Raw genomic sequence first — 115,343 nt, forward strand, 5'->3', positions numbered from 1 at the left:
CCAGCAACAGCCCGACCACGATCGGGACCACCACCGGCAACAGCGAGGGCACGATCATTTCGCGGATCGCTGAGCGGGTCAGCATGTCCACCGCGCGGTCGTATTGCGGCTTGGCGGTGCCGGCCATGATGCCGGGGATCTCGCGGAACTGACGGCGCACTTCTTCAACCACTGCGCCCGCCGCGCGGCCCACGGCTTCCATCGCCATTGCGCCGAACAGATAGGGGATCAATCCGCCGATCAATAGACCGATGATCACGGTGTGGTCCGACAGGTCGAAGGCGAAGACTTCAGTGGGATTGGCCGCCTGCAGGTTGTGGGTGTAGTCGGCAAACAGCACCAGCGCCGCTAGAGCGGCCGAGCCGATCGCATAGCCTTTGGTGACCGCCTTGGTGGTGTTGCCGACGGCATCCAAGGGGTCGGTGATCGCGCGCACTTCCGGTGGCAGTTCGGCCATTTCGGCGATGCCACCGGCGTTGTCGGTGATGGGGCCATACGCATCCAGCGCCACGATCATGCCAGCCATCGACAGCATCGCCGTGGCAGCGATCGCAATGCCATACAGGCCGCCAAAGTGAAACGCACCCCAGATCGCTGCGCATACCGCGATCACCGGCAGCGCGGTGGACTTCATCGAGATGCCAAGCCCGGCAATGATGTTGGTGCCGTGCCCGGTGGTGCTGGCAGAGGCGACATGCTGCACCGGTGCGTATTGGGTGCCGGTGTAGTACTCGGTAATCCACACGATCAGGCCGGTGAGCACCAGGCCGATCAATGCGCAGGCATAGAGCGATGTCGCGCCATGGCTGTTGTCGCGCATCAGGCTCTGGGTGATCGGCCAATAGGCCAGCGCAGCCAGCACGCCGGAGACGATCACGCCTTTGTAGAGCGCCCCCATGATCGAGCCGCCTGCTTTGACCTTGACGAAGGCTGCGCCCACGATCGAGGCGATGATCGAGACACCGCCCAACACCAGCGGATACAGCACGGCATGCGGCCCGGTCTCGGCTAGGGTCAGGCTGCCGAGGAGCATGGTGGCGATCACGGTGACGGCGTAGGTCTCGAACAGATCCGCTGCCATGCCCGCGCAGTCGCCCACGTTATCGCCGACGTTGTCGGCAATCACCGCAGGATTACGCGGGTCGTCTTCGGGTATGCCGGCCTCGACCTTGCCAACCAGATCCGCCCCCACGTCCGCCCCCTTGGTGAAAATACCGCCACCCAGACGCGCGAAGATCGAAATCAACGATGAGCCAAACGCCAGGCCGACCAAGGCATGCAGGTTCTGCTCCAGCGGCAACCCCATGGCCTGCAGCACGGCGTAATAACCGGCCACGCCCAGCAAGCCCAGTCCCACCACCAACATGCCGGTGATGGCGCCGCCCCGGAATGCCACATCCATCGCACGGCCGATGCCATGCCGTGCGGCTTCGGCAGTGCGCACGTTGGCGCGTACCGAGACGTTCATGCCGATATAGCCGGCCAACCCCGACAGCACCGCGCCGAGCGCAAACCCGATCGCCGTGTACCAGCTCAGAAACAGCCCGACCAATACGAACAGCACGCCGCCGGCGATCGAAATCGTGAGGTACTGCCGATTGAGATAGGCGCGTGCACCTTCCTGGATCGCCGCCGCGATCTCCTGCATGCGCGCGTTACCGCTTGGCTGCGCGACCACCCAGCGCGCCGACACAATCCCGTACAAAATTGCCAATACCGCACAGCCCAGCGCAAGCCCTAACCCGTAGTGTTCCAGCATGACCCCTCCCAAGAGAATGGATGTCATCCGGTCGGGACGAACCAAGGGCGACGCACGCAACGAGTGACAACGAATACGGACTCGACGGCCACAAGGGCCGTAATGCGCGTCGCGATGTTCAGGTGGCCGGATCGCGATCGAGTATGCGCCGCAGCTTGCAGGGGTGCCACCACCGCGGCTTTGGCGCGTCGTTCAGTCGCGACATGACAGCCTGCGGCCAACGTGACCGAGCCGATCCAGGAGTAACTATGTCGAACGATGCCGCGTCCAGGTACGCCGCTGTGCTGGCCGCCATGCTGTTTACCGGTAGCGCAATCGCTGCAGATCCAACGCCGGAGTTGAAGCCACGCCCGCCTGGCACTGCGCAAGCCGTCGGTGCAGTACACACCTTGCGACAGATTCCAGAAGCCTGTGCGCGCTTGGAAGGCGTGTTCACCGGCAATGCTGCACAGCCCTACACGTTCTCGGTCGTGCGCAGCAGCCCCACCTGTCAGCCACGTGCGCGCTTTGTGGACTACGCCAAAGCAACACCGAGCGTTGCGTCGGGCTGGATCTTCAACGACGTGATCCGCATCCCAAGTGCTGCCTGCCCGAGTCAACAGGCGGTTGTGCGCGTGTGGCGCAAACCAGTCGATGCCAAACCGCAGCTCGACGGCCAAGGCCAGTCACGCATCTACCTGGAAGATGCCAAGCAACAAGCGGCCGCCGGCAAGATCCCGCAGGTGCCGATGTTTGCTGCGCAACAGACAATGGAAGGTAAAGCTTGCCAGTAACCTCTACGGCATCAATGCTGGGGCACTACGGCTGCTTGAGTGATGCGGGCATCCGCATGACATGAGACTTCGTAGCGGCATGCCATGCAGTTGACGCATCGATGAGGAGTGACGCCGGTGTTGCTCTCGATGCTGCGGCCTTGTCTGTGCATCCACAACGACGCAGTGATCCAAGCATCGCTCAAGCTTTAAGAAGCGCCGTCGCACCGGCTTGCATTTACGCATGGTCACCGCCCTGCGCATTTGGAGCGACCACTGGTACTGCGAACCAACCGCGTGTTGCCGCCGGTTAGCGGTTTAGTGGTCGGCATCGGCTTGTGCCGCGCGTCCACTCCGGACCCGGAGGGCCAGTCGCCCGCATCTGATGGGCGCTGGCAACGATATGTCGCTGCGCTTGGCGCTGTAACGAGTCGCGCAGCAGCTACGCTGATTTTTGAGAACGTCTATGAAGGTATTGCGTTGTTCCTCGGGCCTGCTTGCCTTCTTCGCACTGTGGCACCCGGTAACGGCGCGCGCAGCGGCGAGCATGGTGGTCGACGACGCCGGCGTCACGCCGCGTGGCCAATGCCAGCTGGAAGCCTGGTGGCGTGCAACGCCAGGTGGTGCATCGGCCACGGCGGTACCGGCGTGTAATGTTTTGGGTACGGAACTGGCGCTTGGGCTCAGCGACTTGCGACACGGGCCGGTCTTGCTCGACCTGGGCGCCAAGCGGGTGCTGCGCGATCCAGAACGCCACGCCTGGGGCCTGGCGTTGTCGGTGGGGACGCAGCGGACATGGCGGGACCCGCAGCAGCGCAATTATTACGCCACGCTGCCCATGACTTGGTCGTTGGGCGCCGATGCCTCCACGCGTATCCACTTCAACATCGGTGCCGTGGCGACGCATGCCGAACCGGATACGACAAACGTCGGTATCGGTTTGGAGCACGACATCACCAATTCATGGACCCTGTTGGCCGAAGCATTCGGAGATGACCACAACGGCGAGGGTAGCCAACTTGGACTGCGCAGAATGGTCGGCAAGGCATCCAGCATAGACCTGGTAGCCGGCCGCGACCGCCTCAACGCCCCACGTGGCTGGATCACGCTTGGCATCAACCTTGCGATGTTGCCCTGACACTCCCTTTCAGTGGCCGCGCTCCGGTGCGGCTGCCCAATTCCGGCCGTAGGCATCTTCCAATTTGCATGCAATCGGACTGCAATCGAATCGCAGCACACCTAAGTGATGTGCAGTGACCTGTGCCAGGTCGCCGCCGAGCGAGTGGCCGGTAACGGTGACTTCTGGGGCTGCTCCAGCCTTGCCGATTTTTTGCGCATAAGCCAACGCATGTCGCGTCAACTCAATTGCTTCTGCAGCTTGGTTGTTGTGGCGCGAGGTCACCATGCCGCCATCGGCGTAGACGACATCCTCTTTTAGCTGCCGTTCTGGCTCTGTGCCGCGATGGGCAACGATGATCTCTTGGGTATCGACGCGTTGATAGACGATGCCTTGATAACCCGATGGGCTGTCGACGTACTTGAGACGTTGATAAGAAACTCCGCCGATATCAATAATGGGGCCTCTTGGTCCTGTCCGCTCTGGTTCGTCGTAGACATCGCGCGAAAGCGCTGCATATTGCTGGCTAGTCAGGGTCATGGGACTATCCTTTTCGCAGTCAGCGTTACCTTGAATAGGTTACTCCGAGCATCCTCATTGAAATCTTTGATGTTCTTCTTGCCCATATCGGGAAAGTTTTCCATCCCGGACTTTGGATAGCGAGATTTCCAGAAGTATTTAACTTCCGGAGTCAGCATCGATAGCTGCTTTTTATCCAAACTCGGCAGGAATTCTGTTTCATCATCTTTGCCAGTCGCTTTCAGCAAAATTCCCACGCCGCCAAAATCCCAGTGACAGACGCCTTTGCCGTAGTAATCAGCATCAGCCATGCCATCTGTATGGATTGTCGCCGTATAAGTCGTGTCATCAATCCTCTGAAAAACGATAGGGATTACTTCCTCTTTTGGCTTTGTTGACATTCCCAACGCAGGATCAAACGGCGTGCAGTCGTCGCGGTTGGTCATGTCATAGAAGGCGGTGCCTGACACAATGCCAAACGGCCCCGGCGCATCCTCAATAATCATTGTGATCCGATACGCCTGCGTGGGATGCGGATTCTTCTTATAGACCGGATCGGTGTCGACATCGTAGGGAGACGAGGGTTCGCTGGTGGCATTCATGGGCTTGCATCCTGCAAGGAAGAAGGGCATCAGAAGGAGAACGGAGTAGCCGACAATCTTGTGGGTCATTGGAGATGCTTCTGCTGCCTGCGCGCATTGCGCGACGAAGATGTGCAGTTTAGGCGCCCATGGGGCGATCTGCGTTACTCTCGACATCGCGCCAGCGCGATGAAGCAATTGGCAGGATCAGCTGTGATTCAATAGCCAATCCATTGATCAACGCGCTACAGGTTAACCAACGCACAGCTATCCAGTTCGACGGGGAGCCAGCAATCAGTGGGAACGCCCTGCGTGCAAAAAGGTGACGGAGTCGTCGTTGAAGTAGGAGATCACTTCGTAGTGATGGCTAGCGCGTGTCTGTGCAGAAGAGTTGAAGGAAATGGCCGAAAGCAGTAGTGCGTTAGTAATCTGGACGTTCCCATGAGTATCCTTCTTCATGGAAGAGGGATATTCAATATGACTTGAATATCGGCTCTGAGCAGGCTGTGTAAATTACTTTGCATTGGTTCGCTGGATTTCTTCTTTCACAGGCGGCTTGTGCCGAAGCTGCGGCTTGCTCAATTGTCTGGTCGGTAAAAAATTGTACGTTGCCAAGCAAATTTGGTTTGCTGTCAATCTGCGGCTCTCCAACAGCGATACATTGGTTTCGATAAGTCAATCCAATTTTGCAATCTTTTTCCCCATGCTTTGCGCAGCGAGCTAGAGCATCGCTTTCAGCTTCTTTTTTGGATAATTTCCCAGTGGTTACGCCAAGATTCCGTTCCAAGCCGAGTGATCCTACTGCAACGGCCCCCCAAGTTTTTATCCACTTGCCAAGGGGGCGGGGCTCGGTTGCATTTTGAGCATTCCCTCCAGGGATGGGTGCGCATGCAGCAACTCCTTGTCCACCGATAGGGTATTGGCCAGGGGGGCATCCCTGATCTGCTTGAGCATTCCCTGAAAAAAGAAGCGATAAAAAGAATAGATAGATCAAGATTCTCATAACGGACTAAGCCTATGCTAGTTAGCTAACGTTAGTATCCTTGGTGCCTGCTAATCCGCGGTATCCAGGCTGTGGCGAAGGTGCATTCTGATCTGGAATTCGCGCAGCATTTGCATTAGTTCCGTTTGCACCATTGAATTCGCTGGACTACCTATTACTGTCTCTGCCAACCTGCTGCGGCATATACGACCCAGCCGGCTGGCCCTGTGGTCCGGGACTCGACGCAGTGCCAAATGCCGAATATGCCATAAACGTGCCCATATTGCCCTGCCATAGCGCGGCGGCGATGGTGGGTACGGTGACGATGAGCATAGTCATGATCAGACCGATGCCACCTTGCTGCAGGGCCTGGCTGGACAAGCTTTCGGCATTGCCGAATGGAATGAACTTGACCGCCCAGTAGGCGGCGGCCACCTTGGCGGTGAACTTGAGCACCATGGCCGTGACCACGGACAGCATGGCCATCGAGAACAGTGTCCCGATGATGTAGCACATGTAGAACAACCACCTTTTGAACAGATCCTTTGTCCAGTCGAAGATCAGCGCCAGGATGAAGATCGGCCCGATGCCGATCAAAAATGTGAAAACTTGGCTCCAATCAAGGTAATTGAACACGTTCGCAGAATAACCTCTTAATTCTGAGGTGCTGCACTTTTAGGTGTGTTAACTGACGTTATGCTAATGATGCTGAAATCTAGGCTCTGAGCAGGCAGAATAGAGTACGCCACAGTGTGACTGATTTGCTGATGCACAACTTTCCAATGCATTACGTCGGATATCATCAAGTGATGGGCCTCGCGCGAACTGCAGTTTCCCTGCAGTATTGACTCCATCTTTTTGAGGCCCAGCTATTGCTACGCACTGGTTTTGGTATTCCACCCAGTCCTTACATCGAACTCCTCCAACCTCCATGCATTTGGCGCGTGCCTCTTGCCGAGCCTCTTGTTTGGAGTTTTTTCCAATGGAAACTCCCAGAGTCCCATTGCTTGTGTCCTGCGCAACCGCACCCCAAGTTTTTATCCATTTACCCAGAGGGCGGGGCTCTTGCGATCCAGGATTTCCCTGAGGAATCTGGGCGCATGCGGCAGCACCTTGTCCGCCGATAGGGAATTGCCCAGGCGGACAACCCTGCTCGGCCATCGCTGAAAATCCAAAAAATAAAAGAGAGAATAAGTAAAATTTATTGAATTGCATATGTATTGCCTTTCGCACAAGGTAGTAGGTACTTTAAGCGCTTCCGCTTTCATATCTTCCAGCGTTACAGCGCGAGCCGGGGTCCTGGATGGGGCAGAACTTGGGGTGCTGCCAATTGCTTTGACTGCAGCAGTTGGGTCTGCATTTCCACCTTGTGCTTGGTTAGTGTTTTTATCAATCCTTTGCGGCATGTACGACCCAGCCGGCTGTCCTTGCGGCCTAGGGCTCGACGCAGTGCCAAATGCCGAATACGCCATAAACGTGCCCGTATTGCCCTGCCATAGTGCGTCGGCGATGGTGGGTACAGTGACGATGAGCATGGTCATGATCAGACCGATGCCGCCTTGCTGCTGGGCCTGGCTGGACAAGCCTTCGGCATTGCCGAATGGAATGAACTTGACCGCCCAGTAGGCGGCGGCCGCCTTGGCGGTGAACTTGAGCACCATGGCCGTGACCACGGACAGCATGGCCATCGAGAACAGCGTACCGATGATGTAGTCGTTGACGAGCTTGAACAAAACGAAGTCGCCGAGGCCGATATCGGCCAAGGTCTGCGACCAGCTTGTCCCACGCGACACAAACCGAGCTGCCGTGACAGTCGGTATCGGCGCAGTCATCGGTGCGATCTGCTTGGTCATGGCCTTAAATTACACGGGCAGGCGATTGCTGGGTCATTTCCGGCTGCGACCGCTGCGCGTCCAGTGCGCGCGAGTGCTGCTGGCTCTCTTGCAGCGGCGGCACGTCAGCCGACAGGTCCACCTTGGCGCGGAAGCCCGGCGTGTTGCCGACGATCCAGGCATTGCCGTCTTGCACGGTCACGCTGCGCAGCTGGTTGACGTCGACGATGCCAGCGCGTTTGGCCTCGACGGTGGCATGCATGGCCACCGCATCAGATGTGCCCTGCGGCAGTTTGCTGTGGATGGAGCGGTACAGTAGATCATTGGACATGGCGGCCGCGCCCGGATCTACGCAGCGCTCAGGGGTATTGCCCAGGGGCAGCTTCCAGCCAGGTGTCACATAGACCGGCGTGTCCTCACGCTGCATGCGCTGCTGCGTCTCCTTCCAGCGCTCGGCCGCCATCTCCGCCGCACCTGCACCGGGTGCAAGCGTACCGCGCAACTGATTGATGCCATCTGCCACGTTCATGGACTGGATGGTGCGCGATGTGATGGTCAAGTGACCACGCATCAGCGCTACATCGTCGCGGTACTTGTCGATCATCGGCGCGTACTGCTGCGCCAGCTGTTGTGATTTGGGGTCTTCCAGTGCCGAGCGATCCGGCTTGCCGTCGCCATCGACGGGTAGGAAGTTATGCATCTTATGCGAGTCGCTGAGTTGGACAGCGGCGAGGGGATTGCGTGCATCCAGCAGGCTGCGGGTGTTGTCGTAGCCGGCTTCCTTGAGGGTGGCGATTTCCTGCGGCGAGGCGTAGATCTTGACCTGTCCATAATGCTTGCTGGCAGCACTGACCGCATCGCCGGCCATTACATGATTGATGACATCGGTGCCGCCTTCGGGAATGCGCCGATCCAGGCTGAGCGCGCCATAGGCGTTGAAGGTCTCGCCTTTGAGGCCAAAGTGATGTGCCGTAACCTGTGCCAGGTCGCCGCCGAGCGAGTGGCCGGTGACGGTGACGTCGGGCTCATGCCCATCACGCTTGCCTTGGCGCTCAGCTATCTGCATTGCATGTCGGGTGAATTCAATTGCATCGGCGGCTTGGTCGTTGTGACGAGCTGTCACCATGCCGCCATCGGCGAAGACGACATCCTCTTTTAGCTGCCGTTCGGGCTCTGTGCCGCGATGGGCTACGACAATTTCGCCTGTATCTACCCGCTGATAGATAATGCCTTGATAGCCAGAAGGAGTATCAATGTATTCGAGGCGCTTATATGGCACGCCGCCGATATTTGCAGTTCGACTATTCTCGCCAATTTCATCTGGCTTTTTATAAACATCGTTTGCCAGCTCAGCATATTGTTGTGCGGTGAGAGTCATGGTGAGTCCTTTCTAGCAATCAGAGTCACTTTGAACAACTGTTTGCGCAACTCTTCCTTGAATTGACTTGGATCTGAATGGCCTGAGTCGGGATAGTTGCTCATTTCATCGTTTGGATATCCGCCCGACCAAAAATAGGTCGCAGACGGAGTGCCGCTCAACAATTTATCTTTATATAGGCCTGGCTGAAATCTTGTTTCTTCGTGTTTGCCGGTAGCCTTTAACGAAACATCTACGCTAGTGAGTTCCCATCGGCAGACGCCCTTGGCATAGTAGTCGGCATCAACCATGCCATCTGCATAAAACGTCCCAGTATATGTGGATGCATCTAACCTCTCAAAGTGGATGGGGATGCCATCTTCATCAGACTTGCTCCATACACCGGCAATGGGCTCAATTGGCGTGCATTGCTTGTGGTTAGTCATTTGGTAGAAAGCCGTACCCGAGATCCACGCAAATGGCCCTGGAGCATCCTCGATGGTCATCGTGATCCGGTATGCCTGCGTCGGCTTCGGGTTTTTCCGGTAGACCGGATCGCCGGCGGCGGTATTCGCATCGGTGTCGTGCATTTCAGAAGCAGTGTTCATGGGGTTGCACCCTGCCATGAGCGTGAGGAAAAGACAGCCAGCAATCTTTAGCTTCAGATGAGCGTTCATGTCGCCATTGTGCACTGTGCAGACCACTCGGCGGCGGTGATCGCATCACGCAGCTGGCTAGCGCTGCGGTTGATGTTGGCGCTGTGCAATACCAGCGTAACGAGCAGGACGCAGAACACCAACCCCAGTTCGGGCAGTTGCATCACCAGTGGAGTACACGCCGCACCAACGGTCAATAGCAGCATCAATGCGGTCATGCCGGCCGTGTTGAAAATCGTCTGGCGCAGCTGTCGCATATCGGCAGTCTGTTTATCCTGGCTGCGCAGGTTCTTCCAGATGTTCGCGGCATGTGCAATCCGCATTGTCAGAAGCAGGACAACAGCAACGTGCAGCACAGCACCGACAATGGCCACAAAGTGTGTAAGCCCAAGCAAGGCGGTAAATGTTGTGCGGTAAGCCAGCACAAGCAGGCTGGTAGTGAGCGCTAGCGTCAAGATAACGACGATCAGGAGATTGCGCAGGCTCTCGGCTGACCGATACCAATGAGCATTGTGGGGGAATGGCCTTCTATCCACTGCATCGCTCCTAATGAAGTGCGACTTACCTAACTGTGCAGAACCCTAGTCATCTTTAGCGGTGCCGTAGCCGTACGCGATGGGGTAGGCCCGTGCACAAATCCGTGCCGACGCTGCGTTGAAGCAGTACGTGTTGGTGGAAGTGAAGGTGCCGGTGGCGGGATCTACCGGCAGCCAACAGCACGTAGGGACGCCCAGCGTGCTGAAGGTAAGGGTTTTAGTAGGGGGTCACTTCTTAATGACCTCCTGCAGTGTCTGTGCGAAAGAGTTGAAGTTTTTAGTAATAACACCGATGCCAGTCTAGGCATTTTTATGAGATATCCTTCTTCGTGAAAGATGGAGACTCAATAGGATTTGAATATTGGCTCGGAGCATGCTGTGTATATCACCTTGCAGTCGCTGCCCGAGTTATGCTCCTTGCAATAAGCGATAGCACTTTCGCCTGCAAATTTTATAGAAGGCCCGGCAGAATAGCTTCTCGTTACGCGCTTCGCTTGGTCAGAAGAGCCAAGTCCCGTAGGTTCAGAGACTGCTGCGCATCGATTTTCATAAACATAAAGTGTGTGGCACTTCGCCTCACTTATGCCTTCGCACTTATCGATAGCGTCTCGTTCTGCCTCAGATTTTTTGCGTTTTCCAATAGAGACGCCTAAATTATTGCCAGCGTCGCCTGCGATGGCGCCCCAAGTTTTAATCCATTCTCCGCTAGGTCGCGGTTGCCGTTGAATGGGGTCTCCTGCTGGAATTGGAGCGCATGCAACGGCTCCTTGCCCACCAATTTGGTATTGCCCGACGGGGCAGCCTTGCGCTAACGCGCTTTCACAGATTGGAAATAAAATAAGTATGAGGAAGAAAAGTGAATTCATATTACACCTTTGAATGGATAAAATATCTAGTTTGCAAGGGGTAATTTAAATTTGGTGATTAGAGCCTTGCCCAGCTTGCCCGCGTGAGCCGATTAACGGTGCCGCTTGTGATTGAGTCTGACCTGCAATTCTAGCTGTTTGATTTGTAGTCATCTCAGATCCGCCAGCTTGCTGTCCTTCTCCCTTCGCCACGTGTTGCGGCATATACGACCCAGCCGGCTGCCCCTGTGGTCCGGGACTCGACGCAGCGCCAAATGCCGGATACGCCATAAACGTACCCATATTGCCCTGCCATAGTGCGGCGGCGACGATGAGCATGGCCATGATAATGCTTAGGCCGATGCTACCTTGCTGACAACAAAAAATTCAACACCGCACCGACAATAGCCACAGAGTGTGCAAGCCCAAGCAGGGCGGTAAATGCGGTGCGGTAAGCCAAAACCAGCAGGCAGGCGGTAGGCGCGAGCATCAGGACAACGATAATCAGGAGATTGCGTAGGCTCTAGGCTGACAGGTACCTGTCAGCATGGGGGAGAGTGCTCTATCCACTGCATCGCTCCTATGAAGTGCGACTTACCTACTGTACAGCACCCGCTGGATCGTGCAGGGTGCTGCGGCGGTAGGCGATGGGGCAGGCGCGTGCAAATATCTGTGCCGACGCTGCGTTGAAGCAATACGGCTTAGTGACAGTGAGAATGTGCCGATGGTGGGATCGACGAGGAGCTAGCAATCAGTGGGGGCGCCCAGCGTGCAGAGGGTGAAAGGGGGGGCGTTGTTGTAGTGGAGGATTACTTCGTTGTGACCGACACCGGTTTGAGCCGGAGAGTGAAGAAGAACAAGAAGAATGCTGAGAAAATTAAGTGCTTTCTCGTAGTCATCCTATCAATGATCTTAGTGCAAGATTTTTTGAGTAGTCAATGATGGATGTATTGTCAGAATTTTTTAAAAATTTGATCTGAGCATGCTTTATAAATAACTTTACACTTCACCTGAAACGATCTATTTGCAACATTGCATTCCTTTTCCGCTTGATTGGCGGCTCCTTCTAAAGATGCATTGCCGACAAAAATCGTCTTGCTTCCATCGGGTATTAAGTCTTCAGATGTGTGCGGCTCAGCAATAGCGGCGCATTGATTAAAGTACGTTAGTTTTATCGCACAATTTTTCGGTCCTTTTTTAGTGCATCTCTCCAGCGCATCCACTTCAGCCTCAGATTTAGAGAGTTTTCCAGCGGGCACGCCATAGTAAGGAATTGAGCCTACCCAACCCATAGCGACAGCTCCCCAGGTTTTGATCCATTTGCCTGCAGGGCGAGCTGGCTGCTGGATTGAACCCTCTTGTGGAATTGGAGCGCATGCAACAGCCCCCTGCCCACCAATTTGAAACTGTCCTGGAGGGCAGTTTCCCTCAGCCATAGCGCTGTACGGAAAGAAAATTAACATTGAAATAAACAGGTAGATATTATTCATGTATTTGTAATCCGGCTAATTAATTAATTTTTGCAAAAGTAAATGCGAAATTATCAATCAAGAAAGCCGTTCCTTGCTGTTTCTAACTGCATTACCAACGTAGGCCGGCGCTACTGGCTGCTGTTCAGGTTGATTGCCGGTCGCCGCCCGGGTATTGTTTGTACTAGAGTTAACGGTATTTTCTGTGTTCGGTGAGTCTTGTCGCGGCATATACGACCCAGCCGGCTGCCCCTGTGGTCCGGGACTCGACGCAGCGCCAAATGCCGAATACGCCATAAACGTGCCCATGTTGCCCTGCCATAGTGCGGCGGCGATGGTGGGTACGGTGACGATGAGCATAGTCATGATCAGACCGATGCCACCTTGCTGCAGGGCTTGGCTGGAGAGGCCTTCGGTATTCAGAGAGATGAACTTCATTACCCAGTAGGCGCCAGCGACCTTGGCGGTGAACTTGAGCACCATGGCGGTGACCACGGACAGCATGGCCATCGAGAACAGCGTGCCGATGATGTAGAACAACCACTTTTTGAACAGATCCTTGGTCTGGTCGAAGATCAGCGCCAGGATGAAAATCGGCCCGATGCCGATCAAGAAGGCCATGGTGAACTTGAACAGCAGCAGCATTGCACCGGCCGCCATCGGCGGGCTGGCGGTGCCGAAGCCGGCCAGCAGCACGGCGCGCCCCTTTTTCTCCAGCATTTCCGGCTGACTAGACTCCACCCGCACCGCATCCAGCGCGGCCAGCGCAATCTGGGTATAGGCCAGGTTCTCGTCGATCGCATCGGCGGAGCTGCCCTCCTCGCCGGTGAACAGCTCATGGATTTCCTTGTCCAGGTTTTGGGTCATGGTCTGGTGCAGCATGGCGCCATTGGCACCCAGGGCTGACGCCAAGCTGATGATGACGGCGACCTTGGCTGCCTTGATCATGGTAGCCATCGCACTCTCACGCGACTGCCCGGTGGCGATGCGGTAGCCCAGGATCAAGATCCATAGCGTGGTCACCGTCAGCGCGATGGTGCTGACCCACTTCATGGCCCGCCCCATCAACTCCATGCCGAATTCCTGGATTTCCTGGTTGAAGTAGTCGTTGACCAGCTTGAAGAAAACGAAGTCGCCGAGGGTGGCGTCCGCCAAAGGCTGCAACCAGTTCATCCCACCATGAAAGAAAACATCCATTGTTGCCTGCCTATGTACCGTAATGGGGGCTTTGGTTGCCCGCTGATTATTTATTTAGACAGCGCAATCTTCAGTGCGGCTGCTTGGACGATCTGCCCCAAAATATTGCCCTTGTCGCCTTCAAGCGCGCGCTTGGCGAGCAGGCTCTGGTCGTCCTTGAGGCCGGCGATGTAGATGTCGTAGGCCTTCATCTTGGCTTCCCAATGACTCAGCTCCAATGCATTGCGCGCCACATAGCGCTGCACTTCATTGTTGTTTGCGGCCAGCGCGCCCTCCTTCGTTCCTACATTATCGCGCTGACGCTCCAGCCTCTCGAAGTCGGCACTGCGCACCACCATGCGCTGGATGATCTTCACTGCCTCGTTGTATTGGGCGTTTTGTGCTTGCACGATACTGGCGCAGACACGTTGCTGCTGTTCCTGAATATTGGCCCCGCCAGTCAGGCTCAACGGAATGGATTTGATCTGGTCCATGAGGCCCGCAATACCCGACGCGCCGGGGCAGTACGCGTCCAACCCGTAACTTGCATCGCGCAGAACGAACTGGTTTTCCAGCTGGGGCATGTTGAACTGCAGGCGCTGCAACTTGATGAGCTGCTGCTGATAATGCTGCAGCTGCTGTTGATACTGCTTGATCGTCTCGGTCCATCGCTTGGCTTGTTCCGCATATTCCTTGAGGTCCTTTGCCATTCCCGTCGGGTTCGTGATGATCACTTGCGCGTTGGCAGGTCCTGCACACAGCCCGATGCTTAGCAGCAGGCCGGCGGCAAGGCGGGAAATCGGATGGCGGAGGCGGCAGGAACGTGCGGTCATGGCGAGTCTCGTCGATCTTTTCGGTATAGATGAGTGGCGGGAACAGCGGCAGCAAAAACAGCGGTGAATGCCAGATGCGCGTTCAGCGGGACGGTCCGGCTTTATAAATCATGCGCTCGTCGCGGGTGAGTGAGGCCGTTTCGTCCAGACACAGACTCCCCGGCGGCACTGGCTGACCACCGGGGAAGACTGGAGATGATTGCCTGCTGGGCCATGATCCTTATGCGCGATGAGGCAGGTTTGGTGCGAACTGTGGCACACACTTAACCAAATTTCTACTAATGAGGTATTGCCTTACCCGCGGGGTCGCCGCCCAGGCGCCGCCTGGCTTGATCTGCCAGCTTTTTGTAAGGAAATCCCTACAGCCGATCGCGGCATTTGCCTGTGGAGCGTCCTCTTTGTCAGTTTAGGCTCCAGCCGACACACGGCAGGTGCGAAACGGCACCTGCCGGCCGCCATGAAGACAGTCCGTCACAGCAATCCCGGTTTCGGCGGCCGCAACGGGCTCCTTTCCTCCGCAGTCAGCCACTGATGCCGTCGCAGACGTTCAGGTTGGCAGCTCGTCTCACCCCTCCCACACCGGCAATTTCTTCGCCACCGCCACGTTCTTCAACGTCACATACTTGGGCAGGCCGTCGTTACCGTAGGCCAGCGGGGCTTCGCCCTTGATCAGTGGGGCGAAATAGCGGCGGGCGCGGTCGGTGATGCCGAAGCCGTCCTTGCGCAGGAAGCTGGGCGGCATCTTCTTTTCGTGATTGGCCACCTTGTGCAGCGGGGCGGGCACGATCTTCCAGCGATAGGGGGCGTCGCTGACGCGTTCGATCACCGGAATCACCGCGTTCATGCCTTTGAGTGCGTATTGCACGGCGGCCTTGCCGACGGCCTGGGCCTGTTCCCAGTCGGTCTTGGAGGCGAGGTGGCGCGCGGAACGCTGCAGGTAATCCGGCAGGGTCCAGTGCACCTTGTAGCCCAGTTCCTGTTTGACCTGTGCGGCCAGGAATGCGGCCACACCGCCCAGTTGCGCGTGGCCGAATGAGTCGGCTGCGCCACCGGCATCGGCGACGAAGTTGCCGTGTGCGTCCTGGATGCCTTCGCTGGCGACCACCACGCACCAGCCGACCTTTTCGACGACCTGTTTCACCTTGGCCAGGAACGCGGCTTGGTCGTAGGCGCGCTCGGGCAGCAGGATGATCTGCGGTGCATCGTCCGGGCCCTGACCTGCGAGCCCCGCTGCGGCCGCAAGCCAGCCGGCGTGGCGGCCCATCGCTTCGTAGATGAAGACCTTGGTGGAGGTGTCGGCCATCGCGGCGACATCCAGTGCGGCTTCGCGCACCGATACCGCGGTGTATTTGGCCGCCGAGCCGAACCCGGGGCAGGTATCGGTCACCGCAAGATCGTTGTCGATGGTCTTGGGCACGCCGATGCAGTGCAGCGGGTAGCCGTAAGCCTTGGCCAGCTGCGAGACCTTCCATGCGGTGTCGGCCGAATCGTTGCCGCCGTTGTAGAGGAACCAGCGCACGTCATGTGCGCGCAGCACGTCGAGCAGACGTTCGTACTTGGCGCTGTCCTGTTCGAGCGACTTGAGCTTGTAGCGGCACGAGCCGAACGCGCCGCCGGGTGTCTGCGCCAGTGCGGCGATCGCGGAGGCCGATTCCTTGGAGGTATCGATCAACTCCTCGCGCAGCGCGCCCAGGATGCCGTTGCGGGCGGCCAATACCTTGATCTTGCGCGCACGCGCTTCGGTGATAACGCCGGCAGCGGTGGCGTTGATGACGGCGGTGACGCCGCCGGATTGGGCATACAACAAGTTGCCAGTGGACATAGGGGGACGGACTCCTCACATGGAAACATGGCGCAGGGGACAGTGCCGGGACATTCCCCGGATGGGGTAAGCTGCACGACCATACGGTCAGCGCCGGCGAAGGCTTGAGTCTAACGCCGCCAACCGCAACGCGTTTTTATTCGAAAGTGGAGTCCACTGATGCGATTGGTTCTGTTGGGACCGCCCGGTTCGGGCAAGGGCACCCAGGCGACACGTCTCAAAGATTCGTTTGAGATCCCGCACATTTCCACCGGCGACCTGCTGCGTGCCGAAGTGGCCGCCGGCTCGCCGCTCGGCCTGAAGGCCAAGGAAGTCATGGCACGCGGCGATCTGGTGTCCGACGACATCCTGCTCGGCATGCTGGAGTCGCGGCTTGGTCAGGCCGATGTCGCCAAGGGGTTCATCCTCGATGGTTATCCGCGCAATGTGGCGCAGGCCAATGCGCTGGACAACCTGCTCAGCAAGATCGGTCAGCCACTGGATGCGGTGGTGCAGCTGGACGTCGCCAGCGAGTTGCTGGTCGAGCGCATCGCCGGACGTGCCAAGGCCGAAGGCCGTGAGGACGACAACCCGGAATCGGTGCGCAAGCGTCTGCAGGTCTATACCGACTCAACGGCGCCGGTGATCGGCTTCTACGAGCAGCGCGGCAAGTTGGCGCGTGTGGATGGCGTTGGGTCGCTGGACGAAGTGCTGGAACGCATCAGCAAGGCGCTCGGCCGCTGAGTCACCCGGACCGGGCGCAACGCCCGGTCTGTGTTTACCGCGTGCCTGTTGGCCGCGCCGTGTGCAGATCAAGACCCCGGAAAAGAAAAACCCCGGCCATACAAGATGACCGGGGCAGAATAACGCCAGTAATGAGCTTGCTCAGAGCCCCAACAGCATGAGCTCCCTGGGGATTTGGTCTCTTGGGGAGTAGAACCAAAGGGTGCTGCGACTGGCGTTCAGCATAGTGAGGGATGTGACGCAGTTCGCATATCGGGAAATTCCCGACAGTACGGTAGGACTTTCCTGACAGCGGCGCCGGGTGCGGATCGGAATGTCCTGCAACTCCGGTGATCGGCGACAATGTGCTCCATGAGCAAACTCCACATCCTCGGCATCGCCGGGACTTTCATGGGCGGTGTGGCCGCCCTGGCACGCGAGCTGGGCTGGCAGGTAGAAGGCAGCGACCAGGCCATCTATCCACCGATGTCTACCCAGCTGGAAACGCTCGGGATTTCGCTGGCCCAGGGCTACGCGCCGTCCAATATTTCCGCCGACGCCACCGAGGTGGTCATCGGCAATGCCTTGTCGCGCGGCAATCCGGCTGTGGAAGCGGTGCTCGATGCAGGCCGCCGCTATAGCTCAGGCGCCCAATGGCTGGCCGAGCAGGTGCTGCCGGGCCGCGACACGCTGGCGGTCGCCGGTACCCATGGCAAGACCACCACCACCACCATCCTGAGCTATCTGCTGGAGGCGGCCGGGCGCGCGCCGGGCTTTTTGATCGGCGGCGTGGCCGAGGATTTCGGCGTGTCGGCGCGGCTGGGGCAGGGGCGCGCGTTCGTGGTGGAAGCCGACGAATACGACACCGCCTTCTTCGACAAGCGCAGCAAGTTCGTGCACTACCGACCGCTGGTGGCGATCCTCAATAACCTCGAATACGACCACGCCGATATTTTTCCTGACGTGGCCGCCATCCAACGGCAGTTCCATCATCTGGTCCGCACCGTACCGGCGCGCGGGCGGCTGATCGTCAATGGCGAAGACGCGCGACTTGCCGAGGTGTTGGCGATGGGCTGCTGGACGCCGGTGGAGCGGTTCGGTTTCGATGCGGCGCTGGAGTGGAGCGCGCGCTTGGTGGCCGCCGATGGCAGCATGTTTGCGGTCGCGCATCGCGGCGTGGAGATCGGCCAGGTGCAGTGGCCGCTGGTCGGGCGGCACAACGTGCTCAACGCACTGGCGGCGCTGGCCGCTGTGCATGCGGTGGGCGTGGATCCGGCAACGGTGATGCCGGCGCTGGCGCACTTTCAGAGCGTCAAACGCCGACTGGAAGTGTTGGGGCAGGCGCGCGGGATCACCATCTACGACGACTTCGCGCATCACCCCACCGCCATTGCGACCACCTTGCAGGGGCTGCGTGCGAAGGTGGGCGCGGCGCGTGTGCTGGTGGCGATGGAGCCGCGCAGCAATTCGATGCGGTTGGGCGCGCATGCGCAGGCGTTGGCGCCGTCGCTGCACGATGCCGACGCGGTGGTATTCCTGCATCGTCCCGAGTTGCCATGGGATGCGGCACCGATCATCGCGCAGGTGCGCGGGCAGGCACACGTGGCGCATGACGTGGAGGCGTTGCTGCAGACGCTGGGCGACATCGCGCAGCCGGGCGACCATGTGGTGTTTATGTCCAATGGCGGATTCGACGGCGCGCCGCGTCGCTTTCTGGCGCAGCTGTCGTGATGGCGTCGATCGCGGACACTGACGACACCAGCGCTTTGCCGCTGTTTCCGCTGCACAGCGTGTTGTTGCCGGGCGCGGCGATGGGGCTGCGCGTATTCGAGCGCCGCTATCTGGATCTGGTGCGCGAATGCGGGCGCAACGGCACCAGCTTCGGCGTGTGCCTGATCCTGGATGGCAATGAGGTGGGCGTACCGGCAACACCGGCGGCGTTCGGCACCGAAGTGCGGATCGAGGATTTCGATGTCGGCGCCGATGGCGTGCTGGTGCTACGTCTACGCGGCACGCGTCGCTTTCATGTGCAGCGCTCGCGCATCCGCGACAACGGGCTGTTGGTGGGCGAGGTGAGCTGGTGCGAGCCGGATCCCGACGACGAATTGCGGCCCGAGCACAGCCTGTTGGCAACCGTGCTCGAGCGCATGCTCGAACAGGTGGGCGGCGAATTTGCCTCGGTCGGCCCGGGGTTGCTGGATCAGTCCGCATGGGTGGGCTGGCGGCTGGCCGAGTTGTTGCCATTGACCGAGCAGCAACGCTTGTCGTTGTTGCAGCAGGACGACCCGCATCAGCGTCTGGAGCAGTTGCTGGCCTGGATGCCCTGAGCGCGGGCAATCACGTAGCGCGGCCAATCAGCAGGCGCCGCCGTGCATCGGGTGCGAAGGAGACGAACGTGGATAGGCACTGCATGCCGCTTCCGGGCATCGGCCGCAGCTAGTCAATGATCGCGCAGAAGTGTTTTGCTCTCGCGAGGCACTGCTTCTATCGCCCCATCACCGCACTTGCACCGCCGTCGCGGCAGACTTCTTACGCTTGAGTGCGCTAGCGATGGCATCCATGCACTGGATGCGCGCAAGGGCGATACGCGTTTTTAGTGAGGGAGTGTGCCTTGATCATCGATGTGAAACCGCGTGTGGCGGATGTGTTCAGTCAGGTCTGGCGGACCCTGGCGGTGTTGTTTGTCTGGGACGTGTTGATCACGATCATCTATTACGTGCTGCCGTTCCGCGCGCCGGCATTGCCGTTGACCATTTTCGGTTCGGCACTGGCGTTATTCCTGGGCTTTCGCGCCAATTCCACCTATCAACGCTGGTGGGAAGGCCGCGTGCTGTGGGGCCAGATGATCAATGCATCGCGCAATCTGGTGCGCCTGAGCGTCAGCATCCTGTCTGCGCCAGAAGCTGCAGCGCTGGGGCGCACGATCGCGCTACGGCAGATCGCCTACGTCAATGCCCTGCGCTGCCAGCTGCGGCGGTTGCCGGTGGCGATGGCCTTGCAGTCGCGGCTGGATGCCGACGAAGTGGCAGCGGTGATCACGCGTACGAACGTGGCCAATGGCTTGCTCGATACGACAGGCCGTGCCGTGGAACAGGCGCGGCGCGATGGCTGGATCGACAGCATCCAGCAGGCCAGCGTCGAGCGCATTCTGGTGGATATCGCCAACGCGCAGGGCGGCATGGAGCGGCTGAAAAATACGCCGCTGCCGTATCAGTACCGCTTCTATCCGAACCTTTTTACACGGCTGTTTTGCGTGCTGTTGCCGATCGGCCTGGTGGAAACGCTGCAGTACGCCACGCCGGTAGGATCGACGGTCGCCGGCTTGATGTTTTTGGCGGTGCTGAAGATCGGCGATGAGCTGGTCGATCCGTTTGCCAACACAATCCACGATCTGCCGCTGGACACCATGTGCCGCACGGTGGAGATCGATGCCCTGCAGGCAATTGGCGAACCCGCACCGGAGCCAATGCAACCGGTGGATGGGGTGTTGTGGTGAGGCGTTGCGCGCTTGACCAATGCGGCTTGTGCCCATCCAAACGGCGCTGAAGCACAAGCTCTCGGTCACCTTGAGAGGTAATGGAATGGTGCGGATGCTTTGGTTGTAGAGCGGCTGATCTGCGGCTTGGGTGCAGGGCCCTTGCCCGCCCACCATCACGGGACACGCCGTGAATCCGTCCCTGGAGGCTCTTACGCGGCATCCATGCCGCGTAAGGTCCCGCGACGGTGGGCGGGCAAGGGCCAGTCGAGATGGTCGGTGTGCTTGGTGCAAGCAATGCATGATGTGCTTCTACTTTGCTAGCTCACATGTGTGTGCGATCCGCATCAGCAGGCCACTGCGACGCGCGAGACGACCAGCTCTTTTACGCAGCTAACGACCAACGTCCTGGTGCGGTGTCCTCGCCGCTTGCGGGACCGTGTGGCGGCATGGATGCCGCCACCGAGCCCCCAGGGATGGGTTCACGGCGTGTCCCGCGAGCGGTGAGGGCGCCGCACCCTCGACTAAGAGCAGCTAACAAAAGGACTGTGCAGCCGCCAGGCGGGCGCGGCTGGTGCTCGGAATCCACTCGTACACTCCAGTTCCCGCGCGTCGTCCACACCCACCTGACGACTGCTCGCTGCGTTTTGTTAGCCGCTCTCACCAAGGCTGTTGACCTAAACATCCGTCTGCATCTAAGCGACGCAACGCGTTGCCCCCATCAAGGCAGCGTTCAAAAAGTTTTACTAGCAGTTCTTATCAACCGGACTGCGCGTTCGCCGGCCGATCGCCGCTGTTACCCGATCGATCAACGACGCTGTTGTGACGGATGCGATGCAGCCAGATCGGACGCAGTGGTTTCCGTCTGCGATGCAGCGTTGTCTTTGTTCTCGCCACGCACCGCGTTGCCCGACGTACTGTCGATCAGGATCACCGGTACCTGCGAGCGGCGACGCTGCTCCACGCGATGCGGCAGCGGGCCGAGTGCGTCGCGCAACGCGCTGAGTGCAGGGTCCACGCCGCGTAGTGGGTACCACAGGCCGATCAGGCTGAAGTGGCGGCTGTAGCGCAAGGTCTGCGTGCTGCCTACCCACAGCGGTTGTGCGCTGGGCTGCAGTCGCGCGGCTGCAGGCCACAGGCGCAACACATGCACGTGCCCGGGCGCTGCATGACGCACCATCAGCAGGGCTTCCACTTGTGTGTCCAGCGTGGCCGGCAGAATCGGCACTTCGTCCGGGCGGCCGCTGACATCCAGCAGGTGCAATGCCTGTTCCCAGCCGGCCTGCGGTTGTGTCCGCCAGCCGCGTGCTTCGAGCTGGCGTTGTAGTGGCGCGAGCGGGCCGGCCACCTGCACGTCCAGCGGCCAGCGCTGGTCGTCGTCGAATTCATTGCGACGTGCAGGCAGCAGCCGCCATTGGCCCTCCCACCAGTCGCTGGCGGGCAGGTCCATCAGCAGCGGCGGTGGCGGTTCGAACTTGGCCAGCTTGGTGCCGAGATTACGCGGCGCAAAGAAGATCGCGCAGCTCACGAACACGCCGTAGAAGATCCACGACACCGGCTTGACCCAGAACGCGCGCGTGGCGCGGCGGCGATACGCAATGCCCAGCACCAGCAGCCAGAAGATGCCGAACAACATGCCGCCGACCACATCGCTGAGCCAATGCGCCCCCAGGTACAGGCGTGCGAAGCCGATCAGCGAGACGATGGCGCCACTGACCAGATACGGCCAGACGCGGCGGCGGCCGGGCAGTTCGCGTGCGATCAACAGCGCGAAAAACCCGAACCCGATCGTGGCCATGGTGACCGCCACCGACGGGAATCCGAACCCGCTGCTGGCGGCCGGTGGGCGCACCACCTGCACGGTGGCGCCCAGCAACTGCGTCAGGGCCAGGCCAAACGCCAGTGCGATCACCCAATGCGCCACCGCCATCCAGCGCCGACGCCAGGCCAGGTAGCCCATCGCTGCGGCGATCGCCGGCAACAACACCTGCCAATCGCCCAGCGAGGCCAGCGCCACCATCGGGTAGTCGGCCAGCGGGTTGCGCAGCGCCAGCATCAAATCGTGCACAGCGAGGTCCACGCGCAGCGGTTCGCCATGCGCCAGCACCACCATCAGCAACACGAACCAACCCCAGCCCAGCAGCAACAGCATCAGCGCCATCATCGCCAGCGGGACCGATTCGCGCCGGCGTGGGTCGAACACGCTGACCGACCAGTTGCCCAGCACCGGGTGCCGATGCGACCACTCCAGCAATCGCGCCAGCAGTGCATCCAGATGGCCTGCCGACCAGCGGTACGAATACAGCACCACCGCCCAGGCCAGGCCGATCACCGCAGCCAGCAGGGTGACCACTACGAACAGGCGCCCGGCGACTGCAGCGACCGCGTCGTAAGCGGTGCCCAACACCCAGCCCGGCACCAGAAATAGCAGCGCCCACGACACGCAGGCCAGCCCGCTGGCGAACAGATAGCGCTTAAACGGCATGTGCGACATGCCGGCGATGGCGGGTACGAACGGCCGCACCGCGCCGACATAGCGCGCGATCAGAATGCTCTTGAAGGCGTTGCGTCGGAACAGCAGCTCACCGCGTTCCAGCAACTGGGGATAGCGCCGAAACGGCCAATACGTGTGCAACTGGTGGCCCCAGCGATGGCCCACCCAGAAGCTCAACGCATCGCCGATAAACGCCCCCAGGGTGGCGCACACCACTGCATACGGGCCGTTGATCTGGCCGAGCCCGATCAGCACGCCGATGGCGAACAGCAGCGGCAGCGCGGGCACGATGGCACCGAGCACGATCACCGCATCACAGAATGCGATGGCAAAGATCACCACGCCAGCCAAGGTGGGGTGGTGTCCGATCCACTCCAGCGTGGCGTCGATCCATGAGTTCATTCCCGAATTATAAGTGGGCAGGGCGACGACTGACTTGCGCCATGCTCACATCGGCCGGTTGGCTTCACCTGAGGTTGCAACCAGGCCACGGTGCGGGCGTGTGTCATCGGCACGCGCTGCAACGGCAGTACGGCGATGCGGGCTGCCCGCCTACAATGGGGAATGAGTCACGAGCCCGCCGACAATCTCCCGCTGAAGTCCGATACGTTCGGGCGCATTTTGTTGATCCGCGACGCTGGCCGGGTGTTTGTGCGGCGCGACCTTAGCGTGGCGCCCTGGCTTCTGCGTGGGGTGGCCTGGTGGCTGGCACGTCGCGAAGCGCTGGCGCTGCGGCAGCTGGATGGCTTGCCACACACGCCACGGCTGTTGCGCTGGGACGGGCGCCATCTGGACCGCAGCTATCTGGCCGGCGATGCGATGTACCAGCGCCCGCCACGCGGTGATCTGGCGTATTTCAGGCAGGCGCGCAGGCTGTTGCAGCAGCTGCATCGGTGTGGCGTGGCCCACAACGATCTGGCCAAGGAAGCCAACTGGCTGGTGCAGGACGATGGCAGCCCGGCGGTGATCGATTTCCAGCTGGCGGTACGCGGCCACCCACGCGCGCGCTGGATGCGTCTGCTTGCACGCGAAGACCTGCGTCACCTGCTCAAGCACAAACGCATGTATTGCCCGGCCGCGATCACGCCAGTGGAGCGTCGCGTGCTCAAGCGCAGGTCGTGGGTACGCGAGCTGTGGTTCGCCACCGGCAAACCGGTCTACCGCTTTGTGACCCGGCGCATCCTGCACTGGGAAGACAACGAAGGGCAGGGGCCGAAGCCCTGAGGGGCTGGTAATCGGGAATCGAGAATGGGGAATCGGTAGAGCGTATCGCGTGAGTTGATTGTTCGTCGGCTGGTGGACGTTCAAGGCGCTAAGCTCTTGCGATTCCCGATTCCCGATTCCCGATTCCCGATTCCCGACTCCCATGACGCTAAAAGACAAAACGCTCTTCATCACTGGTGCCTCGCGTGGGATTGGTTTGGCGATTGCGTTGCGGGCGGCGCGCGATGGGGCGAATGTGGTCATCGCGGCCAAATCGGCGGTGGCCAATCCCAAGTTGCCTGGCACCATTCACAGCGCTGCCTCAGCAGTCGTTGCGGCAGGTGGAAAGGCGCTGGCGCTCAAATGCGATATCCGCGACGAAGCGCAAGTGCAGGCCGCTGTTGCCGCCACCGTGGAAGCGTTCGGTGGCATCGATATCCTGGTCAACAACGCCAGCGCGATCTGGTTGCGCGGCACCTTGGACACGCCGATGAAGCGCTTCGACCTGATGCAACAGGTCAACGCGCGCGGCAGTTTTGTGTGCGCGCAAGCCTGCCTGCCGCATCTGTTGAAGGCGCCCAATCCGCACATCCTCAGCCTTGCCCCGCCGCCATCGTTGAACCCGGCGTGGTGGGGCGCGCATACCGGCTACACGCTGGCCAAGATGGGCATGAGTCTGGTGACACTGGGGCTGGCCGCTGAGTTCGGCCCGCAGGGCGTGGCGGTCAATGCGTTGTGGCCGCGCACGGTGATTGCCACCGATGCGGTCAACATGCTGCCGGGCGTGGACGCCGCTGCCTGTCGTCGCCCGGAGATCGTGGCCGATGCGGCGCATGCGGTGCTGACACGGGCTGCGGTCGGTTTCCATGGTCAGTTTCTGATCGACGAAGAGGTGCTGACGCAGGCCGGCGTCACCGACTTCAGCGGTTATGCGGTCGATCCGTCACGGAGCCTGTTGCCGGATCTGTTTCTCGACTGAGCGGCTGACAGAACGACTGCGTAGGCGACAGGCGGGCGCGGCCGGTGCTCGGCGCGGCGTGTACCGCTCATCCGTTGCGGTGCCGCGTGCGCCGTCCACATTTGCCCGACGACTGCTCGCTCTGGTTTTTATAGCTCCAAGCGCGGTGCAGGTGGCCGTGCGCCGATACATCGATGCAGACGCTGCGAGCCATTCGTCCACGAAAAAACGATTGACCTTGTGCGCATCACCGCCTGCCGCGCAGACGAACGCCGCCGTCCACTTCACTGCCGAGCACGATGATTTCACGCCGCAGTTTGCTATCGTGCGCGGCTGAAATCGTTTCCAACAAGGACGTTTGCCCGTGTTCCTGAAGTCCGGCGCGTTTGCGCCCGCCCTGTTTGTGTTTGTGCTTGCGCTCTGCGCCGGCTGCAGCAAACAGACCACGCCGACCGGCAACGCGGCTGCCAGTAAGAGCGCCGATGCGCCGAGCGATGCGCAGCATGCGCTCAACGCCAAACTCGGTGCGTATATCGATTGCTTCAACCGCGTCGATCTGCCGGTGCATACCGGTGCCAAGCATTACACCGGTTCGATCGACGATGCAGCCGCCGGCCCTAGCGGGCGCGAAACGCGCGTGGCCGGCCCCTACGACATCAGCGACGTCGACATGAAGGCGTGCGATGCGCCTGTCAGCGCGGCGGCTGCGGGGCAACCGTCGCTGCCGGCACTGGATGCGGCGGCTCGGGAGTATCACGCGGCATTGCAGGCGTTGCGGCCGATCAGTCACCAGGTGGCCGATTACTACGCGCGCCAGGATGATGAAGACGACCAGTTCGCCAAGGGCAAGCAACTGCACGCGCCGTTGATGGCGGCGCTGGAGCGTTATGCCGAGGCCAGCAGCGCATTCGGTACCGAGCTGGAAGCGCAGAACGATGCAGCGCATCGCGAAACGCTCAAGACGCTGGAGCGCGAGGAGGGACGCACGCGCGAGTATTACCGGCTGTCGATGATGCTCGATGCCAAGCAACTGACCGACGTACTGCAGGAAGATCAGTTCGACACCGCGCGTGCAAACACGCTGCTGGACGGCTTCAACCGCCTCTCCGACGAGGCGCATGCCAAGGTGGCCGACCAGGAGCCGGACAAACTCAAATGGAACAGCTTCGAAACCGCTGCGGAAGACTTCCGCAGGCAGGCCAAGGCGCGGGTGAAACGCGTGGTCGACAAAACGCCTTATAGCCGCATCGAAGAGGGCTGGCTCGATAGCCCCTCGTTGGCGCCGGAAGGATCGCCGCGCAAGTTGCTCAATACTTACAACGCGTTGGTGTCCGAGAGCAATCGGCAGTAACTGCCAGCGTCATCGCACGATGCAGCGCGTGAGGCCATACGCTCTGCGCTGACGACAACGCACGCGGTCGACTGTTGCTCACCTCACCTCATTTCTTCACCACTGCACAGGAACTACCGCATGCGCCATCCACGTCGTTACGCACCGCTCAGCGCAGCGGTTGCACTTGCCGCGCTGCTTGCCGGCTGCCAGAAAGATGCGCCGGTTGCGGCTGCGCCCGATGCCGACAAGATCAATGCCTACATCGCCTGCTTCAACGGTGTCCAGCAGCCGCTGCATGAGAGTTACCAGACCTACACCGGCTGGATGAAGGACCCGCAGGCCGGGCCAACGGGCAAGGAAGAAAATATCCGTGCACCGGGAACGGTGCTGTCGCATCGGGTCGAGGCCTGCGGCGCACCGATGACTGCCGCAATGGCGCAGCAACCGGCCAACGCCGAACTCGACCCGGTCGCAAAGACCTATCAGCAGCGGTTTGCCACGCTCAATGAGCGCATCGGCGAAGCGGTGCGGTATTACGATCGCGAGGATTATCTGCGCGACGACGGCAAGGGCATGCGTGCGCTGCATGCGCCGTTGATGCAGGCCTACGCAGCGTTCTTCGATGCGGGCGACGCGATGAATGCGGCGCTGGACCGCAACGAAGACACCCGGCGTCAGGCGCGGATCGATGCGATCGAAAAGGAAGAAGGCCGCAGCGCGTCCTGGTATCACTTGAAGATCACCGGCGAAGGCAAGCATCTGGTGCAGGTGTTGGATAGCAATGCGCCGGATCTTGCGGCAGCGCAAAGCCAGCTCGCGCGTTACCAGAGCATTCTGGAAGAGGCGCAGAAAGCCAAGGTGGGCCAGGGCGATGCGATGTGGGGACACATGGAACGCGCTGCCGATAAGCTGGCGCGCGAGTCCGGACGTCTGGTCGAGCGCATCCGCACCAACACACCGCTGAGCAAGAGCGAGCAGATGCTGCTGGAAAGCGGCTCGATCCCGCCGGGCGGCACGCGTCAGGCAGTGCTGGCCAGCTACAACGATCTGATCGACATGAGTAACCGCATGTCGCAGTAAGCGCGACCTGCAGTGGCTGCGCTCAGTGCCTGGCGCGCTCTTTCGGGTGCCAGCGCTGCATGGGCGGGACGTGGGTCGCTTCGGTCAGGCGGTCCGCAACGGGCCGGCGATGGCGCGCCGGTTGTTGGTTGGCCAATGCGAGACGGATGCACCGACCTCGTGCTGCGGCGATGCAAGCGGCGATTGCCTGCGCACCGGTCACGCAGCTTACGGTGGTGATGCCCACCACCTGATTTGCCTCCCGTCGATGCCTGCGCGCTGCCGCCTTGTGTCAGCCGTTGGCGATATCCGGCAGCGGCTCGGCGCATTGCCGGCAGTAGCGCGCGTCCGATGCGTGGCCTTCCAGCCCGCAGCGGGCGCAGTTGCGAACGTCGCGCCGACCGGTGTGGCCGCCTTCGCGCAGCGTGGTGGCAAGCTCGGCGGTGTAGATGCCGGTGGGCACGGCGATGATGCTATAGCCGATCAGGATCAGTGCGGAGGTGACAAAGCGGCCAAGCGTGGTTTGCGGCACCAGATCGCCAAAGCCCACCGTGGCCATGGTGACGATGGCCCAATACATGCTGGTCGGGATGCTGGTAAAGCCGTGTTGCGGGCCTTCGATGACGTACATCGTGGCGCCGGCGATCACGGTGATGGTGAGCACGGTGAACAGGAATACCAGCACTTTGCGGCGGCTGCGCCATAGCGCGTCGACCAATTGCCCGCTTTCCTGGATATAGCGGGTGAGTTTGAGGATGCGGAACAGGCGCAGGATGCGCAGCACGCGCACGACCAGCAGGGTCTGTGCACCCGGCACGAAGAACGACAGATAGCTGGGCAGGATCGACAGCAGGTCGATCACGCCCCACACGCTGAGTGCGTAGTGCAGCGGGCGCCGTACCACTGCCAGGCGCGCCACGTATTCGATGGTGAACAGGACCGTGAATGCCCACTCCAGCGGCACCAGCCAGTGCGCCGAATGCGCGTGGATGCGCGGCACGCTGTCGATCATGATCACGATCACGCTGGTCAGGATCGCCACCACCAGCATCAGGTCGAAATTGCGCGATGGGCGCGTGTCGTGGCGGTAGATGATGTCGAACCACTGCCGGCGCCAGCCGTCGGCGGTGGCGGGAGTGAGCTGAGGATCGGAGAAAGGGCGCATGCGCACATTGTGCCGCAGGCCGGCGAATGCGCGAGAATGCGGGTTCTCCCTCCGCTTCTGCGACCCACCATCATGAGCACCGCTGCCGATTCGCCCCTGTCCCTCGCGCACTACTACCTGCCGGTGTATCGCCCGCGCCAGGTGGTGCTGGAGCGCGGTCAGGGCAGTCGCGTATGGGATGACGCGGGGCGCGAGTATCTGGATCTGTCCTCTGGCATCGCGGTGAGCGGGCTGGGCCATAACGATGCGGATCTGGTCGCCGCGCTCACCGAGCAGGCGGGCAAGCTGTGGCACACCAGCAACATCTTCTACAGCGAGCCGCCGCTGCGGCTGGCCGAGGAACTGGTCGGCGCGTCGCGTTTTGCCGAAAAAGTCTTTCTGTGCAACTCCGGCACCGAAGCCAACGAGGCGGCCATCAAGCTGGTGCGCAAATGGGCAAGCAATCAGGGCCGCCCAGCCGACAAGCGCGTCATCGTGACGTTCCGTGGCAGCTTCCACGGCCGCACGCTGGCCTCGGTCACCGCCACCGCGCAGCCGAAATATCAGGAAGGCTACGAGCCGCTGCCGGGCGGATTCCGCTATGTGGATTTCAACGATGTGGCGGCGCTGGAAGCGGCGATGGCCAGCGGCGACGTAGCCGCGGTGATGCTGGAGCCGATCCAGGGCGAGGGCGGAGTGATGCCGGCGGCGCCGGGCTTCCTGGCGCAGGTGCGTGCATTGTGCGATCGACACGATGCCTTGTTGGTGCTGGACGAAATTCAATGCGGCATGGGCCGCACCGGCACGTTGTTCGCGCATTGGCAGGAGCAGGTGACGCCGGACATCGTGACGCTGGCCAAGGCGCTGGGTGGCGGTTTCCCGATCGGCGCGATGCTGGCCGGCCCCAAGGTCGCCGAGACCATGCAGTTCGGCGCGCATGGCACCACCTTCGGCGGCAATCCGCTGGCTGCTGCGGTGGCGCGCGTGGCGCTGCGCAAGCTGGCTTCGCCGCAGATTGCCGAAAATGTGGAGCGGCAGTCGGCGGCGTTGCGTGCGGGCCTGGATACGCTTAATGCCGAGTTCGGCCTGTTCGCACAGGTGCGCGGGCGTGGGTTGATGCTCGGCGCGGTGCTGGCACCGGCGCATGCCGGGCAGGCCGGTGCGCTGCTGGATCTGGCAGCCAAGCATGGTTTGCTGCTGCTGCAGGCCGGCCCGGATGTGCTGCGTTTTGTGCCGGCACTCAATCTGACCGACGCCGAGCTGGCCGACGGCCTGGCGCGTCTGCGCCTGGCGATTGCCGAGTACGCCGCGCAGCGGTGATGGGTTGTTTGGTCGGTTGCGTGTTGGTGGCTGGTAGGGCGCTGATTGGTAAGGCGTGTGACGCGTGAGCGGGTGCGTTTGTGGATTGCGTAAGGCGGTGTCTAGGTGACGGCCCTGTATCGCAACACCGTACCCTCACCCCAACCCCTCTCCCGACGGGAGAGGGGCTAGTTGGTGCAGTTGGGTTTTGCTTCGACTGGTCTGGTTGCGTATTTGTGCACGATTGACCGTGTTTTTCTCGCGCGTGCGCGGAGGAGTGCAGGCTGGCGGATGGGATATCGATGACCGCGTGCTCGGCCTGATCCATCGCAGCGTGACCAGCATGCGTCCACTCGGGTGGCGTGGTACTTGGCAGCGTATTCGCGTGCAGATGTAGCCGCCTCTGGTCGCTCGGCACAGCGTTGATCTCTCACGCAGGTCGGCGAACGCTGATCAGACTTCCGACTCCCCACTCCCCACTCCCCACTCCCCACTCCCCACTCCCCATTCCCTATTCCCTATTCCCTATTCCCGATTTCACCCCAACCCATACCGCTTCAACACCCGTCGCAATGCACGGGCATCGCGCACGGTATCAGCATGCAATCCGGCGGCGCGGGCGCCGCGGACGTTGACGAAAAGGTCATCGACGAACAAGGTGCGTGCCGGTTCCGCACCCAGCTGCGCAAGCGCGCGCTGATACACCTCCAGCTGCGGTTTTCTGCCGCCTAGCGCACCGCTGCACAGTACGCGGCCCTGCAATAACGGAAATAGCGACGGCACGAGTTGCGCGATCGCTTCCGCCATCAACGGGCCGTTGTTGGTGAGCACCGCCACCGCGGTCGTCGCCGACACCGCCAGCACCTGCGCTACCACCGCGGGATCTGCGCGGCACGCTGCCACGCGTGCCGCGATCCAGGTGGTGCGGTCTATCGGATGTCCCAGCCCGTCGCTCAATTGGGTCAGATAGGCCTGCGTGTCGAGCTCACCGGCATCGTAGGCACGCTCCAGTCCCTGTTCGAACAGGACCTGCTGCACGCGCTGCGGCGGACATGCAGCTGCAGTCGCTAGTGCGGCCAGCCGGCGCGGACGCGAATAGCTGGCCAACACGCCATCGAAATCCAGCAGCAGCAAGGACGGGCGTACAGGCGACATGGGGCGTGCTCATGAGGTGGGCACGCAGCGTTGTCGATCTGCCGCCGCATCGCAAGCATGCGGGATCTCCTATGCCCTGATACGCGCGAACGGGTAGGCGCGTGGCGCGCGACGTCTCACACCCGCGTACGGCGGTCGCGCACGCCTTATCGCGGAAGCCCTGCGCGTCCACGGGCACGCCAACCTGAGCATCTACGCTACGGATTCAAAGGTTCTAGCTCGGTAAGAACCTACCCGCACGCGCAGGCCCTACCCTCCGCACCGCGTCTGCGGCGCAACCTCGCTGGGTATGGTCGATCCATGCCGCATGTGCGGTATCAGCCGGTCTTGGGGAGCGGGTCCGGTCACTCAGCACGCAGTACATTCCAGGGGTCGATTGCATGCCTAAGCGCTTGAACACCGATCAGTTGGCGACCGCGATGGCCGCCATTCTCACCGCCGCCACGCGTCGCCACACGCTCGCCTCGATGACCCTGCTGATGTCCGGCGCGCACAGCCTGCCGGCACTGGCGCAGGAGGCGCGCACTCTGGATGCGGTCAGCGTGGTCGGCACCGGCTCCACGCGTACCACCGCCTCCATTTCGATGGACGAGATCCAGGCCCAGGTACCAGGCGTGGCACCCCAACAGCTGCTGGCCAGTCTGCCCGGCGTCAACGTGCAGACCACCGACCCGTTCGGGCTGTATGAGTTCGGCGATTCGATGACCATCCGCGGATTTTCCGCCAACCAGATCGGCGTGACGCTGGACGGCATTCCGATCGAAACCTTCGACACCCGCGAAGGCGGGCCGATCACACGCTACGTCTCCAGCGAAAACCTGCTCGATGTCACGGTGTCCGCCGGCTCGGGCGATGTCACCCAGCCCTCCTATCACGCACTCGGTGGTGCGATCCGCTACACCAGCCTGCCACCCAAGGGCGGCGATAGCTGGAGCGGCAATCTCACCCAGACCATCGGCTCGGACGATCTGGTACGCAGTTTTGTGCGTCTGGATACGCCGGAGTGGTGGGACGGCGGGCCGAGTGCCTACCTTTCCGCATCGCGCACGCAGGGCGGTGTGTGGGACATGGAACCGGCCACGCAGAAGAGCGATCACTTCGAAGCCAAGGTGCGCCAGGCCTGGGATGCCGGCAGCCTGACGTTGGGCTGGATCTACAACAACCGCAAGGATTACGACGTGCAGTCGTACAACTCCGACGGTTCGGTGTCGTGGGATCTGCACGAACGCATCACCGGCAATCCGGAAGTGGATGCCGAGCATTACAGCGAATGGCAGAACGGCCGCCGCGATTCGCTGCTCAGCCTGCATGGCGATTTCATGTTCAACGATGCCATCGGCGTCACTTTCACCGGCTACTACGAAAACAAGCATGGCTACGGTGTCGGCGGCACGCCGCCGAGTACCGCTACCGGGTTGTACAACGATGCGATTGCCGGCACCCCAGGGCGCACCGATATCGCCATCAACGATCCGCAGATTGTCGATGCCACTGGCAATGTCACCCGCGTCGGTGCGATGACGCGGCGCGAAGAAATCATGGGCGGCGATCGCTACGGTTTGACCACGGCGGTGGCGTGGGAGACCGAGCACAACAAGCTGGAAGTGGGTGCCTGGTACGAGAGTTACGACTTCGATCAGGTGCGCCCGCTGTACAACCTGGACCCGGCCACCGGCGCCTTGCTCAAGAACGCTCTGCCCATCGTCATCTATTACGACAACCACTTCTCCACCGAGGTGAAGCAGCTCTACGTCAAGGACACGCTGCGTCTGCTGGATGATCGGTTGACGATGGAATTCGGTGCCAAGGGGCTGGATGTCAAACGCGACTACAACGGGATCGCCAATTTGGACGACTTCAACGTTGGTGTGCGTCGCGCGGTGACCATCAAGAACAGCGACTGGTTTCAGCCGCAGGTCGGTGCAAGCTTCCAGCTGGCCGAGGGTGTGCAGGTGTTTGCCAACTACGCGGAAAACTTCAGTTCCGCGCCGCGGCTGGCGCTGACCTCCGGTGCGTTCAATCCGGATATCGCGCCGGAAGAATCCACCAACATCGATATCGGTATCCGTGCCGAATCCACGCAGTGGAGCGGTTATCTGGCCGCCTACAAGATCGATTATTCCAACCGCATCATCGCGTTGACCGATCCGGACCCGCTGGTGGTGGCGCCCACCGTGTACGCCAACGTCGGCGACGTGCAGACCTATGGTGCGGAACTATCCGGCATGTGGAAGCCGGCGCCGGGCTGGCGGCTCGGTGCATCGTTGACCTGGAACACCTCCGAGTTCCAGGACAACTATTTCGGCCCGGTCAGCGGCGCGCTGGTGCAGGTGAAAGGCAACGACGTGCCGGATGCGCCCAAGCTGATGTTCAGCGTCAACGGCGGTTGGGAAGGCGAGCACTTCTTCGCCAACCTCGACACCAAATACACCGGCAAGCGCTACGGCGACACGCTCAATACCGACCAGGTGGATGCCACCTTCATCGTCAATGGAAGCGTTGGGTATCAAGGCGGCGATGCCGGGTTTCTTGCCGGTGGTCGTTTGCAATTGTCGGCCTACAACCTGTTCGACAAAGACGATGCGATTGGCGCGGTGTTTCCCAACGAAAGCTCCGGCTCATACCAGCTGATCGCGCCGCGCCAGCTGTTCGCAAGCCTGTCTTACCGATTTTGAGTGATCGACGCGGCCGGCATTGCGGCCGGCCGCGCGACTGTCCATGACATGCAGGGGATGTGCGTTGATGCAAGGCAATCACACTGGGGCGATGACGCGGCGGCAATTGCTGGCGCGCATCGGCATGACCGCTGGCGGCGCGATGATGTATCAGGCGATGAGCAGCCTGGGCATGGCGGCCGAATCGCGCTTTACCGGCCCAATGCAGCTGGATGGCGACCCGAAGGGCGCATCGGTGCTGATTCTGGGCGCGGGCCTGGCGGGGATGACCGCGGCCTTCGAATTGCGCAAGGCCGGCTATCGCGTGCAGGTGCTGGAATACAACGGCCGCCCCGGTGGCCGTAACTGGACGTTGCGTGGCGGCGATCGTTACACCGAACTCGGTGGCGCAACCCAGCACTGCCAGTTCGACGATGGGTTGTATCTCAATCCGGGGCCGTGGCGCATTCCGCATCACCACAAGGCGGTGTTGAGTTACTGCAAGCAGTTCGGTGTGGCGTTGGAAGCGTTCAACCAGGTCAACTACAACGCGCTGCTGCATAGCCAGAAAGGCTTCGATGGCAAACCGCAGCGGTTCCGCGCGATCGATGCCGATTACAAGGGCCATGTCTCCGAGTTGCTGGCCAAGTGCACACAGCAGCACGCACTGGATACGGCAGTCAGCCGCGAGGATCAGGAAGTGCTGTTGGAATCGCTACGTACCTGGGGGGCGCTCGATCGCAACTTCGGCTACGTCAAAGGCAAGGACAGCAGCGAACGGCGTGGCTTTGCGCGCTACCCCGGTGGCGGCTTGTCGGGCAAGCCGGAATTCTCCGATCCCTTCAGCGTGCAGGATGTGCTGCGTTCGCGGCTATGGACCACGCTGGCGGCTGGTAACAACTACGAAATGCAGACCACCATGTTTCAGCCGGTGGGCGGCATGGACCAGATCGGCAAGGCGTTCGCGCGCCAGCTCGGCGATGCCATCACCTACAACGCCAAGGTCACCAAGATCGATCAGGACGGCAGCGGCGTGCGCGTGTCCTGGCAGGACGCCACACGCGGTGGCGAAGAACGCGTAGCCAGCGCGGACTGGTGCATCTGCACGATTCCGTTGTCGGTGCTCAGCCGGATTCCCACCACCGCCAGCGACGCGATGACCACCGCGATCGGCAAGGTGCCGTATGCCGCGTCGGTCAAGGTGGGTCTGCAATTCAAGCGACGTTTCTGGGAAGAGGACGAGGCCATCTACGGCGGCATCAGCTACACCGATCTGCCGATCACCTTGATCAGCTATCCCAGCACCGGCTACCACAGCGCCGGCAAGGGGGTGCTGCTCGGGGCGTATGTGTGGGGGCTGGATGCCTATCAATTCACTTCGATGAGTCCCGAGCAGCGGGTGCGCAAGGCGGTCGAATACGGCACGCAATTGCACCCGCAATATCCGCGCGAATTCGAAAACGGCATTGCGGTCGGTTGGCACCGCGTGCCGTTTACCCACGGCTGCTTTGGCATGTGGAGCGAGCAGGCGCGTGCCGAACATTACGAGCCGCTCTGTCAGATCGACGGCCGCCTGGCGTTGGCCGGCGAGCATGTGTCCTATATCCCGGCCTGGCAGGAGGGCGCGATCCTGTCGGCACACGATGTCGTCGGCCGCCTGCATCGCAAGGTCATTGCCGGCGGAGGTCGCGCATGAGTCTGTTGCCACGTGTGTGTGCTGCGGCCGTTGCGCTGGTCATCGGCGCTGCGTTGTTTCCGCCCGGTCTGCGCGATGCGCAGGCGCAAAGTTCCGACGCCACCGCGCTGTATCCACAAAAGGGGTTCGCCACCGCCTCCGGCGAGCATGTCTACCGCGCGGTCTGCCAGGGCTGCCACATGCCGGCCGGCAGCGGTGCGCAAGGCGCCGGTGAATACCCGGCGCTTGCGGGAAATCCCAAGCTGGCGGCTGCGCCCTACGTCACCATGATGGTGCTCGACGGCAACGCCGGCATGCCGGGATTTGGCGACATGCTCACAGATCGTCAGGTGGCCGAAGTGGTGAGCTATGTGCGCACCCATTTCGGCAATGACCATGCCGAGCGTGTCACCGCCGACGACGTCAAGCTGCTGCGTCACTGATTCTCTCTTCCAAGGAGTTGCCATGTTCCGTCCCGCCGTCAATGCTCTCGTTGCCACCGTCGTGTTATCTGCAGGCCTCAGCCCTGCAACTGCTGCCGAGGTGATCCGCCACAAGATTCCCAACAGCGATTTCCCCATTGCCGCCGCGGTGGAAGTTCCGGCCGGCAAGGCCACCGTGTATGTCAGCGGCAAGGTGCCGGCAGTGGTGGATACCAGCGTGCCGAAGGATTCTGCGGCCGCCTACGGCGACACCAAGGCGCAGACGGTGAGCGTGTTGAAGCAGATCCAGGACCAGCTCAAATCGCTCGACCTGGGCATGGGCGATGTGGTGAAGATGCAGGTGTTTCTGGTCGGCGACCCGGCCATGGGCGGCAAGATGGATTTCAACGGATTCATGGAGGGCTACCGGCAGTTCTTCGGCACCAAGGAACAGCCCAATCTGCCGGCACGCTCGGCCTTCCAGATCGCTGCGCTGGGCAATCCGCTGTATCGGGTGGAGATCGAAGTGGTCGCCGTGCGTCCTTGAGTTCACCTCACCGCCCTGCTGGAGGTCACCATGAATACCCCGCTGTCGCGCCGCAGATTTCTGCGTGATTCCGCACTGTTTGCAGGTGCCGCCGGGACTGGCGCATTGCCGCTGTTTGCCAGCGCCGCCGAACGTACCGCCGCCATCGTGCCACCAGCGGCAGGCGCGCTATCGCCGGTAATGATCGGCTCCAACGAGTTTCCGGATGGCCCGTCCGCAGCAGCGGTCAGGGCCATTGCGCAGATTGCACCGCAGGGCGGGCGCTATCTGCGCGAGGTCCAGATGGAACTGATGACCACGCTGGCGGCCGAGCTCAAGTTGCCGGTGAACCATCTGATGGCCTATGCCGGCTCCACCGAGCCGCTGGATTACACGATGCTGGCCTTCACCTCGCCCAGTGCTGCGCTGGTCACTGCCGACCCGACCTACGAATCGGGGTGGCGCGCTGCCACGCGCAATGGCGCCCCGTTGATCAAGGTGCCGTTGCGCAAGGATTTTTCGCACGACGTGCAGGCGATGTGCGCCGCCGACGCCAATGCCGGCGTGATCTACATCTGCAACCCCAACAATCCCACCGGCTCGGTCACCGCACGCAAGGATCTGGAGTACGCATTGGCGCACAAGCCCAAGGGCAGCGTGCTGGTGGTGGACGAGGCCTATATCCACTTCGCGCGCAGTACCCGCAGCGTGGTGGATATGGTGGCTGCCGGCGAGGACGTGGTGGTGTTGCGCACCTTCTCCAAGCTCTACGGCATGGCCGGCATCCGACTGGGTTATGCAGCCGCGCGCCCGGAGTTGCTCGCCAAGCTGATGTTCTACAGCGTCAACAGCTTGCCGGTGACGGCCGCCGCGGCGGGTCTGGCCAGCTTGCGCGACCCCGATCTGGTGCCGCAGCGCCGTGCACGCACTGCAGCCACGCGGCAGGACGTCATCGATTTCCTCAGTCAGCAGGGCTACGCGTGCACGGCGTCGGAGAGTAACTGCTTCATGGTCGATGTGAAGCGGCCGGCAGCAGGTTTCAAGGACGACATGGCGACCTTTGGCGTGTTCATCGGCCGCAGTTGGCCGGTGTGGCCCACCTGGTCGCGGATCACCGTGGGCACTCCCGAAGAGATGGCACGCTTCAAGCAGGCGTTCGTGCAGGTGATGGCCGGCAAGCGCGGCCCGCTGCCGCTGCCGCAGGCCGCAGCCGATGTGCACGACCCAATGCGGGACTTCTTCCGCTATGCGTAGCGTCGTCTGCGCGACTGCCGCGCAGTGATCCTGCCGGTGTGGTTCTCGCCTGATGCGCTGGATATTTAGAGCAGCTAACAAAACGACTGTGCAGCCGCCAGGCGGGCGCGGCCGGTGCTCGGGATCGGCATGTACCACCCGTACACTCCGGTTCTGATTGCACCGTTCACACCCACCTGGCGACTGCTCGCTACGTTTTGTGAGCCGCTCTTAGCGTCGGCACATCTCGATCGCCGCGCACAGTGGATTGTGCGGCGGCGCAGCACTGCATTGGAAACGGCAAGGCGGTACTCTGACTGCACTGGCGCAGGCGCGAGCGTCGGTCGCTTGCACATACCGCGCTTTCTTATTTCAGGAGGACTGCCTTTGAAGCTGTTTTCGACGATTGCTGTGCTTGGCTTGATAGCGATGGCGCCCTCGGCCTGGGCGCGGACCTGCGCGGTGACCATCACCGGCAACGACCAGATGAAGTTCGATCAAAGCGCCATCACGATTGCACCCGATTGCACCCAAGTGGATGTAACGCTCAAGCACGCCGGCAAGATGGCCGCCACGGTGATGGGGCACAACTGGGTGCTGACCAAGTCCGCCGATTTCCAGGCGGTGGCCAATGACGGCATGCGCTCGACCATTGCCGACAGTTACTTGCCCAAGGCCGATGCGCGTGTGATCGCGCATACCAAGGTGGTCGGTGGCGGCGAAAGCACCACGGTCAGCTTTGCAACCAGCAAACTCACCAAGGGCGGCGCCTACACGTTCTTCTGCTCGTTTCCCGGGCACTGGGCGATGATGAAAGGCACGTTGAAGTTTGGGTGATGGTGGGGCGCTTGGAGCCTGTCTCCAGCGCCCTTCGCCGCGTTGACGCAGCCGCATCGATCAGGCGACAGCCGCCGCATTGCCACGCATGCGCAATTGTTCTTCGCGATCACAGGCGCGCGCATCCGCGATGCATGATGATGTGCACGCCGCTCAGCGCGGCGACGTATCCGATGCCTGCTGCGTGTCCTCGCCGCGCAACACTCCGCGCTGCAGCGCCTGCGCCAATGCACTTTCGCGGCTGCGCGCGTCGAGCTTGCGATACAGATTCTTCAGATGGAATTTGACCGTGTTTTCCGACAGGTGCAGGTGGCGGGCGATCTGCTTGTTGGAATAACCGCGCGCCAGTTGCGCCAGCACTTCCAGTTCGCGTTCGCTGAATACATCGCTGGCGGGATCCTCATCACCACTGAGGCGTTCGAGCAGCGCCTGGATGGTCAATGCACGCGTGGTGCCGCCAACCGTTTGCGGGTCGTGTTGGCGCAGCGAGCGCAACATCGCCTTTGCCGGCAATCCAAGCTCCATGATCGCCTGCCAGCTCTGCGTCAGCGCCACGTGGTCCAGCGCACTGTACAAATGCGGCAGGGCGGCGAGCAGTTCGCCGCGCTGCTGCAGCACCAGTGCGATGCGGGCGCGGGTGCGCGCGAGATGGCAGGCGTTATCGCTGCTCAGACAGGCCTGCTCGATCTGGCCGAGAATGGTCAGCGCCGCATGGCTGCGCCCGGCCAGGCGATGCCAACGTGCCAACGCAAAGCCCATCGCCGCACGATCGCGCCAGCGATGCGCCGAGCGCAGTGTGTGCGCCAGCCCGGATTCCCCGCCAGTGCGCGCGATTACGACATCGATGGCGGCATTGCCGGGATGCTCCAGCAGCAACATCAAACGCCATGCCGACGCCAGCTCTGACAGTCGCGCCAGCTTGCGCCCATGCGCGATCTGCTCGACATGCTCAAGCAGCACCAGCGCACTGCGCCCGCTGTGATCGCGCACGCGTTCCAGACCCAGCGCGGTGTCGTACGCGGCCGCCAGCACGTCCACGCCGCCATCGTGCTGCTCGAGTAGTTCCACTGCCGGATGCAGCAGGTCGGCGGCATCGTCGTGGTGGCCGCGCTCGTAGTGCACTTGCGCGAGCAGACAATTGCCGGCCGCTTCCAGCACACGGTCCAGTTGCGGCGTGCGTGCGCACCAGCTCAGCGCTTGCCGATAACAGGCTTCGGCGTCGCCGAGCCGCCCGCGGTAGAAAAAGCTCTGGCCGAGCGAGAGCAACGCCTGACTGGCGCCCAGATCGCTGCCGCCGCGGTGCATCGCATCGCGCGCAGCCAGGGCATAGCGCTCGGCCACGGCAAACCCGCCCTGTGCCAGCGCGGTCGTGGCACAGATGCACAGCAAGGTGCCGCGGCCGAGATGATCGTCTTCGTCCAATGCGCTCGCCTGCGCGGCAATCTGGGTCAGGCCATGCGGATTGCCACAGATCTCGTCCAGGCGGTCGCGCAGCAATGCCACCACCACGGTGTAGTCGCGCTGCAGTGGCTCGCGCACGGCGGCCGGGAAATCGCGGAAGCGTTCCAGCAACAGGCGCGCATGACTGAACTCGCCCAGTTTCAGATGCAGATATGCCTGGGTGAGATTCAGTGCAGGCGTGTCGCGGATGCTGCGGTGCTCGAAATGGCGCAGCAACGCGCGCACCTCATGCATGCCGTGGGTCAGCAGTAATTGCCAGGTACCGGCGCGCGCGATGTAACTGGCGGCCATGTCGCCGCACTCGCCACGTGCGGCATGGCGCACGGCGTCGGCCAGATGCTGGTGCTCGCCGAACCAGCGCGCCGCGCGCTGATGCAGCTGCACGGCCTGGCCGGGATGGTCGCGATCGAGTAATTGCTGCAGGAAGTCGGCAAACAACGGGTGATAGCGGAACCATTCGCGCTCGCCATCCAGCGGCACCAGCAGGCCATGGAAATGGTCCAGCCGCGCCAACAGCCGGCCGCTGTCGTCGCGTTGGCGCACCGCATCGGCGAGCGCGGCGTTGACGCGATCAAGCAGGCTGGTGCGCAACAGCAGATCGCGCGTGTCTGCATCGAGATCGTTGACGACCTGTTCGGCCAGATACGCGGCAATCTGCGTGCTGCGCCCGGAAAAACGTGCGGCGACTTCCTGCTGACGTTGCGCATTGCCTTCCAGCCACAGCCGCGCCAGATGCAAGGCGACTGGCCAGCCTTCGGTGTAGCGCAACAGCTCGTCGACCACCGGTGCCGGGATATGCGGTCCCAGCAGTGCGCGCGCTTCGTCGTTGTCCAGCGCCAGTTGCGCGCTGCCGATGCGGCTGAGGTGCGCCTGCAGATCCAGCCGCGCCAGCGGCAACGCCGGCACGCGACGCGTGGCGAGCAACAGATGCAGGCGCCCGCCACTGTGTTCGACCAGTCGCAACACCAGCTCATCGACCGGGCCATTCCCGAGCCGGTCGTAGTCATCGAGGATCACGTTGATCCGTCGCGGTGCGCTGCGTACCGCGCGGATCAACACGGTGGCCGCATCGCGCGGGTCCTGGTCGCGGTTGTGCATCACGCCGGCACACAGCGCCGGATCTGCACCCGCGCCCTGCAGCGCCAGCGCAAGGTGGCCGAGAAAACGTGCCGCATCGGCGTCTTCTTCATCCAGCGACAGCCACGCCACCGCATCGTCGTGCGCACGTCTGCGCGCATACCATTGCGCAAGCAAGGTGGTCTTGCCGAACCCCGGCGGGGCCAGCAGCAGCGTGAGTGGCCGCAGCTGCGCCTGATCCAATGCCGTCAGCAAGACCTCGCGTACTACCGCACCCGGGCGCGGCAATGGCGGTTCCAGCTTGCTGGCAAGCAGCCAATCGGGAAGCGCATGGTCGCGCGATGGCGACGGGCGCGGGGTGAGCAACGCAACAGGCTTGAACATGAGGCGAGGGCGGCCCTGACAAGCGTCAGCAGCGCGCCGGCTCGACACGCTGCACAACCAGAGTGAAACAGCGGCGACGGCCAGCCTGTCACCACAACGGCGACAACGACAGATCGGCTGCTTCGAGGGTCCCCACCCATGCCCGTCCGTGAGCACCTTTCAGAAAGGTATGACAGCCGTAAGACAAAAGCAAAGTGTGCTGGGGCTAACTGCGGTCGCCGTCGCAGGCGACCATGCAGGCTGTGCGCTGGGTCAGGCACTGCTCGCCCCGCTGGGCTGTTCAGTGCGGAGGGGCAGGAGAGTGGTAGCGCCTATTCATCGCAGCCAGCGTGCGTCGGCGGCTCCGCGAGCGCCGGCCGGTCACTGCGATTCGCATCGCCGCGCGGGCGCTGCGGAGCCTTGTCAGTTGCCTTCGGTGACATTAGGCAAACAGGCACGTTCGCGTAAAGCGGCTGAAGCGAACGGTCAGTAAAGGCTCACTGCGTGCAGATGCATCGCTTACCGCCCAGGCGCGCTGCCGGGCCTGCAGCGGCGCCTCAACGCTTGCAACTGAGAAGCGAACGGGCAGTACAGGCTCACCGCGCGCAGATGCATCGCTTGCCACGCAGGCGCATTGCCTGGCCTGCAGCGGCGCCTCAACGCTTGCAACTGAGAAGCGAACGGGCAGTACAGACTCACCGCGTGTAGATGCATCGCTTACCGCGCAGGCACTGCCGGGCCTGCAGCGGCTCATCGACGCTTGCAACTGCCCGTGTGGCGTCGATGCCTTGGCCCATCGCCGGCGTGGGCTTGCCACGGCCGGCGATCACGCTGGCAACGCGTGTCGGTGCAGGCGCGCTTAGCGCGCAACGTCCGCAAACGCCTCGCGTGCCGCCGCAAGCGTGGCGTCGATCACCGCCGCATCGTGCGCGCTGGACATGAAGCCCGCTTCGTACGCCGACGGCGCCAGATACACGCCCCGCTGCAGCATCGCGTGGAAGAAGCGATTGAAGCTGGTGGTGTCGCACGCAATGGCCTGCTCGTAGCTGTCCACGATTTCGTTGGTGAAGAACAGCCCGAACATGCCGCCGACCTGATTGGTGGTGACCGCGATTCCGGCGGCGTGGGCGGCATCTTCCAGCCCTTCGCACAGCGCGCTAGTGGCCTCGCTCAGACGTGCGTGGAAGCCCGGCTCCTGTACCAGCTCCAGCATTGCCAGGCCCGCCGCCATCGCAACTGGGTTGCCCGACAAGGTGCCGGCCTGATAGATCGGCCCGGCCGGTGCGATCTGCTCCATCAGGTCGCGACGGCCGCCATACGCGCCCACCGGCATGCCGCCGCCGATGATCTTGCCGAAGGTGGTCAGGTCCGGCGTCACCCCGTACAGCGCCTGCGCGCCCCCCAGTGCGACGCGGAAGCCGGTCATCACTTCGTCGAAGATCAGCAGCGCGCCATGCCGCGTGCACAGCGTGCGCAGATGCTGCAGGTAGCCGGCCAGCGGCGGAATGCAGTTGGCGTTGCCCACCACCGGTTCGATGATCACTGCTGCCACGTCGGCGCCGATCTCGTCGAACAGCGCGGTGGCGCCTTCGAAGTCGTTGAAGCTGAGCGTGGCGGTCAGCTCGCTCAAGCCCGCCGGCACGCCTGGCGAGGTAGGCACGCCCAAGGTCAGCATGCCGCTGCCGGCCTTGACCAGGAACGAGTCGCCGTGGCCGTGATAGCAGCCTTCGAACTTGATGATGCGATTGCGCCCGGTGGCGCCGCGCGCCAGCCGCACCGCCGACAGCGTGGCTTCGGTGCCGGAGTTGACCATGCGCACCATCTCGCACGACGGCACCAGCCGGGTGATGGTTTCGGCCATGGTGACCTCGGCCGCGCAGGGCGCACCGAACGACAGCCCATCGCGGATCGCCCGTTCCACCGCGTCGCGCACGGCGGGGTGGTTGTGGCCGGCGATCATCGGGCCCCACGAGCCCACGTAATCGATGTAGCGGTTGTCGTCGACGTCGTACAGATACGGGCCATCGGCGCGCGCCACGAAGAACGGCTCGCCGCCGACCGACTTGAACGCCCGCACGGGTGAATTGACGCCCCCGGGCAACAGGGTCTGCGCCTGGGCGAACAGGGCGTGGGAGCGGGTGTGATTCATGCGCGCAGATCCTTGAGGAATACCGATGGGGGCATCGACGCCCGGCAGCGGGCATCGCGTCCGCCATTGTCAGGCCTGCGGCCTCGCGCGCCTACCCGGCAGAGGCCCGCCTACCCGTCGGAGCCGCCGGGTAGGGGAACTTGGCTGCCTATGATCGAACGCGACGGTATCGACAGTTTGGGTATGAGCTGATGGCGTGCGGTCATTGGCGCCTCGCTGCCGATGTTCAGAAAGTGTGATTGCGGTGGCCGTTGGCCCCGTTCATTTAGCCGCGTTGCCGGCAGTTTCCATCTTGGGGAGAACGCATGAACCGTAGTATCCAGAAGCGTGCTTTGGCGTTGGCGCTGGTTGTGGCCATCGGCAGTGCACACGCGCAGTCGACCACCGGCAGCATCGTCGGCAGCGTGGGGCAGGGCAATGGCACCAGCGTGGTGGTCGAAAACAACAGCGGCCTCAGTCGCGAAGTGCCGGTGGATGCGCGCGGGCGCTACACCGCCGGCAACCTGCCGCTGGGCACCTACAAGGTGACGGTCAAGCGCGATGGCGCGGTGGTGGAAACCCGCGAGAACGTCAGCATCACCGTCGGCGCCAACACAGACGTCTCGTTCGCTGCCGCCGCGGGGAGCGGCGTGCAGACCATGGACAGTGTCACCGTCACCGCCGCCGGCCTGACCACCATCGACGTCAGCAGCGTGGATACGCGCACCGTGATCACCGCCGAACAGCTGCAGCAACTGCCGCTGGGCCGCACCGCCGAAGCGATCGCGCTGCTGGCGCCGGGGGTGGTGGTCAACAGCGGCGGCTTCGACAACGGTCCGCTCGGTGGTTCGCTGCCCAGCTTCGGCGGCTCGGCCGCCAGCGAAAACGCTTATTACCTCAACGGCTTCAACACCACCACCATCAGCAACAACCTGGGTGGTCTGACCCTGCCGTACGGCGCCATCGATCAGCAGGAAATCTTCACCGGCGGCTACGGCGCGCAATACGGTCGCGCCAATGGTGGCGTGATCAACCAGATCGGCAAGCGCGGCACCAACGAATGGAAGTTCGGCGCAGCGGTCATCTGGGAGCCGAACGGCTTGCGCGCCAATCAGCGCGATATCTACTGGCGCCCGGACAGCCAGGGCAGCACCGTCAACAACGCCGCTTACCGCTACGCGCGAGCAGCCAACGGCCTGTACCAGCCGGCCAGCGAGGCGGAAGCCAACCAGACCACCTACAGCGCCTACGTCGGCGGGCCGATCATCCAGGACAAATTGTTCTTCTTCCTGGCCGCCGAGCAGGTGGATTCGGACGGCGTGCGCGTGGGCACCAATCGCGACACCGACAACGGCCGCACCGGTGGCCTCACCGACTACGATTACAAGCAAAAGCGCTGGTACGCCAAGGTGGACTGGAACATCACCGACAACCACCTGATCGAGGTGACCGGTGCCAGCGACAAGGCAGAGACCAACGGCTCGATCTATCGCTACAACTATGTCGACCGCCAGCGCGGCAGCTATTTCACCGACGAATCCACCTGGAAAACCGGCCCCACGCTGTTCACCGGCAAGTACACCGGCTACCTCGGCGACAACCTCACCGTGACCGCGCTGTACGGCAAGATGACAACGCCCGACGAACTGACCCCGTTCAACTACGACGCGGCTGGTGGCCCTGTCATCAACAGCGCCGCACTGCAGAATCCGGCGTATACCGGTGGCACCCCGCGCATCGGCAATCAGCTGGTGACCTCGGTCAGTTCGCCCGACCGCGAGTACAAAAAAGACAATCAGCGCCTGAATCTGGAATGGCGTCTCGGCCACCACACGCTCAATTTCGGTATCGACAACCAGAAGTCCGAAGGCATCGATGTCGGCTCGGTGCTGTCCGGCCCCGGCTTTGCGTGGACCTACGGCCAGACCAACGATCCCAACGGACTGGCCACCGGCGGATTGGTCAGTCAGTCGGCCAACGAAGCCGGCGGCATCGGCGCACCAAGCCCGGGCCTGGTCGATCCGGTCAACGGCTCCAGCGGCTATTACGCGGTGCGCAATATCAACACCAGCCTGTACTCGTACGAGGCCAAGCAGCGCGCGTATTACATCGAAGACAAGTGGCAGGTCACCGACAACCTGCTGTTGAGCATCGGCCTGCGCAAGGACGAGTTCACCAACTACACCCCGTTCGGCGACCCCTATATCGAAGTGGACAATGCCTGGGCACCGCGATTGGGCTTCAGCTGGGACGTCAACGGCGATTCCAGCCTGAAGGTGTTCGGTAACCTCGGGCGCTATTACCTCGGTCTGCCGCTGTCGGCGGTGAGCCTGTTCACCCCCGCCACCACCACCGATACCTACTTCACCTACAGCGGCATCAATGCCGATGGCACGCCGGTGCTGGCACAGCAATTGGGCTCTGCGGTCTCGGCCAACTCGCGTTTCGGCCGCATTGCCGATGTGCGCACTGCGGTGGCCAAGGACATCGAAGGCGAGAATCAGGACGAGGTCATCCTCGGCTTTACCAAGCAACTCGAAAGTGGCTGGGTGCTGGGCGTGCGCGGCACGCATCGTCGTCTCAATGCCGGCATCGACGACCAGAACTACGACGTCTCCAACACGGCGCTGATCAACGCCGCGGCGGCGCAAGGCGTCACCATCGACTTCTCGCAAGTTGCCGGTGCATCGCTGATCAATCCGGGCCAGACCAATACCTGGGGCGTGATCGGTACCGACGGCCAGTTCCACGAAGTGTCGGTGAGCCGCGAGGCGGCGGGTTTCCCGAAGTTCAAGCGCAACTATTCGGCGGTGGAATTCAACCTGGAGCGCCCGTTCGACGGCCAGTGGTACGCCAAGGTCAACTATGTCTGGTCGCATAGCTACGGCACCACCGAAGGCCAGGTGCGTTCGGACCTGTGGCGCACCGGCGGCGCGTTGGGCAGCTACCAGGGCCAGGCCTCGGTGTCGACCACGCAGAGCTGGGACCATGCGGCGTTGATGGAGCACTTCAATGGTGATCAATCCAACGACCACCGTCATCAGCTCAAGCTGTTCGGCTTCTACCAGTTCAATCCGCAGTGGGGCGCTTCGGCCAACTTCAGCCTGATCTCCGGTGCGCCGCATAACTGCCTGGGTAACTACTACGGCACCGAGTACAGCGGCCGCGATCCGGCCGGCTACGGCGGCAGTGCGATCACTGGTGGGCCGTACCACTACTGCTACAACCCGGAAACCGGCACCGGCAGTGCATCGCCCCCCGGTTCACAGGGCCGCCTGGGCTGGATCGCCCAGCTCGACATGGGCGTGACCTACAAGCCGGCGTTTGCCGACGGCAAGCTGGCGCTGCGCTTCGATGTGTTCAACATCACCAACGAGCAGACCGCAACCAACATCTACCCGTTCTCGCAATTGCCCGACAACACCACCAACCCGCTGTGGAATCAGGTGGTGGCGTACCAGGCGCCGCGCTCGGGCCGGGTGACATTGAGCTACGACTTCTAAGCGCAGCTAGAAAACGTAGCGAGCAGTTGCCAGGCGGGTGTGGACGGCGCACTCAGAAGCGGGTGTACGCGCAGTACATACCGCTCCGAGCACCGGCTGCACCCGCTTGGCAGCGACGTAGTAGCGTTGTTAGCGGATCGTAGCGATAGCTTTGAAGAACTGTGTTCTGGCAGCGACGCGGTTTGTACGCGTCGCTGTTTTTCGTTGGGGCGATAGTGTGTTCAGTGGGTTCGATCTTCCGGGCTGACTAGCGACTCGCCGCAGCAGCTCGACACGGTCTGCACAACAATTGGCTTTCCAACCAGTCACCGATCAACTGCACGGTGTGGTGTCTTCGACGCTGTCCTCGACGCTCGCGGAACCCTGTGGTGGTACGGATGCGGCTACGGGGGCTTCACGGATGGAGCACTGCGTGTCCAGTAAGCGGCGAGGCGCCGCGCGCTCGACTTGCTGCATTGTTGATTCGGCGATGGATTGCATCTGAATGACGCACGATGCGAATTGCGATTGTCTTGGCAGTGCGTGGTTTGGTTGCGCAGAGAGATCAATGGTAGAGCGATACATCTGCGGCTTGGCTGCAGGGCCCTTGCCCGCCCGCCCTCGCGGGACACGCCGCAAGTACGTCCCTGTAGGCTCTTTGGCGGCATCCATGCCGCCAAAGGTCCCGCGAGGGCGGTCGGGCAAGGACCTGTCGAGAGGGTCGGTGTGCGTGGTGCGAGCGGTGCACGGCGTTGCTATGGGTGCCAGCTTCAGGCCTCTCTGCGCCAGCGTCTGTTGAATGCGATGACGATGTGACCCAAAGGGGGCAGCCGGCGCGACGTTTTGCAATCAGCTTTCTATCCAGGCACCGACCTTCGTCCTGGCGAGGGCACCGTGTCTTCGATCCTGCGGTATTACCCCGACATTCGATCGCATCCAGACAAAGCGACGCTTGGACATCGCGGTCTTACGCATATTCCCGACCCTAGCTTCTGTCTGGAATGGCGAGGGCGCCGTGCCCTCGACACTACGCTGTTGCGCTGGCATTCGATGGCACCGAGACAAAGCCACGCTCCGACATTGCGGTCTTACGCATATTCCAGAACTCAGCTTCGGTCTGGAATGGCGAGGGCAGCGTGCCCTCGACACTGCGGTGTTGTGCTGGCATTCGATCGCCTCCAGACAAAGCGACGCTTGGACATCGCGGTCTTACGCATGGTCCAGACCTTAGCTTCTGTCTGGAATGGTGAGCGCACCTTGCCCTCGGCACTGCGCTGTTGTGCTGTCATTCGATCGCATCCAGACAAAGCAACGCTTCGCAAGCGCGGTCGCACGCGTGTTCCAGACGTTCTTCTGTCTGGAGTGGCGCGGGCCGTCCGTAACGCTGTCATCCGCCAGCGACGCTATTGCGCAAACCCGGCTCGATACGCCTGCAATGCAGCAACTGGGTCGGGTGCGGCATAGATGCCGCTGACCACGGCAATCAACTCGGCGCCTGCAGCGACCAGCTCACCGACCTGCGGCGGCGCGACCCCGCCGATGGCCACCCGCGGCACGCCGAGGTTGGCCGCCTGTTGCAGCAGCGCGGGCGTGGCGCGACGGGTCGTCTGTTTGGTGCTGGTGGGGAAAAACGCGCCGAACGCCACGTAGCTGGCGCCTGCAGCGGCGGCGACACGCGCGCGATCGATCTCGTCGTAGCACGACACCCCGATGATTGCCCGCGCCCCCAGCAGCACGCGTGCCGCCGCCACATCGCCATCGTCTTCGCCCAGGTGCACGCCGTGCGCGCCGACCTGCGCTGCCAGCTGCGCATCGTCGTTGATGATCAGCGGCACGCCATGGGCGGCGCAGGCCTCGCTTAGGGCGCTGGCCTGCTGCAGCCGTAGTGCCGCGTCCGCCTGCTTGTTGCGGTACTGCAGCCAGGTGATGCCCGACAACAGCGGTGCGGTACGCGCAAGCAGGCGCTGCGTATCGGCGTCATCGGGGGTGATCAGGTAGACGCCGCGGGCGTCTTGCAGCTGGGGCATGGCAGCGCTTCCGAAAGCGGTAGGTGGGATGGGACAATGCAGGTCCCACCGTTGCGTGACCGCGATTATCCAATGAGCGACACATCCACCACCACCTACCGCACCTGGATGTGCGTCGTCTGCGGATTTCTCTATCACGAAGCCGACGGCATCCCCGAAGAAGGCATCGCCCCCGGCACCGCCTGGCAAGACGTGCCCGACACCTGGACCTGCCCGGACTGCGGCGTGACCAAGGACGACTTCGAGATGGTGGAGATCGATTGAAGAGACGCTGACAGAGAAATCTTATTGATTTTATCTTTGGAGACTAATGGAATGATCTCGCTGGATAAAAGCTGTGCGGAATTGGAAATCTGAATTTCACAAGAGTAGCCTTGCTGGGTAGCCAGCAGTCGCTGCAATAACCTCCGTTGCTTTTCGGCTGGTACCTGTGCTGGGCAAGGTTCCGAAATCGTTTCAATACTAAAAAGGATTTTTATGTTGAAGATATCGCCGCGGACGATGTTCTTGGCCTTGGCCCTTGCAGCTCCATTCGGGGCGATTGCGTCCACGTCCGACCAACCGTCCCTGATTCAGGGCTTGGGTGAGCGGTTGCCGGCGGGTAAGGCGAATCTGAGCCTATCACCAGGCTTCAAAGCCTACGTTTTCGAAAAGGCTGGGCTTAAATTTCTTCAGATCAACGCGCTGAATGACGATGTGCTGGCGGTGCTATCGCTTGTGCCAGGCGCAGCATCCCGACTTCCCATAGCAACGAGTGCGCAAGACGCCACTCTGCTATCGAATGGAACGCTGACAGCCCAGACAAACTGTCCTTGCCATGCACACATGGTTTACAGTGATGCCAATTATAATAATATCGTTATATATGGCGCGAACGGCGAGTATATAGCCGCGTATCAGCTGCCACGGTCGGCTCAGGGCAAGCCCCACTAGTGGGTGGGGCTGTTTCCTGACGGCAACAGTCAGTGCGAGCGAGCGCGCTGACTGTTCAATTCCACCAGATGTTCGTGCAGGTTTGCAGCATCCTGCGCGCTGGGGTTGAGCAGCAGATAACGCGTCAGGTCATGCCGCGCACCGTTGCGGTGGCCCAGGTGCAGGTATGCCATGCCGCGGTCGCGCAGCGCTTCGGGTTGGTCGGGCACCAGCTTCAGGATGCGGTCGGCGCTGCGTGCGGCGCGGTCCCAGTGTTCGGCATCGGCGTAGACGCCGTGCAGATTGCGCAGGATGCGGATCAGGATCGCCCGGTGCGGAGCGGGGTCGAGAATCTGCGCCAAAGCGCGGTCGTCGGGAATTTCGCCACCCAGGTGCGGGCGCGCGCGTTCGCGTAGCTCGTCCACGCCCAACGGGCGACCACCATTGAACGGGTCCATCACCAGCACGCCGTCGTCCACCGGCAGCCGCACCAGGAAATGTCCCGGGAACGACACGCCCGCCAGCGGGATGCCCAGGCGCCGGGCCACTTCGATCTGCACCATCGCCAGCGAGATCGGATTGCCCAGCCGGCGCTCGAATACCTGATTGAGATAGCTGTTGCGCGGGTCGTAGTACTCGTCGTGATTGCCCGAGTAGCCCAGCTCATCGAACAGATAGCGATTGACCGCGGCCATCTTCAATGGCCACAGATCGATCGCATCCACTTCGCGGCGCAGATGCTCGACGTGGCTTTGCACCAGCGTGTCGTATAGCTCGGCGTCCAGCTGCGGATATTCGTCGCGCGCGATCAGCAGCGCGGTGGACATCAACGGCACCGCATCGTCGTCCAGGCTGGCGAGCGCGGTCCAATGGGGAAGTGGGAGCATGTCGACCATGCCGACAAGAGTGTCGGCAAGCGGCGCGGGGTTCAAGTCCGGTACTTCCTGACAGGAGACACCGCATCGCTGTGAATCACTTCAGCTTGGGAATATCCGCACTGAAACCAAGTTCCGCCCCGTCCTGCAGGTTGAGCTTGGCCGCCTGGCCGGCATTGAGCTCCAGCACATAGCGGGCCGGCGCCTTGCTGGGATAAGGCGGGCAGGCATCGCCGGCCGAACAGGGCGGCACATTGCGCTGCTGCGACACCAGCCGGCGCTGGTCGTCGAAATACAGGATGTCCAGCGCGATCTTGGTGTTCTTCATCCAGTACGCCATCGGCTCCTGGCGGTCGTGGATGAACAGCATGCCGCGATCTTCATCCATGGCATCGCGGAACATCAGCCCCTTGGTGCGGTCGGCATCGTTCTGCGCCAGCTCCACCTGATAGCGCGTGCCGGCCAGTTCCACCCAGGGACCGCTGCTGGCGCAGCCGCCGAGCAGGATCAGACACGCAAGAACGAGGAAGCGGACAGGGCGCATGCGGCATACCGACGGGGCGAGGGATGGCGCACCTTCTGCCATGCACCGGCGTGCGTCAAGCCGGTGCATGGGTACGTGCGTGTTGGTCGTGCACGTGTCGAGATCGGTTCGGCGGTTGATCTGCGGCTTGGCTGATGCGCCGCTGTCCGCCTATTGGCACGGGACATGCTGTGAATCCATCCAAGAAGGCGCGGATGCGGCATCCATGCCGCACAAGGTCCCGTGCGGTAGGCGGGCAACGGCCAGTCGCGTTAGAGCACGCGGGGCGGCTCGCCGCCGACGATCACCACATCGGCCGGGCGGCGCGCGAACAAACCCACGCAGACCACACCGGGAATCTGGTTCAAGCTGCGCTCCAGCGCCACCGGATCGGTGATCTGCAGGTTATGCACGTCCAGCACCACGTTGCCGTTGTCGGTGACCACGCCATCGCGCCACACCGGCTGGCCGCCGGTCATTGCCAGAATCTGGCGGGCGACCAGGCTGCGCGCCATCGGAATCACTTCCACCGGCAGCGGAAACGTACCCAGCACCGGCACCTGCTTGCTCGGGTCGACGATGCAGATGAAGCGCTCGCTGGCTTCGGCAATGATCTTCTCGCGCGTCAGCGCCGCACCGCCGCCCTTGATCAGGCAGCGGTTCGGGTCGCACTCGTCGGCGCCATCCACATACAACGACAGCGTGCCGGTGTGGTTGAGATCCAGCACCTCGATGCCGTGCTGGCGCAGGCGCGCGGTGCTTTGTTCGGAGCTGGACACCGCCCCTTTGATGCGATGGCCGATACGCCCCAGCGCATCGATGAAGTAGGCCACCGTCGAACCGGTGCCGACACCAACGATCATGCCGTCTTCCACGTAATCGATTGCCTTCTCGGCGGCCAGGCGTTTTGCTTCGGACATGTTTGGGCTCGGGATTGGGAAGTCGGGAATCGGGAATCGGGAATCGCGAATCGCAAGAGCGGCTGCGCTGGGCCGGGATTTGCAACTCGCAAATCCCGAATCCCTACTCCCGGCTACTCCATCGCCAGCAACAATTTCCACTGCGCGGCAGTCACCGGCAGGATCGAGAGGCGGTTGCCGCGCGCAATCAGCGGGAAGCCTTCGCCCAGCGCATCGGCGTGCTGCTTGATCTCGTCCAGCGAAATCGTGCGTTTGAGTTTGCGATCGAACGCCACGTCCACCAGCATCCAGCGCGGGTCTTCGCGGCTGGCCTTGGGGTCGTGGTAATCGGACCTGGGGTCGAACTGGGTGTCGTCCGGGTACGCCGCGCTCGCCACCTTGGCGATGCCGACGATGCCGGGCACCTTGCAGTTGGAGTGATAAAAAAACACGCCATCGCCGACCTGCATGCCGTCGCGCATGAAATTGCGCGCCTGGTAATTGCGTACGCCGTTCCACGGCTCGGTGCCGACGCGCTCCAGATCATCGATGGAAAACGTGTCCGGCTCGGACTTCATCAACCAATAGCGCTTGCGGGCAGTCATACAGAGAGGGTGTCGTCTTTCAGGAAAGTGGCGTGTTCGGTACAGATGGCATCCATCGCCACGTCCCAGGATTCGGTCGGCAACGCAGGCACCTGTTGCGCAGCGAAGCCGACGCCGACCAGCCAGGGCGGTGGCGCCTGGCGATGCCGGAACGCGAAGCTGCGATCATACCAGCCACCTCCCATGCCCAGCCGCCGACACGCGGCGTCGAAACCGGTGAGCGGGGTCACCACCAGCGCCATCTCTTCGGGTGCAAGCAGCTCGGTGCGCTCCACGTCCGGCTCGGGAATGCCGTAGCGATTGCTGACCAGGCCCTGGCCCGGCCGCCACGGCGCAAAGCGCAACACGCGGCCGTCCAGCACCGGCAGGCAATAGCGCACCTGCGCCGGCAAGCTCAGTTGCCAGCGATGCAAGGCGATCTCGCCATCCATCGCCCAATACCCGGCCACCGCGCCGGTTTGCGGCGCAAACGGCAGCGCCAGCAACTGCTCGGCCAGTGCATCGGCAGCGGCCAAGCGCTGCGTGGCCGGCAGGCTGCGCCGCTGCGCGCGTAGCTGCTGGCGCAACGCCTCTCGGTCCTCGGTCATTAGGGTCTCGCGGCGGTGAGGGAGGCACATTGTCGGTGGCAGGCGTCCACCTGCCTAGCGGTGTGTCCGGAAGGGCGTGCTGGCAGTCCGTTGCGTTTCACGCAAGCCGATCTTTTTGGCGGTGTCGTCGTGCGGATCACGCTCATGACAGGCCACCTGATTGCATCGCGTGCGCGACGTCATGCGCGGGTGGTCATGCACGCGGCCGCGCCATCGGTACGTGGACCGTGCTCGCAGGAGCGCGTGGCGCGATGGGTTGGACCGCTGCGCGCGGCAAGGATCTGGCTTCGTCACTGGAAGCGCAGGCGCTGCAGATCCGCCAACTGGCTTCATTGGAGGTCGAACCAACGAAAGGACATGAGTGCAGTTGCGACCAGGCTATAAGTGCAGCGGTGCAACGCGAACGCATCGCCTTCGGTGCCGATTCGGTGGTGTTTGGTTCGGATTCGCGCATCGACGATCCCAGCACGGAGTCGGTGGGCAATGGCATGGTCGCGGCAATCCGGCGACGTGTCGCACCAGTGCGGTGTCAATCGGCGTACGGTGCCGATTCGGCGGTGTTGGGTTCTGGTTCGCGTACCTGCGATGCCAGCGCGGAGTCGGTGGCCAGTGGCATGGTCGCGGCAATCCGGCGACGCGTCGCACCAGTGCGGTGTCAATCGGCGTAAACGCGCCAGGGCATACCTGCGCGAGCGCAGATAGCGTGCGAACGCACATCGCAGCACTGCCGCAAGGTCATGTTCACGCCTCAGCTGCAAGCGGTGGATGCACAAGTGGAGGCACAAACGGACAGGCTTCGAACGCATAAAAAGAAACGACGCCCGAAGGCGCCGTTTCAGATTTGCATTCTCCGCCGTGACGATGCGGGCGAAACGACCTTGAACCCGGGGTTCAAGTGGGGACGTTGTGAGGCCATCGGGCTTCCCGCTACAAGGCGGACTTGCACACCCGGCTTCGTCGCGCCCCCATGGTCGTAATTAAGGGACAAGGCGAATGTTTTGCACGCTGTCGTTTACAGCAGAGAACGCAATCGAATTATAGACCTCTGCTGCGCGATGGCTAGCCCATTCGTCGGCGCGCGCCCTGCAAAGTTCATCTTTGCGACGACACTGCGACGTAGGCCTCAACGCGGCGTGTCGGCAACGCTGTCCAGACGACGATTCAAGGTGTCGAGCGTGTTGGCCAGTTCGCGATCGTAGAGTGCCTGCTGATCGCGCACCTGCTGCAGTTCGTGCGCAAGATTGAGTGCGGCCAGCACCGCGACGCGATCCACCGCCGCCATACGGTTGCTGCCGCGAATCTCGCGCATGCGCAGATCCAGCAGCCGCGCTGCGGCGGTGAGACTCTCGCGCTCTTCTGCGGTCACGCCAACCGTGTATTCACGATCCAGAATACGCACGCTGACCGGCTCGGTGGTACTCACGTGTGCTGCTCCAATGACTTCAACCGTACGATCATGGCTTCCACCCGTGAACGGGCCTGCTCATTCTTGGTCAGCAGCTGCGAGCGCTCGCCGATCAGCTGTTCCTGTTGGTGCCGCAGACTGCGGTTTTCGTCGGTCAGCCGTTGAGTTCGCTCGACCAGCGCCTCCACGCGGGCGGCAAGTGCGCGGAGTTGAGCGAGGGCGGCAGCGTTATCCATGCGCTCACGATAGGGGCGCGTGCGCGCGGCGGTCAAGCGCCAGATGACCGGTGGCTTACGTGCCGTCAGGCCAAGCCCGCCAAGGCCTTGGGCCAGATCGCGCCAGTCCGGCGTAGCGCGCGTGGAACGCTGCATGGAACGTCGCGGTAGCAGCCGATACGGGGTGCCTTGATACACTGGGAAGTCTGATCGCCCGCGCATGCGTGGGCGCCTTCTGCCCTTAGCCTGGATGAGTCGATGGATCTGCCTGACGTAACCGCTGTGCAAACTGAAAGTCGTCAGCTCGCGCTGGCGTCCTCTGCGGCAGAGTTGCATGGCGGGCTATGTGGATGGCTGTCCGGCGGTGGCGCCGACAGCGGCGACTGGCTGGCGCGCATCCTGGCCGACACCGCGCAGGTGTCGCCCAAACAGGGGGGCGCGCTGGATCAGATGCGCCAGGTCACGGTGGCGCAGCTGGAAGATCGCGATTTCGCCTTCGAGCTGCTGCTGGTCGAAGACGGCGCCCCGCTGCCGGCGCGCACCGATGCCTTGTTCGACTGGTGCCGCGCGTTTCTGGGCGGTTTCGGGCTGGCCGCGCAGCAGCGCCCGGCGCTGAGCGAAGAGGGCGAGGAAGCGTTGCAGGATCTGGCGCGTCTGGCGCAGGCCTCCAGCGACGACTTCGATGCCGGCGAAGAAGACGACACCGCGCTGGCCGAGATCGAAGAGTTCGTGCGCGTGGCAGTGCTGTTGCTGCATGGCGACTGCGTGATGGGGCCGCGTTTCCGTCAACGCTTGAACTGATCGCCGCACCGATATGAAAAAGCTCACCGGGATCGGCGCGGCCGAATACGCGCGCCGGCGCAAGCAGCTCATGCAGATGGCCGGCGAGCAGGCCATCCTGATCCTGCCGGCTGCGCCCGAGCGCATCCGCAGCCATGACACCCATTACCCGTATCGGCAGGATTCGGACTTTTTGTATCTGAGCGGGTTTCCCGAGCCGGAAGCAGTGCTGGTGTTGGTGCCCGGGCGCAAGCATGGCGAAGCGATCCTGTTCTGCCGCGAGCGCGATGCCGAGCGCGAAGCCTGGGATGGCCCGCGCGAGGGCCAGGAAGGAGCGGTGGAACGCTACGGCATGGACGATGCGTACCCCATCGACGACGTGGACGAGATCCTGCCGGGTCTGCTCGAGGGCCGCACCCGGGTCTATTACCACTTCGGGCGCGATGTCGATTTCGATCTCAAGTTGATCGGCTGGCTCAAGCGGGTGCGCGAGCAGGTGCGTCATGGCGCGCAGCCGCCGCACGAATTTCTGGAGCTTGGCCATCTGCTGCACGAGCAGCGCCTGTTCAAATCGCGCGACGAAATCGCCTTGATGCAGCAGGCCGCCGACATCAGCGTGCGCGCGCACCGTGCGGCGATGCGGCTGGCGCGCCCGGGCGTGCACGAGTACGAACTGCAGGCCGAGGTGGAGCGCGAATTCCGCGCTGCCGATGCATGGCCGGCCTACGGCAGCATCGTCGGCACCGGCAGCAACGCGTGTGTGCTGCATTACCGCGCCAACAATGCGCGCAGCCGCGAAGGCGAGCTGGTGCTGATCGATGCCGGTGCCGAATACCGCGGTTATGCAGCCGATATCACCCGTACCTTTCCGGTCAACGGCCGCTTCACGCCCGCGCAGCGCGCGCTGCACACGTTGGTCGGCGCGGCGCAGGCGGCTGCGCTCGCACAGGCGCGTCCTGGCGTGGCGTACGAGGCCGGCCATCTGGCTGCGGTGGAAACCCTGACCGAGGGGCTGCTGCGCCTGGGCCTGCTCAAGGGCAAGTTGGAGCGCAACATCGCCGAGGAGCAGTACAAGCGGTTCTATCGGCACAAGACCGGGCATTGGCTGGGCCTGGATGTGCACGACGTCGGCGATTACCGCTTGGCCGGCGACTCGCGCCTGCTGGAGCCCGGCATGGTGTTCACCATCGAGCCAGGGCTGTACGTCTCGGCCGACGATACGAGCGTGGACGCCAAGTGGCGCGGCATCGGCATTCGCACCGAAGACAATGTGCTGATCACCGCCGATGGCCATCGCGTGCTAACCGATGCGCTTGCGCGCAGCGCCGATGAGATCGAAGCGGAGATGGCTGGGGTCAGTGTGTAGTTGCTGACAGGTCGAGCGTCTGGATCGCCAGCCGCGTTGCCGCCAGCACCTTCACACAGACGCTGGACGCTTGGCATTGCGATGCGTCACCGCAATCGGCTGGTCGGCCGGCGCAACCGCACACGCAACTCAAGATGCGCGATGGACTTGGAGCAGCCAACAAGACAGCTGTGCAGTCGCCAGGCGGACTTGGCTGGTGCTCGGTACGGCATGTACCGAGCGTGCACTTCGTTTATGAGTGCGTCGTCCTCATCCACCTGACGACGACTCGCTGCGTTGTGTGAGCTGATCTTAATGATTCGCGCCGAGCGTGCTTCCAACCAGTGCGCGCGCCATCGATGTGACCTTGCCTGACGCGGCGCGAGCACGACGCGCCGGCAGTGTCACTAGCCCAGCTGCGGTGTCTGCGTGCGCTCTGGCTGTTGCAGTGCTTCGCCAGGTGCGGCGATCTGCCGCGCACGCTCGAATGACTGTTCTTCGGGCGTTGCCAGTGCCTGCTCGGTTTTCATGTGCGCGCGCAGATGTGTCGGATTAGCGGGATCGCCCTGTACCACGAACACGTTTTCGCCGCCGTGCACGCCGGTCTTGTTCGCTTCGCTCATCAGCACGTGATCCACGCGCGACAGCCCGCCTTCCTTCGCCAATGGCAGCAAGGCGGCAGTGAGTCGCGCGCTGGTCTGGTCTGGGTCGCGCCCATGCGCGGCGTCGATCGCATGCACGCCGCGTTCGATCTGCTGATACATCGGGTGGTCGGGGTGCGAGGTCTGGCGTGGATCGTTCATGGCGATGCTCCGTGCTGTGCAGTGCAGTGTAAGAGTGGCTAACAAACCGTAGCGAGCAGTCGTCAGGTGGGTGTGGATGGCGCGCTCAAAACCGGAGTGTACGAGTGGACCATGCCGCACCGAGCACCGCCCGCCTGGCGGCTGCGCAGTCGGTTTGTGAGTTGCTCTAAATCAAGGTGCGGCAAACACCGGCCGGGTCAGGTTTTCCGGTGCGTCATCGGTGCACACCACTTCGTCTTCGATGCGAATGCCGCCGTAGGGCTTGAACTGCTCCACGCGCTGCCAGTCGACGCTGGCGGCGTGGCCGTTCTTTTTCACCTCGTCCAACAGCATGTCGATGAAGTACACGCCGGGTTCGATGGTCACCACCATGCCGGGTTTCAGGACGCGGGTCAGACGCAGAGCCGGATGACCTGCCGGGCGTTCGATGCGGCCGCCGCGATCGCTGGCGGCGAAGCCGGCCACATCGTGCACCTGCAGGCCGATCAGGTGGCCCAGGCCGTGCGGGAAGAACGCGGCGCTGACGCCGGTGGCCAGTGCGGCTTCGGCCGACACGGTGAGGATGCCGAAATCCTTGAGGATGCCCATCAGGGCTAAATGCGCGTCCACATGCAGTTGCTTGTAATCCACCCCGGCGCGCACGCTCTGGCCCATGCGCACCTGTGCGGCATCGACGGCGTCGATCAGCGCCTGAAACTCGCTGCCGGGGTCGGCGGCGTAGGTACGGGTGATGTCGCTTGCGTAACCGTCTGCCGACGCGCCGGCATCGATCAGAAAGCTGCGCAGCGGTTGCGGCGCGTGTTGGCCCAGCTCGGTGTAATGCAGCACTGCGCCATGTTCGTTGAGCGCGATGATGTTGCCGTACGGCAGCGTGTTGGCGTCCTGGCCCACTGCTGCGCAGTAGGCCATGTGGATGCCGAATTCGCTCTGGCCTGCGCGAAACGCCGCTTCGGCCGCGCGATGCCCACGCACCGCCAATTGCTGGGCGCTGCGCATCAGCGCCAGTTCGTACGGCGTCTTGAAGGCGCGCTGATAGTCCAGGTAATCGATGACCGGCTGCGGGTTGTTCGGCACATAGGCGCCCAGCGCGCTCTGCGCTTCACCGAGGATGGCGCAGCGTTCGCTGCGCGCGGGCAGCAGCTTCAAGGCCTCGTCCGGGGTGCGGATGATGTGGATGTCGCAATGCTCCACCCACCAGCCGCTGGGGGCGTCGGGCACTACATGCCAGTAGTCGAACGGCTGATAGAAGAGCACCGTCGGGCGCTGGCCGGGGGTGTAGATCAGCCAGCTGTTGGGGATGCGCGTCAGCGGCACCCAGGTCTTGAACTGCGGGTTCACCGCGAACGGGTAATCGCGGTCGTCGAACAGCTGGTAGTGCGTGGTACCGCTGGGCACCACCAGGTGATCGAAGCCGCCGCGCTGCAGCGCTTCATCCGTGCGCGCGGTGAGCGTGCGCAGGTGGTCGGAATACAGGCGGCTCATGGAAGGCTGGGTCATGCGGAACTCGGTCGCGATGCAAGGCAGGGCGCAAGTTTGCCGCAAAGCCTGTGAATCGGTCAGCCGACCATGTGTTCTTCGGCGATCCAGGCGCGCAGACGCAGACGATGTGGCTCGGACATGCTCAGGAAACGAAAGCCGGCCCAGGCCTGACCGGGCGCATGTGCCGCTTCGGACCAGAGCAGATGCACGCCGACATCGATTTCGGTGGCGCGGCCGATGCGCTCGGGCAGGCTGAAACGCAGCTGATACAGCGCGTCGTCGTGCAATGGAACCGAAGCCAGCAGCAACATGCCGGTTTCGGAGACATTGCCGACCCGGCCGATCTGCGCGTCGCTGAGCATGTCGACGACCGGCACCATGTCGCTGGGCTGGCGGCGCGGGGCGCGGCGGGTGTCCTGGATCATGCGGAGGCCTCGGTGGGGGAGTGGCCAGCCAGGCTGCGTAGCGTGCGCACGGTGGCATGCCAGGCGCGATCGATCAGCCGCGATTTTTCTTCCACCAGCAAGCGTGCCTGGCCGCTGGCCATCAGCCGCGCCAGCCCATCCAGCGATTGCTCGCCGAGCTTTTGTCCGCGCTGATTGACGAACAGCGCGTTGCCGGTCATCGGGCTGTACCAGGACAGGCGCTGCCGACGCAGGTCGCCTTGTTGATTGATCACAAATTCGAACCAGGTGCCGAAAGGCAGGCTGCGCAGCTGCACGTAGCAGGCTTCCTCGTCCGGCGTTCGCGGCGTGATGGCCGGCTTGCGCGCGGCGGTGTCGCCCTGGTCGCCCAGCCGCGCGCGCGCCTTGAGTTTGGCGGTGAGCTCGGTGCGCGAGGTGAGCGCATCGTCGCCACCGGGCGTGGACAGGCGTCGCGCGATCGCTGCCGCTTCATCGTGGTGATAGCCGACCTGCAGCAACGCGGTTTCGACGTCGGTGCCCAGCGCGATGTCGGTCGGCAAGCCCTTGCTGCGGCAGGTGACCTCGGCGATACGCGCGGTCAGGGCCTGGCGCTCGTCCCATTCGGGCGATTGCTCGCCTTGCCGCAGCAGGGTGAGCGTGAGGACGTCCGACCACGCCTGGCGCAGCAGCGATTGCACGAAGCGCGGCGGCGCGCTGTCTTCGCAGAGTTGCTCGATGCGCGCCTGCGCCTGCTGCTTGGCCGATTCCAGCCGTTCCTTGCCGCGTGCGGCATCCACATGCCGGCGTTCGGCCACTTCGGCTTTGCGCGCCAGGTTGCGCAGATGCGTCTGGATATCGTCGTTGGCGGTTGCAAACACCGCCTCGTCGCCCTGGTAGTTGTTGACGATTGTGTCGACTGCGCTGCCCAGCTTGTGCAACAGCTGCGGGTCGACGTCGTCGTCCCCTAACCACACCGCACCGGACTCGGCCACGGTATTGAGCAACTCGCGCACCGGGTGCTGGTCGCGCACGAAGAAATGCGTGTCGGCCAACGCGGCGCGCACCACCGGCACCTGCAGCTTGGCGAGCAGGGCCTGCGCGGGCGTGTGCTCGCGCACTTCGCGTTGCATCTGCGCGTAGAGCAGACCGAGCAGATCGAAGGTGTCGTTGTCCTGCGGCGATAGCGCGGCATCTGCGCCGTGCTCGGCGCGTAACAGCGCCAGCACCTGACGCTGCACCGCATCGATGCCGGACGTCTGCGACGCTGCAGCCGGCTGCGCGCCCAGCGCGCCTTGCAGGCTGGCCAGCGCCTCGCCGAGCGCCGCTTGGGGAACGCTGACCGGGGCAGCGCCGGAGGGCTGCGCAGAGGACTGTGCAGACGGTTGTGCAGCGGCGGCCTGCACCAGGCTGCCCGGCGCGCCGCGCTGATGCATGCCAGCGCTGGCTGCTGCCTGCGACTGGCGGGCCGAGGACATCAGGCTGTCCAGCGCGTGTGCGGCGTCGTCCAGCGCGGGTGAGGTCGCTTGCGCAGTTGCTGCTGCGGGGGGCGCAATCGCGGACGTACCGTGCGCATCCAGCAGCGCGCTCTGCCATGCGGTTGGCGCGGATTGGCCGGCCCATGCGGTGGCCGGGCGCGCGCCGGGTTGCGCGGCGCCGGGCGTGCCAGAGGTTGCAGCGTTCCTGGGTGCGCCTGCGCTGTCCGGCAAGGTGCGACGTGTCTGCACCTGCGTGGGCCTGACCAGATACGGGTGGTAGATCAGCCCCGGCAGAATGCCTTCCTGCGCCAGCGTGGCGTTGGCGCTCTCGTACAGGTCGCCCAAGCGGTCCATCACCTGGTGCTCGAACACCTTGTACAGCGCCAATTGACCATCCAGGTTGAGGCCCAGCAGCTGGCCGCACTCGCGCAGGATCCGGCAGAGCGCGTAGGGGCCAAGCGGCAAGGCGTCCAGCTCGAACTCCGGCACCGCGCCGATCACCGCCAGCCGCTGTGCCAGCAATTGCAGCGCATCGGCACGGCGTGCCGTTTCGCGGCGGGCGATCTCGCTGAGCACGATATCGCGGTCGATATCGGTGTCTTCCACCAGGGTCAGCATCTGCGGCTGGGCCGTTGTCTCGGCGGGCGGCACCAGCGCGGGGCGTTCGCGCAACATGGCCAGATCCTGCGCCAGGTGCTGCAGGAACAGCTGCGGGAATTGGTCGATGTGATCGCGTAGCCCACGCATCTGCGCGTAGGTATCGGCCTGAATCTGGCTGTTGCGCGCATGTTCGGCCCGGTGCAGCAGTTCGCGCTCCAGCTCGACGATGGTCAAGCGCAGTGAGCCGTTGAGCGCCTGCACGCAGTGCGCATGCAGCATGCCCAGCAGGCGACGGCCACGCGCGGACACGGGTGCCTCGGCGATCGGGCCGCTGAGTGTGGGCTGCAGGGAAGAAACGGGCGTGGACATCCGGGAGGGTGGGCTCGATGCGAAGCGTGAGCTATGTAGCATGTTTTCCCACTGCCCAGCGACCCTGTGGGCGCCGGCGGTCGATGCGTCGCTGTCTGTGCGTGTACGTCGGCAGGAGCGTGCGCCGGTAGCTGCAGCGTTGCCAGCCGTCGTATCAGCGTGTTGCCGACAACGCCTGCAGAGCGACGTGCGCGGTCAGCTCAGGAACAGTTCGACCACATCGTTGGTAAAGCGGCGGCCCAGTTCGGTGGGCACCACACGTCCGTGCTGCTCGATCAACCACCCCTGTGCCACCGCATGCGCCACCGGCGCAGCGATGGCCGCGGCAGCCAGGCCGGTCGATGCCTCGAAATCGCTCAGGCGAAACCCTTCGTGCAGCCGCAACAGATTGAGCATGTATTCGAACGGCAAGCGCTCGCGCGGCACGACTTCATCGCCGCCGATCGACGCGGCGGTGCCGGCACTGGCCAGATAGGTTTGCGGGTGCTTGTGCTTCCAGCGACGCAGCACGTGCTGCTCGGCGCCGGAACTGATCTTGCCGTGCGCGCCGGCACCGATGCCCAGGTAATCGCCAAAGCGCCAGTAATTGAGGTTATGCGCGCACTGCCGCCCGGGTTTGGCGTAGGCGCTGACTTCGTACTGCGCGTAGCCAGCTTCGGCGAGCAACGCTTGGCAATGTTCCTGGATATCCCAGGCCGCATCGTCGTCGGGAATGCCCTTGGGCGGCCGCGCGAAGAACACCGTATTCGGCTCCAGCGTGAGCTGGTAGTGCGACATGTGGGTGGGCTGTAGCGCGAAGGCGCGCTCAAGATCGTGCTCGGCCTGCAGCAGCGTCTGCTCGGGCAGCGCATACATCAGGTCGATGTTGAAATTGTCGTAGCCGGCATCCTGCGCCAGCTTGATCGCGCGCTCGGCGTCGGCGCTGTCATGGATACGGCCCAGCCGCTGCAATGCCACATCATCGAAGGTCTGCACCCCGAAGCTCAGCCGGTTCACGCCGGCCGCGCGGTAGTGCTCGAAGCGGCCATGTTCGGCCGTGCCCGGGTTGGTTTCCAGGGTGATTTCAAGGTTCGGCGCAAACCGCAGCCGCGCCGCTGCGGCCTGCAAAAAACGGTCGATCGCCTCGGCCGGAAACAGGCTGGGCGTGCCGCCACCGAAGAACACCGAATGCACCACGCGCCCCCACACCAGCGGCAGATCTGCATCCAGGTCGCGGATCAATGCATCCACATAGTCCTCGAACGGCAGCACGCCCTTGGCCGCATGCGAGTTGAAATCGCAGTACGGGCATTTGCGCACGCACCAGGGCAGGTGCACGTAGAGCGAGAGCGGGGGCGGGATCAGGTCGGGCACTGCGTGAGGTCGTCCGTTACAGCGCGAGCGCGTGCAGTTTGTGCTGCAGCGTGGCCAGCGCCACTGCGCGGTGGCTGAGGCGGTTCTTCAGCTCGCTGTCCATTTCCGCCGCGGTCAGGCCGTAGACGGGGTCCAGGAACACCGGGTTGTAACCAAAGCCGCCATCGCCGCGCGGTTGCGTGGTGATCACGCCTTCCCAGCTGCCTTCGGCGATCAGCGGCTGCGGATCTTCCGGGTGACGCAGCAGCACGATCACCGCGTAAAAACGCGCGCTGCGGCGTTCGGCGGGTATATCGCGCATGGCATCGAGCAACTTGGCGTTGTTGGCCTGCGCATTGGTCGGGCTGCCGGCATAGCGCGCGCTGTACAAACCGGGCGCACCGCCAAGCGCATCGACGATCAGACCGGAGTCATCGGCCAGCGCGGGCAGGCCGGTGACGGCGCTGGCATGACGTGCCTTGATCAACGCGTTCTCTACGAAGGTCAGGCCGGTTTCCGGCACGTCGTCCACTCCGAGTTCGCCTTGCGCGACGATGCGCAGCGGCAGTGCGGCCAGCATCGCGCGCAGTTCTTCCAGCTTGCCGGCGTTGCCGCTGGCCAGGACCAGTTGTTTCATTGCTTGGGCTCCAGCAAATCCCACTTGGTGCCGTACAGATCGCGGAACACCACGACCGTGCCGTACGGTTCTTCGCGCGGGGTTTCCAGAAATTCCACGCCAAACGCCTGCATCGCCGCGTGGTCGCGCCAGAAGTCGTCGGTGTAGAGAAAATGATCCACCCGCCCACCGGTCTGGTCGCCGATGCGCGCCTGCTGCGCGGCGTCGGCCGGCTGCGCAAGCAGCAAGCCGGCGTCCTGCGCGCTGCCCGGGCCGATCACCACCCAGCGTTTGCCGTCGCCCAACGCGCGATCTTCCAGCACCTGGAAGCCCAGCGCGCCGGTGTACCAGGCAATGGCCGCATCGTAATCGGCGACCAGCAGCGTGGTCAGGGCAATGCGACGGCTCATCCGGCCAGTGCAGCGCGTTGCAGTGCGAACAATTCGCCCATGCCCTTTTCGGCCAGAGCGAGCAGCGCATTGAGTTCTTCGCGGCGGAACGCGTGACCTTCGGCGGTGCCCTGCAGCTCGATGAAGCCGCCGCCATCGTTCATCACCACATTCATGTCGGTGTCGCAGTCGCTGTCTTCCGGGTAATCCAGATCCAGCACCGGCTCGCCGCGATAGATGCCCACCGACACCGCAGCGACGGCGCCGATCAACGGATGCTTCTTGATGTCGCCGCGCTTGAGCAGCAGGTTCACCGCATCGGCCAGCGCCACGTAGGCGCCGGTGATCGCGGCGGTACGGGTGCCGCCGTCGGCCTGCAGCACGTCGCAGTCCAGGGTGATGGTGCGCTCGCCCAGTGCGTTGCGATCCACGCAGGCGCGCAAGGCGCGGCCGATCAGTCGCTGGATTTCCAGCGTGCGCCCGCCCTGCTTGCCGCGTGCGGCTTCGCGGTCGGAGCGGGTGTGGGTGGAGCGCGGCAACATGCCGTATTCGGCGGTGACCCAGCCTTCGCCCTTGCCGCGCAGGAAGTTCGGCACGCGGTTTTCCACGCTGGCGGTGCACAGCACGCGGGTGTCGCCGAAGCTCACCAGCACCGAGCCTTCGGCATGGCGGGTGAAGGAGCGTTCGATGCGCACCGGGCGCAGCTGATCGGCCATGCGGCCGCTGGGACGGGAAAAGGTCATGCGATGAGTCCGGAAGTCGGGAGATGGGTCTTGGCGCCAATGCACGGCGGGCAGCAGCCGGCCGGTGTGGGCGGCTAGGGTACCATTCGCGCTTTGACGGCAAGGGATTCACGATGATCCGAAGCATGACCGCGTTTGCTGGCGGCGAACGCATCACGCCCTGGGGCACGCTTGGTTGCGAGCTGCGCTCGGTCAACCACCGCTTTCTGGAAGTGGGCGTGCGCCTGCCCGAAGAATTGCGTGCGCTGGAGCCGCTGCTGCGCGAACGCGTGGCAGCCAAGAACAGCCGCGGCAAGCTGGACCTGACGCTGCGCTTGCGCGCGCCGGACAACGCACAGACGCTGGCGGTCAACGAGTCGCTGCTGCAGGAGCTAGGTGCGCTGGCCACGCGGCTGGACGGGCTGTTTCCCAAGTTGCAGGTGGGCTTTACCGATCTGCTGCAGCTGCCCGGCGTGTTGCAGGTGCAGGACGTGGATGCGCCCGCGCTGCAGGCCCAGGCGCTGGCCTTGCTCGACGAAGTGGTCGACAGTTTTGTGGTTGCGCGCGAGCGCGAAGGCGGCAAGCTGGCCGAGGCGATCAGCGAGCGTGTGGATGCGATCGAACGCATCGCCGCCGAGGTGCGCGTTTTGATCCCGGCGATTCGCGAGGGGCAGCGCGCTAAGCTGGCTGCACGCCTGGCCGATCTGCCGCATCCGGTGGACCCGGGCCGCGCCGAGCAGGAACTGGTGCTGTGGCTGCAGAAGCTCGATGTGGACGAGGAACTGGACCGTCTGTCCAGCCACATTTCCGAAATCCGCCGCGTGCTCAAGCAGCGCGAACCGGTCGGCCGCCGGCTGGACTTTCTGCTGCAGGAGTTCAACCGCGAAGCCAATACGCTGGGCTCCAAGTCGGTGGACAGCCGCACCTCCAACGCCGCGGTGGATCTGAAGGTGCTGATCGACCAGATCCGCGAGCAGGTGCAGAACATCGAATAGCCGTGAATAGGCAATCGGGAATGGGGAATCGTCAAAGCAGGTACGATTCCCCACGGCCTGCTTGCTCCGCGCGGTGCCCCATTCCCTATTCTCGACTCCCTATTCCCTAAAATGCGCGGCACCCTCTATATCGTTGCGGCCCCCTCGGGCGCCGGCAAGAGCAGCATCGTCAACGCCACCTTGGCGCGCGACCCGAAGATCGCCTTGTCGATCTCGTTCACCTCGCGCGCGCCGCGGCCGGGCGAGCGGCATGCCGAGCACTACCATTTCGTCTCGGCAGACGAGTTCCAGGGCATGATCGAAGCGGGCGACTTTTTCGAATATGCGCGGGTGCATGGCGACTGGAAGGGCACTGCGCGGCAGTCGGTTGAGCCGCAGTTGGCCGCCGGCCACGATGTGCTGCTGGAGATCGATTGGCAGGGCGCACGCCAGGTCCGCCAGAAAGTGCCCGATGCGGTGAGCGTGTTCATCCTGCCGCCGTCGCGCCAGGCGCTGGACGAGCGCATGCGCAAGCGCGGGCAGGACAGCGAAGACGTGATGGCGCAGCGGCTGGCCGCCGCACGTGAAGAAATGCTGCATTTCGAAGAGTTCGATTACGTGATCATCAACGAGACCTTCGACACCGCGGTCTCGGAGATGTGCGCCATCTTCACCGCCAGCCGGTTGCGTCGGCAGGCGCAGCAGCAGCGGCATGCCGGCTTGATCCAGGCATTGCTGGACTGAGCCCGCCGGGTGTCCGCTTGCACGCGTGTAATGCACGCTGCCCGCAGCGGTTGCTCCGACGCCAAACGCGGCAGGTCGACGACTGGCATGCGTGCAGGTGTGGATGACCTGGGATGGCGGCTGACCGGCCGGACCTGCTGGGGTGTTCTGCGCACCGGGGCGCCGGTGCGGGGTGGTCGATGTGGTCCAAGTGGCTGATTCCAAAGCAAACTGAATGGCCGCCGGTTGCCCGCCTAGCGACGCCGGCGTACACTCCGCCCCCTTTCCCTCATTCGATGCGCGGCCGTTGCTGGTCGCCGGGAGCCCGCATGGCCCGCATTACCGTAGAAGATTGCCTGGAAGTCGTGAACAACCGTTTCGAGCTGGTCATGATGGCCTCCAAGCGCGCCCGTCAGCTCGCCAACGGCGTGCAGCCGTTGATCGAAAACGCAGACGCCAGCGACAAGCCCACCGTGATGGCGCTGCGCGAGATCGCTGCCCGCCGGATCGACAACGCCCTGATCGATGAAGTCGAGAAGGCCGAACGAGAGCGTGCCGAGCGCGAAGCGCTGGAATGGGCCGCCGCCGAAGTGGTCGCCGACGAAGACATGTCGAAGAACGACGACTGATCGTCACCCGCCACTGCGGTGGCCGACGATGACGATGTCCAAACAGCCCGCTTCGTGCGGGCTGTTTGCGTTTTGAGGCCTGTGGTGTGAGCAACAGGATGCTTGCGCTTCGGTGAAACGTGTGCGGCCGTCACGCGCTGCATCGCCGTGTGGCGCGCATGCCCTCCGGTTCCCGCGCGTCGCAGGCGCTGCCCGACAGCTGCTCGCCGCAGTGCGTCGGCAGTTTTCATCGACGTCGATACACCGCATAGACTCGCCGATCGCGCGGCGCGCGCTTCAGGCGTCATCGCCCGGCAGCGGCGCCATCCCAGCGGCGCCGCTGCCGTCCAGTGCGCTCAATCGGCGCGCTGGTCGCCATGCCTTCGCCCACCGCTGCACGCTTCGCCGATCACGCGATGCACGCGTCAGGAGTTGTCTGCCAACACCTGCGCTATCTCGCGTCGCAGGCGACGATGCAGTGCCCCCGGCCGGCGCGCTGGTGGGCATGCCTGCACCAACTGCCGCCAGGCCGCTGGTGGATCTCGCGTCGCAAGCATCAGTCGTCGTCCGCCGGCAGCTGCGCCATCTCATGGCGCAGGCTCCGGTCCAGTGCCTGCATGGCCTGGTAGCCACGTCGCTTTGCGGCATGCAGGCGCGCGATGTGCACCGGCGTCGCGGTGGTGCTCGCACCCAGGCCGCTCATCGCCGACATCGCTGCCGGCAGATCGGCAAAGCCGCCGCTGGCCACTGCGGCCAGCATTGCGCTGCCCAGCAGCACCGGTTCGGCGGTGGCGGCAACCTGCACCGGCACGCCGCAGGCATCGGCCATCAATTGGCGGACCAGGCGGCTGTGGCTGGCGCCGCCACTCATGATCACGCTGTCGAACCTCACCCCCTGCGCGCGCAGCGCATCGATGATGTCGGCCAGCCCGTAGCCCAGGCCGCAGACGCCGGCCACGTACAGCGCTTCCAGACCTTGCAGATCGTGGTCGATGGTCAGCCCGGCGATCATGGCGCGAGCGTTGGGGTCGGCATCGGGCGAGCGGTTGCCCAGATAGTCCGGCAGCACATGCAGACCGCGCGCCAGCACAGCGGCCTGGGACGCGCTGCCGACGCGCGCCAGCACGCGTTCTTCCAGCCACTGCAGCACATCCTGGCCTGCGGCGGTGGCCTGTGCGTTGGCGTCGGCATAGCCCGGATGCGAGCGCACTAGGGTGTCGATTGCCACGCCCGCCGCAGATTGGCCGCCCTCGTTGAGCCATAGCCCCGGGACCAGTGCGGAGCCGTAAGGCCCCCAGACGCCCGGCGTGAAGCAGGGGGTCTGGGTGCTGGCCAGCACGCAGGCCGAGGTGCCGAAGATATAGGCCAACCGCGCGGTGAGCGGCATCGGCTGGCCATCTGCGGACGGGCTGGCGAGCGTGCCGATGGCACCGGCATGCGCGTCGATCAACGCCGCGCCTACCGCGATGCCGGCACGCAAGCCCAATTCGTCGGCAGCCTGCGCCGAAAGCCCCTGGCCCAGCGCGGTGCCCGGCGGCACGACCTCGCTGCCGATCCGCGCCGCCGCATCGTCCAGCAGGTCGGCCAGGCCGATGCGTTCGAAGTAACGCCGGCTCCAGCCGCCTTCGTGCTGCACGTAGGTCCACTTGCAGGTCACCGTGCAGAGCGAGCGTGCGGTGCTGCCTGTGGCGCGCCAGCTCAGCCAGTCGGCCAGGTCGAAGAAGTGCGCTGCGCGTGCGTAGCTGTCGGGCAGGTGCTGCTTGAGCCACAGCAGCTTGGGGGTCTGCATTTCCGGCGAGATCTGCCCGCCGACATAGCGCAGCACCGGCTCGTCGGTGGCGTTGATGTGCGCGGCCTGGGCGATGGCGCGGTGGTCCATCCACACGATCACATCGCGGTCGGCCTGGCCGCTGGGGCTGATGCACACCGGCCCGCCATCAGCGGCCACCGCCACCAGCGAGCAGGTGGCATCGAAGCCGATACCCGCCACCCGCGCGACGTCCACGCCGGTGTGTGCCAGCGCGGCGCGGATCGCCTGCACGCAGGCCTGCCAGATGTCTGCGGAAGATTGCTCGACCATCTCGCCAGGCAGGTACCAGGTCTGGATGGCATGGCGCGCGGTGCCGAGCAACTGGCCGCGCGCGTCGAACAGCCCGGCGCGGGCGCTGCCGGTGCCCACGTCCACGCCGATATAGATCGCCTCGTTGGTCGGTTGCATGGCTTACCAGCAGGTATAGCCGCCGTCGGCCAGCACGATACTGCCGGTCATCAGGCTGGCGGCAGGAGAGGCCAAAAACAGCGCCACCGAGGCGATTTCTTCCACTTCGCCCAGCCGTCCCATCGGCGTGCCGCCGATCCAGGCGTCGTACATCGCCGGGTCTTCCTTGACGAAAGCATTGAGTGGCGTGGCGATATAGGTCGGCGCGACGGCATTGACGCGCACGCCGCGTGCGCCCCATTCGGCGGCCAGCGATTTGGTCAGGTGATGCACGGCTGCCTTGGAGGCGTTGTAGTAGGCCTGCGCCTGCGGTTTGTTGACGATGAAGCCGGACATCGAACCGACGTTGACGATCACGCCATCGCCACTTTGCAGCATGTGCTTGCCGAACGCGCGGCAGCACCAGAACGTGCCATTGAGGTTGACGTCGATGACGTTGAGCCAGTGCTCGTCGGTGACCGTTTCGGCCGGGGTCTGGCTACGGGCGATGCCGGCGTTGTTGACCAGGATGTCCACCTTGCCGAACCGGGCGTTCAATGTATCGGCAACGCTGGTGACGCGTGCCGAATCGGTCACGTCCATCTGCACGAACTCTGCATCCAGGCCCTTGCTGCGCAGGGTGGCCAGGCCTTGCTCGGCCACTGCGCCATCGTGATCGGCAATGACCACTTTGGCGCCGGCTTCGGCCAGCGCCTCGCAAATCGCCAGGCCGATCGCGCGGCCGCCGCCGGTGACGACCGCCACGCGGCCATCGAGTTTGAACTTGTCCAGATACATCGGCATGTCTCCTGCTGGTCTTGATCGTGGGGGAGGAACGAGGGGGGAGGGAGGTTTGGGATGGAGCGCGCGCTCAGCGCATGGCCTGTTGCTGCGCGTCGAAGCGGTGCAGGTGCTGCGGGTCGGGGACCAGGGTCACCGTCTCGCCGACGTGCACACGCAGATCGCCGGTGCAACGCGCATCGACCGTGCCTACGCCGGGGATCTCCACGTACACGAAGGTGTCGCTGCCCAGATGCTCGGCCTGGATCACGCTGCCTTGCCAGGCATCGCCGGTGCCGGTTGCGGGGCTGCCGCGCTGCACGGCGATGTGCTCCGGGCGCACCCCGAGCGTGACCGCACCATGGCGCGCGGCCACTTCGCCCTGCAGCAGATTCATGCGCGGCGAGCCGATGAAGCCGGCCACGAATACATTGGCAGGGCGCTCGTACAACTCCAGTGGCGTGCCGACCTGTTCGATGCGTCCGGCCTGCAGCACCACGATCTCGTCGGCCATGGTCATCGCTTCGACCTGGTCGTGGGTGACATACACCGCGGTGGTCTTGAGCTGCTTCTGCAGGCGGGTGACTTCCAGGCGCATCTGCACGCGCAAGGCCGCGTCCAGATTGGAGAGCGGCTCGTCGAACAGAAAGCCCTTGGGCTCGCGCACGATGGCACGGCCGATCGCCACGCGCTGGCGCTGGCCGCCGGACAACTGCCCAGGCTTGCGGTCGAGATAATCGTTGAGGTTGAGCACCGTGGCAGCCTGCGCCACGCGCCGCTCGATTTCGGCACTGGGCACGCGCGCCATTTTCAGGCCGAAGGCGATGTTCTTGCGCACGCTCATGTGCGGATACAGCGCATACGACTGAAACACCATCGACAAGCCACGCTTGGCCGGCGCCAGTCCGGTCACATCCTGGCCGTCGATGAGGATGCGCCCGCCGCTCACATCTTCCAGCCCGGCGATCAAGCGCAACAACGTGGTCTTGCCGCAGCCGGAGGGGCCGACGAAGACCACGAACTTGCCGTCGTCGATCTCCAGATCCGCGCCGTGGATGACCTGTGTGTCGTCGAAGGATTTGCTGACACCTTGCAGTGTGATGCGTCCCATGAACCACCTATCAAAGTTGAGTGAGCTACTTCACTGCGCCGAAGGTGAGCCCGCGCACGAGCTGCTTCTGGCAGAACCAGCCCAGCACCAGAATCGGCGCGATGGCCATCGTCGAGGCGGCCGACAACTTGGCCCAGAACAGGCCTTCCGGGCTCGAATACGAGGCAATGAACGCGGTCAACGGTGCGGCCTTGGACGAGGACAGATTCAACGACCAGAACGCCTCGTTCCAGGCCAGGATCACGTTGAGCAGCAGTGAAGACGCGATGCCGGGAACCGCCATCGGCGCCAGGATGTAGAGGATTTCCTTGCCGATGGTGGCGCCATCCATGCGCGCAGCTTCCAGGATGTCCTTGGGGATGTCCTTGAAGTAGTTGAACAGCATCCAGACCATGATCGGCAGGTTGCTCAGGCACAGCACGATGATCAGGCCCAGTTGCGTGTCCAGCAGCCCGGAATCGCGGTACAGCAGATAGATCGGCACCAGCACGCCCACCGGCGGCAGCATCTTGGTGGATAGCATCCACAGCAGAATCCCGCGTGTGCGCTTGGTGGGCGAGAACGCCATCGACCACGCGGCAGGGATGGCGATGACCAGCGCGATCAGGGTGGACCCCAGCGATACCGCCACCGAATTCCAGGCATGCGCGAAGTAGTCGCTGCGTCCCTGCACGGCAATATAGTTTTCCAGTGTCCAATGGAAGAACACGAAGCTGGGCGGGCTGGAAAATGCATCGACCTCGGTCTTGAAGCTGGTCAGCAGCATCCACAGGATCGGGAAGAAGATCACGCCGCCGACCACCCATGCGGCAACCGTGGTGACGAGGATTTGCAGCGTTGAGGTACGACGTGCCATCTCAGGTCTCCAGGTTCTTGCCGACGATGCGCACCAGGAAGATGGCCGCGATATTGGCCAGCACCACGGCGATCAATCCGCCTGCCGATGCGGCGCCCACGTCGTACTGCAGCAGTGCCTGCGAATAGATCAGGTACGCCAGATTGGTGGTCTGCAGGCCGGGCCCGCCGCCGGTGGTGACGTAGATCTCCACGAACACGGTGAGCAGGAAGATGGTTTCGATCAGCACCACGATGGTCAGCGGGCGCGCCAGATGCGGCAGGGTCAGATGGAAGAAGCGGTCGAATGCACCGGCGCCATCCATCAGCGCGGCTTCCTGTTGTTCTTCATCCAGCGACTGCAGTGCGGTCAGCAGGATCAGCACCGCAAACGGCAACCATTGCCAGGCCACGATGACGATGATGGAGAACATCGGGTACTGGGTGAACCAGTCGATCGGGGTCAGGCCAACGCTTTGCCATAGCCATGCCAGCAACCCGGACACCGGATGCATCAGCAAGTTCTTCCAGATCAGCGCGCTCACCGTCGGCATCACGAAGAACGGTGCGATCAGCATCAAGCGCACGATGCGGCGCCCCACAAACACCTGGTCCAGCAGCAGCGCGATCAATACACCGAAGACGGCCGTGATCGCCAGTACCGAGCCGACCAGCAACAAGGTATTGCCCAGCGAAGAGAGAAACGCCGGGTTGCTCAGGAAGTAGCGGTAATTGCCCAGCCCGACAAAGGTCTGTTCCGGGTTGAGCAGGTTGTAGTTCAACGTGGAAAACCACACCGTCATCGCTAGCGGCACGATCATCCAGGCCAGCAACAGCACGATCGACGGGGCGATCAGGAACCGTGCGAGTTTTTGCGTTTGATGGGTGGCCATCGGCAAGGTCCAGGGTGGAGGCAGGCAGCGCGCCTGCAGTGCATGGCAGCGGCCGGATGCGTCGACGCCGGGATAGGCGTCGAACGCACGGCCGGGTGGGCGTCAGAAATTCAGGCTGACCTGCAGGCCGACAATGGTGGCGTTGTCGCCATCCAGTCCACCCGGATGACGGATGTACTGCACGCTGGGCATGACTTCGATCCCGCGGCTGACGGCGATGTTGTAATTGAGCTCGATGGGGTATTCGTAGCGCTGCACGCCAATGGCCGCCGCGCCCGCGGGCAAGCGCTGGTTGTAGCGGGTTTGCGCCGTACGCAAACGATCGCTGAGCGCATTGCGGCCGACGGCCACGCCGATGCGATCGTTGGGTCGCGCGGCGGAGAGTCCTTTCCAGAACCCGCCGATCGCCAGCACCTGGCCCACGGTACTGACCTCGTCGTCGGCATCGATGACGCTTGCGAACAGCCGCAAGCCGCCCCCGGCGCCATTGCTGGTGACCTGTTGTTCGAAGTTGGCGTAGAACGCGCGATCGGTGTCCTGCAGCGCGGCCGGATCGGTGCCGAGGCTGGTCGGCACGCCCGAGCGGGTGTAGACGCGCAGTTGATCGTTGCTGTTGCGGGTCGCACCGATGCGGTAGTCGCCATCGATCCCATTGCCGTAGTCGGGCTTGTACTCCACTTCGGCCACCAGCAGGGTGCCGTGGTCGTCGCCGGAGGTGCCGAGCTTCAAGCCTTGGTCGGTAGATCGGTTTTGCGGGTTGGCATCGTAGCCGCCCACGCGGAAAAACCAGCGTTTGTCCAGGCTGAAAGTGACAACGCCGCCCCAGGCGCTGAGCGGGTCGCCATACCAGTTGTTGCTGATGTAGTTGGACGAGCCGCCGCTGCAGAAGGTCAGGTGCTGGTAGTTGCAGTTGAGCGCGAAGAAATCGGCGCTGGGATACAGGCGGCCGGCTTTCAGCGTCAGTTTGTCGTCGAGCAGGCGCTGGGTCAGCGAGAACTGGGTCAAGCGCGTCACATCGCCGCGTCCAAAAATCTGTTGCGACTGCAATAGCGTGGGGATGCCGGCGGTGTTGTTGATCAAGTCGCCGTTGCGATTGGTGATCTCCAGTTTGAAATCGGCGCCGGACCAGCCCCACAGCCGTTCCAGATCGAAGTACCCGCCCAGGAAGAATTGGTCGGCATAGGCGGTGCGCTCGCGGAGTCCGCCGGAGGTGTTGTGAGCGGTCTGGCTGAAGTGCGCCAGTTTGAACTGGATACCGTCATCGGCCAGCTTGCTGCGTAGGCCGCCCCAGTCGCCGCCGATGTGTTTGTCCGGATCGAATGCCTGGGCGCTGGCCTGTGTGCAGGCCAGGCCGGCGAGCAACATCGTCAGCGCAGGTGTGGTGTGCCTGATCTTCATCGATTGCCTCGTGGGAAGGTGCGGCGCCGTAACGCCGGAGCATGGCTGTGGCCAGGGGCGGGCCGGGCAGGGTGCCCGGCCCAGCAGACCTGTATTTGGAGCAGCTGATAAAACGTAGCGAGCGATGCGCTTAGCGCTTGGGGTAGCCGGCCCGCTGCATCTCGCGCTCGGTGGCGGCCTGCGCGTTCTTCAATGCCTCATCCACGCTGATCGAGCCGGTGAGCGCCGCGGAAAACTGCTGGCCCACCGTCGTGCCGATCGACTGGAACTCGGGAATGGCCGCGTACTGCACGCCGACATAAGGCACCGGCTTTACCGTGGGGTGATGGGTGTCGGCGCCCTGGATGGCGGCCAGCGTCTGCTTGGCGAAGGGGGCGGCCTTGAGATACTCGGCCGTGGCGTACAGCGACTGGCGCGTGCCCGGCGGCACATTGCCCCAGCCTTCCTTGCCGGCCACCAGTTCGGTGTAGTGCTTGCTGGTGGCCCAGGCGATGAATGCCTGCGCCTTGTCGGCCTTTTTCGAACTTGCCGGGATGGCCAGATTCCAGGCCCATAGCCAGCCGGTGGTCTTGCCCTTGCCGGCATCCGGCGCCGCGGCAAAACCGACCTTGTCCGACACCTTGGATTCGCTCGGGTTGCTGATGAACGATGCGGCCACCGTGGCATCGACCCACATCGCGCACTTGCCTGCGGTGAACAGCGCAAGGTTCTCGTTGAAGCCATTGGACGCAGCACCCGGCGGGCCGGCGTCTTTCATGACATCTACGTAGGTCTGCAGTGCGGCCTTCCATTCCGGCTGGTCGAACTGCGGTTTCCATTGTTCGTCGAACCAACGCGCACCGAAGGCATTGCCCATCGAGCTGATCAAGGCCATGTTCTCGCCCCAGCCGGCTTTGCCGCGCAGGCAGATGCCGTAGATGCCGGCCTGCTTGTCGGTCATCTTGCGGGCGGCGTCGGCCACGAAGCTCCACGAGGGCTGCGCCGGCATGCTCAGGCCGGCCTTTTGCAGCAGGTCGGTGCGGTACATCAGCATCGAGCCTTCGGCGTAGAACGGCGCTGCATACAGCTGCCCCTTGTGACTGACCGCATCGCGGATCTGAGGGATCAGATCGTCTACCTGATAGTCCGCATCGAACGTCAGCGGCTTGAGCCAGCCGCGCTCGGCCCAGATCGGCACCTCGTAGGTGCCGATGGTCAGCACATCGAACTGGCCGCCCTTGGTCGCGATGTCGGTGGTGACACGCTGGCGCAGCACGTTCTCTTCCAGGGTGACCCACTCAAGCTTGATCTGCGGATGGGTGGCGGTGAAATCCGAGGTCAGCTTCTGCATGCGGATCATGTCGCCGTTGTTGACGGTGGCGATGACCAGGGTGTCCTGCTTGGACGCAGCGTCGCTGTTATTCGCGCCTCCGCCGCATGCCGCCAGTGATGCGCTCAGTGCCGCGCAGATCAGGGTCTTGATCGAAGTGTTCATACCGGTGCCTCAGCTTGAGGTTGGTTGAGCAAATGCCCGTGTGATGCGCATATGCCCACGACGTCGCCACGCTGTAAAGCACTTTCGATCTTGCAGCGCAGCATTGCAGCGCACGCAAAAGCGCCCGCGCATGCCGGGGAATTTCAGCAATGAACTGCCATTACGCCCGCTGCGATGCGCTCAGCTCAGCTGGCGAGCAAGGCCTTGGCAGTGTGCTCGTCGGTGATCAGGCCGTTGAGGATGCGGCCCTTCAGCGCGGCCTTGATCGGGCCCACCTTGGCGTTGCCCACGGCCACGCCGATCGAAAGGCTGGTGGCCGGCACCGGATGCGGCACGCTGGTCAAACGCAGGTTGGTGCCTGCATCGATGATGTCGCCGGCTGCGGTAAGCGCCCAGCCGATCACTTCGCCCACCGCGCCCAGCCGGATCAGGTCCAGCAGTTCGTTGCGGCTGATGAAGCCGTCCACATGCAGCGGCGCGGTCTGATCGAGCTGGCCAACACCGACCAGGCGCAGATCGGCCTTTGCGGCGATCGCACGGACCCGGCGCACCGCTTCGATCCCCAACAGCGTTTCGCGTTCTTCCTGCGAGGACAGAAACACCGGCAGCGGCATCGGGTAGTGCTGCGCGCCGGTCAGATCGGCCAGGCGCGCCACTGCGTCGAACGGGCTGGCCGAGCCATCCGGGGAAATGTTGCCGACCAGCGAAACCAGCTGGTGATTGCGCGTTTGCATCGCAGGAATGCGCTCCACCGCCGCGCGCATGGCACGGCCGGTGCCGATGCCGATGATGCTCGGACTATCGCTGCGCAAGGTGGATTCCAGCAGCGCTGCCGCGCGTTCGGCGACACCGGTGACCAGGTGCGGGTCGGCCGGATCGGTGGGCGCGACCTCGCAATAGCGCATGCCGAAGCGGTCCTGCAGCTGCGCGGCCAGATCCATGCAGGCGGCGATCGGATGTTCCAGCCGGAAGGTGATCAATCGCTGGCTCAGGCACAACGACACCAGGCGCTGCGCGGTGGCGCGCGAGACCTTGAGCTTGCGCGCGATCTCGTCCTGGGTGTTGCCGGCGATGTAGTACAGCCAGCCCGCTCTGGCTGCGGCATCGAGTCGGCTGGTGTCGTTATCGGGGTTGGCCATCGTCACATCTGTCTGCGTGGAAGTCTCAGCCTAACGTAGTGCCCAGGCGCTGGGTGCCGGTGCCACCCAGTGCGGTGGCGATGGACTGCATGTCTGCAAACACCTGCGATGCGCCTGCGGCAGCGAGCAGCGCGGCGGCCGCAGCGCTTGCGCGGTGATGGCCGCCACCGGTGAATCCCCACACCTGCATCCCGGCCGCGCATGCGGCTTGCACGCCGCTGGGACTGTCTTCGATCACCAGGCAGGCCGCGGGTGCCACCTGCATGCGGTCGGCGGCGAGCAGGAATAGGTCCGGCGCAGGCTTGCCGCGGGCGACCAGCTCGGCGGTGTAGATGTGCGCTCCGACATGTCCCGCCAGGCCGGTGACCTGCAGGCACAGGCGAACCCGCTCAAGATGGCTGGACGAGGCCACGCACCGCGGTGTCTGCACTGCATCCAGCAGCGCGGCCACGCCCGGGATCGGCTGCAATTCGGTGCCAAAGCGGGCCAGCAACGCGGTATTGAGGTCGCGCTCGAAGGTGTCCGGCAGCGTGCGCCCCAGCGTCTGCACATGCGCGCGCACGCTGCCCAGGCTGCGCCCGAGGAAGTGCTGCTGGACCCCGTCGATGTCGATGTCCACGCCGTGTTGTTGCAGTGCCTGGGCCAATACCGCGCACGCCAACGGCTCGCTGTCGACCAGCACGCCGTCGCAGTCGAAGATCAGCAGGTCGGGCGGAGCGAACATGGGTGTGGTCCCTGGACTAACTCGGGCCCGAGTGTAGCAGTCGGGCAAATGTCGCTTCGCTGGGCAAAGTTGCAGGTGGCGCGTCTGTGGCCGCTGCGGCCGGCGTGAAGCGGCTGCGCAGCGACCGATCGCCGGCCGCCAGCGCGTGCGGCACGCATGCCGCGTTGCCGCAAACCGGCCACTGGCATAGTCTTCGCGCATGAACCCAGGCCCCACTGCCCAGGCGACCGTGGCGACGTCCCCGTCTTCCGACCCGGCTATCCCCGACTACGTCCTGCACCTCGAACGCGCTGCCAGCTACCTTCCCAAGGAGCAGCTGCCGATCCTGCGCCGTGCCTGGGAAGTCGGCGCCATGGCGCATGCCGGCCAGACCCGCAAGTCCGGCGAGCCCTACATCACCCATCCGGTGGCCGTGGCTGGCGTGCTTGCCGAGCTGGGCCTGGACATGGAATCGCTGATCGCCGCGATCCTGCACGACACCATCGAAGACACGCCGCTGACGCGCGAAGAACTGGCGTCCGAATTCGGCGAAGCGGTGGCAGAGCTGGTCGATGGCGTCACCAAGCTGGACAAGCTCAAGTTCCGCGACCGCCAGGAAGCGGCGGCGGAAAGCTTCCGCAAGATGTTGCTGGCGATGTCGCGCGATCTGCGCGTGATCATGATCAAGCTGGCCGACCGCCTGCACAACATGCGCACGCTCGGCGCGCAGAGCACCGAGGCACGCGGCCGCATCGCGCGCGAAACCCTGGAAATCTACGCACCCATCGCCCAGCGCCTGGGCATGAGCCTGATCAAGTCCGAGTTGCAGAATCTGGGCTTCCGCGCGCTGTATCCGTGGCGTCACGCCATCATCGAAAAACATATCCGCAGCCAGCCGGTGGTGCGGCGCGAATCGATGGCGCAGGTGGAAGTGCAGCTGTCGCAGCGGTTGGCCAAGGAAGGGCTGGAACACCGGCTGGTCAGCCGCATCAAGACGCCCTGGAGCATCTATTCCAAGATGCACGAAGAGAACAAATCCTTCGACCAGGTGATGGACGTGTTCGGCTTCCGGCTGGTGGTACGCACCGTGGCCGATTGCTATCACGCGCTCGGCGCGGTGCATGCCACCTTCAAGCCGCTGGACGGGCGCTTCCGCGATTTCATCGCGATCCCCAAGGCCAACGGCTATCAGTCGCTGCACACGGTGCTGTTCGGTCCCTACGGCTCGCCGATCGAGGTGCAGATCCGGACCGAAGAAATGGACCTGATCGCCGAGCGCGGCGTGGCTGCGCACTGGACCTACAAGGTGGGCTCGGCCTCGCCCAATAGTGCGCAGAGCCGCGCGCACGACTGGATCGTGGAGCTGATCGACTCGCAGCGCGCTGCCGGCTCGTCGCTGGAGTTCCTGGACAACGTCAAGGTGGACCTGTTCCCGGACGAGGTCTATCTGTTTACACCCAAGGGCAAGATCCTGGCGCTGCCGCGCAATTCCACCGCGCTGGACTTCGCCTACGCAGTGCATACCGACGTGGGCAACCGTGCGGTGGCCTCGCGCGTGGACAAGAAGCTGGTGCCCTTGCGCACCAAGCTGGTCAGCGGGCAGGCCGTGGAAATCATCACCGCGCGTTCGGCCACGCCCAAACCGCAGTGGCTGGAGTTTGTGGTCAGCAGCAAGGCGCGCACCGCGATCCGCCACCAGCTCAAGCAGCTCGAACACGAAGATGCCGTGCAGCTGGGCCATCGCATGCTCGATCGCGCGCTCGAAGCGATGGATTCTTCGCTGGAACGCCTGCCCAAGGGCCGGCTGGATGCCTTCCTCAACGAACACCGTTACCCGCGCCTGGAAGCGCTGCTTGCCGACGTCGCATTGGGCAACTGGATGCCGACCCAGGCCGCACAGGCCTTGATGGCGTACGCGGAATTGCGCGGTGGCGGGCACTCCAAGCACTCGCACGAAAAGATCCTGATCGACGGCAGCGAGCGCGGCGTAATCAGTTTCGCCAACTGTTGTCAGCCGATTCCCGGCGACGAAATCATGGGCTACCACACCGCCGGCAAGGGCATCGTGGTGCACCGCCTGGATTGCCCCAACCTGGCCGAGCTGCGCAAATCGCCCGAGCGCTGGGTACCGATCGATTGGGATTCCAATGTCACCGGCGACTACGACACCGCGCTGGTAGTGGAAGTGGAAAACCGCACCGGCGTGCTGGCGCAGTTGGCCGCGGCGATCGCGCAAAGCAAATCCAATATCGAACGTGTGGACTACCTGGACCGCGACTTCAATGCGGCGGTGCTGCGCTTCAATATCCAGGTGCGCGACCGCCGCCATCTGGCCGAAGTGATGCGCCGGCTGCGGCGCCTGCATGTGGTGCAGAGCGTGGGACGCCAGTAAGAGCATCTAACAAAAGGCCTGTGCTCACCGCCAGGCGGGCGGTGATCGGTGCGGCATGTACCTCGCGTATGTTCCGGTTCTGAGCGCGCCGTTCCCAACCACGTGACGACTGCTCGTTACGTGGTGTTAGCCGCTCTAGATCGGATCGTTGCGTTGGGCAGTGGCTGCGCTGCAGCGGCCGTGTGACAGCTCAAACGCGTTGTCTGGCTCAGGCGATCAGGCGATCAAGCGACGCAGTGCAGGGTTGTCGTTGTCCTGCTTCCACACCAGATGCAGTTCCACCGGCGTGGCAGGGGTTTCATCGCGTAGTGGCAGGTATACGATGCCGGCGTAACGCAGGCCGCTGGCGCCTTCGGGCACCAGTGCCATGCCCATGCCGCCGCGCACCAGCGCCAACACCGAGTGGATCTGGCTGACGTACTGCACCGAGCGCGGCGCGATGCCGCGCGCACCGAACAACTGCGCCAGCAGATCGTAGAAATAGCGCGCTTCATCGGGTGCGTAATTGACCAGCGGCTGCCCGTCGAAATCCTGCAGGCGCAGGCTGTCGTGTTGCGCCAGTGGCGAGTCTTCCGGTAGCGCGGCGATCAGCGGTTCGCGTGCCACGCAGCGGCTGTGCAGACCTTGGCGCTGGATCGGTGGGCGCAGCAGGCCGATATCCAGCCGGCCGGCGTCCAGCGCGTCCAGTTGCGCCAGGCTGACCATCTCCTTGAGTTGCAGATCCACATCGGGCGCTTGCCTGCGCCACCGCGCGATGGCCTCGGGCAGGAAGCGGTAACTGGCACCGGCGGTGAAGCCCACCGACACGCTGCCGGCATCGCCGGTACCGATCCGGCGCGCGCGCAGGCCTGCATTCTCGGCCATGCGCAAGATCGCGCGCGCTTCGGCCAGCAGGCTTCGGCCAGCCTGGGTCAGCCGTACATGCCGGCTGTTGCGCTCCAGTAGCGCGGTGCCGACGCTGTGTTCCAACAGCTGAATCTGCCGGCTGAGCGGCGGCTGGGTCATGTTCAGGCGCTCGGCTGCGCGCCGGAAGTGCAGTTCGTCGGCGACGGCGACAAAGCAACGCAGTTGTTGCAGATCGAACATGCTGGGCGGGCCTCGCATTGCAAAAACACACGAATCGGATGCTGCACCCGCAACATCGCGGCGTGGCCAGCACCAATGAATAGGCGATGCTCGGCCAGAAAGGACGCTGGCGGACGCAACCACCCATAATTACGTCGCGCCGAAAAAGCGTTGCAAAGCAGCCATTTGCGGCGCACTACGTCGGTCTGTGATGCGATTGATTCAACTTGTGTATCAAACAATACGTCCTTTGGTTTGGACCAGCAACGATCTGCGTTTCTAGGATCAACCGCATCCCCCGCCCAGGAGCGTTTGTCCGATGAGCAGCAGATACACCCCGTCCGAAATGGCCCAAGCGCTTGGCGCCGGGCTGTTGTCGTTTCCGGTGACCCATTTCGATGCCGACCTGGCCTTCGACGAACCCGCCTACCGCAGCAATCTGGACTGGCTGTCCTCGCATCCGGCCGCCGGCCTGTTTGCGGCGGGCGGCACCGGCGAGCTGTTTTCGCTGACGCTGGACGAAGTGAACCGCGCCGTGCGCGCGGCCGTCACCGAGACTGCTGGCCGCATGCCGGTGATCGCCCCGGCCGGCTATGGCACTGCGATTGCGATCGAGATGGCGCAGGCCGCCGAGCGCAACGATGCCGACGGCATCCTGCTGTTTCCGCCGTACCTCACCGAGTGCGATGCCGACGGCGTGGCCGACCATGTCGAGCGCGTCTGCAAGGCGACCAGCCTGGGCGTGATCGTCTACGGCCGCGCCAATGCCAAGCTCGACGATGTAACGCTGGCGCGCGTGGCCGAGCGTTGTCCCAACCTGGTGGGCTACAAGGATGGCATCGGCGATGTGGATCGCATGACACGCATCTATGCGCGGCTGGGCGACCGGCTGTTGTACGTGGGCGGCCTGCCCACCGCCGAAACCTTCGCGCTGCCGTATCTGGAAATGGGCGTGACCACGTATTCGTCGGCCATCTTCAATTTCCTGCCCGAGTGGGCGCTGGCGTTCTATGCGGCGGTGCGCGCGCGCGACCATGCCACCATCTACCGCGAGCTCAACGACTTCGTGTTGCCGTACACGGTGCTGCGCAATCGTCGCGCCGGTTATGCGGTGTCCATCGTCAAGGCCGGCATGCGCGCGGTCGGCCGCCCGGCCGGTCCGGTACGCACGCCATTGGCTGATCTCAATGAAGATGAGTTCGCGCAGCTCAAACAACTGATCGGAGGCCGCCGCTGATGCACACCCTCAAGGGCGAATCGCTGATCGGGCAGCGCAGCGTGCGCGGCGCCGGGGCGGAATTTCATGCGGTGGATGCGGCCAGCGGCGCGGCATTGCAGCCGGCGTTCGGCTCGGTGAGCGCACAGGATCTGCAGCAGGCCTGCGCGCTGGCGCAGGCGGCGTTCGACACCTATCGCGAAACGCCGCTGGAAGCGCGCGCGGTTTTTCTGGAAACCATCGCCGAGCAGATTCTGGCGTTGGGCGATGCCTTGATCGAACGCGCCATGTGCGAAAGCGGCCTGCCGCGCCCGCGTCTGGAAGGTGAGCGCGGACGCACCGTGGGGCAACTACGTCTGTTCGCCAACGTGGTGCGCGAAGGCAGCTGGCTGCAGGCCCGCATCGACCCCGCGCTGCCGCAACGCACGCCCTTGCCGCGCGCGGATCTGCGCCAGCGGCATATCGCACTGGGGCCGGTGGCGGTGTTCGGCGCCAGTAATTTCCCGCTCGCATTCTCGGTGGCCGGTGGCGATACCGCGTCGGCATTGGCGGCCGGTTGCCCGGTGGTGGTCAAGGCGCACAGCGCGCATCCGGGCACGTCGGAATTGGTGGGCCGTGCGATCCAGGCGGCGGTGGCGCAGTGCGGGCTGCCCGAAGGCGTGTTCTCGCTGCTGTTCGACGCCGGCATCGACATCGGTGCGCAGCTGGTGGCCGACGCCCGCATCAAGGCGGTGGGTTTCACCGGCTCGCGCGCTGGCGGCATGGCGTTGGTCAAGATCGCTTCCGCACGCCGCGAGCCGATTCCGGTGTATGCGGAGATGAGTGCGATCAATCCGGTGTATCTGTTGCCGCAGGCGCTACAGGCGCGTGCATCGGATCTGGGCAAAGCGTTCGTCGGCTCGCTGACCTTGGGCACGGGGCAGTTCTGCACCAACCCCGGCTTGCTGCTGGCGATCGATTCACCGGCGCTGGATGCGTTTATCGCGTCGGCCACGCAAACGCTGCAAGCGGTGTCTCCGGCAGCAATGCTCACAGCAGGCATTGGCCAGGCCTATGCGCAGGGTGTGCAACGTCTGGCCGCGCATCCGCAGGTCAGCACGCTGGCACGTGGCGCCGCGCCGGAAGCGGGGCGCTGCCCGGCCGCATTGTTCGGCACCGACGCCGATGCCTTTCTGGCCGATGAGGCGCTGCAGGCCGAAGTCTTCGGTGCCGCCTCGCTGCTGGTGCGTTGCAGGGACATCGCTCAGCTGCGCGCGTTGAGCGAGCACCTGGAAGGCCAGCTCACCGCCACCGTGCACATGGATGCGGGTGATACCGACCTGGCCGCCGCATTGCTGCCGGTGCTGGAACGCAAGGCCGGGCGCATCCTGGTCAACGACTGGCCCACCGGTGTGGAGGTCTGCCACGCGATGGTGCATGGCGGCCCGTTCCCGGCCACCTCCGACAGCCGCAGCACCTCGGTGGGCACGCTGGCGATCGATCGCTTCCTGCGCCCGGTCTGCTACCAGGATCTGCCGGCCGCGCTGTTGCCCGCTGCAGTGGCGCACGGCAATCCGCTCGGGCTGTGGCGACGCGTCGATGGCGCGCTGGGACACGACTGACAGCGGCGGCGGCAACGATGCCTGAGGCGTGCCGGAGGAGGGTCCGGTGCGCCATCTGCAGGCGCCACTTGGAATACCGGAGCGCAGTGCGCTTCCATCGTCATAGGTGAGGAACGATGATGGCTATCGATTCAAAGACAGTCGGTTCAACGACGGTTCCGCGCAGGCGCTATCTGATCTTGCTGATGTTGTTCGTGGTGACCACGATCAACTATGCAGATCGCGCCACCTTGTCCATCGCCGGTTCCGCGGTCCAGGATGCGCTGGGCATCGACGCGCTGCAGATGGGCTTCATTTTTTCTGCGTTCGGTTGGGCGTATGTAGCCGGGCAGATTCCCGGCGGCTGGTTGCTCGATCGCTTCGGCTCGCGGCGCGTGTACGGCCTGTCGCTGCTGATCTGGTCGCTGTTCACCGCCTTGCAGGGCTTTATCGACTGGGTGCCGGTGACCTGGGCGGTCACCACCTTGTTCGTGCTGCGCTTTCTGGTCGGCATTGCCGAAGCGCCGTCCTTCCCGGGCAATAGCCGCATCGTGGCGGCGTGGTTCCCTACCGCCGAGCGTGGCCTGGCCGCGTCGATCTTCAATTCCGCGCAGTACTTCGCCACCGTGGCCTTCGCGCCGCTGATGGGCTGGCTGGTGCATGCCTGGGGCTGGGAACACGTGTTTCTGGTGATGGGCGCGGCGGGTGTGTTGCTGGCGCTGGTGTGGCGCAAGACCATCTATGCCCCGCGCGAACATCCGCGCTTGAGCGCGCAGGAGCTGGACTACATCCAGCGCAACGGCGCGCTGGTGGACATGGAGCAGGGCAACAAGCCCGGTAGCCAGCCCAAGGGCACGCAATGGCATTACGCCAAACAGCTGTTGTGCAACCGCATGTTGCTGGGCGTGTACATCGGCCAGTACTGCATCACCACGCTGACGTACTTCTTCCTGACCTGGTTTCCGGTGTATCTGGTCAAGGAACGCGGCATGTCGATCCTGGAAGCCGGCTTTGTGGCCTCGTTGCCGGCGGTGTGCGGCTTTATCGGCGGCGTGCTGGGCGGCTATGTGTCCGACCGCATGGTACGGCGTGGCTATTCGCTCACCGTCTCGCGCAAGACGCCGATCGTGGTCGGCATGTTGATGTCGGTGACGATGATCGGCTGCAACTACGTGCAGGCCGAATGGATGGTGGTGGGGCTGATGGCGCTGGCCTTCTTCGGCAAGGGCATCGGTGCACTCGGCTGGGCGGTGGTTGCCGACACCTCGCCCAAGGAAATCGCCGGCCTGTCCGGTGGCCTGTTCAATACCTTCGGCAACATCGCCGGCATTACCACGCCGATCGTGATCGGCTACATCGTGTCCACCACCGGCACCTTCGAATGGGCGCTGGTGTTCGTCGGGCTCAATGCCTTGCTGGCGGTGGTGTCCTATCTGGTGGTGGTGGGCGAAATCAAGCGCGTGGAGCTCAAGGCGCCGCCCGGCGGCCCGTCCATGCCCGTGCCCGCACCGCTGTGACCGTCTTCGGAGACTTTCGATGAATATCCACACCGCACCTGCAAGCATCGGCGCCACCCCGCGCATCACCGACATCCGCGTGGTGCCGGTCGCCGGCCAGGACAGCATGCTGCTGAACCTCAGTGGCGCGCACGCGCCGTATTTCACCCGCAATGTGCTGGTGCTGCGCGATTCGTCCGGCCGCACCGGCGTGGGCGAAGTGCCTGGCGGCGCGGCCATCGCCGGCTTGCTGCACGAGGCAGCGCCGCTCATTCGCGACCGCTCCATCGCCGAGTATCAACGCATCCTCAATCAGGTGCGCACCGCGTTTGCCGACCGCGACAGCGCCGGACGTGGTCTGCAGACCTTCGATCTGCGCATCACCATTCACGCAGTGACCGCCATCGAATCGGCGTTGCTGGATCTGCTGGGGCAATTCCTCGATCAACCGGTCGCCGCCCTGCTCGGCGAAGGCCAGCAACGCGACGCGGTGGACGTGCTGGGCTACCTCTTTTTCATTGGCGACCGACGCAAGACCGGGTTCGACTATCGCGACGGTGGCGGTGCCCGCGATGACTGGGAGGCGGTGCGCGACCAGGAAGCCTTGACGCCGGCATCGGTCGTGCGCCTGGCCGAAGCGGCCTACGAAAAATACGGCTTTCGCGACTTCAAGCTCAAAGGCGGCGTATTGCGTGGCGAAGACGAAATCGAGGCCATTGTCGCGTTGCACGAACGTTTTCCGCAGGCGCGCATCACGCTGGACCCCAATGGCGCGTGGTCGCTGGATCAGGCCATTGCCCTGTGCCGCGACATGCACGGCGTGATGGCCTATGCCGAAGACCCTTGCGGTGCGCAGGAGGGGTATTCCGGCCGCGAGATCATGGCCGAGTTCCGTCGCGCCACCGGCTTGCCGACCGCCACCAACATGATCGCCACCGACTGGCGGCAGATGGGCCACGCCATCCAGTTGCAGTCGGTGGATATCCCGCTGGCCGACCCGCATTTCTGGACGTTGCAAGGCTCGGTGCGGGTGGCGCAACTGTGCCGCGACTGGGGCCTGACCTGGGGCTCGCATTCCAACAACCACTTCGATATTTCGCTGGCGATGTTCACCCACGTGGCCGCCGCAGCACCGGGGCAGGTGACCGCGATCGACACGCACTGGATCTGGCAGGACGGCCAACGCCTGACCCATCACCCGTTGCAGATCGTCGGCGGCCAGATCCAGGTGCCGGCAAAGCCCGGTTTGGGTGTCGAACTCGATATGGATGCGCTGGAAGCGGCGCATCGCACTTACCAAAATCTGAGCCTGGGCGCGCGCGATGATGCTGCCGCGATGCAGGCCTTGATTCCCAACTGGACCTTCGACAACAAGCGCCCGTGCCTGGTGCGCTAACCGTGCGGTGGCTGCAGCCGAATGCACGGCATGCAGCGGCTGCGTCGAAGAGATTTGGCAGGTGGAGAGCTGGTCGATGAAACATGTAATGGCACTCGGCAGCGCGGCGCTGCTGGCGGTCGGTGCGGGCGGACGTGCGCGTGCGCAGGAACCGGACGCAGGATTCTGGAATGGCGCAACGGCCGAGGTCACCGCGCTTAACTTCTATTACAACCGCGATTTCCGCAGCGGCGAAGGGCAGGGCAAGCGTGCCGAATGGGCGCAGGGCGTCGTGGTGGATGCCAAGAGCGGCTACACGCACGGCCCGATCGGGGTAGGGCTGGATCTGCTCGGCATCGGCGATTTGAAGCTCGATGGCGTGCGCGCCGAAGGCGGCACCGGCCTGCTGCCCAATAACGACGACGGCACCGCGCAACATGCACTGACGCGAGTGGCACCCACGCTCAAACTGCGCGCCTCGCAAACCGAATTGAAGTGGGGCAGCTTCATCCCCAACGAGCCGCTGGTACGCGCCAGCATCACCCGCATCATGCCGGAGACGTTTCAAGGCGTGACGCTGGAATCCAAGGACGTGCCCAAGCTCGATCTGCTGCTGGCCCGCTTCACCAGCGCCTGGTACCGCGACGGCGACTCGCGTGTGCCGATCACCTTGACCAACAAGAACCGTCGCTTTCTGGGCACGCCGGATTCGGATGCGTTGAATCTGGTCTCGGCTACCTACAGCGTTGCACCCGGCACGCAGCTGCGCTATCAGGGCGCGGTGATGGAAGACATCTACCGGCAGCAGCTCTACAACCTGATCCAGACGCATAAATTCGGCAAGGATCAGTTGCGTGTGGACCTGCGCTATTTCCGCACCGATGACATCGGTCAATCGCGTGCCGGGCCGATCGACAACCGCATGTTCAGCAGCATGCTGTCCTGGCGCACGGGTGGGCAGGAATTCGGCGCCGGCTATCAACGCCTGTCCGGCCCCAGCGCCATGCCATGGCCGGGCGGCACCGACGGCAATGTCTTCAACTGGACCTTCATCAACGATTTTCTCGAACGCGGCGAGCGCAGCTGGCAGCTGCGTTACAGCATCGATGGCAAGAGCATTGGCATCCCCGGGCTCAGCGTCATGGCGCGCTACATCAGCGGCGACCATGCACAGCCGGCAACCTATGCCGGCGAAGGCCGCGAATGGGCCCGGGATGTCTTGACTACCTATCAATTCCAGAGCGAGCGCTTCAAGCATGTGAGCGTCATCTGGTTCAACGGCACCTTCCGCTCCAATTACCAGCGCAATGTCGATGAAAACCGCTTGATCCTGCAGTACCGCCGTCAGTTCGACAGCCCCGACCGGTAATGCACTCCATCCCCGTTTTGCAAGGTAGCCCCACGATGTCCGCAACCCAGCAACCCACTCGTTGGCTCAGCATTCGCGCCCATGCGCGCGACAACGTCGCCATTGTCGTCAACGATGACGGCGCGCCGGCCGGTGCCACTTTTCCGGACGGGCTCACCGCCATCGAGCACATTCCGCAGGGCCACAAGATGGCGCTGCTCGACCTGCCCGCCGGCGCGCCGGTGATCCGCCTGGGCGCAGTGATCGGCACCGCCAATGCCGACATCGCGCGCGGCGCCTGGGTGAGCGAACACCTGCTGGACATGCCCGAAGCGCCCGATCTGGCTGCGCTGGATCTGTCGCTGCAAGCGGCGCCCGCACCCGAGCCCTTGGAGGGCTACACCTTCCAGGGTTATCGCAACCGCGATGGCAGCGTCGGCACGCGCAACATCCTGGGCATCATGACCAGCGTGCAGTGCGTGGTGGGTGTGCTCGGTCACGCGGTGGAGCGCATTCGCACCGAGTTGCTGCCCAAGTATCCCAATGTCGACGATGTGGTGGCGGTCAATCACGTCTATGGTTGCGGCGTGGCGATCACCGCGCCCGAAGCCATCATCCCCATCCGCACGTTGCGCAACATCGCGCGCAGCCCCAACTTCGGCGGGCAGGCGCTGATCGTGGGCCTGGGCTGCGAAAAACTCGCACCCGAGCGCCTGCTGCCGGACGATGCCAGCGCCGACGACAGCGCCGTCTACCGCCTGCAGGAAGCCAGCCTGGGGTTTGCCGACATGGTGGCCTCGATCATGGACATGGCCGAAGAGCGTCTACGCCATCTGGACCTGCGTCGGCGCGAAACCGTGCCGGCCAGCGAACTGGTGGTGGGCATGCAATGCGGCGGCAGCGATGCGTTTTCCGGCGTCACCGCCAACCCGGGTCTGGGCGTGGCTGCCGACCTGTTGGTGCGCGCCGGTGCCACGGTGATGTTCTCGGAAAATACCGAAGTGCGCGACGGCATCCACCTGCTGGTGCCGCGCGCCGCCACTGCCGACGTGGCCAAGGCGCTGGTGCGCGAAATGGCCTGGTACGACGCCTACCTGGCGCGCGGCCAGGCCGACCGCAGCGCCAACACCACGCCCGGCAACAAGAAGGGCGGGCTGGCCAATATCGTCGAAAAGGCAATGGGCTCGATCGCCAAATCCGGCGCCTCGCCGATCAATGGCGTGGTGCCGCCCGGCGAGCGCGTCAAAGGACGTGGGCTGCAGTACTGCGCCACCCCGGCCAGCGATTTCGTTTGCGGTACGTTGCAGGTGGCGGCCGGCATGAATCTGCATGTCTTCACCACCGGGCGCGGCACGCCGTACGGCCTGGGCATGGTGCCGGTGATCAAGGTCGCCACCCGCAGCGAACTGGCGCAGCGCTGGTCCGACCTGATGGACATCGACGCCGGCGGCGTGGCGACCGGCGCCAAGACGCTGGAGCAATTGGGCTGGGAGTTGTTCCAGCGCTATCTGGATGTAGCCAGCGGCCAGCGCACCTGGACCGAGCATCACCGCCTGCATAACGATCTGGCCTTGTTCAATCCGGCGCCGATTACCTAATCCTGCTGGTTTGCGCGTCTCTGCGTTCCCGGGCGGCGGCACGACACACCTCTTGGCGCGACTGTTCCGCCGCCGCGCAGGTGTGGTCGGTTTTTCTAAGTCGGTGTGGACTGTGCAGAGTCGGTGTGGACGGTGTGGGGCTACGCGTCCTCGGTGTCGTGAGCGCATCCGCGCGTCGTGACGACTGCGCGCCATCTCTCGCATCCCTGGAGCATCGCGGCGACGCAGCGCTTGCCGCGCCATGGCGCCAGTCACGTGACGTGGCTTCGCCCGGACCCTCACCCCAACCCCTCTCCCGCAGGAGAGGGGCTAGCTTTTCCAGCAGCAAAGGGGCTCGCCACTTCCCCTCTCCAATCGGCAGAAGATGCCCTCGTGGCGGGTGAGGGCTCACCGTTCCCTTCTCCCGCCAGGAGAAGGTGCCCCGCAGGGGCGGATGAGGGTACGTGCGCAGCCTTGTGCTCTCTCACGCAGCCGCCAACAACGCACACGGACAGCCGCACCTAAACCATCGCGCGTAGGCGAAAACAAGCATCCACCATCACCGCAAGATACCCAACCCACCACGTAACCCGCCGCTACGCTACCAGCCACCGCCCGCGCGCCGTCACCGCAGATCCTCCCATTCGCCCGTCAACGGCATGCGCCGATACAATGCGCGTTCGTTTTCAGTGTTGACGGAGTCGCCATGTCCCAGATCATCCATACCGACCAGGCGCCTGCCGCCATCGGCCCTTACTCGCAGGCAGTGCGCGCCGGCAACACCGTGTATTTCTCCGGGCAGATCCCGCTGGATCCGGCCACTGGCGAGATCGTGCCGGGCGACATTGGTGCGCAGGCGCGCCGCGCGTTCGACAACCTCAAGGCCGTGGCCGAAGCCGCCGGTGGCTCGCTCGACAAGATCGTGCGTCTGGGTCTGTATCTCACCGACCTGGGCCAGTTCGCCGCCGTCAATGCAGTGATGCAGGACTACTTCCAGGCCCCGTTCCCGGCGCGTTCCACCATCGAAGTCTCCGGCCTGCCGAAGGGCGCCGGTTTCGAAGTCGATGCGGTGATGGTGCTTGAGTGATGGTGCTCGAGTGATCCGGCGCGACTGATCCGACCCGCCGTGCCGCGCGCGCGCGTCGCCACGCCGAGCCTGGCCGTCGCCGGCCAGGCTCCGCTGTCCAGCCTGCCCGGCGTCGGCCCGAAAGTGGCCGACAAGTTCGCCGCGCGCGGCATCCTGAGCGTGCAGGACCTGTGGCTGCATCTGCCGCTGCGGTACGAAGACCGCACCCGGCTGACCACGATCGCGCAGTTGCAAAGCGGCGTGCCGGCGCAGATCGAAGGACGCGTGGATGCGGTGGAGCGCGGCTTCCGCTTCCGTCCGGTGCTGCGCGTTGCAATCTCGGACGCCTCGCACGGCAGCGTGGTGCTGCGCTTCTTCCATTTTCGCGCCGCGCAGGTCGCGCAGTTTGCGGTCGGCACGCGCGTGCGCGTGTTCGGCACGCCCAAGCCCGGCCAGAACGGTTGGGAAATTGTCCATCCCAGTTACCGCGTGCTCGCGGCGGATGAAGACGCACAACTGGGCGACTGCCTGGACCCGGTCTATCCGGTGCTCGAAGGCGTCGGCCCGGCCACGCTGCGCAAATTCATCGGCCAGGCGCTCGAGCGGTTGCCGCCAGAAGCCGCACTGGAGTTGCTGCCGCCGCATTGGCTGCAGGACGAACACCTGCCTTCGCTGCGCACTGCCTTACTGACCATGCACCGCCCACCGGTGAACACCGACCCGCAGCAGCTGCTCGCCGGCGGGCACCCGGCACAACAGCGGCTGGCGCTCGAAGAACTGCTTGCGCACCAACTCAGCCTGCGTCGCCAACGTATCGCCCTGCAGCGGTTTCATGCGCCCGTGTTGCCCGGCAACGGCACGCTGGTGCAGCGCTTGCGCGCCGCATTGCCGTTCCAGCTCACCGGTGCGCAGCAACGCGTGTTCGAACAGATCGCGCACGACCTGGGGCAGCCCTCGCCGATGCTGCGGCTGGTGCAGGGCGATGTCGGCAGCGGCAAGACTGTGGTCGCGGCCCTGGCGGCGATGCTGGCGGTGGAGCAGGGCAAGCAGGTCGCACTGGCCGCGCCTACCGAACTGCTGGCCGAGCAACATCTCACCAACCTGCGCGGCTGGCTCGAGCCGCTAGGTGTGCGCATCGTCTGGCTGGCCGGCAAGGTCACCGGCAAGGCGCGCGCTGCAGCGATGGCAGAGGTCGCCTCCGGCCAGGCCCAGGTGGTGGTCGGCACGCATGCCTTGATGCAGGAAGCGGTGGTCTTCCACGACCTGGCGCTCGCCATCATCGACGAGCAGCACCGCTTCGGCGTGCATCAGCGTCTGGCGCTGCGCGACAAGGGCGCGGCTGCCGGCAGCGTGCCGCACCAACTGGTGATGACCGCCACGCCGATCCCGCGCACCCTGGCGATGTCGACCTACGCCGATCTGGACGTGTCGGCCATCGACGAGTTGCCACCCGGCCGCACGCCGGTGCAGACCATTGTCCTGAGCGCAGAACGGCGCCCCGATCTGGTCGAACGCATCCGCGCCGCCTGCGCCGAAGGGCGGCAGGCGTATTGGGTGTGCACGCTCATCGAAGAAAGCGAAGACCCCGGCAAGGCCGCACCGGCTGGCCCGCCGCGCATCGAAGCGCAGGCCGCCGAGGTCACCTTCGAGGCCTTGTCGGCGCAGTTGCCCGGCGTGCGCGTCGCGCTCGTGCATGGCCGCATGAAGCCCGCCGAAAAACAGAAGGCCATGCTCGATTTCAAGCAGCGCCGCAGCGATCTGCTGGTCGCCACCACGGTGATCGAAGTCGGCGTGGACGTGCCCAACGCCTCGCTGATGATCATCGAAAACGCCGAGCGTCTTGGCTTGGCGCAGCTGCATCAGCTGCGTGGCCGCGTCGGCCGCGGCGCCGCAGCGTCCAGTTGCGTGCTGCTGTATCAGGCGCCGCTGTCGATGATGGCGCGCCAACGCCTGGAAACCATGCGCCAGACCAACGATGGGTTTGTGATTGCAGAAAAGGATCTGGAATTACGCGGTCCCGGCGAATTGCTCGGTACCCGGCAGACCGGTCTGGCCAGCTTCCGCATCGCCGACCTGGCGCGCGATGCCGGGCTGCTGCCGCGCGTGCAGGTGCTGGCCGAGCGGTTGCTGGCCGAAGCGCCGGAGATTGCCGACCGTGTCGTCGCGCGCTGGATCGGCAGCGCAGTGCGGTATGCCGCCGCTTGAGTGGCGGGGAGTGGGGAATCGGGAATCGGGAATCGGGAATCGTAAAAGCAAGGGCTGCCGCCGCCTGTACATCCTGGGCGTTCGCGTGACCGGCCGATCCTTGCGAAGATGCTGCAACGAATCCCGAATGCCCAATCCCGACTCCCATGACAAAAAAGATACCGCTGCTGATCGACACCGACCCGGGCGTGGATGACGCGCTGGCGCTGCTGATGGCCTTCAACGACACCCGTCACGAGGTGGTTGGCCTGACCATCGCGGCCGGCAACGTGGGGCTGGAGCACACCGTGCGCAACGCCTTGAAGGTCTGCGAGATCGCCGGCCGCGCGGATGTGCCGGTGTACGCCGGCTGCCCGCAGCCGCTGTTGCACCCCTCGGTCGATGCGGCACACGTGCATGGCATCGATGGCTTCGGCGATGTCGGCCTGCCGGCGGCCAAGCGCAGCGCCGAGGCCGAGCATGCCGCACTCGCCATCCTGCGCCTGTCGCACGACTACGCGGGCGAGCTGTTGCTGGTCGCCCTGGGCCCGCTGACCAATCTGGCCCTGGCGCTGACCCTGGACCCGACTCTGCCGCAGCGCGTTGGCCGGCTGGTGGTGATGGGCGGAGCATTGACCGGGCACGGCAACATCACGCCTGCCGCTGAATTCAATATCGGCTTCGACCCGGAGGCCGCGCACATCGTGTTCCGTGGCTTCCCGCACTTCGACGTGGCCGACTGGGAAGCCACCATCGCGCACGGCCTGCTGCATCGCGATGTCGAACAATGGCTGGCCGCCGATAGCGCCCGCGCCCGCTTCTACGAAGAAATCTCGCGCAAGACCCGCCTGTGGTCCGAAGATAGCCGTGGCGAGTACTGGTACGCCGCCGACGCACTGGCGATGGCGTTCGCGCTGCACCCGGAAGGCGCCCAGCGTCTGGAGCAGCGCCCGGTGCATATCGAATTGTCCGGCACGCACACCCGCGGCATGACCCTGGTGGACTGGAACCGGCAGGGTGGCGCGCCCGACAATGCCAACCTGCTGCTGGAGTACGACCGCCAGCGGTTCTATGGCCTGGTCGGGGCGGCATTGGCGGCCGGCTAGGGCCAACTTGCGCCGGGCGAGTGGAGACCGCTATAATGACCGGCTTATCCAGGCAGCCCGGCGCCAAGTCCATGAAAGATAACGTGCATCCCAACTACAAAGACGTCGTCTTTCACGACGTGACGTCCGATTTCAAGATTCTGACCCGTTCCACCATGGGCTCGAAAGAGACCGTGAAGTGGGAAGACGGCCAGGAATATCCGCTGATCAAGGTGGAAATTTCCTCCGCGTCGCACCCGTTCTATACAGGCAAGCACAAGGTGATCGACACCGGCGGCCGTATCGACAAGTTCCAGAAGCGCTACGCGCGCTGAACTTGCAGGACGGGCTGTACCGACAACGGCCGCGCATTGCGCGGCCGTTGTTTTTTGGGGCGTGGGCGCTTCGTTTGCGTGGTCCCGACAGGTGCGTCTACGACTTCTGTCCAAGCGACGGCCAAAATGCTGCTGTGCGATAATGACGTGATCCGAGGCGATGCCTTGGACTTCCATCACGTGCCTGCCCATGTGGGATCAGGCGCCTTCCACTGAAGGAGCGTACACAGTGTCCGATCTTGATCAGGTCACGCTCAACGCCGGCGACAAGTCGGTTGTTCTGCCGGTTCTCAAGCCCACGTTGGGCAATGATTGCGTCGATATTTCCAAGCTGACCAAAGAAACCGGTCTGTTCACCTACGACTCGGGCTTTACCGCCACCGCCAGTTGCAAGTCGGCCATCACCTATATCGATGGCGACAACGGCGTGTTGTTGTACCGCGGCTATCCGATCGAACAGCTCGCCGAGAAGTCCAGCTTCCTGGAAGTTTCGTACCTGCTGATGAACGGCGAACTGCCCACGGCGGACGAATTCAAGAAGTTCGACCACGAAGTGACGCATCACACGATGATGCATGAGTCGCTGAAGAACTTCCTCGGCGGTTTCCGCCACGATGCGCACCCGATGGCCATGCTGGCCGGTTCGGTCGCCTCGCTGTCGGCGTTCTACCACGACACCCTGGACCTCAACGATCCGGAGCAGCGCCGTCAGGCCGCCATCCGTCTGATCGCCAAGGTGCCGACCCTGGCGGCTGCGGCGTATCGTTACTCGATCGGCTGGCCGATCCGCTATCCGCGCAACAACCTGAACTACGTCGACCGCTTCCTGCACATGATGTTCGAAGTGCCGAGCGAGCCGCTGGAGATCAACCCGGTTGTCGCCAAGGCGCTGGACCTGCTGTTCATTCTGCACGCCGATCACGAGCAGAATGCCTCGACCTCGACCGTGCGTCTGGTCGGTTCGACCGGTGCCAATCCGTACGCGTCGGTCGCTGCCGGCATCACCGCACTGTGGGGCCCGGCACACGGCGGCGCCAACGAAGCGGTGCTGAAGATGCTCGAAGAGATCGGCACTGCCGATAACGTCGAGTCGGCCGTGGCCAAGGCCAAGGACAAGAACTCCTCGTTCCGTCTGATGGGCTTCGGTCACCGCGTCTACAAGAACTTCGATCCGCGCGCCAAGATCATCCGCGAGATGACCCACAAGGTGCTGGGCGAGCTGGGCGTCAACGATCCGCTGCTGGAAGTGGCGTTGAAGCTGGAAGAAGCCGCGCTGAAGGACGATTACTTCGTGCAGCGTAAGCTGTATCCGAACGTCGACTTCTATTCGGGCCTGATCTACAAGGCGCTCAATATCCCGGTGGAAATGTTCACCGTGATGTTTGCCATCGCGCGCACCGCTGGTTGGGTGTCGCATTGGCTGGAGCAGCAGGTCGACCCGGAAATGAAGATCGGCCGTCCGCGCCAGATCTACACCGGCTATGACAAGCGCGACTACACCGACAGCGCCAAGCGTTAATCGGCTCAAAGTCGTCTGCGTAAACGAACGCCCCGCACTTGCGGGGCGTTTTCGTTGTGGCCTGGTGCGTTTAGTGGAGCAGGGCACGCTTGCCAAGAGTGGCTGGTAAAACGTAGCGCAGTCGCCGGGTGAGTGCTGATGGCGCGCTCAGCAATGGAGTGCGTGCGCTCAGTCCCGCTGCTGGTAGGCGACACTCTCCTGTTCGGCAAGCAACTGCCGCAGCTGCGCAGCCGAGGCGCGTGGCATCGGTTTTTCGTCCAGCTGCGACAGCGGCGCCTGGCGCAGGGCGTCGTAGGGCAGCACGGTCAGGTCGAAGGTCAGTTCCTCGGCACTGAACAGCCAGACCGGGAAGTCGCCGTTACGCTCGCGGTCCAGTCGCAGACGGCGCGTGCGCGCTTCGGCAGGGACGCGGTGTTCTTCCAGAAACCGCTGCACCGCGTCCGGGTCGTCGCTGTGCAGCTGCAGTTGTACCGGGGCGTTCGCATCGGCGGTGCCATCCAGGACCGGACCGGTCAGCCGCGGCTGGAATGGGCGGAGAAAATCCAGCGCACGCAAGGCGGCTTCGCGGCGTTGACGCAACCGCGCTGCGTGGTCTGGCCCGGCGAACAGGCGCTGGTATTCGCGCAGTGCGTCTTCGATCTCGCGATTGCGCGGCAGCGATGCGTCGTCATGGATGCCGAGCCGGCTGGCAGCCTTGAGCTTGGCCTGGTGGAAATCGCGGATACCACCTTCTGCCATCAATCTGGCGGCCTCGTGGGCGAGCCGATGACGGCGTTCTCGGGTGCGCGTATCGGCGTGTTGGCGTGCGTGATGCATGACCGGGCTCCCCTGATGAACCTGAGTTCGACTCTACAACAGCCGCATGAAAACGTGGCGAATGCTTCCCGGCCACTTCGAGGAAGCGATCGCGTAGGAGCGCGATGCCGATACTTTGCGTGTCGGAGGGCACGGCCGCAGCTTCGGGAGGAGCGCATCAACCGGTGAGATGCAGGCGCTGCCCCGCCGGCAACCAGGTCAGCAGCGAGTCGCGATGGTGCGTGGTCGAACAGCTGCTGGGCTTGCCGGCTCGCGCAAAAGGTCGGTCCGGGCAGTGCGTTGGCGACCGGGCTGGTGCGTAGCAAGGGACAGAGAGTCGCGTCGCCGGCTATGTCCGCCCAGCCAGGGCTGGTCAGTAAGCAGCGCGTCGCGCCCGGCTCCAGCGCCACCCAAGGGTGACTCGTGCAGTTGCCAAAAAGCGCGCCCAAAAAAATGGGGAACCGGACAGCCACGCCGTCACGATTCCCCACTCACGATTCCCGATTCCGGCCGTCAGAAGATATCGAAAGCCTTCTCGTCCTGCTGTTCCTGCAGGCCGTAGTCGTAATCCTGCAGACGATCCAGATCCTCGTTCTTCACCCATTCAACCGCACCATTGATGGTGGCCTGGGTCATGCCCTCGGGCGGGTCGTTGGCGGCGATCGGCTTGTCCTTCAATGCCACGCGCATGTAGTCGATCCAGATCGGCAGTGCGGCCTTGCCGCCGTACTCGCGATAGCCCAACGAACGGAAGTCGTCGCGGCCCACCCACACGGTGGTGGCGTACGGGCCGCCGAAGCCGGAGAACCAGGCATCGCGGTGATCGTTGGTCGAGCCGGTCTTGCCGCCCACGTCTTCGCGTCCCAGCACTTTGGCCGCCGTGCCGGTGCCACGCTGGACTACGTCGCGCATCATCGACACCAGCTGGTAAGCGGTGCGCGCATCGATGGCGCGCGGCGCGATCTTGGTTTCGGCGATTGCCGCTGGCGCGGTTTCTGCTGGCGTCGGTGCTGCATCGGCAGCCGGAGCCGCGGGCGGCGTGGCCGGCGCCTGGGCGCCGAAGTTGAACCCGTCCACTACCTGGCTCACCGGCGCGGCGGTGCCGCCCTGCAACGCGCAGGTGCGGCAGGCCACCGCGGGCACTTCCTTGAACACCACATTGCCGTCGCGGTCTTTCACCTCATCCACGATCCAGGTGTCCACGCGCGATCCACCATTGGCGAACACTGCGTAGCCGCGCGCCACCGACAGCGGCGTCAGCGACGCGGTGCCCAGCGACATCGACAGGTTGGGCGGCAACTCGGCTTCCTGGAAACCGAACTGGCTGATGTATTTACGTGCAAAATCGACGCCGATCGCATCCAGCAGGCGCACCGATACCAGATTGCGCGATTGCACCAGCGCTTCGCGCAGCCGCATCGGGCCGCGGAAGCCGCCGCCGTCGTTCTGCGGCGACCAGGTCTTGCCGCGACGATCGCGGAACACCACCGGCGCATCCAGCACGATCGAGGCCGGGTTGAAGCCCTTCTCGAACGCCGAGGCATACACGAACGGCTTGAAGCTGGAACCTGGCTGGCGCCGCGCCTGGGTGGCGCGATTGAACTTGTTGCCGGCAAAGCTGAAGCCGCCGACCAGGGCGCGCAGTGCGCCGCTGTTGGCATCCAGCGACACCAGCGCCGCCTGGCCGCGCGGCAGCTGGTCGATGATCCATTCGCCGTCCTTCTCGCCGGCACGGATGCGGGTCAGGTCGCCGCGCGTCAGCAACTTGGCCGGAGTCTTGTTGGTCCAGCGGCTGGCGCTGGCCGGCAGGGTCAGCTCGGTCTTGTCGCTCTGCACGACGGTGACGCCGCCGTCGGCATTGGTGCGCGCCACGATCACTGCGCGCAGGCCACCCTGAGTAAACACGCCCGACAGATGCTTGGCCAATGCCGGCGCATCCGCATCGGCGGCAACATCGAAATGCTGCTCCACACCGTGCCAGCCGTGGCGGTGGTCGTACAGTCGCAGGCCTTCGCTGATCGCAGCATCGGCACCGGTCTGCAAGGTGGAATCGATGGTGGTGGTGACGTGGTAACCCTTGTTGAGCACATCGCCGCCGTACTTGGCGATCATCTCCTGGCGCACCAGCTCGGCCACATACGGGGCGTACACCTCGACAGGCGGCTCGTGCGGCTTGGCGTGCATCGGCACCGCCTTGGCGGCGTCGGACTCTGCCTGGGTCACGAAGCCCAGGTCGGCCATGCGCTGCAGCACGTAGTAGTCGCGGCGTTCGCGCGCGCGCTCGGGGTTGCTGATCGGGTTGCCGCTGGACGGGAACTTGGGGATGCCGGCCAGCGACGCCATCTCGTCCAGGCTCAACTCGCTCATCTTCTTGCCGTAGTAGTACTCGGCGGCGGCACCGACGCCATAGGCGCGGTTGCCGAAGAAGCTCTTGTTGAGATACAGCTCGAAGATCTCGTCCTTGCTCAGCTCGCTCTCGATCTTGCGCGCCAGCAGGATCTCGGCCAGCTTGCGGGTGTAGCTATATTCGGAACTGAGGAAGAACTGCCGCGCCACCTGCTGAGTGATGGTCGAGCCGCCCGGCACGCGCTTGGCGTCGGTGCTGGCCAGCAGCCACACCGCGCGGGCGATGCCCTTGTAGTCCACGCCCCCGTGTTCGTAGAAGCGCGCGTCCTCGGTCGCCAGGAAGGCCTGCTTCAAGCGCAGCGGCACGTCCTTCATCTGGATCGGGTAGCGCCGGGTCTCGCCATAGACGGCCATCAGCCGGCCGTCGCTGGAATAGACGTACATCGGCTCCTGCAGCTCGACCTGCTTGAGCGACTGCACGTCCGGCAACTTCGAAGAAATGGCGTAATACAGGCCGCCGGCAGCAATAGCGCCGAGCAGTGCGAGCACAACGAGCGTGGCCAGGATCCAGCCCAGCCAACGGCGAATACGGGGCATGTAAGAGAGATTCCGATTGCAGATTTCTTGGCCACAGAGTATAGATGACGCCGAGTTTGGCTGGGGCCGAACTCTGGGGATCGCAGAAGACAGCACTGGGGTCACGTTCGCGAGGTCATTGCCTGGCGCGTGAAGGGCTTGTCAACTGTTAAAATTTGATTATTAATACGAGGGCGCAGACATGCGTCCAAGTGCCCGTCGGCAGGGGAGTTACCGTGGGGCTTTTACCCAAGAGTCAGTCGCCACTCATTGGTGTCGACATTAGTTCTACTGCCGTGAAGCTCTTGCAGCTATCGCGCAGCGGGAACCGTTATCGCGTGGAACATTACGCGGTGGAACCATTGCCGCCGAATGCGGTGGTGGAAAAGAACATCGTCGAAGTGGAGGCGGTGGGCGAAGCCATCCGCCGCGCCATCAACCGCTCCGGCAGCAAGGCCAAGAATGCCGCTGCGGCCGTGGCCGGGTCGGCGGTGATCACCAAGTTGATCCCGATGCCGGCCGACCTGGACGACAGCGATCTGGAGGCCCAGGTCGAACTGGAAGCCACCAATTACATTCCGTACCCGATCGAGGAAGTGAATCTCGACTTCGAGGTGCTCGGCCCGATGCCCAACAGCCCGGACATGGTCCAGGTGCTGCTGGCCGCCTCGCGCTCGGAGAATGTGGAGCTGCGCCAATCGGCGCTGGAACTCGGTGGTCTGACCGCCAAGGTGATGGACGTGGAGGCCTTCGCGGTCGAAAACGCCTTTGCCCTGGTCGCCAGCGAACTGCCGGTGGCCGCCGATGCGGTGGTGGCCCTGGTCGACATCGGCGCCACCATGACCACGCTGAGCGTGCTGCGCTCTGGCCGTAGCCTTTACAGCCGCGAACAGGTGTTCGGCGGCAAGCAGCTCACCGACGAAGTGATGCGCCGCTATGGCCTGACCTACGAAGAGGCCGGCCTGGCCAAGCGTCAGGGCGGGTTGCCGGAGAGCTACGAGGTCGAAGTGCTGGAGCCGTTCAAGGAAGCGACGGTGCAGCAGATCAGCCGTTTGCTGCAGTTCTTCTATGCGGGCAGCGAGTTCAATCGCGTCGACTGCATCGTGCTGGCTGGCGGTTGCGCCGCGCTGTCGCGCCTGCCGGAGATGGTGGAAGAGCAGTTGGGCGTGACCACCGTGGTCGCCAACCCGCTCGCGCAGATGACGCTGGGTCCGAAGGTTCAGGCCCACGCGCTGGCGCTGGATGCGCCTGCATTGATGATCGCCACCGGCCTGGCCCTGAGGAGCTTTGACTGATGGCAAGAATCAATCTATTGCCCTGGCGCGCCGAGCGCCGGAAGGCGCGCGAGCGTGAGTTCTATTCGATGCTCGGCTTTGCCGCGCTCGGTGGCGTGCTGCTGTCGCTACTCATCTGGTTCTACTACGACGGGCAGATCAGTGGGCAGACCGAGCGCAATGCGTTCCTGACCGCCGAGATCGACAAGGTCAAGGCGCAGAACGAAGAGATCAAGGAGCTCGACAAGAAAAAGGACCGTCTGCTCGCCCGCAAGAAAGTCATCGAGGAACTGCAGGCCAATCGCTCGCAGATGGTGCATCTGTTCGATTCGCTGGTCCGCACCATTCCCGATGGCGTGGCGCTGACCAACATCAAGCAGGACGGCGACATCCTGACCCTGGAAGGTCGCTCGCAGTCCAATGCGCGCGTCAGTGCGTACATGCGCAATCTGGAAGGCTCGGGCTGGATGACCAATCCGGACCTGTCGATCATCGAGGCCAAGAGCCAGGACAAGGCGGCCGGCCAGCCTGCGGCTTCGTCGATGGACACCAAGGCGTTGCCGTACGTGTTCACGCTGAAGGTCAAGCTAGCCAATCCGAACGAGACTGACAAGAACGGCGCCGCGCCCGCGGTGGTGGATCCGGCTGCGCCGGGTACTGCCGCACCAGGTGCAACGCCGGCCGGTACGACGCCTGCTGCTCCGGCAGCGGCGCCTGCGCCAGCAACGCCGCCGAGCGCACCTGCAGCTGCACCGCAGGCAGCGCCGGCGCCTGCCAATCGGCCGCAGGAGGGGGCGGCGTCATGAGTAAGAAATCATTCAAGCTCAGCGATCTGGACTTCAACAACATCGGCGGTTGGCCGCAGCAGGCGCGCATCGTGTTCTGTGTGCTGGTCGGCCTGTTCATCATGGTGTTGGCCTGGTTCCTGTTGATCAGCAGCAAACGCGACGAACTGGAAGGACTGGAAGGCACCGAATCCGCGCTGCGTACGGAGTTCGAGACCCAACAGGGGCGTGCGGTGAATCTGGAACCGCTCAAGCAGCAGCTCGCGCAGATGGAACAGGTGCTGCAGCAGATGCTGCGTCAGCTGCCCAGCAAGACCGAAATGCCGGATCTGATCATTGACATCTCGCAGACCGCGCTATCCAGCGGCCTGTCGAACGAGTTGTTCCAGCCTGGTCCGGAATCGCCGAAGGAGTTCTACGCCGAGAAGCCGATCGCTCTGCGCATGGTGGGCAGCTACCACCAGTTCGGTGCCTTCGTCAGCGGCGTGGCCTCGCTGCCGCGCGTGGTGATCCTGACCATGCACGACATCAACCTCAAGCCCAGGGATGCCAAGGCCGGCATCACGCCGCGCGGTGCACTGGAGCTGTCCGGCACGGTCAAGACCTATCGTTATCTGGACGATGAGGAAATGGCCGTGCAGGAGAAGGCTGCGGCCGACGCTGCGAAGAAGGGCGGCCAATGACCATGAAATTGCTCAAGATATTGTCCTGCGTGGCGCTAATTGCAGTAGTGCCGGCGTGTACGCGTGGCGTGACCAGCACGCCCGGCGATGCGCCGAATCTAGATGCCTGGGTGGCCGAAGTGCGTGCGCGTCCTGCGCCACCGCTGGAGCCGCTGCCGGTGATGCAGCAGTTCGAGACATTCGAATACGCAGCACAAGTGATGCGCGACCCGTTCAGCGATGCGTGGGTGACTGCGGAAGGCAGCAATGGCACGCGGCCCGATCCGAACCGGCGCAAGGAACCGTTGGAAGCCTTCCCGCTCGACGCCCTCGACATGGTGGGGACCATTGGAGGCGGCTCGGGTCTGATCGCGCTGGTGATGGCACCGGACAAGGTGACGTACCGGGTGCGGCCGGGTGTGTATCTGGGACAGAGCGATGGCCGGGTAACCGGGGTCTACGAAGACCGCATCGAGCTGATTGAACTTGTGCCGGACGGTGCGGGTGGATGGCTTGAACGGCCGGCCGCGCTCGCATTGGATGATCAATAAAGTGATAGGGGATAGCACGATGACGTTTTCCAATGCACAGCGGCTGCGTCCGGTTCGACGCCACGCGATGCTCCAGGCTTGCGCGTTGGGATTAGCGCTGGCGCTGGCCAGTGGCAGCTCGTTCGCAGCCGCCGCGCTGACCCAGCCTGCGCAGGATCCGGCCAAGACCGCTCCGGCGAGCCTGACGGTGTCCAAGATCGATTTCAAACGCGGCGAAGATGGCGCTGGCCGTCTGATCCTGAAGTTCGACGGTCAGGGCGCCAGCCCGGACCTGCGCACCCAGGGCGACAGCGTGCTGGTGGATATCAGCAACGCCAAGCTTCCGCCGGAACTGCAGCGCCCCCTCAACGTCACCGACTTTGCAACGCCGGTGCAGCGGGTGGAGGTCAAGCCGTCTGGCTCGGGTTCGCAATTGGTGCTGTCGACCAAGGGTGCATTCGACTCGCTGGCCTATCAGACCGGTAACGAGTACGTGGTCGAGATCACCCCGCGCAAGGGCCAGCCGGCCGTCGGCGGCGTGAGCTCGGCAGCGGTGACCCAGGCCGCCGCGCAGATTGCAGCGCGCGGCTACAGCGGTCGCCCGGTGACGTTCAACTTCCAGGACGTGCCGGTGCGCACCGTGCTGCAGCTGATCGCCGAGGAATCCAATCTCAACATCGTCGCCTCCGACACCGTGCAGGGCAATGTCACGCTGCGCTTGATGAACGTGCCGTGGGATCAGGCGCTGGACATCGTGCTGCGGGCCAAGGGCCTGGACAAGCGCCGCGACGGTGGTGTGGTGTGGGGCGCCCCGCAGCCGGAGCTGGCCAAGTTCGAGCAGGACAAGGAAGACGCCCGCATCGCGATCGAAAACCGCGAGGATTTGATCACCGACTACGTGCAGATCAATTACCACAATGCTGCTGTGATCTTTAAAGCGCTGACCGAGGCGAAGGGCATTGGTGGTGGTGGTGGTGGTGGCGGTCAGGGCGGACAAGGCGGTGCAGGTCAGCAGGACAACGGTTTCCTCTCGCCACGCGGCCGTTTGGTGGCCGATGAGCGCACCAATACGCTGATGATTAGCGATATTCCGAAGAAGGTCGCGCAGATGCGCGAGTTGATCTCGCATATTGATCGTCCAGTAGACCAGGTGTTGATCGAGAGCCGTATCGTCATTGCAACCGACACGTTTGCGCGTGACTTGGGTGCGCGTTTTGGTATCACGGGAGCTACTGGTCGAGGGATTTTGAGTGGTTCGCTAGGAAGTAATGTTAATTTCCAGAACACTTCTGCCCAGCGCGCCAATGAACTTCTCAACACTGGCACTAGTACGACCCTGGCCTCGCATCTGTTCCCGTCCGGGCTGAATGTGGACCTTGGCGCCAGCGGTTTTACTAATAGCCGGGCGGCTGGTCTGGCGTACACCCTGCTGGGCTCTAATTTCAATCTTGACCTCGAACTTTCCGCAATGCAGGAAGAGGGGCGCGGTGAAGTTGTCTCCAATCCGCGGATTGTGACTGCGAATCAGCGAGAAGGTGTCATCAAACAAGGGCGTGAAATTGGCTATGTGACGATCAGCGGTGGCGGCGCGGCAGGTTCTGCTGCGCAGGCCAATGTGCAGTTCAAAGAAGTGCTGCTTGAGTTGAAAGTTACGCCAACCATCACCAACGACAATCGCGTTTTCTTGAATATGAATGTCAAGAAGGACGAGGTGGCGCGGTTCATTATTTTGGAAGGCTACGGAACTGTGCCTGAAATCAATCGTCGAGAAGTCAACACGGCCGTGTTGGTTGGCGATGGTGAGACGGTGGTTATCGGCGGCGTTTACGAGTTTACCGATCGGGAAAGCGTCTCCAAAGTTCCATTCCTGGGTGATATTCCCTTTCTTGGAAATTTGTTCAAGAAACGCGGTCGTAGTAAGGAGAAAGCGGAGCTCCTGGTATTTGTGACGCCGAAGGTATTGCGTGTTGCAAGCGCGAATCCGTAAGTTGGACTGATCTGGAAAAAGGCCGCGCAAGCGGCCTTTTTCGTACGCGAATAAATGGATGTCGTTAGTGAAGATGAAGATGCGAAGTGCCCTCATCTAATGAGTTCGGAATCGATTCGGAACTTGGCGACATGGGCTGTGGATATCGCCAGTCATCAAAGTAAAATATCCGTATTGCGAGTGAGTTGTCTTGTGCTCATAGGTCATTGGTCCTCGAAGAGTTGGCAGAACTTATGCAGAGGCTAGTGCAGAGACTAGTGCAGCGTTCTGAAAGCTTCGGTCTTCGTGACACAGGGCAAAGGTTCGTCACTCACTGAACCTCTCGCCATCGGCAAGTGAACCAATCGCGTTCGAATCGGTCACACTGGTCCTATGAACGCACCGCCGCTATTGCCCCCCGAAGCCGCTGCCGCGCCCGCCGAGGACCGGCTGCATCGTCAATTCACTTCTCTGCGCGAGTCATTGGCGCAGCGCATCGTCGGTCAGTCTGCGCTGGTCGAGCGGCTGCTGATCGCCTTGCTGGCCGATGGCCATTTGCTGGTCGAGGGCGCGCCCGGGCTGGCCAAAACCACCGCGATCCGTGCGCTGGCCTCGCGACTGGAAGCCGACTTCGCGCGGGTGCAGTTCACTCCGGACCTGCTGCCCTCCGATCTGACCGGTACCGAGATCTGGCGTCCGCAGGACAGCCGTTTCGAGTTCATGCCAGGGCCGATCTTCCATCCCATCCTGCTGGCCGACGAGATCAATCGCGCGCCCGCCAAAGTGCAGTCTGCGTTGCTGGAAGCGATGGGGGAGCGACAGGTGACGGTCGGTCGCCATACCTATGCGCTGCCGCAGCTGTTCCTGGTGATGGCGACGCAGAACCCGATCGAGCAGGAAGGTACGTTCCCGTTGCCCGAGGCGCAGCTGGATCGGTTCCTGATGCATGTGCGCATCGGTTATCCACAGGCCGACGCGGAGGCGGAAATCCTGCGTCTGGCACGCGAAGCGGCGCGCGACACGCTGGAAAAGCACGAGACCGTGCCGGACAAGATTCCGCTGGAAGACGTCTTTGCCGCACGACGTGTGGTGCTGGATGTGCATCTGGCGCCACAGCTCGAGCGCTATCTGATCGAAATCGTGCTGGCCTCGCGTGATCCGCAACGTTACGACCCTGCATTGGCGCGGCGAATTGCCTGGGGCGCGAGCCCGCGCGGCTCGATTGCGCTGGAGCGCTGTGCGCGTGCGCGTGCGTGGCTGGCCGGGCGCGACTACGTGACCCCGGACGACATTCGCGCCATTGCGCCGGACGTGCTGCGCCACCGCGTGTTGCCCAGTTACGAGGCCACCGCGGAAGGCTGGGATGGCGAACGCCTGGTCGCTGCGTTGCTGGACAAGATTCCGCTGCCCTGATCGGGCAGCGGGTTGCCGAGGGATGCCGCCCTCTCGCCCGACTCCGATGTCTTCGATGCCGTCTTCCTCCCCCGCCAATCCTGCCTCGTCCGTTGCCGGCGATGGCTTGCGCCCGAGCCTTGCCGAGTTGATCGCATTGCGCGGCACTGCGTTGCATCGCGGGCAGCCGGGGCGTGGCCGACACGGGCTGGTGGGGCCAGTGCCGGCCGCCACCCGCGGGCGTGGGATGGAGTACGCCGAGTCGCGCGAATATGTCGCCGGTGACGATGCGCGGCATATCGATTGGCGCGTCACCGCACGGACCGGGCGTGCGCATACCAAATTGTTTCAAGCCGAGCGCGAACGCTTGAGTCTGATCGTTGCCGATACCTCGCCTGCGCTCTTCTTCGGGACGCGGGTGCGCTACAAGTCGGTGCAGGCGGCGCGCGCTGGCGCGGTGGCAGCATGGCTGGCGCAGCGGCAGGGCGACCGGATTGCCGCGTTGCGCGGTACCGCCAGCGAAGCACCGATTGCACCTCGGTCGGGTCAGCGCGGTGTGCTGCCGGTGCTGGATGCATTGGCGCGCTGGTATGCGCAGCCGCCGTCTGGCGATGCCGGGCTGGAGGTTGCGTTGGACCATGCTGCGCGCCTGCTGCGTCCTGGTGCGCGCCTGACGGTGCTGGCCGATGCGCGAAGTGCCAGCAAGATTTCTGCGGCGCGCTGGTCTGGTCTGGCGTTGCATCACGAGGTGGTGGTGATCGTGCTGGTCGATCCCCTGGAACTGTCGCCGCCGGCGCGGGCGCTGAGCTTCGATGTGCGAGGCGAGCGCATTGCGGTGGACCTCGGAAGCCAGGCCGCGCGCGCGCGCTGGCAGGCTGAGTTCGTCGCGCCGCTGGAACAGTTGGCCACGACGCTGCGATCGCGTGGCGTGCGCTTGCATCGCCTGTCTACCGACGATGCCAGCGATGCGTGGTTGAGCGGCAGTACGCTGATGCGGGGCGCATGACGATGGCACCGCAATCGCTTCCGCTGCGCGATGTCCATCTGCCGCCGTCGCCATCGTGGTGGCCGCTGGCGCCGGGGTGGTGGCTGGTGATCGCTGCGCTCGTGCTGGTGCTGGCCAGTGCGTGGTTCTGGTGGTGGCGCCGTCGTCGGCAGCAGCGCGGCTGGTTGGCTGCCTTCGATGCCGAGCTGCAGCGTGCGACAACGCCCGCGCAGCGCCTGGCCACCTTGTCGACGCTGTTGCGCCGCGCGGCGCGCACGGTGGATGCGCAGGCCGACCGCTTGCAGGGTGATGCGTGGCTGCAATTTCTGGACGGGCGCAAGAGCAAGACCCAGGCGTTTTCGCAGGGGCCAGGGCGGGCCTTGCTCGAAGGTGGGTTTCAACGCGCACCGGCAGTGACCGATCTGGATGCCGTGCAGGCGTTGGCGCGGCAACGTTTCTTGCGGTTGATGCGGGGCCAGCGATGAACTGGCTGCAGTGGTCGCAATGGCAGGACGCGTTGGCGCATTGCGCGTGGCCATGGGCGTGGTGGTTGATGCCGCTGCCGCTGCTGATGTGGTTCTGGCCGCAGCGCCGTGCCGACACAGCCGCGCTACGTGTGCCGTATGCCGATCAATTGCATGCAGTCGCCCAGGCACGGCGCGTGCCCGCCTTGCGCATGCCGCGCTGGCTGGCATGGCTGGGCTGGTTTCTGTTGTGCGCCGCGCTGGCGCGTCCGCAGCAATTGGGTGAGGTGATCCAGCCGCCGCGCGAGGCGCGGCAGATGATGCTGGCGGTGGATCTGTCCGGCAGCATGAGCGAGCCGGACATGGTGCTCGGCGGCAATGTGGTCGACCGCCTTACCGCCGCCAAGGCGGTGTTGTCGGACTTTCTGGATCGGCGCGACGGCGATCGCGTCGGCCTGCTGGTCTTCGGCCAGCGCGCCTATGCGCTCACACCGCTCACTGCCGACCTGACCTCCGTACGCGACCAGCTGGCCGACAGCGTGGTGGGGCTGGCCGGGCGCGAGACCGCCATCGGCGATGCGATCGCGTTGTCGGTCAAACGGCTGCGCGAACAGAAACAGGGCCAGCGCGTGGTGGTGTTGCTCACCGATGGCGTCAATACCGCCGGTGTGCTCAATCCGTTGAAGGCGGCCGAACTCGCCAAGGCAGAGGGCGTGCGTGTGCACACCATCGCTTTCGGCGGCAGCGGCGGTTATTCGTTGTTCGGTGTGCCGATTCCGGCCGGCGGCAACGACGATATCGATGAGGCGGGCTTGCGCAAGATTGCCGAGCAGACCGGCGGGCGCTTCTTCCGCGCCCGCGATACCGAAGAGTTGGCTGGCATCTATGCCGAGCTGGATCGACTGGAGCCGGTCAAGGCGGTCGGCCCATCCGTGCAGCCGCGCGTGGAACGCTATTACTGGCCACTGGGCGCAGCCATGCTGATTGCCTTGCTTGCTTACGTACTGCCGCGGAGATGGCGATGAACGCGCTGTCTGAAGGACTGGCCGCACTGCATCTGCTGCGCCCGGATTGGCTGTGGGCGCTGTTGCTGATCGTGCCGGCAGCGCTGCTGTGGCACCTGCGTCGACGCAGCGCCAATGTGTGGCGCCACAGCGTGGACGCGCATCTGTTGCCGGCCTTGTTGGTTGCCGGTGGCCGGCGGGGCTGGTGGGGCTTCGTGCTGGCCGCGCTGACCTATGCGCTTGCGGTGGTGGCGATGAGCGGGCCGAGCTGGCGGCAGATCGAGCGCCCGGTGTTTCAATCGAGTATGCCGTTGGTGGTGGTGCTGGATCTGTCGTCCAGTAGCAATGCGACCGATCTGCCGCCATCGCGCCTGCTGCAGGCCCGCGCCAAACTGGCCACGCTGCTGCGCAAGCGCGCTGGCGGCGACGTGGCGCTGCTGGTCTACGCCGGCGAAAGCTTTACCGTTGCGCCATTGACCGAAGACGCTGCCAACGTGGCGCTGTTTCTGGATGCGTTGTCGCCATCGGTGATGCCGGTGGACGGCAAACGTGCCGACAGGGCCATCGATGCAGCCGCCCGGCTGTTGCAGCAGGCGGGCTTCAAACAGGGCGATATCCTGCTGGTCAGCGATAGTGCCGACGGCTCGGCGGAAAGCGCCGCACGCACCGCACGCGCAGGTGGGTTCCATGTTTCCGCACTCGGCGTAGGCAGTCCACGTGGCGCCGCCTACCGCACCGGCAGCGGCGAGATCGCGCAGGCAAAACTGGATGAGGCAAGCCTGCGCGATCTGGCCGGGCAGGGCGGCGGGCGCTATGCGCGCATCGCGCCGGACGACGCTGATCTGCAAGCACTGGGGGTGCTCGATCCCGCGCAACAGCCGCTGGCCGATGAAACCTCAGAAGCCAACGGTGGCAAGACCTGGCTCGACGAAGGCTACTGGCTGGTGCTGCCGGTGATGCTGTTTTCGCTGTTGGCGTTTCGACGCCGCGCAGTCGTGGCGATGGTCGCGTTGATGTGCGTGTTGCCGCTGGCGCAGCCTGCACAGGCGGCCGACGGCACCTTGTGGCAGCGCGCTGATCAGGTGCAGCAGCAGCGCCTGGATGCCGGCGTGCAGGCGTACCGCAAGGGTGATTTTGCCGCTGCGCAAAAGGCATTCGAAAGCGTGCCGACCGACGAGGGGCTTTACAACCTGGGCAATGCGCTGGCGCGACAAGGCCAGTACGACGAGGCGATTGCAGCCTACGATCGTGCGCTCAAGCAGCATCCCAAGCAGGCCGATGCGATCGCCAATCGCGCGGCGGTCGATGCAGCGCGCAAGCGCCAGCAGCAGAACGACAAGGATGGCAAAGGCCAGTCCAAGGATCAGAACCAGTCGGGCAAGAACAAGCCCGGTCAGGATCCGTCCGGGCAAGACCAGCAGAACGCTAGAAACGCCGGCAAAGATGGGCAGAACACCCCAGGTGAGCAAGGCAAGCAGGACGGCAAGGATCCACCGTCCGACGCGCAGACACCGCAGGACGGCAAGTCGCAGCAGCAACCCTCCAAGGACGGCAAGGGCGAGCAAAGCAAGCAAGACACGCCACCGCAATCGGCCGATGCAAAGGCGCAGCAGCAGGCCGACGAGGCGCAGCGTCGCAAGATGCAGCAAGCCATGGCGCAGGCCGGCGACAAGGGCGCCGATGCGAAAGGCAAGCCGGAGGCCGCGATGGCAAGCGAGACAGCGGAGCAGCGCGAGCAACGTCAGGCAGTGGATGCGTGGTTACGGCGGGTGCCGGACGATCCGGGCAGCCTGCTGCGCACCAAATTCAGGCTGGAATACGAACGCAGACAACGGGACGGACGATGATCGGCACACACCACTTGCGCCGCGGTGCGATCGGCATGCTGGCGAGCATGATGTTGTTCGTTTGCACACCGGTGGGTGCGGTCACCCGCGCTTGGCTGGACCGCGACAGCGCCAATGCCGGCGATGTGGTCATGCTGAATATCGAAACCGATCAGCGCGGCGTCGATCCGGATTACACGCCGTTGCGCAACGATTTTGCGCTGGGCGCCAAGAGCGCCAATCAGCAGATGCAGGTGACCAATGGGTCGGTGACGGTGCGCGCGTTATTCGGCGTGGTGTTGACGCCGCGCAAGAGCGGCGAGTTGATCGTGCCTGCGATCCGGGTCGGCAACGAACGCACCGAGCCACTGCGACTGCAGGTGGTGGCCTCGGCAAACGATCCGGCGAGCAATAGCACTGGAAATCGCGGTGGTGGTGGCAGCGCCGCTGCCAGCGGGCCAAGCGAGGCGCAGGGCAATGAAGAGGTCTTCGTCCAGACGCAGGTGGACGACCCGCAGCCCTACGTGCAGCAAAGTGTGGGCGTGGTGGTGCGGTTGTACTTCGCCAATCAGCTGGCCTCTGGCGAGCTCGATCTGGAAGCGCCCGATGGCGCATCGCTGCAACGCATCGGCGATGACGTCAGTTCGGTCAAGCTGGTCAACGGACGGCAGTACAACGTGGTGGAGCGGCGCTATCTGCTGGTGCCCGAGCGCAGCGGCCGCTTGCTGTTGCCGTCGGCGCGCTTCAATGGCCGCTCGGCGGGCGGTTTCTTCGATGATTATTTCGGTCGTGGCAATGGCGAACTGAGTGCGCGCAGTGCCAGCATTCCGCTGCAGGTGCGTGCGCAGCCGGCCGCTGCGCCGCAGCCATGGCTGCCGCTGCGTAGCCTGCAGTTGCGTTATACGGCCACGCCGCAACGCGCAACCGCCGGGGAAGCGACGCAGTTCGTGGTGGAAGCGAGCGCGCGTGGCGCCACCCAGGCACAGTTCCCCGAGTTGCCCACGCCGAGCGTGCCCGATGCGCAGGTGTTCGCCGAGCCGCCGCAATACGAAGAACGTTTTGTGGACGGCTCGCCGCAGCTGCGGCTGACCCGTCGCTATTCGATCGTGCCCAACCGCGCCGGCCCGTTGGTCGTGCCCGGTCTGCAGGTGGCGTGGTGGGACGTCGGAGCGGGCGCGGCAAAGACGGCCTCGGTGCCGGATCTGACCTTGGATGTGGCCGCGGGGAGTGGCGCTTTCGCGGCGCCTGCGCCTGCGCCCGCCGCAAACCCGTCGAGCACTGCCGCAGCGCCTGCGCCCACGGCTGGCACGCTGAGTTTGCAGCCACCACCGCCCGCGCAACGGCCATGGGGCTGGATCGCTGCCGCGCTGGGTTTTGCGTTGCTATGGGTCATTACGCTGGTGTGGGCGTTGTTGCGTAAGCGCGGTGGCTTGCACAGTGCTCCCAGTGCCAACGGCAGCGATGCGCCCGCGCCTGGCCGGCGCGTGACGCATGGCGTGGCCGAGTTGCGCCGCGCGCTGGATAGCGGTGGCATGGACGATGTGGCTACCGTGCTGTGCGGCATGGCGGGCGTGGCCGATATCGACAGCGTGCTGGCGGCGCTGGCGGATCCTGCCCAACGCGCTGCGGTGGCACGCATGCAGCGCGCCCGCTGGGGCGGCGATGGCGATGTGGCGGGCGCGCGGTCGGCATTGCGCGAGGCCTTTGCCAAGGGACCACGCTGGCGGCACGCGAGCGCTGCAGAACCTGAGGTGCTGGCGCCGTTGTATCCGCCAGCGACTTGATCGCCTGCGCTGTATCGGTGGCGGCCGACAGGTCATGAAGCGGCGCCTTAGTTGTGCATCGCTTTGGCTCTCAGAGCAGTTAACAACGCGTGTGCAGTCGTCAGTCGGTGGGGCTGGCGCTCTGAACTCAGGTCTCATTCGGACACTTCGGTTCTAAGCGCATCGTCGACGCATGTACCTGAAAATTGCTTGCTACGTTTTGTTTGCAGCTCCTGGTTCCTGCGATCAGCTGCGTTGCCGAAAACAAGGCGTTGCGGCTGCGATTTGGCTGCGAGGCCCTTGCCCGCCCACCATCGCGGGACACGCTGCAAGTACGTCCTTGTAAACTCTTACGCGGCATCCATGCCGCGTAAGGTCCCGCGACGGTGAGCGGGCAAGGGCCGGTTACGATGGTCGGTGTGCATGGGCGAGCAATGCGTAAGTTCGCTCTGCGATCCATGGCGCTCGCTAGCGCTACCTTTTTGCGCCTACGTTTGTTGAAGTCGATAACGCAGTTGCTTGCATCGGCAAGCTAGCGTGCCACGCGCTGCGATCAGCTTTTTCAGGCAAACACCGATCAACGTCATGGTGCGGTGTCCTCGCCGCTTGCGGGACCGTGTGGCGGCATGGATGCCGCCACCGAGCCTCCAAGGACGGATTTACGGCGTGTCCCGGAAGTGGTGAGGGCACCGCGCCCTCGACCCGCTTGGCTTTAGAAGAGTCATCCGGCCTCAAAGCTCAAGGCCTCAGCCGCAGTGAAATGAGTTGATACCAAGCCCAAAGTCCCAGGCCCCGGCGCCAACCGCCAACCGCAATGGCAGCCTGCATCGACACTAGCATCCAAGCGCGAGCATTCGACAAAGCAACCCACGAGCGCGTGCTGCAGTACAAGCGCGTGCTGCAGTAAGGGAATCGCTTCCTGATTCAAGCCGAGCCGGTCACTGGCCGGACCTGCCAGGCCTTGCGCGCGATGGTTGTGTTGCCGTCGCAACGCTCGCAGCAACTGCCCTTGAGAGGTACACCTACCCTCGGGCAGGTGCAGCGCGGCGTGGCTGCCTCGATGGCGTTTGTTAAGCTCCGGCCTTTGTGTCCAGATCAAGGCCCACCAGATGACTGCATCCCCAGCCGCACGCCGCCCGGGCCTGCCCCTGCATTGGAAGATGGGCATTGGGTTCGCCGTCGGCCTATTGCTGGGTCTGGCCGTCTACTATCTGGCCGGCAGCGATGCCGAGTGGGTGCGCCTGGCGACCAAGTACGTGACTACGCCGTTCTCGCAGATCTTCCTCAATTTGATCTTCATGCTGATCGTGCCGCTGTTGTTTTCGGCGCTGGTGATGGGCATCTCCGAGATGGGCGACATCCGCGCGCTGGGCCGCGTGGGCTGGCGCACGCTGGGCTACACCGTCGTTCTGTCCGGCATCGCGGTGCTGCTCGGCCTGGTGCTGGTCAATGTGCTCAAGCCCGGTGCGGGCGTGGACCCGCAGCTGGCCAATCAGCTGATCCAGGAAAACGCCGAACGCACCCGCGAGATCATCTCCAGCTCCGGCACCCAGCCGCAGGGCATGGATATGCTGTTGTCGATCGTGCCCAACAACGTGGTCGCGGCCGCCTCGAGCAATGGCGCGATCCTGTCGCTGATGTTCTTTGCGGTGATGTTCGGCGTCGGCATGGTGCTGACTGCCGACGAAAAGGTCGCCACGCTCAAGCGCGGCATCGAAGGCATCTTCGAAATTTCGATGACCTTGATCGGGTTGGTGATCCGTCTGGCCCCTTATGCGGTGGCCTGCTTCATGTTCAACCTGGCCGCGCTGTTCGGGTTCGATCTGCTGATCCGCCTGGGCGCTTACGTGGGCGTGGTGGTGTTGGCGTTGGGCCTGCACATGGTGGTCAGCTACGGGCTGGCGGTGAAGTTTGCCGGGCGCTCGCCGCTGGGCTTCTTCAAGCAGACCCAGGAGGCCACGATGATGGCGTTCTCCACCGCCTCCAGTAACGCAACCCTGCCCACCGCCCTGCGCGTGGCCGATGAAATGGGCCTGCCGCCGCGCGTGTCGCGCTTTGTGCTCACCGTCGGCGCCACCGCAAACCAGAACGGCACCGCGCTGTTCGAGGGCGTCACGGTGATCTTCCTGGCGCAGTTCTTCAATGTCGACCTGAGCATCGGCCAGCAGTTCATGGTGATGCTGGTCTGCATCCTGGGCGGGATCGGCACCGCCGGCGTGCCGTCGGGCTCGCTGCCGGTAGTGGCGCTGATCTGCGCCATGGTTGGTGTCAACCCGGTCGGCATCGGCATGATCCTGGGCGTGAACCATTTCCTGGACATGTGCCGCACCGCACTCAATGTCACTGGCGATCTGGCGTTGACGACCCTGGTGGCCAAGGGCGAGGAATAGGGAATCGGGAATCGGGAATCGGGAATCGGTAAGAGCGGGCTGGTGCGATCGGTACGGGTGATGTGAGGTTCTGTCGCAGCGGTGGCTGCGGTGCGAGCGGCGTTAGCCGCCAAGCTGCAACACTGCATCCGATTCCCCATTCTCAATTCTCCATTCCCGCACCCCCCAATCCCGGCCCCGCTAACACGCTCTGTGGGAGAATAGGCGTCTCCGCTTCCAGCGGTGTTCCCCTCCG

92 protein-coding genes, 7 other RNA genes and 3 pseudogenes (1 of these 102 cut by a window edge) are annotated in these 115,343 nt (G+C 63.7%); 52 read left to right on the forward strand and 50 right to left on the reverse strand.

All coding sequences use genetic code 11. The features are described 5' to 3' along the window. On the reverse strand, positions 1-1,759 hold the 5' portion of the coding sequence (locus VC212_RS06085; protein WP_115513819.1) for a sodium-translocating pyrophosphatase. The gene continues 269 nt to the left of window position 1, outside the view; the window shows 1,759 of its 2,028 coding nt (coding positions 1-1,759); its start codon is at positions 1,757-1,759; its stop codon lies beyond the left edge, outside the window. Positions 1,760-2,007: 248 nt separating this feature from the next. Here VC212_RS06085 and VC212_RS06090 point away from each other — a divergent pair, with 248 nt between their 5' ends. Continuing rightward, the gene (locus tag VC212_RS06090; protein ID WP_323514688.1) at positions 2,008-2,532 is read left to right on the forward strand and encodes a hypothetical protein; all 525 of its coding nucleotides are present in this window, start codon (positions 2,008-2,010) and stop codon (positions 2,530-2,532) included. Between the two features lie 445 nt (positions 2,533-2,977). Continuing rightward, a complete protein-coding gene (locus tag VC212_RS06095; RefSeq protein WP_323514687.1) occupies positions 2,978-3,649 on the forward strand; it encodes a hypothetical protein in 672 nt (223 codons plus the stop codon). 99 nt (positions 3,650-3,748) lie between these two features. On the opposite strand, the pseudogene VC212_RS06100 reads toward VC212_RS06095, so the two are convergent. The 13 genes and pseudogenes from VC212_RS06100 to VC212_RS06160 form a co-directional block, all read right to left on the reverse strand. Beyond that, positions 3,749-4,168, reverse strand: a pseudogene (locus tag VC212_RS06100) (DUF6792 domain-containing protein); the annotation flags it as partial. Then, positions 4,165-4,749, reverse strand: a complete 585-nt coding sequence (locus VC212_RS06105; protein ID WP_323514822.1) for a hypothetical protein — start codon at positions 4,747-4,749, stop codon at positions 4,165-4,167. The pseudogene VC212_RS06100 and the gene VC212_RS06105, both read right to left, overlap by 4 nt. Positions 4,750-5,200: 451 nt before the next feature. Next, positions 5,201-5,731, reverse strand: a complete 531-nt coding sequence (locus VC212_RS06110) for a DUF4189 domain-containing protein (RefSeq protein WP_323514686.1) — start codon at positions 5,729-5,731, stop codon at positions 5,201-5,203. A gap of 21 nt (positions 5,732-5,752) precedes the next feature. Then, positions 5,753-6,310, reverse strand: a pseudogene (locus VC212_RS06115) (type IV secretion system protein); the annotation flags it as partial. Between the two features lie 99 nt (positions 6,311-6,409). After that, positions 6,410-6,925, reverse strand: coding sequence for a DUF4189 domain-containing protein (locus VC212_RS06120; protein ID WP_323525945.1), 516 nt, complete (start codon positions 6,923-6,925; stop codon positions 6,410-6,412). A gap of 33 nt (positions 6,926-6,958) precedes the next feature. Further along, positions 6,959-7,422 (reverse strand): annotated as a pseudogene (locus tag VC212_RS06125) (Type IV secretion system protein virB6); the annotation flags it as partial. 145 nt (positions 7,423-7,567) lie between these two features. Beyond that, positions 7,568-8,920 (reverse strand): DUF6792 domain-containing protein, encoded by a 1,353-nt coding sequence (locus VC212_RS06130; RefSeq protein WP_323514684.1) that lies wholly within the window; start codon positions 8,918-8,920, stop codon positions 7,568-7,570. Beyond that, the gene (locus VC212_RS06135; protein ID WP_323514683.1) at positions 8,917-9,576 is read right to left on the reverse strand and encodes a hypothetical protein; all 660 of its coding nucleotides are present in this window, start codon (positions 9,574-9,576) and stop codon (positions 8,917-8,919) included. The genes VC212_RS06130 and VC212_RS06135 overlap by 4 nt, the downstream gene beginning before the upstream one ends. Beyond that, positions 9,573-10,091: a hypothetical protein gene (locus tag VC212_RS06140; RefSeq protein ID WP_323514682.1), complete on the reverse strand. Its 519-nt coding sequence runs from the start codon at positions 10,089-10,091 to the stop codon at positions 9,573-9,575. The genes VC212_RS06135 and VC212_RS06140 overlap by 4 nt, the downstream gene beginning before the upstream one ends. A 1,798-nt stretch (positions 10,092-11,889) precedes the next feature. Further along, positions 11,890-12,426: a DUF4189 domain-containing protein gene (locus tag VC212_RS06145; protein WP_323514681.1), complete on the reverse strand. Its 537-nt coding sequence runs from the start codon at positions 12,424-12,426 to the stop codon at positions 11,890-11,892. A gap of 57 nt (positions 12,427-12,483) precedes the next feature. After that, positions 12,484-13,602 carry a type IV secretion system protein gene (locus VC212_RS06150; RefSeq protein ID WP_323514680.1) on the reverse strand — a complete coding sequence of 373 codons (1,119 nt, stop codon included), beginning with the start codon at positions 13,600-13,602 and terminating at the stop codon, positions 12,484-12,486. 50 nt (positions 13,603-13,652) lie between these two features. After that, complete coding sequence (locus VC212_RS06155; protein WP_115554533.1) at positions 13,653-14,414, reverse strand: hypothetical protein; 762 nt, start codon at positions 14,412-14,414, stop codon at positions 13,653-13,655. 565 nt (positions 14,415-14,979) lie between these two features. Beyond that, positions 14,980-16,236, reverse strand: a complete 1,257-nt coding sequence (locus VC212_RS06160) for a 6-phosphofructokinase (RefSeq protein WP_115513811.1) — start codon at positions 16,234-16,236, stop codon at positions 14,980-14,982. 159 nt (positions 16,237-16,395) lie between these two features. Between VC212_RS06160 and VC212_RS06165 the strand changes: the two genes are divergently transcribed. The 5 genes from VC212_RS06165 to VC212_RS06185 all read left to right on the forward strand — a co-directional run bounded on the left by VC212_RS06165 (position 16,396) and on the right by VC212_RS06185 (position 21,069). Further along, positions 16,396-16,959 carry an adenylate kinase gene (locus VC212_RS06165; RefSeq protein WP_055848486.1) on the forward strand — a complete coding sequence of 188 codons (564 nt, stop codon included), beginning with the start codon at positions 16,396-16,398 and terminating at the stop codon, positions 16,957-16,959. A gap of 342 nt (positions 16,960-17,301) precedes the next feature. Next, the gene (mpl, locus tag VC212_RS06170; protein ID WP_323514679.1) at positions 17,302-18,669 is read left to right on the forward strand and encodes a UDP-N-acetylmuramate:L-alanyl-gamma-D-glutamyl-meso-diaminopimelate ligase; all 1,368 of its coding nucleotides are present in this window, start codon (positions 17,302-17,304) and stop codon (positions 18,667-18,669) included. Then, complete coding sequence (locus tag VC212_RS06175; protein WP_323514678.1) at positions 18,669-19,265, forward strand: LON peptidase substrate-binding domain-containing protein; 597 nt, start codon at positions 18,669-18,671, stop codon at positions 19,263-19,265. Before mpl ends, VC212_RS06175 begins: the two co-directional genes overlap by 1 nt. 284 nt (positions 19,266-19,549) lie before the next feature. After that, positions 19,550-20,434 carry a bestrophin family ion channel gene (locus VC212_RS06180; protein WP_115562816.1) on the forward strand — a complete coding sequence of 295 codons (885 nt, stop codon included), beginning with the start codon at positions 19,550-19,552 and terminating at the stop codon, positions 20,432-20,434. A gap of 562 nt (positions 20,435-20,996) precedes the next feature. Beyond that, positions 20,997-21,069: non-coding RNA, sX9 sRNA (locus tag VC212_RS06185), on the forward strand. 152 nt (positions 21,070-21,221) lie between these two features. On the opposite strand, the gene VC212_RS06190 is transcribed toward VC212_RS06185, so the two are convergent. After that, complete coding sequence (locus VC212_RS06190) at positions 21,222-23,309, reverse strand: VTT domain-containing protein (protein ID WP_323514677.1); 2,088 nt, start codon at positions 23,307-23,309, stop codon at positions 21,222-21,224. 162 nt (positions 23,310-23,471) lie between these two features. On the opposite strand from VC212_RS06190, the gene VC212_RS06195 reads away from it, so the two are divergent. From VC212_RS06195 to VC212_RS06210, 4 genes are all read left to right on the forward strand, one after another. After that, entirely contained in the window at positions 23,472-24,131 is a 660-nt protein-coding gene (locus tag VC212_RS06195) for a serine/threonine-protein kinase (RefSeq protein WP_055848499.1), read from the forward strand. Positions 24,132-24,273: 142 nt separating this feature from the next. Further along, entirely contained in the window at positions 24,274-25,089 is an 816-nt protein-coding gene (locus VC212_RS06200; protein ID WP_323514675.1) for an NAD(P)-dependent oxidoreductase, read from the forward strand. A gap of 337 nt (positions 25,090-25,426) precedes the next feature. Then, on the forward strand, positions 25,427-26,419 hold the full coding sequence (locus VC212_RS06205) for a YiiG family protein (protein ID WP_323514674.1): 993 nt from the start codon (positions 25,427-25,429) through the stop codon (positions 26,417-26,419). A 120-nt stretch (positions 26,420-26,539) separates the two neighbouring features. Beyond that, positions 26,540-27,481, forward strand: coding sequence for a YiiG family protein (locus tag VC212_RS06210; RefSeq protein WP_323514673.1), 942 nt, complete (start codon positions 26,540-26,542; stop codon positions 27,479-27,481). A 271-nt stretch (positions 27,482-27,752) separates the two neighbouring features. On the opposite strand, the gene VC212_RS06215 is transcribed toward VC212_RS06210, so the two are convergent. After that, complete coding sequence (locus VC212_RS06215; protein ID WP_115584534.1) at positions 27,753-28,625, reverse strand: ion transporter; 873 nt, start codon at positions 28,623-28,625, stop codon at positions 27,753-27,755. Positions 28,626-28,697: 72 nt separating this feature from the next. Between VC212_RS06215 and VC212_RS06220 the strand changes: the two genes are divergently transcribed. Next, positions 28,698-29,924, forward strand: a complete 1,227-nt coding sequence (locus VC212_RS06220; protein WP_323514671.1) for an acetylornithine transaminase — start codon at positions 28,698-28,700, stop codon at positions 29,922-29,924. 516 nt (positions 29,925-30,440) lie between these two features. Here the strand turns inward: VC212_RS06220 and VC212_RS06225 are convergent. Next, a complete protein-coding gene (locus VC212_RS06225; protein WP_323514670.1) occupies positions 30,441-31,058 on the reverse strand; it encodes an HAD-IA family hydrolase in 618 nt (205 codons plus the stop codon). Between the two features lie 392 nt (positions 31,059-31,450). Here VC212_RS06225 and VC212_RS06230 point away from each other — a divergent pair, with 392 nt between their 5' ends. The 7 genes from VC212_RS06230 to azu all read left to right on the forward strand — a co-directional run bounded on the left by VC212_RS06230 (position 31,451) and on the right by azu (position 38,405). Then, entirely contained in the window at positions 31,451-33,733 is a 2,283-nt protein-coding gene (locus VC212_RS06230; protein WP_323514820.1) for a TonB-dependent receptor, read from the forward strand. A gap of 67 nt (positions 33,734-33,800) precedes the next feature. Beyond that, positions 33,801-35,408, forward strand: a complete 1,608-nt coding sequence (locus tag VC212_RS06235) for an NAD(P)/FAD-dependent oxidoreductase (RefSeq protein ID WP_323514668.1) — start codon at positions 33,801-33,803, stop codon at positions 35,406-35,408. Further along, positions 35,405-35,830, forward strand: a complete 426-nt coding sequence (locus tag VC212_RS06240) for a cytochrome c (RefSeq protein ID WP_115528831.1) — start codon at positions 35,405-35,407, stop codon at positions 35,828-35,830. Before VC212_RS06235 ends, VC212_RS06240 begins: the two co-directional genes overlap by 4 nt. Positions 35,831-35,852: 22 nt before the next feature. Beyond that, positions 35,853-36,356, forward strand: a complete 504-nt coding sequence (locus VC212_RS06245; protein WP_323514667.1) for a RidA family protein — start codon at positions 35,853-35,855, stop codon at positions 36,354-36,356. 30 nt (positions 36,357-36,386) lie between these two features. Beyond that, positions 36,387-37,589 carry a pyridoxal phosphate-dependent aminotransferase gene (locus VC212_RS06250; RefSeq protein ID WP_323514666.1) on the forward strand — a complete coding sequence of 401 codons (1,203 nt, stop codon included), beginning with the start codon at positions 36,387-36,389 and terminating at the stop codon, positions 37,587-37,589. A 129-nt stretch (positions 37,590-37,718) separates the two neighbouring features. After that, positions 37,719-37,795: non-coding RNA, sX9 sRNA (locus tag VC212_RS06255), on the forward strand. Between the two features lie 160 nt (positions 37,796-37,955). Further along, complete coding sequence (gene azu, locus VC212_RS06260) at positions 37,956-38,405, forward strand: azurin (protein ID WP_055848532.1); 450 nt, start codon at positions 37,956-37,958, stop codon at positions 38,403-38,405. 153 nt (positions 38,406-38,558) lie between these two features. Here azu and VC212_RS06265 read toward each other — a convergent pair whose 3' ends face one another. Continuing rightward, a complete protein-coding gene (locus VC212_RS06265; protein ID WP_323514664.1) occupies positions 38,559-41,327 on the reverse strand; it encodes a LuxR C-terminal-related transcriptional regulator in 2,769 nt (922 codons plus the stop codon). A gap of 838 nt (positions 41,328-42,165) precedes the next feature. Continuing rightward, positions 42,166-43,455, reverse strand: a complete 1,290-nt coding sequence (gene hemL / locus VC212_RS06270) for a glutamate-1-semialdehyde 2,1-aminomutase (protein ID WP_323514662.1) — start codon at positions 43,453-43,455, stop codon at positions 42,166-42,168. 305 nt (positions 43,456-43,760) lie between these two features. On the opposite strand from hemL, the gene VC212_RS06275 reads away from it, so the two are divergent. After that, complete coding sequence (locus VC212_RS06275) at positions 43,761-46,937, forward strand: TonB-dependent receptor plug domain-containing protein (RefSeq protein WP_323514660.1); 3,177 nt, start codon at positions 43,761-43,763, stop codon at positions 46,935-46,937. 4 nt (positions 46,938-46,941) lie between these two features. Here VC212_RS06275 and VC212_RS06280 read toward each other — a convergent pair. Both VC212_RS06280 and thiE read right to left on the reverse strand, forming a co-directional pair. Then, positions 46,942-47,016: non-coding RNA, sX9 sRNA (locus VC212_RS06280), on the reverse strand. A gap of 1,303 nt (positions 47,017-48,319) precedes the next feature. Beyond that, the gene (thiE, locus tag VC212_RS06285) at positions 48,320-48,943 is read right to left on the reverse strand and encodes a thiamine phosphate synthase (RefSeq protein WP_323514658.1); all 624 of its coding nucleotides are present in this window, start codon (positions 48,941-48,943) and stop codon (positions 48,320-48,322) included. A gap of 36 nt (positions 48,944-48,979) precedes the next feature. Between thiE and VC212_RS06290 the strand changes: the two genes are divergently transcribed. Further along, positions 48,980-49,207: a rubredoxin gene (locus VC212_RS06290; protein WP_104616644.1), complete on the forward strand. Its 228-nt coding sequence runs from the start codon at positions 48,980-48,982 to the stop codon at positions 49,205-49,207. A gap of 698 nt (positions 49,208-49,905) precedes the next feature. Here the strand turns inward: VC212_RS06290 and VC212_RS06295 are convergent. The 8 genes from VC212_RS06295 to VC212_RS06330 all read right to left on the reverse strand — a co-directional run bounded on the left by VC212_RS06295 (position 49,906) and on the right by VC212_RS06330 (position 54,985). Further along, positions 49,906-50,787: a SirB1 family protein gene (locus tag VC212_RS06295; protein WP_055848554.1), complete on the reverse strand. Its 882-nt coding sequence runs from the start codon at positions 50,785-50,787 to the stop codon at positions 49,906-49,908. Positions 50,788-50,827: 40 nt separating this feature from the next. Further along, complete coding sequence (locus tag VC212_RS06300) at positions 50,828-51,274, reverse strand: DUF192 domain-containing protein (protein WP_055848557.1); 447 nt, start codon at positions 51,272-51,274, stop codon at positions 50,828-50,830. A 251-nt stretch (positions 51,275-51,525) separates the two neighbouring features. Further along, complete coding sequence (gene rpiA / locus VC212_RS06305; RefSeq protein ID WP_055848559.1) at positions 51,526-52,173, reverse strand: ribose-5-phosphate isomerase RpiA; 648 nt, start codon at positions 52,171-52,173, stop codon at positions 51,526-51,528. 113 nt (positions 52,174-52,286) lie between these two features. Continuing rightward, on the reverse strand, positions 52,287-52,757 hold the full coding sequence (locus tag VC212_RS06310) for an EVE domain-containing protein (RefSeq protein WP_323514657.1): 471 nt from the start codon (positions 52,755-52,757) through the stop codon (positions 52,287-52,289). Further along, positions 52,754-53,344 carry a 5-formyltetrahydrofolate cyclo-ligase gene (locus VC212_RS06315; protein WP_323514656.1) on the reverse strand — a complete coding sequence of 197 codons (591 nt, stop codon included), beginning with the start codon at positions 53,342-53,344 and terminating at the stop codon, positions 52,754-52,756. The genes VC212_RS06310 and VC212_RS06315 overlap by 4 nt, the downstream gene beginning before the upstream one ends. Before the next feature lie 843 nt (positions 53,345-54,187). Beyond that, positions 54,188-54,371: non-coding RNA, 6S RNA (gene ssrS, locus VC212_RS06320), on the reverse strand. Positions 54,372-54,467: 96 nt separating this feature from the next. Beyond that, positions 54,468-54,767 (reverse strand): cell division protein ZapA, encoded by a 300-nt coding sequence (locus tag VC212_RS06325; RefSeq protein WP_055848567.1) that lies wholly within the window; start codon positions 54,765-54,767, stop codon positions 54,468-54,470. Continuing rightward, complete coding sequence (locus VC212_RS06330) at positions 54,764-54,985, reverse strand: TIGR02449 family protein (RefSeq protein ID WP_055850286.1); 222 nt, start codon at positions 54,983-54,985, stop codon at positions 54,764-54,766. Before VC212_RS06330 ends, VC212_RS06325 begins: the two co-directional genes overlap by 4 nt. A gap of 237 nt (positions 54,986-55,222) precedes the next feature. Between VC212_RS06330 and VC212_RS06335 the strand changes: the two genes are divergently transcribed. From VC212_RS06335 to VC212_RS06345, 3 genes are all read left to right on the forward strand, one after another. Next, entirely contained in the window at positions 55,223-55,765 is a 543-nt protein-coding gene (locus tag VC212_RS06335; protein ID WP_115513786.1) for a YecA family protein, read from the forward strand. A gap of 13 nt (positions 55,766-55,778) precedes the next feature. Further along, positions 55,779-57,110, forward strand: a complete 1,332-nt coding sequence (locus tag VC212_RS06340; RefSeq protein ID WP_323514655.1) for an aminopeptidase P N-terminal domain-containing protein — start codon at positions 55,779-55,781, stop codon at positions 57,108-57,110. A gap of 210 nt (positions 57,111-57,320) precedes the next feature. Beyond that, a non-coding RNA gene (locus VC212_RS06345) (sX9 sRNA) lies at positions 57,321-57,397 on the forward strand. A 99-nt stretch (positions 57,398-57,496) separates the two neighbouring features. Here VC212_RS06345 and VC212_RS06350 read toward each other — a convergent pair. The 9 genes from VC212_RS06350 to rph all read right to left on the reverse strand — a co-directional run bounded on the left by VC212_RS06350 (position 57,497) and on the right by rph (position 65,299). Then, positions 57,497-57,892 (reverse strand): XVIPCD domain-containing protein, encoded by a 396-nt coding sequence (locus VC212_RS06350; RefSeq protein WP_055848575.1) that lies wholly within the window; start codon positions 57,890-57,892, stop codon positions 57,497-57,499. Between the two features lie 36 nt (positions 57,893-57,928). Further along, positions 57,929-58,005: non-coding RNA, sX9 sRNA (locus tag VC212_RS06355), on the reverse strand. Positions 58,006-58,063: 58 nt separating this feature from the next. Next, a complete protein-coding gene (pepQ, locus tag VC212_RS06360) occupies positions 58,064-59,389 on the reverse strand; it encodes a Xaa-Pro dipeptidase (RefSeq protein ID WP_323514653.1) in 1,326 nt (441 codons plus the stop codon). A 59-nt stretch (positions 59,390-59,448) separates the two neighbouring features. Continuing rightward, positions 59,449-59,796 carry a PilZ domain-containing protein gene (locus tag VC212_RS06365; protein ID WP_055848580.1) on the reverse strand — a complete coding sequence of 116 codons (348 nt, stop codon included), beginning with the start codon at positions 59,794-59,796 and terminating at the stop codon, positions 59,449-59,451. Next, complete coding sequence (locus tag VC212_RS06370) at positions 59,793-62,219, reverse strand: DUF1631 domain-containing protein (protein WP_323514652.1); 2,427 nt, start codon at positions 62,217-62,219, stop codon at positions 59,793-59,795. The genes VC212_RS06365 and VC212_RS06370 overlap by 4 nt, the downstream gene beginning before the upstream one ends. Positions 62,220-62,414: 195 nt before the next feature. Then, on the reverse strand, positions 62,415-63,572 hold the full coding sequence (hemW, locus tag VC212_RS06375; RefSeq protein ID WP_323514651.1) for a radical SAM family heme chaperone HemW: 1,158 nt from the start codon (positions 63,570-63,572) through the stop codon (positions 62,415-62,417). Positions 63,573-63,588: 16 nt separating this feature from the next. Then, positions 63,589-64,188, reverse strand: coding sequence for an RdgB/HAM1 family non-canonical purine NTP pyrophosphatase (gene rdgB / locus VC212_RS06380; RefSeq protein ID WP_161964724.1), 600 nt, complete (start codon positions 64,186-64,188; stop codon positions 63,589-63,591). Beyond that, positions 64,185-64,577 (reverse strand): VOC family protein, encoded by a 393-nt coding sequence (locus VC212_RS06385; protein ID WP_055848592.1) that lies wholly within the window; start codon positions 64,575-64,577, stop codon positions 64,185-64,187. The genes rdgB and VC212_RS06385 overlap by 4 nt, the downstream gene beginning before the upstream one ends. After that, the gene (gene rph, locus VC212_RS06390) at positions 64,574-65,299 is read right to left on the reverse strand and encodes a ribonuclease PH (protein WP_055848595.1); all 726 of its coding nucleotides are present in this window, start codon (positions 65,297-65,299) and stop codon (positions 64,574-64,576) included. Before rph ends, VC212_RS06385 begins: the two co-directional genes overlap by 4 nt. A 113-nt stretch (positions 65,300-65,412) precedes the next feature. Here rph and VC212_RS06395 point away from each other — a divergent pair, with 113 nt between their 5' ends. The 3 genes from VC212_RS06395 (at position 65,413) to rpoZ (ending at position 67,604) form a co-directional block, all read left to right on the forward strand. Then, on the forward strand, positions 65,413-66,273 hold the full coding sequence (locus VC212_RS06395) for a YicC/YloC family endoribonuclease (protein ID WP_055848598.1): 861 nt from the start codon (positions 65,413-65,415) through the stop codon (positions 66,271-66,273). A gap of 111 nt (positions 66,274-66,384) precedes the next feature. Next, complete coding sequence (gmk, locus tag VC212_RS06400) at positions 66,385-66,996, forward strand: guanylate kinase (protein ID WP_055848600.1); 612 nt, start codon at positions 66,385-66,387, stop codon at positions 66,994-66,996. A 308-nt stretch (positions 66,997-67,304) separates the two neighbouring features. Then, positions 67,305-67,604 carry a DNA-directed RNA polymerase subunit omega gene (rpoZ, locus tag VC212_RS06405; RefSeq protein WP_002812428.1) on the forward strand — a complete coding sequence of 100 codons (300 nt, stop codon included), beginning with the start codon at positions 67,305-67,307 and terminating at the stop codon, positions 67,602-67,604. Between the two features lie 535 nt (positions 67,605-68,139). Here the strand turns inward: rpoZ and VC212_RS06410 are convergent. The 9 genes from VC212_RS06410 to VC212_RS06450 all read right to left on the reverse strand — a co-directional run bounded on the left by VC212_RS06410 (position 68,140) and on the right by VC212_RS06450 (position 78,133). After that, positions 68,140-69,801: an FGGY-family carbohydrate kinase gene (locus VC212_RS06410; RefSeq protein ID WP_323514650.1), complete on the reverse strand. Its 1,662-nt coding sequence runs from the start codon at positions 69,799-69,801 to the stop codon at positions 68,140-68,142. Positions 69,802-69,804: 3 nt separating this feature from the next. Further along, a complete protein-coding gene (locus tag VC212_RS06415) occupies positions 69,805-70,584 on the reverse strand; it encodes an SDR family oxidoreductase (protein ID WP_201782820.1) in 780 nt (259 codons plus the stop codon). 67 nt (positions 70,585-70,651) lie between these two features. Continuing rightward, positions 70,652-71,671 carry an ABC transporter ATP-binding protein gene (locus VC212_RS06420; protein WP_323514649.1) on the reverse strand — a complete coding sequence of 340 codons (1,020 nt, stop codon included), beginning with the start codon at positions 71,669-71,671 and terminating at the stop codon, positions 70,652-70,654. 25 nt (positions 71,672-71,696) lie between these two features. Further along, on the reverse strand, positions 71,697-72,527 hold the full coding sequence (locus VC212_RS06425; protein WP_115513775.1) for a carbohydrate ABC transporter permease: 831 nt from the start codon (positions 72,525-72,527) through the stop codon (positions 71,697-71,699). Position 72,528: 1 nt separating this feature from the next. Further along, positions 72,529-73,398, reverse strand: a complete 870-nt coding sequence (locus VC212_RS06430) for a sugar ABC transporter permease (RefSeq protein ID WP_055848611.1) — start codon at positions 73,396-73,398, stop codon at positions 72,529-72,531. 102 nt (positions 73,399-73,500) lie between these two features. Continuing rightward, positions 73,501-74,796, reverse strand: coding sequence for a carbohydrate porin (locus tag VC212_RS06435; RefSeq protein WP_323514648.1), 1,296 nt, complete (start codon positions 74,794-74,796; stop codon positions 73,501-73,503). A 130-nt stretch (positions 74,797-74,926) separates the two neighbouring features. Further along, a complete protein-coding gene (locus tag VC212_RS06440) occupies positions 74,927-76,270 on the reverse strand; it encodes a sugar ABC transporter substrate-binding protein (protein WP_323514647.1) in 1,344 nt (447 codons plus the stop codon). Positions 76,271-76,455: 185 nt separating this feature from the next. Beyond that, positions 76,456-77,409, reverse strand: coding sequence for a sugar-binding transcriptional regulator (locus VC212_RS06445; protein WP_055848614.1), 954 nt, complete (start codon positions 77,407-77,409; stop codon positions 76,456-76,458). Positions 77,410-77,434: 25 nt separating this feature from the next. Beyond that, positions 77,435-78,133, reverse strand: a complete 699-nt coding sequence (locus tag VC212_RS06450; protein WP_323514646.1) for an HAD family hydrolase — start codon at positions 78,131-78,133, stop codon at positions 77,435-77,437. A 199-nt stretch (positions 78,134-78,332) separates the two neighbouring features. Between VC212_RS06450 and VC212_RS06455 the strand changes: the two genes are divergently transcribed. Both VC212_RS06455 and VC212_RS06460 read left to right on the forward strand, forming a co-directional pair. Next, the gene (locus tag VC212_RS06455; protein WP_055848620.1) at positions 78,333-80,504 is read left to right on the forward strand and encodes a bifunctional (p)ppGpp synthetase/guanosine-3',5'-bis(diphosphate) 3'-pyrophosphohydrolase; all 2,172 of its coding nucleotides are present in this window, start codon (positions 78,333-78,335) and stop codon (positions 80,502-80,504) included. A 55-nt stretch (positions 80,505-80,559) separates the two neighbouring features. Continuing rightward, positions 80,560-80,636, forward strand: a non-coding RNA gene (locus VC212_RS06460) — sX9 sRNA. An 84-nt stretch (positions 80,637-80,720) separates the two neighbouring features. On the opposite strand, the gene VC212_RS06465 is transcribed toward VC212_RS06460, so the two are convergent. Further along, positions 80,721-81,590: a LysR family transcriptional regulator gene (locus VC212_RS06465; protein WP_055848622.1), complete on the reverse strand. Its 870-nt coding sequence runs from the start codon at positions 81,588-81,590 to the stop codon at positions 80,721-80,723. A 298-nt stretch (positions 81,591-81,888) separates the two neighbouring features. On the opposite strand from VC212_RS06465, the gene kdgD reads away from it, so the two are divergent. From kdgD to VC212_RS06520, 11 genes are all read left to right on the forward strand, one after another. After that, positions 81,889-82,806, forward strand: coding sequence for a 5-dehydro-4-deoxyglucarate dehydratase (kdgD, locus tag VC212_RS06470; protein ID WP_055848625.1), 918 nt, complete (start codon positions 81,889-81,891; stop codon positions 82,804-82,806). Then, entirely contained in the window at positions 82,806-84,386 is a 1,581-nt protein-coding gene (locus VC212_RS06475) for an aldehyde dehydrogenase (NADP(+)) (protein WP_323514645.1), read from the forward strand. The genes kdgD and VC212_RS06475 overlap by 1 nt, the downstream gene beginning before the upstream one ends. A gap of 116 nt (positions 84,387-84,502) precedes the next feature. Then, complete coding sequence (locus VC212_RS06480; protein ID WP_115513770.1) at positions 84,503-85,882, forward strand: MFS transporter; 1,380 nt, start codon at positions 84,503-84,505, stop codon at positions 85,880-85,882. A gap of 19 nt (positions 85,883-85,901) precedes the next feature. Further along, complete coding sequence (gene gudD, locus VC212_RS06485) at positions 85,902-87,257, forward strand: glucarate dehydratase (protein ID WP_323514644.1); 1,356 nt, start codon at positions 85,902-85,904, stop codon at positions 87,255-87,257. A gap of 76 nt (positions 87,258-87,333) precedes the next feature. Then, on the forward strand, positions 87,334-88,605 hold the full coding sequence (locus VC212_RS06490; RefSeq protein WP_055848634.1) for an OprD family porin: 1,272 nt from the start codon (positions 87,334-87,336) through the stop codon (positions 88,603-88,605). A gap of 35 nt (positions 88,606-88,640) precedes the next feature. Further along, the gene (gene garD / locus VC212_RS06495; RefSeq protein WP_323514643.1) at positions 88,641-90,182 is read left to right on the forward strand and encodes a galactarate dehydratase; all 1,542 of its coding nucleotides are present in this window, start codon (positions 88,641-88,643) and stop codon (positions 90,180-90,182) included. Positions 90,183-90,867: 685 nt separating this feature from the next. Next, the gene (locus tag VC212_RS06500; RefSeq protein ID WP_022972872.1) at positions 90,868-91,248 is read left to right on the forward strand and encodes a RidA family protein; all 381 of its coding nucleotides are present in this window, start codon (positions 90,868-90,870) and stop codon (positions 91,246-91,248) included. Between the two features lie 39 nt (positions 91,249-91,287). Continuing rightward, complete coding sequence (recG, locus tag VC212_RS06505) at positions 91,288-93,432, forward strand: ATP-dependent DNA helicase RecG (protein ID WP_323514642.1); 2,145 nt, start codon at positions 91,288-91,290, stop codon at positions 93,430-93,432. Positions 93,433-93,578: 146 nt separating this feature from the next. Further along, positions 93,579-94,517 carry a nucleoside hydrolase gene (locus VC212_RS06510; protein WP_115513765.1) on the forward strand — a complete coding sequence of 313 codons (939 nt, stop codon included), beginning with the start codon at positions 93,579-93,581 and terminating at the stop codon, positions 94,515-94,517. Positions 94,518-94,588: 71 nt separating this feature from the next. Further along, positions 94,589-94,831, forward strand: coding sequence for a type B 50S ribosomal protein L31 (locus VC212_RS06515; protein ID WP_010364531.1), 243 nt, complete (start codon positions 94,589-94,591; stop codon positions 94,829-94,831). Positions 94,832-95,060: 229 nt separating this feature from the next. Beyond that, positions 95,061-96,350: a citrate synthase gene (locus tag VC212_RS06520; protein ID WP_039409911.1), complete on the forward strand. Its 1,290-nt coding sequence runs from the start codon at positions 95,061-95,063 to the stop codon at positions 96,348-96,350. A 168-nt stretch (positions 96,351-96,518) separates the two neighbouring features. On the opposite strand, the gene VC212_RS06525 is transcribed toward VC212_RS06520, so the two are convergent. Both VC212_RS06525 and VC212_RS06530 read right to left on the reverse strand, forming a co-directional pair. Further along, a complete protein-coding gene (locus VC212_RS06525) occupies positions 96,519-97,166 on the reverse strand; it encodes a hypothetical protein (RefSeq protein ID WP_115528801.1) in 648 nt (215 codons plus the stop codon). 492 nt (positions 97,167-97,658) lie between these two features. Then, positions 97,659-100,184 carry a penicillin-binding protein 1A gene (locus VC212_RS06530; RefSeq protein ID WP_115560172.1) on the reverse strand — a complete coding sequence of 842 codons (2,526 nt, stop codon included), beginning with the start codon at positions 100,182-100,184 and terminating at the stop codon, positions 97,659-97,661. Positions 100,185-100,303: 119 nt separating this feature from the next. Between VC212_RS06530 and VC212_RS06535 the strand changes: the two genes are divergently transcribed. The 12 genes from VC212_RS06535 to VC212_RS06590 all read left to right on the forward strand — a co-directional run bounded on the left by VC212_RS06535 (position 100,304) and on the right by VC212_RS06590 (position 115,108). After that, complete coding sequence (locus VC212_RS06535) at positions 100,304-101,362, forward strand: pilus assembly protein PilM (RefSeq protein WP_055848653.1); 1,059 nt, start codon at positions 100,304-100,306, stop codon at positions 101,360-101,362. Beyond that, on the forward strand, positions 101,362-102,147 hold the full coding sequence (locus VC212_RS06540) for a PilN domain-containing protein (protein WP_115528799.1): 786 nt from the start codon (positions 101,362-101,364) through the stop codon (positions 102,145-102,147). Before VC212_RS06535 ends, VC212_RS06540 begins: the two co-directional genes overlap by 1 nt. Continuing rightward, entirely contained in the window at positions 102,144-102,809 is a 666-nt protein-coding gene (locus tag VC212_RS06545; protein ID WP_115528798.1) for a type 4a pilus biogenesis protein PilO, read from the forward strand. The genes VC212_RS06540 and VC212_RS06545 overlap by 4 nt, the downstream gene beginning before the upstream one ends. Then, positions 102,806-103,339, forward strand: coding sequence for a pilus assembly protein PilP (locus VC212_RS06550; RefSeq protein ID WP_115528797.1), 534 nt, complete (start codon positions 102,806-102,808; stop codon positions 103,337-103,339). The genes VC212_RS06545 and VC212_RS06550 overlap by 4 nt, the downstream gene beginning before the upstream one ends. A 19-nt stretch (positions 103,340-103,358) precedes the next feature. After that, positions 103,359-105,305: a type IV pilus secretin PilQ family protein gene (locus VC212_RS06555; RefSeq protein ID WP_323514641.1), complete on the forward strand. Its 1,947-nt coding sequence runs from the start codon at positions 103,359-103,361 to the stop codon at positions 105,303-105,305. A gap of 372 nt (positions 105,306-105,677) precedes the next feature. Continuing rightward, on the forward strand, positions 105,678-106,697 hold the full coding sequence (locus VC212_RS06560; protein ID WP_055848668.1) for a MoxR family ATPase: 1,020 nt from the start codon (positions 105,678-105,680) through the stop codon (positions 106,695-106,697). Positions 106,698-106,719: 22 nt separating this feature from the next. Next, a complete protein-coding gene (locus VC212_RS06565; protein ID WP_323514640.1) occupies positions 106,720-107,682 on the forward strand; it encodes a DUF58 domain-containing protein in 963 nt (320 codons plus the stop codon). Between the two features lie 2 nt (positions 107,683-107,684). Next, a complete protein-coding gene (locus tag VC212_RS06570) occupies positions 107,685-108,146 on the forward strand; it encodes a DUF4381 domain-containing protein (RefSeq protein WP_323514818.1) in 462 nt (153 codons plus the stop codon). Next, complete coding sequence (locus VC212_RS06575) at positions 108,143-109,150, forward strand: VWA domain-containing protein (RefSeq protein WP_115554488.1); 1,008 nt, start codon at positions 108,143-108,145, stop codon at positions 109,148-109,150. The genes VC212_RS06570 and VC212_RS06575 overlap by 4 nt, the downstream gene beginning before the upstream one ends. After that, the gene (locus tag VC212_RS06580) at positions 109,147-110,976 is read left to right on the forward strand and encodes a tetratricopeptide repeat protein (RefSeq protein ID WP_323514639.1); all 1,830 of its coding nucleotides are present in this window, start codon (positions 109,147-109,149) and stop codon (positions 110,974-110,976) included. Before VC212_RS06575 ends, VC212_RS06580 begins: the two co-directional genes overlap by 4 nt. Further along, positions 110,973-112,739 carry a BatD family protein gene (locus tag VC212_RS06585; protein ID WP_323514638.1) on the forward strand — a complete coding sequence of 589 codons (1,767 nt, stop codon included), beginning with the start codon at positions 110,973-110,975 and terminating at the stop codon, positions 112,737-112,739. Before VC212_RS06580 ends, VC212_RS06585 begins: the two co-directional genes overlap by 4 nt. Positions 112,740-113,827: 1,088 nt before the next feature. Next, positions 113,828-115,108 (forward strand): dicarboxylate/amino acid:cation symporter, encoded by a 1,281-nt coding sequence (locus tag VC212_RS06590; protein WP_115513753.1) that lies wholly within the window; start codon positions 113,828-113,830, stop codon positions 115,106-115,108. Positions 115,109-115,343: the final 235 nt, after the last annotated feature.

Source organism: Xanthomonas sp. WHRI 8932A, assembly GCF_035012785.1.
In the GTDB taxonomy this organism is placed as follows: Bacteria; Pseudomonadota; Gammaproteobacteria; order Xanthomonadales; family Xanthomonadaceae; genus Xanthomonas.

Coding starts and splice junctions, on each gene's coding strand:
- VC212_RS06090 (WP_323514688.1), top strand. CDS start 2,008: ATGTCGAACGATGCCGCGTCCAGGTACGCCGCTGTGCTGGCCGCCATG.
- VC212_RS06095 (WP_323514687.1), top strand. CDS start 2,978: ATGAAGGTATTGCGTTGTTCCTCGGGCCTGCTTGCCTTCTTCGCACTG.
- VC212_RS06105 (WP_323514822.1), bottom strand. CDS start 4,749: ATGAATGCCACCAGCGAACCCTCGTCTCCCTACGATGTCGACACCGAT.
- VC212_RS06110 (WP_323514686.1), bottom strand. CDS start 5,731: ATGAGAATCTTGATCTATCTATTCTTTTTATCGCTTCTTTTTTCAGGG.
- VC212_RS06120 (WP_323525945.1), bottom strand. CDS start 6,925: ATGCAATTCAATAAATTTTACTTATTCTCTCTTTTATTTTTTGGATTT.
- VC212_RS06130 (WP_323514684.1), bottom strand. CDS start 8,920: ATGACTCTCACCGCACAACAATATGCTGAGCTGGCAAACGATGTTTAT.
- VC212_RS06135 (WP_323514683.1), bottom strand. CDS start 9,576: ATGAACGCTCATCTGAAGCTAAAGATTGCTGGCTGTCTTTTCCTCACG.
- VC212_RS06145 (WP_323514681.1), bottom strand. CDS start 12,426: ATGAATAATATCTACCTGTTTATTTCAATGTTAATTTTCTTTCCGTAC.
- VC212_RS06150 (WP_323514680.1), bottom strand. CDS start 13,602: ATGGATGTTTTCTTTCATGGTGGGATGAACTGGTTGCAGCCTTTGGCG.
- VC212_RS06155 (WP_115554533.1), bottom strand. CDS start 14,414: ATGACCGCACGTTCCTGCCGCCTCCGCCATCCGATTTCCCGCCTTGCC.
- VC212_RS06160 (WP_115513811.1), bottom strand. CDS start 16,236: ATGTCCACTGGCAACTTGTTGTATGCCCAATCCGGCGGCGTCACCGCC.
- VC212_RS06165 (WP_055848486.1), top strand. CDS start 16,396: ATGCGATTGGTTCTGTTGGGACCGCCCGGTTCGGGCAAGGGCACCCAG.
- mpl (WP_323514679.1), top strand. CDS start 17,302: ATGTGCTCCATGAGCAAACTCCACATCCTCGGCATCGCCGGGACTTTC.
- VC212_RS06175 (WP_323514678.1), top strand. CDS start 18,669: ATGGCGTCGATCGCGGACACTGACGACACCAGCGCTTTGCCGCTGTTT.
- VC212_RS06190 (WP_323514677.1), bottom strand. CDS start 23,309: ATGAACTCATGGATCGACGCCACGCTGGAGTGGATCGGACACCACCCC.
- VC212_RS06195 (WP_055848499.1), top strand. CDS start 23,472: ATGAGTCACGAGCCCGCCGACAATCTCCCGCTGAAGTCCGATACGTTC.
- VC212_RS06200 (WP_323514675.1), top strand. CDS start 24,274: ATGACGCTAAAAGACAAAACGCTCTTCATCACTGGTGCCTCGCGTGGG.
- VC212_RS06210 (WP_323514673.1), top strand. CDS start 26,540: ATGCGCCATCCACGTCGTTACGCACCGCTCAGCGCAGCGGTTGCACTT.
- VC212_RS06215 (WP_115584534.1), bottom strand. CDS start 28,625: ATGCGCCCTTTCTCCGATCCTCAGCTCACTCCCGCCACCGCCGACGGC.
- VC212_RS06220 (WP_323514671.1), top strand. CDS start 28,698: ATGAGCACCGCTGCCGATTCGCCCCTGTCCCTCGCGCACTACTACCTG.
- VC212_RS06225 (WP_323514670.1), bottom strand. CDS start 31,058: ATGTCGCCTGTACGCCCGTCCTTGCTGCTGCTGGATTTCGATGGCGTG.
- VC212_RS06235 (WP_323514668.1), top strand. CDS start 33,801: ATGCAAGGCAATCACACTGGGGCGATGACGCGGCGGCAATTGCTGGCG.
- VC212_RS06240 (WP_115528831.1), top strand. CDS start 35,405: ATGAGTCTGTTGCCACGTGTGTGTGCTGCGGCCGTTGCGCTGGTCATC.
- VC212_RS06245 (WP_323514667.1), top strand. CDS start 35,853: ATGTTCCGTCCCGCCGTCAATGCTCTCGTTGCCACCGTCGTGTTATCT.
- VC212_RS06250 (WP_323514666.1), top strand. CDS start 36,387: ATGAATACCCCGCTGTCGCGCCGCAGATTTCTGCGTGATTCCGCACTG.
- VC212_RS06265 (WP_323514664.1), bottom strand. CDS start 41,327: ATGTTCAAGCCTGTTGCGTTGCTCACCCCGCGCCCGTCGCCATCGCGC.
- hemL (WP_323514662.1), bottom strand. CDS start 43,455: ATGAATCACACCCGCTCCCACGCCCTGTTCGCCCAGGCGCAGACCCTG.
- VC212_RS06275 (WP_323514660.1), top strand. CDS start 43,761: ATGAACCGTAGTATCCAGAAGCGTGCTTTGGCGTTGGCGCTGGTTGTG.
- thiE (WP_323514658.1), bottom strand. CDS start 48,943: ATGCCCCAGCTGCAAGACGCCCGCGGCGTCTACCTGATCACCCCCGAT.
- VC212_RS06290 (WP_104616644.1), top strand. CDS start 48,980: ATGCAGGTCCCACCGTTGCGTGACCGCGATTATCCAATGAGCGACACA.
- VC212_RS06300 (WP_055848557.1), bottom strand. CDS start 51,274: ATGCGCCCTGTCCGCTTCCTCGTTCTTGCGTGTCTGATCCTGCTCGGC.
- rpiA (WP_055848559.1), bottom strand. CDS start 52,173: ATGTCCGAAGCAAAACGCCTGGCCGCCGAGAAGGCAATCGATTACGTG.
- VC212_RS06310 (WP_323514657.1), bottom strand. CDS start 52,757: ATGACTGCCCGCAAGCGCTATTGGTTGATGAAGTCCGAGCCGGACACG.
- VC212_RS06315 (WP_323514656.1), bottom strand. CDS start 53,344: ATGACCGAGGACCGAGAGGCGTTGCGCCAGCAGCTACGCGCGCAGCGG.
- VC212_RS06330 (WP_055850286.1), bottom strand. CDS start 54,985: ATGGATAACGCTGCCGCCCTCGCTCAACTCCGCGCACTTGCCGCCCGC.
- VC212_RS06335 (WP_115513786.1), top strand. CDS start 55,223: ATGGATCTGCCTGACGTAACCGCTGTGCAAACTGAAAGTCGTCAGCTC.
- VC212_RS06340 (WP_323514655.1), top strand. CDS start 55,779: ATGAAAAAGCTCACCGGGATCGGCGCGGCCGAATACGCGCGCCGGCGC.
- VC212_RS06350 (WP_055848575.1), bottom strand. CDS start 57,892: ATGAACGATCCACGCCAGACCTCGCACCCCGACCACCCGATGTATCAG.
- pepQ (WP_323514653.1), bottom strand. CDS start 59,389: ATGACCCAGCCTTCCATGAGCCGCCTGTATTCCGACCACCTGCGCACG.
- VC212_RS06365 (WP_055848580.1), bottom strand. CDS start 59,796: ATGATCCAGGACACCCGCCGCGCCCCGCGCCGCCAGCCCAGCGACATG.
- VC212_RS06370 (WP_323514652.1), bottom strand. CDS start 62,219: ATGTCCACGCCCGTTTCTTCCCTGCAGCCCACACTCAGCGGCCCGATC.
- rdgB (WP_161964724.1), bottom strand. CDS start 64,188: ATGAAACAACTGGTCCTGGCCAGCGGCAACGCCGGCAAGCTGGAAGAA.
- VC212_RS06385 (WP_055848592.1), bottom strand. CDS start 64,577: ATGAGCCGTCGCATTGCCCTGACCACGCTGCTGGTCGCCGATTACGAT.
- rph (WP_055848595.1), bottom strand. CDS start 65,299: ATGACCTTTTCCCGTCCCAGCGGCCGCATGGCCGATCAGCTGCGCCCG.
- VC212_RS06395 (WP_055848598.1), top strand. CDS start 65,413: ATGATCCGAAGCATGACCGCGTTTGCTGGCGGCGAACGCATCACGCCC.
- gmk (WP_055848600.1), top strand. CDS start 66,385: ATGCGCGGCACCCTCTATATCGTTGCGGCCCCCTCGGGCGCCGGCAAG.
- rpoZ (WP_002812428.1), top strand. CDS start 67,305: ATGGCCCGCATTACCGTAGAAGATTGCCTGGAAGTCGTGAACAACCGT.
- VC212_RS06410 (WP_323514650.1), bottom strand. CDS start 69,801: ATGCAACCGACCAACGAGGCGATCTATATCGGCGTGGACGTGGGCACC.
- VC212_RS06415 (WP_201782820.1), bottom strand. CDS start 70,584: ATGCCGATGTATCTGGACAAGTTCAAACTCGATGGCCGCGTGGCGGTC.
- VC212_RS06420 (WP_323514649.1), bottom strand. CDS start 71,671: ATGGGACGCATCACACTGCAAGGTGTCAGCAAATCCTTCGACGACACA.
- VC212_RS06425 (WP_115513775.1), bottom strand. CDS start 72,527: ATGGCACGTCGTACCTCAACGCTGCAAATCCTCGTCACCACGGTTGCC.
- VC212_RS06430 (WP_055848611.1), bottom strand. CDS start 73,398: ATGGCCACCCATCAAACGCAAAAACTCGCACGGTTCCTGATCGCCCCG.
- VC212_RS06435 (WP_323514648.1), bottom strand. CDS start 74,796: ATGAAGATCAGGCACACCACACCTGCGCTGACGATGTTGCTCGCCGGC.
- VC212_RS06440 (WP_323514647.1), bottom strand. CDS start 76,270: ATGAACACTTCGATCAAGACCCTGATCTGCGCGGCACTGAGCGCATCA.
- VC212_RS06445 (WP_055848614.1), bottom strand. CDS start 77,409: ATGGCCAACCCCGATAACGACACCAGCCGACTCGATGCCGCAGCCAGA.
- VC212_RS06450 (WP_323514646.1), bottom strand. CDS start 78,133: ATGTTCGCTCCGCCCGACCTGCTGATCTTCGACTGCGACGGCGTGCTG.
- VC212_RS06455 (WP_055848620.1), top strand. CDS start 78,333: ATGAACCCAGGCCCCACTGCCCAGGCGACCGTGGCGACGTCCCCGTCT.
- VC212_RS06465 (WP_055848622.1), bottom strand. CDS start 81,590: ATGTTCGATCTGCAACAACTGCGTTGCTTTGTCGCCGTCGCCGACGAA.
- kdgD (WP_055848625.1), top strand. CDS start 81,889: ATGAGCAGCAGATACACCCCGTCCGAAATGGCCCAAGCGCTTGGCGCC.
- VC212_RS06475 (WP_323514645.1), top strand. CDS start 82,806: ATGCACACCCTCAAGGGCGAATCGCTGATCGGGCAGCGCAGCGTGCGC.
- VC212_RS06480 (WP_115513770.1), top strand. CDS start 84,503: ATGATGGCTATCGATTCAAAGACAGTCGGTTCAACGACGGTTCCGCGC.
- gudD (WP_323514644.1), top strand. CDS start 85,902: ATGAATATCCACACCGCACCTGCAAGCATCGGCGCCACCCCGCGCATC.
- VC212_RS06490 (WP_055848634.1), top strand. CDS start 87,334: ATGAAACATGTAATGGCACTCGGCAGCGCGGCGCTGCTGGCGGTCGGT.
- garD (WP_323514643.1), top strand. CDS start 88,641: ATGTCCGCAACCCAGCAACCCACTCGTTGGCTCAGCATTCGCGCCCAT.
- VC212_RS06500 (WP_022972872.1), top strand. CDS start 90,868: ATGTCCCAGATCATCCATACCGACCAGGCGCCTGCCGCCATCGGCCCT.
- VC212_RS06510 (WP_115513765.1), top strand. CDS start 93,579: ATGACAAAAAAGATACCGCTGCTGATCGACACCGACCCGGGCGTGGAT.
- VC212_RS06515 (WP_010364531.1), top strand. CDS start 94,589: ATGAAAGATAACGTGCATCCCAACTACAAAGACGTCGTCTTTCACGAC.
- VC212_RS06525 (WP_115528801.1), bottom strand. CDS start 97,166: ATGCATCACGCACGCCAACACGCCGATACGCGCACCCGAGAACGCCGT.
- VC212_RS06540 (WP_115528799.1), top strand. CDS start 101,362: ATGGCAAGAATCAATCTATTGCCCTGGCGCGCCGAGCGCCGGAAGGCG.
- VC212_RS06545 (WP_115528798.1), top strand. CDS start 102,144: ATGAGTAAGAAATCATTCAAGCTCAGCGATCTGGACTTCAACAACATC.
- VC212_RS06550 (WP_115528797.1), top strand. CDS start 102,806: ATGACCATGAAATTGCTCAAGATATTGTCCTGCGTGGCGCTAATTGCA.
- VC212_RS06555 (WP_323514641.1), top strand. CDS start 103,359: ATGACGTTTTCCAATGCACAGCGGCTGCGTCCGGTTCGACGCCACGCG.
- VC212_RS06560 (WP_055848668.1), top strand. CDS start 105,678: ATGAACGCACCGCCGCTATTGCCCCCCGAAGCCGCTGCCGCGCCCGCC.
- VC212_RS06565 (WP_323514640.1), top strand. CDS start 106,720: ATGCCGCCCTCTCGCCCGACTCCGATGTCTTCGATGCCGTCTTCCTCC.
- VC212_RS06570 (WP_323514818.1), top strand. CDS start 107,685: ATGGCACCGCAATCGCTTCCGCTGCGCGATGTCCATCTGCCGCCGTCG.
- VC212_RS06575 (WP_115554488.1), top strand. CDS start 108,143: ATGAACTGGCTGCAGTGGTCGCAATGGCAGGACGCGTTGGCGCATTGC.
- VC212_RS06580 (WP_323514639.1), top strand. CDS start 109,147: ATGAACGCGCTGTCTGAAGGACTGGCCGCACTGCATCTGCTGCGCCCG.
- VC212_RS06585 (WP_323514638.1), top strand. CDS start 110,973: ATGATCGGCACACACCACTTGCGCCGCGGTGCGATCGGCATGCTGGCG.
- VC212_RS06590 (WP_115513753.1), top strand. CDS start 113,828: ATGACTGCATCCCCAGCCGCACGCCGCCCGGGCCTGCCCCTGCATTGG.